We start from the raw sequence: 93,999 nt of genomic DNA, 5'->3' as shown, positions 1-93,999 counted from the left end.
ACGAATGAGAAGAATAATGATATGGAGCAATATGATGGAGACTATCTTAATACAAAAGAAGCGAGCCCTTTTGAGATATGGATAGCGAAGATGATGGATGACACGATTGGATATGAAATGGAGAAGTACAATTGGCAAAGGCCAGTTAGCTTTACAAACTGGGTGACAACCGACTTACTTGAGCATCCAGCAGAACCATCGGAAGAAGAAGATTTAGTTTCAGTGGATCCGAATGTGATTGAATTGAAGGATAATTATTATGCGGGTCAATTTGCTTCTTATCATATTTATCCTTACTATCCGGATTTTCTGAACTATGAAGAGGAGTATGTGAATTATATTGACCAGAACGGTGAGAAAAACAACTATGCCGGTTATTTAAATGCACTTAGAAAAGTTCACACTATGCCAGTTCTTGTAGCCGAATTTGGTGTTCCAGCCTCCCGAGGTATGACTCATCGGAACGTATATGGAATGAATCAGGGCGGGAATTCCGAAGAAGAGCAAGGACTAACGGATGCGAAGCTATTTGAAAACATTGTTTCTGAAGACTATGCAGGAGGATTAGTGTTTTCTTGGCAAGATGAGTGGTTTAAACGAACGTGGAATACGATGGATTACGATAACTCGGATCGTCGTCCTTTTTGGTCAAATGACCAGACAAATGAACAACAGTTTGGGTTATTAAGTTTTGATCCAGGTGAGAAGCAAAAGATTAAAGTTGATGGAAAAGTGAAGGATTGGAATGAGGCGGGAATTAAGCCTTTATTTGAATCAAATAATAAAGATCAGAACTTACAAAACTTCTTTATGACAAGTGATGAGAAATATATCTACTTCCGACTAGATTATCATGAGATGTCCGAAGAACAATTGAAAAAGGATAAAACATTATTATTATTTGATACGATCAGTGGTCAGGGGAGTAAACAGATTGAAGATGATCCTGAAATAAACGCATCGTCTGGAATTGATTTTATACTTAACCTTGCCGGGGAAGATCAATCAAGACTTAGCGTTCATAGCTACTATGACTCGTTTTACTACCAGTATGGTGAGGATCTTGGTTTAATCGAGAAAAAGAATTATGCGAGCAAAAAGGATAATGATGTTTTTCACCCTATTCGACTAGCCCTGAATAAACAATTAACAATTCCAAGCACAAAACAAATACTTCCATTTGAAGATTATGAAACGGGTCTTCTGACCTATGGAAATGCTAATCCAGGCAGCGAAAACTTTAATTCACTTTCAGATTTTATCGTAAAAAACAATTCTATTGAAATTCGATTACCATGGGCTTTATTTAATATTAAAGATCCAAGTGATAAGGAAATGATGGGCGATATGTGGAATGGCGGACTTACTAGCTCGAAGAAAACAGATGGTTTTAAAGTAGGAGTGGTGATGTATGAGGGGGATTCAAAAGGTTCGGATTTGTCGATCTCATCTATTACTGAATCAATGCCATCTATAGATAACGGAAACCTGTCAGTTAATCAATTCTACAAATTCACATGGGACAAATGGAATGAACCTGACTATCATGAAAGATTAAAACAATCGTACTATATTATGCAAGATGAGTTTAGCCGATATAAGTAGTAGAGGGAATTTCCCTCTACTTTCTTTAATATGAAGGTATTATTAAAGGGTGTTCGTGATTTAATCTTATTAATCAATATTAAAAGAAATGGGTGAATGGTTTGACTCCTAGATTATTAATAGCAGAAGATGAAGAGATTCTAAGAATGTTAATCGTTGATACACTTGAAGATGATGGGTATGACATCGATGAGGCTGAAGATGGGGCGGAAGCATACAGTTTTATTCAAGATAATGACTATGATTTAGTATTACTTGATTACATGATGCCTGAGATGACTGGTCTTGAAGTTATCAAAAAAGTTCGCTCTGAAGGGAACATGGATGTCAAAATCATGATGCTAACGGCAAAGGCTCAGAAGAAAGATGAAGAGATTGCAAGAGAAGCTGGGGCGGATTATTTTATTTCAAAACCGTTTAGTCCTGTTGAGCTTGCGAGCGTCGTAGAGGATATTCTTGGTGAATAGAAGATGGAAAAGTAGTTTATCACGTCAATTTGTCTGGTTTATGAGCGGGTTTTTGTTTCTGATTTTAGTTGCGGCAGTTGGGTTAGGGCTTTATAGTCAGTCAATTGAAGCCAAGTATGAGGAGAAAGTAGTAGATCTGCGACAAAAACAACAGTATGCAGTTAAACTGGAAGATAGTTTGAATGATATGTTTTTTGAGGCTCGAGGTTATTTAGGCTTTCGTTTAGAGGATCCTTTTTTAAGTAATTATGTTATTCAGAAAGATATGATTGTAGATAAGATCAAACAGCTTGAACCAGAGCTACAAAATAGAGAAGAAAAGGAATATATTATAGACCTTCAAGGTGAATTGGTTAATTATTATAAGCTGTTTGAAAAGGCAAAAATACAGGTAGCTTCAGATAATACTGAAGGGTTGCAAAATCTTTCTCAAAATCAGGGCGGGAGTGATTTAGTCTATGATTTAAGAGAGCAAACTCGAGATCTCGTTTCTAATGTAGAAAACGAAATATATATAACTGAGCAAGGTTTGGTTGATCGTTTATCGAATTTACAGATGCTTTTTGTCTCATTTGTCATTTTTCTTCTATTAATTGCAACGATACTTGCTGGTATTATGGCTAGGCGTATTGGAAAACCACTTCAGGAATTGGCGTTAGCTTCTAGTCAAGTATCTTCCGGAGAAAATGTGGAAATGCCCCACGTGAAAAGATCAGATGAACTAGGTGAGCTTGCACGATCATTTAATTTAATGGTTAAGAATATCCAGCAAAATGAGAGGGCACTCATCACATCAAATGAAGCATTAGTTGAGCAGAGCGAAGAACTTAAAGGAAGTAAATTTACGCTTGAACAGAATGTAAAAGCGATGAATGTACAAAAAAAAGTGTTAGAGCATCGCAATGAATTAAATCGATCGCTTGCGTCTACCTTAACGAAAAGCGAACTATTGCAAAGTATCATTACGAATATGATTCATATCCTTAACTCTGACAAGGGTATTATCGTTATGCTAAATCAAGGCAAAGACTATGCATCACTTGGCGTTAGTCAAGAGAAAGTCCATGAATGGATTGATCATTTACTAGACGGACCTGGCGTTAAAGCAATCGAGCAAAAGAAATTTCATATTGTTCAAAGACAGGCTTCAATTGGGGAAGCAGGTTATCATGGAGTAGAAGAAAATTCAAATGATATTTACATTCCAGTTCTTTCAGATAACGAACCAGTCGCTTTACTTTGTATTACGAGAATAGGAGGGGAATTTACGACTGATGAAGTAACGGAACTATCCGATTTGTCGCGTCAAATTTCGCTCGCTCTCGATAAGCTTCGATTATATGAAACGACTGAGAATGAGCGACAAATTAATAGAGAGATCTTGAATACGATTCGTGAAGGGATTCAGCTCGTTGATAGAGAAGGAACAACTCGAGCTGTGAATGATCAAATGTGTACGATGTTGGATGCTTGTTTTCCTGATGGTGCAAATGAAAAACCGTTTACTGAGTGGAGTTCTAAGTTCCTTATGCAAGTCGATTTAAATGATCGAGAAGAAGTGAGTTCATACGTTCATGACGTTATTGTTGGGGTTAAACCTAAACAGAGTGAACTTATCTATCAAACAAATACAGAACCATCCCTCTTTATCCAAATGTACTACGAGCATTTATATACCGATGGCAAATTTATTGGATCGATTTTCGTCCATCGGGATATAACCCGTGAACATGAAGTTGATGAAATGAAGAACGAATTTGTCAGTACGGTAAGTCATGAACTTCGTACCCCCCTGTCGAGTGTACTTGGTTTTACGGAGCTCATGCTCTCTAAAGAGTTAAAACCTGAGAAGCAGAAGAAATATTTAAATACAATCTATAAAGAAGCCAAACGATTAACATCACTAATCAATGATTTTCTCGATATTCAGCGAATGGAAGCTGGTAAGCAAAATTATGATAAAACGCGTATTAATTTAATAGAGATGATCGAAGAAGTATTGGATAGTTATCGCGATAATTCTAAGCTTCATTCTTTTATTGTTGAAGATTTGGCAGATAAACATGAGATTATTGGTGACGGGGATAAAATTAAACAGGTGTTCAATAATTTTGTTAGCAATGCTGTAAAATATTCTCCTGAAGGCGGCACGGTATTAACCCGATTTAGAATCGAGAATGATCATCTTTACGTCGATATTAGAGATGAAGGTTTAGGGATCCCGCAGGATGCACTATCTAAATTGTTTACAAAGTTCTTTCGTGTTGATAATTCGGACCGGCGCCAAATTGGTGGCACGGGACTGGGACTTGCCATATCGAAAGAAATCATGACTGCGCACAATGGTGACGTTCTTGTAACATCGGAATTAGGAAAAGGAAGCACGTTTACTCTTGTTTTTCCACTTGGAATCGAAAAACAGTCGGTAAATTCTCAATCTGGAGAGTTTCAAGATTCAGGCGTTTTGATTGTAGAAGATGATGATAGTCTCGCTCTCTTATTGTCGGAGGAGATTACTGGAAGTGGATTTGCGGTTCGTCATTGTAGAAGTGGAGAAGAAGCAATTGAGCTCCTTGAGCAAATGACACCTGAGGGAATCGTTCTTGATATTATGTTAGAAGGCCGTATGAGTGGCTGGGATGTTCTGAAAACAGTAAAGGAAACAGAGCGGACAAAAAATATACCGATCTTTGTTTCAACCGTAAGTGAAGAGAAACAGCGTGGGTTTGAATTAGGGGCAAAAGACTATCTTATTAAACCATATCCTCCTAAAAACTTAACGAAATCGTTAATCAAAACTCTTGTGAGTAAGAACAACAATGGAAGAATATTAGTACCTGATTATTCCATTGAAGATAAAGAAGAAGGCTTATCCGATTAATCGGATAAGCCTTCTTCTTTAAATTAATTTCGTTGTCCAATCTTCACAGTTCCATACATCTGTTGCAATGTCTTGATAGAATTCAGGTTCATGGGAGATCAGAATGATGCTACCCTTGTATTCATTTAAAGCACGTTTCAATTCAGCTTTCGCTTCTACATCAAGGTGGTTTGTTGGCTCATCAAATACGAGCAAGTTGGATTCTGTGTTCATCAATTTACAAAGTCTAAGTTTCGCTTTCTCGCCGCCGCTAAGAACGTCGACCCTGCTCTCAATATGCTTCGTTGTTAGGCCGCACTTGGATAAGGCAGCTCGAATTTGAGCCTGGCTGTAGTGGGGAAACTCTCTCCACATCTCTTCAATACAAGTGTTAGATGTTCTTGTCTTAATTTCTTGTTCAAAATAACCAGTATAAAGGTAATCACCAAGCTCAACTGAACCTTCAATCGGCTTAATTTCGCCAAGTATACTGCGAAGAAGTGTCGTTTTACCAATCCCATTTGCACCCATAAGGGATATTTTTTGCCCTCTTTCCATTGAAAGATTTAATGGACGGGATAGTGGTTCATCGTAACCAATAACAAGATCTTTTGTTTCAAAGATGAGCTTGCCAGAAGCCCGAGCTTGCTTAAAATGAAACTCTGGTTTTGGCTTTTCTTTGGCGATCTCAATTACATCCATCTTATCAAGCTTCTTTTGTCTCGACATCGCCATGTTACGCGTTGCAACTCTTGCTTTGTTTCTCGCAACAAAATCCTTCAATTGAGAGATCTCCTGCTGTTGCTTTTTAAACGCTGCTTCAACCTGTTGTTTTTTCACTTCGTATACAGATAAGAAGTTATCATAGTCACCTACGTATCTTGTTAGCTCTTGATTTTCCATGTGATAAATCAAGTTGATCACGCTATTTAAGAAAGGAATATCGTGAGAAATGAGTATAAACGCGTTCTCATATTCTTGTAAGTAACGCCTGAGCCATACGATGTGCTGCTCATCAAGATAGTTTGTCGGTTCATCGAGAAGGAGAATATCAGGCTTCTCGAGAAGAAGTTTAGCAAGAAGGACCTTTGTTCTTTGGCCACCACTTAAATCTTGTACATCTTTTTCAAGTCCGATTTCATCTAGTCCAAGCCCACGTGCAATTTCTTCTACCTTTGCATCAATTACGTAGAAATCATTGTTAGCGAGCATATCTTGCATTGTTCCTGTTTCTTCTAACAATTTTTCTAGCTCTTCTGGAGAAGCTTCCCCCATTTTCGCAAATAGCTCGTTCATTTCTGCTTCGTAATCAAACAAATACTGAAAAGCGCCTTTAAGGGCGTCACGAATCGTCATGCCTCGTTCAAGAACAGTGTGCTGATCGAGATAGCCGACTCTTACATTTTTAGACCATTCAACTGTTCCTTCATCTGGTTCTAACTTTCCAGTAATAATATTCATAAATGTCGATTTACCTTCGCCGTTAGCACCAACAAGTCCAATATGTTCGCCTTTTAGAAGACGAAATGATACATCATCAAAAATAGCACGGTCACCGAATCCGTGTGTTAGGTTTTTCACGGTTAATATACTCATAGGAAAACACCCTTTGTTTATGGTTTAACAATCCTCATTGATTATATCGGACTATGGGCTGGGATGAAAGTAAGGAAGATGAGAAAACGATGGGAATTTTCGTAAAAAGCAGCCGTATAGTAAGAAAGACACAACATAAGGCGTGATGAGGCATTTGACCTATGAAAAATAAAGGAACATTTACATCGTGTTTCATTTAGCTTAATAGTGTACGTTTAAACTAGAGGGGCTTAATAAAACGGAGCTTTTAATTTAAAGGGGAGGGAATATGAATGAATACCACACGTCGTAGGGTTTATGGAACGGTTGCTTTTATGTTAGTTGTGTCGTTGATTATGATGTATTTCACGATTACACCATCTTTTGCTGATGGATCTGGAACTTCATCATCACCTTTTTCAGTTAATCAGGGAATAGCAAATCAAGGTAGTACAGGGTCAGTTGAAGGATATATTGTTGGAAAGCCAGTCTCAACTTCCTCCGTAACTACGTCTGACTTCTCGGATGACTATGCGATCGCGATTGCCGATCAAGTGAATGAAACAAATGTAAATGAAATGCTTTTCGTCCAGGTTCCATCAACTTTCAGAAGTGATTTTGGATTGCAAAGTAATCCTAGTTTACTAGGTGAAGCTGTTGTGGTCAGTGGAAGCCTAACAGATTATTTCGCTCATACAGGAGTGAAGAGTGTTTCCGATATGGAATTAAGTGATGGTGGAGGAAGTGGGGATCCTAACGACCCAGGTGATGGAGAACCATCCCCTTACGATGATACATACTATAGCTCGGCTGTTGGTAAAACCGGTAGTGCCTTAAAATCTGAGCTGCATCTTATCATCGATGATCACAATGAGCTAACTTACAGTGAAGTTTGGGATGCCCTACGCGTGACGGATGAAGACCCAGCGAACCCGAACAATGTACTTCTCCTTTATAGTGGCAGATCTCAAAGCAAATATGAGAATGGTGGTAACGTTGACGACTGGAATCGTGAACACGTTTGGGCGAAGTCTCACGGGGATTTTGGGACATCTATGGGGCCAGGAACAGATATTCATCATTTACGCCCAACTGATGTAACAGTCAATAGTTCACGTGGTAATCTTGATTTTGATAACGGTGGATCCCCTCAATCAGAAGCACCCGGTAACTATTATGATAGTGATTCTTGGGAGCCTCGTGACAGTGTGAAAGGTGATGTAGCACGAATGATTTTCTACATGGCTGTTCGTTACGAAGGGGACAGTGGTGAAGTGGACCTTGAAGTAAATAATCTTGTAAACAATGGTTCATCACCATATATTGGAAAAGTTTCTGTGTTAAAAGCATGGAATGAAATGGATCCCGTGGATTCCTTTGAAGAAAATCGAAACAATGTTATTTATGATCAGTATCAACATAATCGCAACCCGTTTATTGATCATCCAGAATGGGTGGAAGCGATCTGGTAGCAAGAAAAGAGCACCTGCCCTTAGGTAGGTGCTTTTTTCTATAAATTTCGCATTAAACGTTTTGCGATCTGTTCATAATGATCCTTAGTAATCCCTGGAGCAAATTCTTCTGGAAGATCATCTAGATTAGGAATTTGAGCCCCTTCTGGTGCCCCCTCAATCACCATTAGTTTTTCACCATTTTCCGGGTTAGTCCCCTTCCATATTTGTTTAATACCTAAGTAATCGCTATCACTCCAAGTATAAAGAACGTTGTTCAATCCTTGTTCTTCAAATTTTCGAGCATAGTCAAATTTGGAGTTATCAAGGCTCGGAATCGGAAGCATTTTTGTTAAGTCTGTACCTGTCGCAATCTCAATCGCTTTTGCGTATGCAAGTACATGAGTTCCACCACGTACGAGTAAGTAGCCAATCATTTCTCGGGCTGTAGGATGATCGGTCATTTCATAGACGCGCATCTTATGCGTTCTTGCACCAACCTCCAGAAAAAAATTATGGAGTAGGTCAAGCACTAGATTGCCGCTACTGAAAACGTAATCTCCGCGCCAGGAGTTGCCCATTCCATCTGCAGCAAGAGCTGTTTGCGCTGTAGCGACAAACTGAGCTGTATTTCGCACGTCTTTACCATTTTGTAATGGAGTTAAATCAGGTGGCGCTTGAAAAGAACTTCCTGTGGTCAACAAGTTGATCGAGGTTGTGACTAATTCCACATGTCCAAATTCTTCTGCAGTAATACTGGCAACAAGGTCATAAAAAGGCTTCAACTTTTTTTTCTCACGAAAGCTAAACGACTGGAACATGTAGTTATTTAGTGTAGACAATTCTCCAAAGCGTCCTCCAAGTAAATCCTGTACGGCAGCAGCTGCGTTTGCATCCCCATGATCTGGTATCGGAAGCTCAATTAACTGCTTATTGATTCGCTTAAACATGCGATCCCCCCTTTAATTAGGAAATACCCAGACAATTTGTTGAATGCGAACAAAAAAAGGGGTTTCGTTCACTTGTAAAACAATATGATCTGGCATCACGGATTCGAGCATTCCTTGGAGTGAGCCATTTGTTGTTTGGACTGTAATCAATCTCCCTTCAATTGATATCAGTGTTTGATAGACGTAGGGATCTACAGAACTGATTAATTGGGGTTGTTGACTCAAATTCTTTCATCCTCTCAAAAATGTCCTTTAGCAATATTAATTTACGCACTATATAGGTTGTCATAGTCGATAAGAATGAAATGAACCCAAATGAGTGATGACCCATAGTCTGTAAAAAGGAGGGGAAGAGATAAGTGAAGCAGAAGCTGATGGTGACGTATCGTGATGGAATGAGAGAGAAGAACTGTGTATTAGGAAGGAAATATACATTAACACATTCCGATATAACTGGAGAATTGTTTTTAACGATTGGAAAAGAATATGCCTTTGATCGCATTTCTTCCATAAGAGATGAGGTGCTTGGAAGCTTTCGAAATGATTGTGGACTCTATTTTTACGTATATGTCTTAATTGACGATCCTACAGAAGAGGGGAGGTCGAGTATAAGAAATCGTATATTTCGAGAAGAGTTACCTGGAGCCTTATCGGCTATAAGAGTAGGAGATGAACACTTATATCAAGCAGATCCAGAACTAGATAATTTACCTATTTGGGTTTACTTTGATTCAAATGAAGCACAATGGGAAGCTTACGAGTACTATGGATCACTTAGAGAATATAGAAACAGCCAGCATAAGTAGGCTGGCTGCTTCTTTCATTTAAATTAATCATGAGAATGAGGGTAACTTTTGTGAGAGTTTACCTTATGGGTTAGTTGTCCATAAACCTGCTGTTTTAATGAATACACGTTTGTTCATTTTTAGTTGAGCAACGATAAACTCAGCCATATCTTCTGGTTGAAGCATATTCTCTTGATTTCCATCTGTTAGGTTATTTTCTACTGCGAGATCCGTAGAAACGGTACTTGGTGTTAGCGCACTTACACGGATATCATGCTTGCGAACTTCTTGAGCTAGTGATTCCGTTAGACCCATAAGTCCGAACTTAGAAGCACTATAGGCACTAGTAACTGGTGCACCTTTTTGTCCTGCTGTAGAAGAAATATTAATAATATCTCCTGATTTACGCTCAATCATATCTGGCAGTACAGCACGTGTTACATAGTAAGCACCTAGTAAGTTCACTTGAATGATCTTTTCCCACTCTGTAACTTCGAGATCCATGAAGCCACCCATTTTAGCGATACCTGCATTATTAATAAGAATGTCTACTTCGCCAAGATCTTCTTTCAATTTAGCTACAGCTGTTGTTACTTCCTCATTAGATGAAACATCTGCAATAGCGAAGGAAGTTTTTACACCTTCTGCTTCGATTTCTTTCGCTACGTTCTGAAGTGTCTCTTCTGTACGGGCAATCATTCCGATATTTACGCCTTCTTTTGCAAGGGCAATTGCCGATGCACGACCAATTCCTCGAGCCGCACCTGTAATAAGTGCTGTTTTTCCTTTAAGAGCTACCATGTTGTTTCCTCCCTCGTTAACTTTAAGTTCCAACGTTTATTCTATAGGGTTAGCTTTGAGCAGGAAAGAATTTTGCTTTGCGATTGTAATAGTGTGATAAAATATAAAAGTGAGATTATTCAAAAATGAATAGTAAATAACTTGATAGATAAGGGATTTAATAACACATTGAAAAAGTATTCAATAATGAATAGACGAGGTGGGCGTATGGCGGAATGGAATGAATATGAGGCAATCTTTCATTCTTTACAAGAGGATATACTTGTCACAGATCCTAATGGAATCATTGTGAAAGTTAGTGAAGGAACAGGGATGGTTTATGGTGTTAACGCAAATGACTTAATGGGGAAATCAGTATATGAACTGGAACGAGAAGGTTTATTCACACCACTTGCAACGCCACTGGTGGTAAAGGATAAGAAGCGTGTTACGTTTGTGCAAACGGGTTCTGATGGCAAAAAACTGCTTGTAACAGGTTTGCCAGTGTTTGATGATGATAAAGAGCTAGTAAGGATTGTAAGTTATTCTCATGATATTACTGAATTAATGGAAATAAAGGCCGGGATGGAAGAAATGTCTTCCGAAATGGAGCGTGTTAAAAATGAGCTTGAGCAGCTTAAGCAAAGGCAGGATGATGAAGGGCTTATCGCTAGAAGTCATGAAATGAGAAAAGTGATGGCAACAGGGAGACAAGTTGCAGGTGTGGATGTTAATGTTCTCCTTCTAGGAGAGTCCGGAGTAGGAAAGACGGAAATGGGAAGATACATTCACCACAAAAGTGATCGTAGAAATGGACCGTTTATTGAAGTGAACTGTGGAGCAATTCCTGAAGCGCTTTTTGAAGCAGAATTGTTCGGTTATGAAGATGGCGCATTCACGGGAGCTAGAAAAGGTGGACGTATGGGGTTAGCAGAAATGGCGTCTACAGGAACACTTTTCTTAGATGAAGTCGGTGAACTTTCACTGCAAAACCAAGTGAAAGTATTAAAGTTAATTCAAGAAAAACGCTTTTATCGACTTGGTGGAACAAAAGAAATTCATTCTGATTTTCGGTTAATCAGCGCAACGAATAAGGATTTGGAACAAGCTGTGCAAGAGAAAAAATTTCGAGAAGATTTATTTTTTCGGTTGAATGTCGTCCCATTGATGATCCCTCCACTAAGAGATAGAAAAGAAGATATCCTTCCGCTCATTCAATCGTTTGTCGATCATTTTTCGAGACAATATAAACGAAAGCGGATGCTAAATAAGATAGTGATGCATGAGTTAACTCAGCATGTGTGGAGGGGGAACGTTAGAGAGCTGATGAATTTAATAGAGCGTCTTATTGTTACTTCAGATGCATTCGTTATACACGAGGAAGATCTCCCTCAAACATATAAAAGTTCGAGTGAAGACTATTCAGAAATGAATAATTTTAATGAAACTTTACAAGAAACGGTTGAAAGAGTTGAGAAAGAACGACTTGAACAGGCTAGACGTCAGTTTCGAACGACGACAAGGATTGCTGATGCATTAGGGATGAGTCAACCGACAGTAGTTAGAAAACTTAAAAAATACAGAATTCAATAGGTTTTGGCATAATACTTGCATATTAAAAGAAGCGAGAAGTGAAAATTACTCTTGCTTCTTTTCTGATTTATATGCAAGAATATGAATTAATATTAAAAATGTCGAAGGAGAGTGAAGAATGGAAGTTAAACAGGAAAAATCCTATCCTCTTGAAAGTACGGGTCAATCAGTAGAGAAATCTCAAACAAAAAAAGCGTATGCATGGTTTCTTATTCCATCGTTAATCGGTATCTTATTATTTCTTGTTCCCGTTCCTTTTAATGGGAAAATGACGATTGGGGTCGGGATTTTGGCTGAGTCTATACAAATAAAACTAGCGCCTATCTTGCCTGGATTTATGACCGCCATTCTTATTTTATCTGCTATTATTCCTATTATTGCAAAAGCGTTTGAACCAAAAGCCATCATGCTTCGTCCGTTTCTGAAGCAATTATTTTATGTGAATTGGTTCTGGATTAGTACGAGGTTAATCGGTGCATTATTCGCAGTAATGACACTGTTTAAATTCGGTCCAGAATTTATCATCTCGGATGTTTCGGGTGGTACAATGCTATACTCACTCGTTCCCGTTCTTGCAGCATGGTTTCTCTTTGCTGGTCTGTTAATGCCTCTCTTACTAGAATTTGGGTTAATGGATTTCTTCGGAACAGCCCTTCGTTATGTGATGCGTCCTTTGTTTAAGTTACCTGGTCGCTCATCCATAGATGCGCTTGCTTCCTGGATGGGGGCAGGAACCGTTGGGGTACTGATTACAACGAAACAGTATGAAGAAGGCTATTATACAAAAAGAGAAGCTGCTGTTATTGCAACAAATTTTTCGATCAATTCGATCGCATTCAGTCTTGTTGTTATTAGCTTTATTGGTTTAGAAGATATGTTTATTCCGTTCTACTTTACGGTTGTGGTAGCAGGGCTAGTTGCTGCGTTTGTTTGTCCACGTATACCACCGCTATCTCGTAAAGCGGACACGTACTATGAGGGTACAGGAAAACAAATTTCTGAAGATGTACCTGAGGGTGTCTCTAGCTTCAAATGGGGAATACAAAAAGCACTAGAGAAGGCTTCTGAAGTAAAAGGAGTGAAGCATGTAGCTGGTCAGGGTGTTAACACCGTGCTTGATATTTATTTTGCTCTTATTCCGCTTGTGATGGCACTTGGAACAATTGCCCTTATTATTGCTGAATTTACGCCTTTCTTCACATATTTATCAATGCCGATCGTACCGGTCCTTGAACTTATGCAAATTCCTGAAGCAGCTAAAGCAGCGCCGGCTATGTTAGTTGGTTTTGCAGATATGTTTTTACCTGCAGTTATAGGAACAGGGATTGAAAGTGAATTAACGCGATTTGTTATTGCAGCTATTTCATTAACACAATTAATTTATATGTCAGAGATTGGTATTTTGCTAGTGAAATCGAAAATTCCAATTTCAGTTCTAGAACTTGCTATTATTTTCTTGCAACGTACGGTTATAACACTTCCGATTATTGTTGTCATGGCCCATTTCTTTGTATAAAAGCAGAATTTAAAGGAGGATATCACATTGGCTACATCATTTGAACATAGATACAACAACATGTCAGACTATCTTGCACCAAGTATGGCAAAGGATCATCCGAATTTACCAGTCGTGAAAGAAGAGGGTTGCTATTACTATGGGGCAGATGGCCAAACGTACCTAGATTTTACATCAGGTATTGCCGTAGCGAATACGGGCCACCGTCACCCTAAGGTTGTACAGGCTATAAAGGACGGTGCTGACTCTCTTATGCACGGGCCTTCAGGAGTAATTATGTATGATTCAATTCTAAAGCTAGCAGAACGTCTTCAAGGCATTATGCCGAAAGATTTAGATTGCTTTTTCTTTGCGAACAGTGGCACTGAGGCCATTGAAGGTGCGATGAAACTTGCTAAATATGTAACGAAACGACCGTATGTTGTTTCCTTTACAGGTTGCTTTCATGGACGCTCGCTTGGTGCTCTTGGTGTAAGTACATCAAAAAGCAAATACCGTAAATTTTTACAGCCTAATGGACTAACCTATCAAATTCCTTATGCGGATGCTGCTAGTTGTCCAGAAGGACAAAGTGTAGAAGATTATTGTGTTGGTGAGCTTGAGAAAGATTTCGAAATGCTTTTTGATCATCAGGTAACTCCTGAAGAAGTGGCTTGCGTAATCGTGGAACCTGTTCTAGGAGAAGGTGGCTATATCATTCCACCGAAAGAATGGTTACAAAAAGTAAGAGAGATTTGTGATCGCCATGGCATGCTGCTAATCTTTGATGAAGTTCAAACAGGATTCGGGCGGACTGGTGACTGGTTCGCTGCACAGACGTTTGATGTTACACCTGATATTATGGCGATCGCAAAAGGAATTGCCTCTGGGATGCCTCTTAGCGCCACAGTAGCTTCAAAAGAACTAATGAGTCAGTGGCCTATGGGAACACATGGCACAACATTTGGTGGTAATCCGATTGCTTGTTCAGCGGCGCTAGCTACTCTCGACGTAATTGAAGAAGAAGGATTACTTTCCAATTCGAAGGATATGGGTGCTTATGCATTAGAAAAATTAGCTCTTATAAAGGAAAAGCACCATGTGATCGGAGATGTCCGTGGTGTAGGTTTAATGATTGGAATTGAAATTATTGATCCAGAGACAGGCGCTCCAGACGGAAATGGAATGATGCGGATACTAGATCTGTCTCTTGAAAAAGGGGTGCTTTTCTATCTGTGCGGAAAACATCAAGAAGTGATTCGAATGATTCCTCCATTGATTATTACGAAAGAACAAATTGATGAAGGCCTCCGTATTTTTGAGGAAGCTGTCACGGAGTTTGAACAAGAGAAACACGTTGTTTCTGTAGGATAATGTTTTAATAACCCCCATCACTATGGACGTGATGGGGGTTTGTTTTTTACAGCTACGTGGATATAACTAATAAATCGAGTAAATCATTTCATTTCCGCGGAAATATTTCAAAGTTTGCGGGTTAAAACGACATATCAATTCAGTATTACGTATTAAAACAGTGTTACATTGGTTTCAGACTCACTGATCAGGGAACTTAATACATAGTTTTAAATTGAGAGGGGATCCACTATGCTGGAATTTCTGATTCATTTCCTGAAAGAGCTTGGAATCTGGGGTCTTTTAATAAGCAATGCTATTGAAGCATCATCTCTACCTTTTCCGGGGGGGATGATGACTTTGACGTACGGTTATTTATTGAATGCTTCAATGATCGAGATGGTTGGTTTTGCATTTCTAACGAGCGGTATTTACACGATTTTTAGTTTTATTCCATATGGGATCGGTTTGAAAGTAAAGGATAAAGTCGAAAGGAAATTAAAAAAGAAGAAGGTTGAACGCGTTCAAAGATGGTTTAGAAAATGTGGTTCATGGAGTATTGCGATTACACGCCCACTTGGGATAGGGAACTATGTATCCTATGTGTCTGGTATGAGTAAGGTCAAGCCCTGGATATTTGGAGCACTTACCTTCGTCGGTATATTTCCTTGGACAATCGCTATGTTGTGGATTGGGCGGAATGGGAATATAAAATCAGTTCAAGCGATTTTAGGGAGCATACAGAAATATGTCTTTTTAATTGTTGTAGTGGCAGTTATTGGGTTCATTGGGTATCACTACTATCGTAAAAGGTGTAAAATCGATAGTAAGAAACAAGTGTTCAACACCGATCAAACGTAACATTGATCAGGTAAGGAGAGATTGTATTGGATAAATTAAATTATGAACTCGAAGTTCCAGGAAGTACCACTGTTACTCTGGAGCAACTGATTAATCAAAAGAAATCGATGGTCGTATTTGTCCGTCACCTTGGCTGACCAGTTTGTCGAGCTTATCTTACGCAGTTGCGTAAGCGCGTAAATGAAATTGAGAATGAGGGCTTTCAGATTATAGCCATCGCCCCCTCAAATGCTACTTATATTAGCCAGTTTACAGAGGCTTTTGGAGAATTTCCGTTTGTCATTGCAGGTGATCCGAAGAGAGAGGCATACCGTGGCATGGGACATCACACGATGCCAAAGTGGAAATTACTTGGACAAGCAGCGATTGGATTTGTCACCCGGAAGATGGATGGGTTTATTCCAAAAGAACAAAAGAAAAAGGATTTTGTATTAAAGTCGATGAAAACGCAGGATGTTTATATTCAAGGTGGAACGTGGGTGTTTGATGAGAGAGGGAAGTTAATCTGGCATCATATTGATAAGTCCCCGGAAGATCATGCGAAGATCGATTTAGTTATTGATGTGTTGCGAGGTAGAAAAAGCGCTTCTAACAATTAGTTAGAAGCGCTTTTTGCATATTCATTATAAGGAAAGGCATATGGTTTATTGGTTAACGACTTTTTTGCGAATGGCAAATGCTGAACCAGCAGCTGCTAGAGAACCAAGAGTAATCCAAAGTGCTGTTAGGTCAGATGACTGCTCACTCGCACCACCCATACCTGTTTTTGGCATATCACCAGGCATTGCTTCTCCTGCAAATTTGTCTGGCATTTGCTTAACTATAGCGCCTCCAAGAGATTCGCCTACACCAAACATGAATGCATAGCCTTCACGGAATTGTTCAATTGAACCTTCGTAATCACCAGACATGTAAGCTTCAAATGATCCAATTACTTGTTTTTCATGAGCCATAAGAGCTTCAGTAGCAGCGTCGGTTGGAAGGTTTTCTTCTGTTGCTGTTCCTAGAAAAGCTCCAAAGTTCTTAGGGAATGTTGTCATCATACGTTCTTTCGCCATTTCCATAGCTTCCTCGTCCTCAGATAGAGATGCGACTACAAGGTCAGCTTGTGCAGCAATATGATCTTCTTGCCAGATCTTTTCAAACTGAGCAGCCCCTTCATCTCCGTAGATCGAACCGATAGCCGCTTTAAAGTCAGCTGTGTTTCTGTCCTCAGCCCAGTTAACAAAGTCATAGTCTTCTGATTGGTCATAGCCTTTTTCAAGACCAAGGGAAGAAAGAGCAAAGTGCTCAGATGCAAGGCTGTTTAGAGTTGAGCGTAAGTCTGCAGCAGGAGTATCAGCTTTTGTATTTTCAAATTTATCAGGCATCTGCGTTACAATTGCACTAGATAGTGCTTTGCTGATCGCAAACATATGCTTATGCCCTTCACGGAATGTCGTGTAAGCTTCTTCGTAATTTCCTTCTGTATACTCATCAAAAGTTGTTAGGACTTGATCTTCGTGAACTTCTAGAACATCTGCAGCGGCTTCCTTAGGAAGATTACCTTCTGTAGCTGTATCAAGGAACGTGGAGAATTCTTCAACAAATTCGTCTACTTCAGCTTCAGCTTCTTTACGAAGTTCTGCATCATCTTCGGTTGCTGCTTTTACGAAATCAGCGGAGTAATCATTGTGACCTCGAAAGATATCTTCAAATTGTGCAGCGGCTTCATCGCCATAGACAGATGCAATCGCTGGTGTCATATCAGCTGCGTTCTGATCCAGGGCTTCAGTTACTTCTTCTGCATCCTCTGTACCGTCATATGATTTCGTCATGGATGAAACAGCTAGTACAAAATGTTCAGATAAGAGCTGGTCAAGTGTTGAGCGTAGATCTGAAGCAGGCGTTTTGGCTGTTGGCTCAGCTGCCGCTGCCCCAGCAACTGTTGGGAATAATAAGGTTAGGCCTAATGCAGGAACCATTAATTTCTTGAATGCTTTTTTCATGTTCATTTTACTTTTCACTCTCCTCGATTTTTTTACCGTTTATTTTGATTACACATAGCTAACGTTCAAAGTGAATAGTTGGATCATTTATTTATAAACTTTTTAATAAAGTTTTTTAAACGAAAAAAACACTAATTTTTAATTTTCTAAAAACAATTGGTTGAACTACCTAATTTGTGGTAATATTAAACTTCTGTCTGATTTAGAGACAAATCTCATAAGGAGGTAACTGATCTTGGACAATAAGACTCAAAGTGCCTATCGGAAAGAGAAGCAGCAACTCGATCAAATCGCTGCGGAGATTACAAAACAGCGGCAGGTGTTGGAGAACTACCCCAGGTATTCTGGCGATAATGTAACAGAACAAGTTCTTGAGAGCATTCGAGAGGAGAATCGTCAATCTCTTGCCATATCTTCAAAAGAACCATACTTTGCACGAATGGATTTTCAAGAGGATGAGAAGGAATCACATTCGTATTATATTGGGAAAGTTGGCGTAGCACATGGAGATTCACAGGATTCTCTGGTTGTAGATTGGAGAGCTCCTGTTGCGAGTATGTTTTATGCCTTTACAGGGCCGGAAGAGGATGTTTATTATGTATCGCCTGATGGCCTCATCGAAGGGAACATAGAGCTGAAACGAAATATTGTGATTCGAGATAAAGAACTTCAGCGAGTCGTAGACACCTATGTAGAAGGTAGCGATGATTTAAGTGGCTCAGATGAATTTCTTCTATATCGTCTGAGTGAAAATAAAGATAACCGTCTCCGTGATATCGTATCGACAATACAAACAAAGCAAAATGATATTATTCGTGCTGAGCGATCGATGCCACTTATAATTCAAGGAGCAGCAGGAAGTGGTAAGACAACGGTTGCGCTTCATCGATTAGCTTTCTTACTATATGAATACAGAGATACCATTCAAGCGGGTAAAATGATTATCTTTGCACCGAATAGGATGTTTCTTGATTATATTTCAGGTGTCCTTCCGGAACTAGGCGTAGGGGGAATTCAACAATCAACCTTCACGGATTGGACAATAAAAACGATTGAAGAAAAGATTACGATTGATTCATCTGGACACGACCTCAAAAAGTGGTTTGGGAAGAGTCAATTCGATTTTTCAATTGCAGAAGGAAGAGTAAAAGGATCACTGACATTTAAAGAATGGATTGATCAAGCTATACATCGTTATAGCAACTCAGTCGGTCCGGTTGGCTCCTTTCATCCATTTGAAGGAAGGGAGCTTTCAGAAACGAAGATCGAACAATGGTTAAAAGATCTTTCTGCATATCCTGTTGGACGTAAACGCGAAATGATGATGAATCGTTTTAAAATTTGGATAAAAGATGAGATCAAATCGGTAGAGGGAGCCCATTTAAAGAAAGAATATCGCAAACTAGCAAACGATCAACTGAGGAATTATTTTAAAACATGGCCGAAGCAAACTGCTCTTTCGTTCTATCAATCACTTTTTCAATCGAATGTTCCTAGCTACATAACACAATCAGAAAGAGCAGATGTTATAAGTGAAGAACTTGTAATGGAAACGGCAAAGCGATTAAAAAATAAGAAATTATCGCCGGACGACCTTGCCCCTCTCCTCTACATTCAATTTCAATTGAACGGTATTGATAAAGAACATAGGTTTCAGCATATTGTAATTGACGAAGCTCAGGACTTTTCACCTTTTCAACTGGCGCTTCTGAAAGATGTGAATCGAAGTCAATCTTTTACAATATTAGGGGATTTGGCACAGGGCATTCATTCATATAAGGGCATTCATAGCTGGGAAGAATCTAGGGTGCTTTTCAACGGTAAAGACCTTTATATGGAACTTGAACAAAGTTATCGTTCGACTTTAGAAATTATTGAATTTGCGAATGAAGTGATAGCTCATGCGGATATACCTGTTCAACCGGCTGTGCCTGTTTTTCGAAGTGGGAAGAAAGTTGAAATAAGCAAAATAGATAAGAAGAGGCATGTTAGTAGCTTGTTAAAATCAGCTAAAGAAATGAAAGAGAGAGGTATGAATACAGTAGCGATTGTTGGTAGGAGCGAAGAGGAATGTCATGATTTGTATGACAATCTTAGTAGGTATGATGTGAAGTTGCATCTCATTACTGCGGATGATCGATCTTATGAAGGGGGACTATCAATTGTGCCGATCTATCTTACTAAGGGATTAGAATTCGATGGAGTTATATTGGCAAATGTTAACGAAGATAATTATAGTACACATGCAACAGATGCGAAATTACTATATGTAGGATGTACAAGAGCATTGCATGAATTAAAACTCTTTTATATAGATACTCCTTCACAATTGCTACCAGTTTAATCAAACGTTTGTTTAAAGGTTACCTCTGCTATTTCATACCATTAAATGATCGATTGTTAGTACATTCAAGTATTAGCACCATTGAGCATTTTATTCACACACTCTACAAAAAAAGCTAAACTCTTTATTATTTATTGCCGATAATAAAAGTAGTTGGAATATAAAACTGAAAAAGGCAAACCTGTTGAAAAGCAGGGACGCAAAGTTATGGGCCTGCCCGCATGAATGCGAATGGTTGCCAAACCGCCAGGCTCCTTTTTTTGAGCTCTGGGTTCAAAAAAAGGAGAGTGTACATGTGAAGAATGTATCGGCTGCTGTTGGAATTCTCTTTTTTATACTGGGCTTTTTTGTGCAGATAATGGTTTTGCCTGAGGGGAAAGCTGAGGGGATAGAAATGGACACTTCTCTTGCTACATGGATTTGGAACACAAGGGACATTGAAACGAAATCAAATGACATCCTTCAGTTTATGGAGGAGAAACAAGTAACCGATGCTTACTTGCAAATAAATCGTTCAGTGATGGCATCTTCTTATGAATCATTTATTGAAAATGCGACATCCAAAGGTATTCGTGTACATGCTCTAGATGGGGCACCAAATTGGGCTACAAGAAATGGTGCTACATATCAGGCGAACTTATTTAACTGGTTGGATTCCTATCAAGCTAATGCGACAGAGAATCAAAAGTTTAGTGGTGTTCATCTTGATATAGAACCTTATCTTCATTCTGGCTGGACGAATAGTTATCAAAAAACGATTGCTTTCTATCAAGACCGTTTATCAGATGGAAAAACTCATGCGATGAGCCTTGGGTTATCGTTTGGTGTCGACACTCCTTTTTGGTTTGACGAACAATCTTACAACAATCGTTATGGATCGGGAAACTTAGCTGATTGGATTATTAAAACGGCGGATGTGACTACATTAATGGCTTACCGTGATCGTGCTGATGGTGCAAATGGAATTGTTGCTCTTATTAGCAATGAGATAGCTTTAGCTGAAAAATATGGAAAGAAAATCTCCGTTGGTGTAGAGACAGGGCAAACGTCAGAAGCTTCCTACATTTCATTCTTTGAAGAGGGAGAAGCAGTCATGACAGAAGAACTTCTCAAAGTAAAGACTGCATATGAGCATTCCTCTTCAGTACAAGGTTTTTCCATACATTATCTTGATAGTTGGATGGCGTTAAAACAATAATAAAGATGAACCCCCGGACTGAAAATCAGCCGGGGGTTATTTTTATGAATTCAGCTTACGATAAAATTGATTTGACGCGACCAACCTGTCCATCTTCAAGACGTACTTTGATACCATGCGGATGGGTCGGAGACTTCGTCAGGATATCTTTCACGATTCCTCTTGTCGTTTTCCCTGAACGCTGATCGTGTTTCAAGACGATATCAACGGTTTTCCCTGGTTCTATATTACTTCTGTTCTGTCCGTTCATCAGTAACCTCTTTCTCTGTCGTTTCGTTATGCTGCTCCTCAGGCAACGGATCGACAGTATGTTTGACACTGTATCCTTTTGATACAGCCATTCCAAAAGCAGCGGCAATGACAATCGTCATAATGACAACGACGATGACTGTTATCGTAATAACCATTCCCGAACTCCTTTCCGTGATGTCTGCTTTCACTTTACCATGATTATCGCGATTAAGGTAGAACATGATCTGACGAGGGTTGTCATATAGCTTAATCTGTCTAAGTCGCTGGTCCTATATAAATATATAGCTTTAGCTCATTATGGAGGCTTTGGTAAGCAGGTAGAATCAAAGTATGAAAGGAGGCGATTATGATGAAGAAAGCAGGTTTGCTTTTACTTGGGATCATCGCTGCGATTGTATTGTTGTCGAATCTTGGTTCATTAGTAGGTATGATGATTAGCCTTGGCATCCTCTACATTGCATTTAAGAAGTTTATTCAGGCAGATTCAACAACTGGTAAAGTCATCTGGGGGATCTTAGGATTCATCGGTTTAAGTACTGCCGTGGCGAATATGCCAGCTATTCTTGGTCTCGTAGCTATCTACATTCTTTATGTCGTTTATAAAAAGTGGGATGGAGCAAGTGACGATAAGAAAGACAATGACCCATTCACAAATTTTGAAAAGCAATGGGATGAACTGAAGAAAAGTTAATCAAACAAAGGAGAGAATGGACATGCCAAATTTACTTAATCGCATCAAAAACTCAATTGAAGCTGATTTTCATAGCATCCTTGACCAGAAGGAGGAGAAAAATCCAATTTCCCTTTTAAATCACTATTTAAGACAGTGTGAAAGAGAAGTGGAAAAGGCGAGAAAACTTGTCGAGCGGCAGTCAACGCTACTTTTAGAATTCAGAAGAGAATTAGATAAAGCGCGAAGAAATGCTGAGAAACGCGCTGGACAAGCTGTTTTAGCAAATGAAGCAGGCGAGGCTGAGCTGTATGAGTTCGCAAAACAAGAGCAGTTGCAATATGAAGAAAGAGCTAACCACTTATCACAATTGATGGATGAGGCAGATCTTGAACTTAAACGTCTTGAACAAAAGTACGAGAAAATGAAGCATAAGCTTAAAGATATGTCGATTAAGCGAATGGAACTAATGGGGAAAGAGAATAGTGTGAGGGCTCATCATAAGATGGATTTGGTTCTGGAAGAAAGGAATCTAGATCAACCATTTAATCGTTTTGATGAGATGGAGAGTTATATTGAGCAACTTGAGAAGAAAGTGAATAGAGATTACGCTATGTCTACTATTGATACAAAGTTCCACTTACTTGAGAAAAAGGCGAAAAAACAAGAAACCAATTCAAATTCTTAGAGAAATAGTGGTATTCTAAAAGAGGCGCGTGCGCCTTTTTTAGTCATGAGTATAAAAGGTGCAATGACGATAAATGAGTGATGAATGGAGGGACGCTAGTGTGGAAAAATAGACATATTGACACTGTTAATGGACTTCTAATAATTGGAGTTATTCTTATCCTATTAGAAGTTTCTTTAAATGGCGGCCTCCTGTTCTTATTAATTCTTTCCGCTGCATTTGTTTATATGGGGAGAAAACGTCTTCCACGAACTTCAGGAAAAGTTTTTCTTGGACTCGGTATCTTTTTCTTTCTAACGACCGTTATGAATATGGTAGTCGTGAAGTTTTTTCTTCTTGTTCTATTAGTCTATCTTGGCTTCCAGTTTTATCAGTCCAAACAAAAACCGAAGAAAATAAGGCCGGTATTTGAAAAACCTTCAGTGTCTGAAGAAGGAATGATCCATCAAAAGCCATTGTTGCAAAATAAGTGGTCCGGTCGACAGAAAACACATGATCATGTGTACGAGTGGAATGATATTAACATTCAAGCTGGTTTTGGTGAAACGATTATCGATTTAAGTTACACGGTTCTCCCTAAAGGAGAATCCGTTATTATGATTCGAAACTTCGTAGGAAAAGTGCAAATACTCATTCCCTATGAACTCGAAGTGAATATTCAACATTCAGCTATGATCGGATCTGCCACGTTGTTACAACATGAAGAACCTGGAGTGTTTAATCAAGTTCTCTCTTATAAAACGAATGGATATGATGATGCTACTGAAAAGGTAAAACTAGTCACCTCGATGTTTGCTGGAGATTTAGAGGTGAAGAGAGTATGAGTGTCATGAAGCGTCATATGCTATTTGGTGCATTACTGTCACTCTTGCTATTTTTTCTTTTCTCTGCCGCTTATTTGACTGTTTTCCCACCGGCATCTCTTTCCCTTTTATTTGAGAAAGATTTAATGGACTTACCGTTCGGGTTAATCGTTCCAATTATATGTGTAATGATTGGAGCGGCTGTTGGAGGGATATCAGGTTTATATGCGAGTAAAGAAATTCAAAACATTGCAGATACGCTAGAGGAACTTGATAAGGGACGTGCTTTACATAACTATAGTGGTACAAGTCTAAATGTCGTTTTTGAACAAATTGATAAATTGCAAAACCGAATGAATGATCAAGTAAGACTAGCCCAGAAGCTTGCGAACGAGAAAGCAGAGGATCATGAGAAGCGAGTTCAACAAGTCGTATCCGAAGAACGCAATCGTCTTGCTCGTGAGCTACATGACTCCGTGAGTCAGCAGCTTTTCGCTGCTTCCATGTTAATGAGTACGATAACGGAAAGTCGTGAAGTAGCGGATGATCTAGAAACAAAGCACCTTAAGATGATTGAAGAAACCATTCATCAATCCCAACTAGAAATGCGCGCTCTCTTACTTCATCTTAGACCTGCCGCATTGAAAGATCGCTCACTCGAGGAAGGAATAAAAGAGCTATTGAACGAACTGTCTCAAAAGGTGCCAATACAAGTGAATTGGAAGCTTGAAGCCATTGAGCTCGATAAAGGTGTTGAAGACCATCTGTTTCGTATACTACAGGAATGTGTATCCAATACACTAAGGCATGCGAAGGCATCGACACTTGATGTTCTACTTATTCATCGAGATGGACGTACGATCTTACGAATAGTTGATGATGGGGTTGGTTTTAAGATGGACGAGAAGAAAGCTGCTTCATATGGATTACAAAACATGCATGAACGAGCACTCGAAATCGGAGGGGTTCTTAAATTGGTCAGTCTTCCACATAAAGGGACTAGGCTGGAAGTAAGCGTACCACTTGTTGGGAGGGGTAGAGAATGATTAAAGTTTTGTTTGTCGATGATCATGAAATGGTTCGGATTGGCGTTTCATCTTATTTATCTGCTCAGGCTGATATTGACGTCATTGGAGAAGCGGATAATGGAAAGAAAGGGGTAGAACTCGCGCTATCCCTTCGTCCAGATATCATATTAATGGATCTAGTTATGGAAGAAATGGATGGGATTGAAGCAACGAAACAGATTATTACACAATGGCCAAATGCAAAAATCATTATCGTAACAAGCTTCTTAGATGACGAAAAAGTCTATCCAGCACTTGAAGCTGGAGCTACAAGCTATATGCTGAAAACATCGAAAGCTGTGGAGATTGCAAATGCAGTTCGAAAAACGCACCATGGGGAATCTGTTCTTGAACCTGAAGTAACGGGGAAAATGATGTCGCGGATGAGAAGTAGAATTCAAAAGCAGCCCCATGAAGAACTCACGGATCGAGAGATGGAAATTCTCTTATTAATGGCTCAGGGAAAGGCGAACCAGACGATTGCTAATGAACTGTTTATTGCGCTTAAAACAGTAAAGGTTCATGTGAGCAACATTCTTGGAAAACTTGAAGTTCATGATCGAACCCAGGCGGTTATTTATGCGTTTAAGCATGACCTTGTAAAATGAGCAAAAACAGAAGCTGTTTTTGCTTTTTTTAATACAATGAAGAGAGGTTGATTCTACTTATTTAGCAACCGAAAATTAAGAAAATTCTTGTATATTAGTGTCGAATTCAATAGATAACATAGTAATAAAGACCTATTTATGAGTTGTAACCGCTTCAATTAAAAATCTTAGGTTTAGGCTGTTTACAAAGCACTGAATCCCTATTATAATCCCGATTGTGCTTACGAAACGAAAACAAAACAACGGGAGGGATAATAGATGCTTCATCACATCAAAACTTATCTGCTAATTACTTTGGGTGCGCTCGGTGTTGCTACCCACGTTCATTTCTTTCTATCTCCTAATAGTCTTGCGACGGGGGGAGTCAGTGGTTTATCGATTCTGATGAACCATCTAGTCCCGAACCTGTCAGTCGGAATGTTTATGATCATCTTAAACGCAGTACTTTTGTTAGTTGGAATTCTTTTTCTCGGTCCTAAATTCGGTGTTAAAACGATCTATGCGAGTTTCGCTTTATCGCTTGCTGTATGGGCATTTGAACGCTTTATACCAGTAACTGAGCCATTTAGCCAGGATATCTTAATTCAATTAATTATTGGTCAGTGTATTGCTGCAGCTGGTATGGGACTTGTCTTTCATCAGAAAGCTTCTACTGGCGGTACAGATATTATTGCGATGATTCTTAATAAGTATTTCTCTATGGAGGTTGGAAAAGCCGTTCTGATCTCAGATATTTCAATTGCACTATTCTCAGTCGTCTTGTTTGGACCTGAAATCGGAATGTATGCGATCTTTGGTGTCATTCTAAATGGCCTAGTCATTGATTATACGCTTCAGAGCTTTGAAGCTAAGAAAGAGATTGTGATTATCAGTAAAGAAAGTGAAGAAATTCGATCATTTATTGTTGAAGAGATTGGAAAAGGCGCAACAATCCACACGGCTAGAGGGGCGTTTACTTCTGATGAAAAAGAAGTGATTACAACAATCCTTGGTAGGAAAGATCTTCTTAAATTGAAAAAGCATGTTGGTGTTGTTGATCAGAAAGCCTTTATTACGGTTCACAGTATGAAAGAAATTCTTGGTCAAGATTTTAAATCTCTTGCATAATAGCTTAAAACCCCTTTTCCAGAATGGAAAAGGGGTTTTTTACTATAATTATTTCTTACGTTTAAAAGCATACAGAAGCGTAACGATCAAAATAAGAGCAGCCAGTACATAAGATGAGTAAACGACTAATGGTACATCTCCATTTTGATTTTTGACTCCAATCCCAATAAAGGCCCAAACAAAAACGAGTGGGTAGATCCAATCTTGCTCGCTTTTCAAGAAATAAAGAGCAAGAATTGTCGCGATGATTAATAGAAGGAATGTCCATATCGTATCGGGTATACCAAATCCATCCCAGTCAATGTATGTCAGGTAGTAACTAATGTTGGCGATCGTCGCAACACTAATCCAACCCAGATAAACGGAAAAAGGTAACAAATCAAAGAAAGAAGCGTCTGCTGCTTTCAAATTAGTATAAAGCCTAATGAGTGTGAAGAGTAAAAGAAGCATAACGATCACCGATAAGCCGAAGAATTCATAATGCCACATGAAAATCCAAAGGCTATTAAGAATGGAACTTAGAACAAATAGTCCACTCGTCTCCTGGTAGATTGGCAAATCTCTCCGACTTTTAGGAAATTGACGAATAACCCATATTCCTAGAAGAAGATAGATCAGCCCCCATATACTAAAAACATAGCCGGCAGGTGTAAAAAGTACGTTCAGTCTATTTGATATTTCTCCTGTCGTTTGACCATTTAACGGTAGTGCATTAGCAAGGGCATTTACTGTTACGACGAGTATATACGCAATGAGATTAAGAAGAAATTTACCCATAAGGACCTCCTAGAAATAAAGTCTATAGTACATACTATTCCTTCTTAATCTTAAACATAACCGTCTTTTTATGTGCATGAGCACATAGAAAAACCTGCCCCTAATTGAGGGGCAGGTGAGTGTTATTAGCGATTAGGAAGTGTAGCATATTCAGGGTCTGCTACTTTTACAAGTTGTTTACCAAGGTTTGTACCTTCAAAGAGACCAAGGAATGCGTCAGGAACGTTTTCAAATCCTTCTACGATTGTTTCTTCATATTTTAACTTGCCTTCTTGTAACCATTTCCCTAATTGCTCCGCACCTTCATTAAAGCGATCTGAATAATCGCCTACAACGAAGCCTTTCATGAGAGCACTTGATTGGATAAGTTTTGTCTGAACGCGTGGACCAAGATCCGCTTCTTTCTTATTGTAAGAAGAAATTGCGCCGCAAACAGGGATACGAGCAAATTTATTTAGTAGGCTAATGGCAGCATCGCCGATTTCGCCACCAACGTTTTCATAATAAACGTCAATGCCGTCTGGACAAGCTTCTTTTAGCGCTTTGTATACGTCCTGGGTTTTGTAGTTAATTCCTTCATCAAAACCAAGTTCGTTTTTGATATAGTCGATCTTATCGTCTGAACCAGCGATACCTACAACGCGGCAGCCTTTGATTTTGGCAATTTGACCAACAACAGAGCCTACTGCTCCAGCTGCGCCTGATACAACAACTGTTTCGCCTTCTTTAGGCTGACCAATATCGAGAAGTCCGAAGTAAGCTGTTTGTCCAGGCATACCAAGGATTCCAAGATGCGTGGTAATTGGAGCGATAGATGGATCGATTTTTCGAAGATGCTTTTCATTCACAACTGAGTATTCTTCCCAGTTTAGGTGGCCAATAACGACATCACCTTGATTAAATTGAGAAGACTTAGATTCGGCAACTTCTGCCACGACACCACCGTTCAATGGTTCGTTGATTTGGAATGGTGCTACGTACGATTTTGCATCTCTCATACGCCCTCTCATGTAGGGGTCTACTGTAAGGTATAGTGCACGTAGAAGAACTTCTCCATCTTTAGGAGATGAAATGTCCGCTTCAACAATGTTGAAGTGTTCCATTGAAGGCATACCTTCTGGTCGTTTTGCTAGATGAATTTGTCTTTGTTTACTCATTCATAATCCCTCCATTATATGATTGATGCCTCATTCATTTCTTATCTAAGCTGTTCCACCTAAACGGTACCACAAAACATTACAGTTTATCAAAGTATTCGCATTGTAAATAAGCACATCTACAAACAGTACTTTTCATCTTCTTCAACACATTCAAATTCTCTTTTTTTTTGAAAAGAATAGACATAATTGGTTATGATACGAAAGAGAGGAGGAAGGTCAATTGAGTCCCAGAACTAGCGGGTGGATTATGAAACAAACGTGGGAGGATCTTTTGTTCCTACACTGGTCTGTTGATCGCGATTGGCTTCAATCCATGCTTCCACCTCAACTAGAAGTAGATACGTTTGAAGGAAAGGCGTGGATTGGAATTGTTCCGTTTGAAATGAATCAAATTCGGTTTCGTGGCTTACCTTCGGTTCCATTTGCTTCAAAACTACTTGAGCTTAATGTGCGGACTTATGTGAAATATGGCCAGAAACGTGGCGTGTATTTCTTTAGCCTTGATGCTAGTCATAAAGCAGGTGTTATGATGGCGAGAAACCTTTTTCACCTTCCTTACCTTCAAGCAAAAATGGGTAAAAAAAGTGATGGAAAGCAAATTAGCTTTTGGTCTTCAAGAACACATAAGGGTGTTGAAAAAGCCGATTACCATATTATTTATGAACCACTAGGAACATCTTATGAAGCGCGAAAAGGAGATCTTGATTTTTGGCTTACAGAAAGAGATCGGCTTTTTATTGTAAGAGGAAATAAAGTATTTCAGGGGAAAATTAAGCATGATCGATGGCCACTTCAAAAGGTTGATGTTGCTGTTCTTCGTGATACTCTCTCACACCCATATCACTACTCTGATCAAGTTGTTACTCATTTCTCTAAGAAGGTGACAACTTATTTGTGGCCATTTGAGAATGTAACCCAGACAGGAAAACCCCTTCACATTAAGTAAAGGGGTTTTTGATATTACGATTCTAGTGAATGCTTTCTTTGAAATGAGCGGGGTTCTATGCGACGGAATATTTTGGTGCGAGCAAGGGTGAAAATAACCAGTGCTGCCCAAATTAAAGCAAAACTGACTAAGTGCACAGAAGTAAACGACTCTCCATAGAGGAATACACCTTGTATGAGCATTAAAGTAGGTGCGATGTATTGAAGAAAACCAATCATCGAAAGCGAAATACGGTTTGCCCCGCTTGCAAAAAGCAACAGTGGTACAGCAGTGACAATTCCAGCGCCTAGTAATAATCCGAAAAGAGTGACGTCTTCTAAATACATGGCATCTGCCACACTAGTACGCACTGTTATTAAATAAATTAACGCAAATGGCGTAATGAATAGCGTCTCAATCGTTAGTCCTGTTAAAGCACCAAGTCTCGCTTTTTTCTTCAATAAACCATAGAGCCCAAAGCTCATGGCCAGGATGAGAGAGACCCATGGTATTTCTCCAAATCGAAAGACGAGATTTAATACGCCAATTGTCGCAAGAGCAAATGAAATGAGTTGCCAGAAGGAAAGCCTTTCTTTTAAGAATAGAATACCTAGAAGAACGCTAATTAATGGGTTGATATAGTAACCAAGGCTGGTTTGAATGACGTGATCATGATTGACAGCCCATATGAATGCATACCAGTTTATAGTGATGAATACGGATGCAAAAGCGATCGCTGCTAGCTTCTTCGGCTGACGAAAAATACCGAGAAGCTCTATTTTAAATGAAGTTAATTTCCTCAGCACGATTAATATGATAATCATAAAAGCAAAGGACCAGATGATCCTATGAGCTAACACTTCTTCAGATGGTACTTGCCCGACGAGCTTCCAATATAGTGGGAGAATACCCCATAAGAAATAGGCGCCGGCACCCGAAAGTATCCCAAACACTTGTTCATTATCTGAAAATTTCATCGTTTTTCCTCGTTTCCATAAGATCACTTCACACTAGTTTAGCTTCCTTTCCAAATCATTACAACGAAAAAGCGTTCGTCTATGAACATAGACTGTTACATAAAGCGAAAGGGGCTGGAAGCAATGAGAGCAGCGCGCATTTTATTAGATCAGAAGGTGGGAGACGTAACAGGGAACGGCATTCCTGATCTTGTGACCCTTACTGGTAATAAACCATTTGGAGATGATTCACCGTTAGTCGATAGCGTGGTTCTAACGATCAAAAACGATGCCACAGCGATCGATGTCTCTTTTGCTCTTCCGGGTAGTAGTGGCTATAACCCGACCCTTTATTTGGGTGATTTTACCGGGAACAAAGTGAAGGAAATATTAGTGCGTTCTGATTCTGGAGGGAGTGGAGGAATTACGTATGACTTTTTGTATTCCTATCTAAATCAAACCCTGAGGTTACTTTTTGATCAACAGAGTTTCTATGAAGCTTTTACTTATGATGTATACTACCTTGATTATTATCAAGCGAAGGTTGAAAATAAAACGTTAAATCAAAACTATATTGTGAGTCTTCTTTATAAAGGAGAAGAGTATCTTTCGGAAATTTATAAGGAGAACGGGCAATTAAAAGCCCCGATAAAGGGAAGTGTCTTGCCTCCTGGAGGCGTATATCCAATTGATTTGCAGCGTGACGGAGTTGATGAATTGTTGGTCTATCAGAGAGTAATCGGAAGATATAACGCGGATGGGCTAGGTTTTCTTTCTACACCACTTCAGTGGAAAGAAAACCAGTTCGTTCCTATGTATCAATCTTTATGTATATTTGGATAGAGAGTATGTAAGAAAAGGGGGATGTGACCCCCCTTTGGAATTTCGTTTTTATTGCTTTTCAAGAAGAGATGCAAGTACGTGTTTCTTGAATTTCTCTGTCTTGCGTCCTTCAATGTAACGTACATCATGTTTTTTAAGCTGTTCAACGTACCAGCCTTTGCTTGCGTAATGCATCGAACCATCCTTTCTCTATTGAAAATTCTATAAGGAGTATTCAATAAACCTTAACCGTGAACCATGTTATCATCCATTGCTCTCTATGAAAAGGGGAAAAGTCTATTTTTTTGAAGGAATTTTGTTACAGGATTCATGACAATTCATAAACAACAAAGGATAATCAAAGTAAGGAGGGATGTGCATGGATTTTGCCTGGCTTGTGGCAGAGGATAAGATTAAAACAGCATTGAAAAATGGTGATTTTGACGATCTACTTGGTAAAGGAAAACGACAGAATCTTGAGGATTTATCGATGATTCCAGAAGATCTTAGAATAGCCTATAAAGTTCTAAAGAATAGTGGCTATCTCCCTGAAGAAATGGATTTAAAAAATGAGTTACTGTCTCTAGAAAAACTTCTAGAGTATTGTGAGGATGATAGGGAGAAAGAGCGTTTAAAGCAGCGAATTTCAGAAAAGCAGCTTCGTTACAATAAGCTTTATCAGGAAAGACGCTTCCGTTTAACTAAAGAATATCAGCCTAAAGTGCAAAAGAAACTAACCGAATGGTAATTGCCCCCTTTGAATTCAATTTAAGGGGATTCTTTTTTGAACGAAAACACTCTATTAAAGGAGAAATTTAAACTAAGGCGAATGTAAGTATAACAGCGCGGGCGTGTTTTCTTGCAGAAAAGCCTTCCAACAATAGAGGGGGATAGAGAATGGATGGGTCTATATCAGTACATGAGCTAATTAAAACGTATAAAGGTGATGTGAAAGCTGTCCAGGGAGTAAGTTTTGAAGTAGCTGAAGGGGAATTTTTTGCCTTTCTCGGTCCTAATGGTGCAGGTAAATCTACGACTGTTCAGATTCTTACAACGCTTGTGAAACCAACGACAGGAAGCATTCGCATAGGTGGTGTCGATGTAGGTGAAGAACCTGAACGGGTGCGATGGAATATAGGCGTGGCTCTACAAGAAACGGGTATCGATCCAGTGTTAACGGGGAGAGAGTTAATTGAAATGCAGGCAAGACTATTTGGTTTTAGTAAGAAAGAAGCCAAAACAAGAGCTGTAGAGTTACTTACCCTTGTTGACTTAAATGACGCAGCAGATCGTCCATGTGGAAAGTATTCTGGGGGAATGAGACGGAGGTTGGACCTCGCGCTCACCTTAGTTCATAAGCCTAAAATCCTTTTTCTTGATGAACCAACAACTGGACTTGATCCATCGAATCGAAAAGCCATTTGGAAGGAAATTAAGCGGTTGAATAAAGAAGAAGGAACGACGATATTCCTAACAACCCAATATCTTGAAGAAGCTGACCAACTTGCTGATCGAATCAGTATCATCAATCAGGGAAAAATCGTCGCATCCGGAAGTGCCGAAGAGTTAAAAAGGACGCTCGGATTTGATGCGATTCAACTTGTGTTCGATGAGGTTGATGAAGCGGAGCGAGCAAGTAAAACGCTAGCCGATCTTGCAGAGAATATTGAGCAATCAAAAGAAGAGATTACACTTTACACTAAGAATGGAACACAACTTCTATCAGAGCTTGTTCGTAAGCTTGATGAACACAACCTTTCACCAAAAACATTGAATGTAAAGCCACCATCTTTAGATGATGTATTTATTAATGTGACGAACGAGCAAAAGGAAAGGGCGTGAAGCTATGGGGGAGCAAAAGAAAGGCTCTTTTCTTGTAGATACACTGGTTTTCACAAAGAGAAGTATCATAACAATCATTCGGAATCCATTGATTTTCATTCCTAATTTAATCATTAGTCTTTTCTTTTTGTTTGTTTATGAAGGAGGATTAAGTGGGATTTCAGAGCTTCCTGCATTTGAAGGAGCAAACTACCTTGCCTTTATTTTACCTGTCTCTATCGTTTCAGCTGCGATCGGGGGAGCAGGTGGAGCTGGGCAAGCGCTGGTTAAGGATTTAGAAAATGGATACTTTTCACGTCTTCTTCTTACCCCTTCCTCAAGACTTGCTATCGTACTTGGTCCGATTATTGCGGGAATGCTGCAGCTTCTCATTCAAACGGTGTTAATTCTAGTAGTTGCTTATTTTCTTGGTCTAGAAGTTGCAGCAGGATTTGGTGGAGTAATCGTCGTTCTTTTATTAACGCTTGGGTGGGGCCTTGCTTTTGCAGGGTATTCTGTTGGTGTAGCGTTACGAACAAAGAATGCTCAATCTGCACAAGCAGGGACTTTTGTATTCTTTCCACTTATTTTTCTTAGCACAACTTTTGTTCCCTATGAATTGATTGAAGCAGGTTGGTTAAAAGTTGCGGCAACGATTAATCCGACGACATATTTATTTGAAGCGATGCGCTCCGTTTTTATTGATGGTTGGGAAGCTTGGCCGCTTATTAGAGGATTTCTGGTCATAGGTCTGTTATGTGCTATTACGATTAGTTTCTCAGCGGTAAGTGCCTCCAAAGCGGTAAGTGCTGATTAAGAGAAAAAAGCTCGCATTTTATTGCGGGCTTTTTTAAAATATAGGCTATTTTTTAGCTGCATGTAGAATAAAGCGGTGTGAAGGTATATCAATAAAGCCGTTATTTTCTATATTTTTATGTAAGCGATAAAGAGCGTTTCGGTAGCGGTCGATCGAGAAGTTAGGAATTTGCCATGGTATCGCTTTTAAATAATAAATGACTGCACCAATGTCATAAAAACGTGTAGAAGGAAAAGATTCTTTAGCATCTACAATGGAAAAGCCGGAAGATTCCAGTTCTTGAACGGCGTAATTCAAGTTCCAATGATCGTATTCAGACTTCATTGGAGCATCCAACACTCGATTTAGTTCTTTCATATCTTCCCCGCCAACCTGCTGAGTAATAAAAGCTCCATTAGCGGATAGTATACGATGGACTTCCTTTGGAGAGTAGGAATCATGCTTGTTCATCACGAATTGAAATTCAGCATCGAAAAAAGGAAGAGTATCGTCATCCTCGAATCCTTTTACAATGACTCCTTCAGGCTCAAGTCTTGATTTGGCAATTGGAAGGTTAGGGGGATAGCCTTCAGTTGCTGCTAACTTCTTTGGAAATGGCTTTAATGCTTCAAGAAATTCTCCGCCGCCAGTACCCATATCAAGTACACTGTGGCTAGAGCGGAAATAGTGTAGAACATAAGAAGTGTACGACCACGGAAGCGGTTCGCCGTTCATTCTTTCTGTATTTGTAATATACGAAAAATCCCAACCTGAGAACGGTGTTTCGATGTCTTTAAAGTGAAATTCAAATGCTTGATCTGTTATCACGTATAACCCCTCCTGTTATTAATTACCATTATAGCAGGGGAAATGTAGAGAGTGAGAAAAAGTTAATATAATCAATTAGGATTTAAAACTACAGAGATTAGGGTAAACCAAGATATGCGAACATTCGATTGAATCGATACTGCAAACCAAGTGAATCTGGAATGGAGATTAAAGGACGTGAAGACATTGAATACAGCTAAGTTATATGATCTTATAGGAATTGGGATTGGGCCGTTTAATTTAGGGATGGCTGCACTTGCAGATGAGACAGAAGTAGAAGCGATTTATTTTGATCAGAAAGAAGAATACAATTGGCATCCAGGGATGTTGATTGATGGAGCGGATCTTCAGGTTCCATTTCTTGCAGATTTGGTTACCATTGCAAATCCAAAAAGCCCTTATACTTTTATTAATTACTTACATGAGCATGATCGACTTTATCAGTTTTATTTTTTTAATAAATTTGATATACCGAGAAAAGAATACAACGCTTATACTAAATGGGTTGCGTCACAATTAAATAATTGTTTCTTTGGTCAAAAAGTAATTGATGTTCTTTATGATAAAGAAAAAGCATGTTATAACGTTACGATTGAAGAGGTAAAGACGGGTCGAACAGAGACCTTACAAGCAAAGCATGTCGTCCTAGGAACAGGGAGTGTGCCAAATATACCTGATGGCTTCGACTCATATCCACCTGAAGATGTTCTTCATACAAATCATTATCTTTATCACGAGAAAGAGTTGAAAAAATCACGTTCAGTAACAGTGATCGGGTCAGGGCAAAGTGCTGCAGAAGTGTTTTATGATTTGCTTCATGACCAGGAGAAGTACGGCTATCATTTGAACTGGTTGACTCGGTCAGCAGGTTTTTTTCAATTAGAATCAGCTAAGCTAGGGCAGGAAGTATTCTCACCTGATTATGTTAGCTATTTTCACGGCCTTTCTTTTGACGACCGGAAAGATGCTCTTTCAACACTTGGAACTTTAAGAAAAGGAATAGATCCATCTACATTAAAGAATATTTATCACCTTCTTTATCATCGATCCTCAGAGGATTCGCTAGATGTGATGATTCAACCTTTAACAGAGGTAAATGGTATTGAAAAGATAGATGATCGCTATGAACTTGCCTGTAGACAGTGGCAAGAAAATCATGAATTCCAAACGAATACGGATAAAGTTGTGCTTGCGACTGGATATAAACCTCACTTCCCTGAATGGTTTAAACGGATAGAAGACGAAATCGAATGGGAAGATGAGAATCTATTTAAAGTAGAGATGGATCAGCAACTGGTCTTTAAAGATGGAAGAGAAAACCATATTTTTACGTTAACAAATCTCGATCATTCTCACGGAACAGGAGCAACAAACCTTGCCCTTTCTGTTGAGCGAAACAAGCGCGTGTTGAACTTCGTAGCAGGAAGATCCTTATACAAAGTTAATACAGATACCGTTTTCCAACAGTTTTCTAGCAAAGGAATGTAGAACTTGGAGTGGATAACGTAAAGATCTTTAAAAGCCATACGGAAGCACACTAGAAAAAGGACTCCCCAACTTATCATTGTTGGGAAGTCCTTTTTCTTTCACTAGGATAAGTGATATTAGTGATTCTCGTCACGTTCTTTCAATATGAGTGAATATCCTTCAAGATTAACAACATGGTTAATACCCTGACGAAACGTTGAAAATGTAGGAATCTTTGGATCAAGATCAAGATTCATTAACCATTGCACAACCCGCTTCGTGATTCCCACATAAACGACAAGAATGCCCATTAAAGAGAGCGACTTTGTCATCGTCTCACATAAGGCTTGTGCGGAACTCGCATTCAATTCAGATAGCCCTGAGAAGTCCAGCAGAACATAATCCGTATTGTTAGCTGCACAATAATTTAATGTGTTGTTAATAAGCTTTTCAGATCTTTCCTCATTCATGGTGCCGATAAGAGGGATAAGAATTGCATTATCAATAATGGTTGGAATAATTGCTGAAGATAGTTCACTAACAAGTTTTTTGTTTTCCTGAAGCTCCTTTTGCTTTTCTGTTACATCGCGCCAGACAAGTAGATAACCAGTTTTTTCACCTGACTCGTTAAGGTATTCAGAAATAACGATACTAGCAGCAAATCGGTCAAATAAGGTAATGGTACTTTCATATGGCAACTGATAGAGCAAAATGTTTCTTTGGTGTGAAGGATTTTGATGGAATTCATCAATGTTTTTCCCGATTAGTTCTGAAGGGTGATTAATAGGTAAATAAGGTATAAGTGACTTTAATAGCATTTCTGCACGTTGATTAAACCACACAATACTTAAATCTAAATCGCATACAAATATATTATCGCCTAAACTATTAAGCGCTCTTGTTGTCTCACTATGTGAAAAAAAAGTCGTTTCTGCCAACTCATTACCTCCGCAAATTTAACTAACATATTAATCATATTATAATTCAAAGCATACCAATTGCCTATTAATAACGAATAGTAAAAGACCGTTCAATCTCATTGACATCTTTTTCTTCCATAATCACGTTATCAACTACGGAATAGGGGCTACCTGATTCTAGTGCAGAGTGAAATTGGGTCATCATGGCTTCTTCTCCCTGTGCTTCCACTTCAACCGAGCTATCCATTCGATTCATGACATAGCCAGTAAGGCCATATTGGGCTGCTTTTTGCTGTGTATATGCTCGGAATCCTACACCTTGAACTCTTCCTTTAACAATATACTGATACCGTTTCATCTCGCTTCATCCTTTCAAAGTAGTCCTATATAGTACTTTTCCTATTTGTTGTTCTATTAAACGAGTTGCTCTTCAGTATATAGAATGGAAGATAAAGAAGATGGAAGGCGATAATGGTAATGCCTTCGAGTGAAAGTAAGTAGAATGGCCATGGTCCTAAGTAGTCCAAAATGGTATGACTATGCGGCTTATTCATTAAGAACATATAGTTTGAACCGATGCTAAGATTGATTGCAAATAACACAGCTACATATAAATTCAGAGTTGTAAAGGCCGTCCATATTGAGCGATAGGAGGGGATATATTTATCAACGGCAATAAATAACCATGATGTTAGAACGATCCCGCCGTGAGCTACAAAAAAATGAAAAAATCGAAAGTGTGGATAAGAATAGAAGCCAAGATCAGGGGTGATCATTGCGAGTAGAGCGCTAGACGTACCTACGAAATAAGTAATTTCAAACAATCGCCTCTGTTTTGTTATTAGAAGAGCAACAGATAAAAGAAGTGAAATGCTACTTAATTGAAGAGGTAAGGTCGTAGTAATGCTCCATTCGCTATAGTAAATAAACCAGAGATGAAAGCTCCCCTCTGACAGTAATAAAGCAGTGGCAATCATTATTCGCATCGCAAGATTTGCACGCTTTTCTTTAAAGTCTGATCTGAAGCAAAAGATAAGCAACATCAATATCCCTAAAGTAAACAACGCTGATAGATGAGGAAACGAAAAAAGAGCAAAGCGGTTGTCTGTCGACCAGGAGAAAAAAGTTTCCATTCCTAAAAAACCTCTATTCTAATCAAGTTAGCTATTATAAAAAAGCCAAAAGCGTTTATTCGAAAGCTTTTGGCTTCATTTATTGAGATTGTTAAAGAATCTGTTCATAGTATTTTGATGAAGAAAAACCACTAAATGGCTAGCTCAGTTCAATCCTTTAATTGATCGTAATGAGAGCGTGCTGAACAGATGGAAAGCTTTTGACGGAAGACAGAGAGAAGTCAGCTTGTACACCTTCTAAGACAAAGTCAGGTCTAGCTCCGGTTAGCATTAGTTCAGCTCCCATTAGCTTAATGAGCTGATGGAGTTGATAGACTCCTTTATGAAGTTCGGAAGTGAAATGGCTGACGCCAGAAAGGTCGATAATTAAGTATTCATCTCCGCTCTTTTGAATATGGGCACTTACGTTCTTTAGAATGAGATCGATTCGTTCGTCATCAATGTGCCCAACTATTGGAACGATCGAGACTTTACGGTCAATTGGAACGATAGGAGTGGATAAACGTTTCACCTGTTCGAAATAATGTTCAGATCGTTCTTCGGCCATTTTGCGTTTAGTAACATCCTGCTGTACCCCTACAAAAAATGTTTGATGTTCACTTTCGAAGTAGACTGGGTAAATTTGGAGTTCATTCCAAAAGAATTCTCCATTTTTTTTATAATTTTTGATTTCAACTTTGATTTTCTCTTCATTTTGAATAGCGGAACGTAATTGAGCAAGCGTTTCTTTATCGCTATCCGCTCCTTGTAAAAAACGACAATTATTCCCGATAATTTCATCGGTTGAATATCCGCTTAATTTCTCGAAACCTTCATTTGTATAAACAATTGGATTATCTGGAAGCTCAGGATCTGTAATGACGACTCCTGTATCTACATATTCTATTGCTGTTCTAACGAATTCATTTCTTTTCATACGCTTAAGCTGTTCTTTGTTTACTTTCATAGCTTACAGCTCCATGACGTCATATTTCTCATTTGATCATCACCTTTTAAATTGAATGGTACTACTAGTATAAATCGCTATCGTAGAAAAACCAATGAAAACCCATTTATTCGACTAGCTTATAAAAATGTTCAGATAATAAACTGAAAAAATCAGACAAATAAGATAGAGATATAAAGGATATTTAGTATTCATGCTATAATAAAATTATTTATTTTGATTGAACGGGAGGGGTTATGTAATGGATGCACTTGATGTTATGGGAAAAAAAGAAGAGATCTTCCCATACTTCCAGCCTATTGTTAGTGCTGATAAGCAGCAAATTATCGGTTATGAAGTTCTCGGAAGAATTCGAACAGAAGAAGGAATAGATAGTCTCGGATTCTTTTTTCAAGATCAGTCTATACCTGAAGAGTACATATTAGAAATTGATTCACATATTCGAAGTCAAGCGATTGATATTCTTTTAGAGCGCGGAAACGGTCAGAGCCTATTTTTTAATTCGAGTGCCAGGCACCTTCTTTATGACCATGGTGAAACATTCACAAACGATCTTGAAGAGTATGCGAATAAGGGGATCGCTTATGAACAAATTGTTATAGAGGTTTCTGATTATGATATTGAAGATGAAGCGTTACAGACTCTTCAGCATATCCTTACGTATTATAAGAGTCTTGGTGTACAAGTAGCTGTTAGCCATGCAGGTAATACGATGAGTAATATTGAAAAAATTGCTATTCTTAATCCCAATATTATTAAGGTTGGTTTATTGAATTTGAAAGATAAAGGTATGCCTCCAGAATATCGAGAAGTTTTGTATGCCTTATCTATGTTAGGAAGAAAAATTGGTTCAACTCTACTGTTTGAAGGAATTGAAGGAGTAGGTCAGCTAAAATATGCATGGGAGAACGGCGGGCGTTATTATCAGGGATACTATCTTGGTAAGCCGGGAGCAGATTATCTTGATGTTAACCAATATAAATCTTTGTTAACAAATGAATTTCAACATTTTATCACGCATGAGAGAAAGCGTCTTCTCTCGCTTTATGAGCTGTCTCAGGACTTTAATCGTCATTTGCAGCAGCACATAAAAAGGAGCAGGCAAAATGATTGGAATACGATGGTAGCTGAAGCTGCCCATTCTCTTGGTGAAGCTTGTTTTAGAGGCTACATTTGTGATGAAGACGGTCATCAAGTTTCGTCTAACTATTATAGAAATGGAGAAGGAGGGTGGGAGTTTCAGCCTGAATATGAAGGCGATAATTGGAGCTGGCGTCCATATTTTCTCGAAAATATCGTGAGGATGAAGCATGAAAAGGTTGGGATATTGTCTGACCTATATAGTGATATTGAAACAAATGAGCTCATCCGGACTTACTCTTATCCTATAAATGAATCTTATTACTTGTTTCTAGATATACCATACCTCTATCTTTATGAACGAGATGACTACTAGAGAGTGGTGAACATAAGCTCCGTAGAAAGTCATTGTTCCACGTGGTTTGCGTCATATAGAAAGTTTGTGGCAAGACTAGAGTGAAAAGAGGCTTTTAAGGGTAGTAGTAAGATAGTAGCTATAGGAGGGATCAGATGCTTAAAAAAATATCTGTTAAAACAAATCGTCGAGATGAAATGATTGATATTACCTCAGAGGTTAAAAAGGTAATCCGTGATGAGAATCTTAAACAGGGGACTGTTCTCGTCTATTCCGCTCATACAACGGCTGGTATTACGATTAATGAGAATGCTGATCCAGATGTAAAGCACGATATGCTTATGCGATTAGATGAAGTGTATCCATGGGAGCACGAAAAATACCAACATGCTGAGGGAAACTCTGCTTCTCATCTTAAAACAAGTACAGTAGGTGCATCGCAAACGATCATTGTAGAAGAGGGTAGTCTTATTCTTGGCACGTGGCAAGGCATTTATTTCTGTGAGTTCGATGGCCCACGTAACCGTACCGTTTATATCAAAACAATGGAGGGATAACGATGATCCGAGTCTTATTCGTTTGTCTAGGAAACATCTGTCGTTCACCAATGGCGGAAGCAGTCCTAAGGTCGAAAGTAGCTCAAGCTGGATTATCGGATCAGATTGAGGTTGATTCAGCTGGTATAGGTGATTGGCATGTAGGAGAACCTCCTCATGAGGGAACTCGGGAAATTCTTTTAAAGCAACAAATTTCAGTGGATGGAATGAAAGCAAGACAAGTGAAGGAAGCCGATCTTTCTCAATTTCACTATGTGATTGCAATGGACGCAAGTAATCTTGGAGAACTTCATGAAATGGCGGGAATGAACCCATCGAGCTCAATTTCACGATTGATGGACTACGTAAGCGAAAGTGAGATTGAAGATGTGCCTGATCCTTATTTTGAAGGGAATTTTGAAGAAGTTTACCAAATGGTTGAAGAGGGCTGTTCTAAATTACTTGAACATATTAGAGATGAAGAGGGCATATGAAGCTTGATATTGAAAAAGCGATTGTAGAAACAGGTGATCGAACTTCAATTGTCGATATGCAGCCTGTTTTAGGAGGCTCGATAAATCAGGCATTTTACGTTCGAACGAAAGAGCGGGAATACTTTGCGAAAATAAATAAAACAGCTTCTGAACAATTTTTTCTAGCTGAGAAAAAAGGCCTTGAACGATTACGGAATAATGGATTGATGGTACCAAATCCCCTTCTACTTAAGGCGCGTGATGAATCAGAAATGGTTTTTCTGATGGAATGGATTCGTTCCATACCTTCTGATGAAACAGGCGATCGGAGACTAGGTAGTCTTGTTGCAAAAATGCATCAACAGCATTCCAATCAGGTTGGTCTGAATGAGCCCAATTTTATAGGAGAGCTAACTCAATTAAACAGCCCTTCTTCCAATTGGGTTACGTTCTACAGAGATTTGCGTCTTGGGGCCATGCAGGAGCTAGCAATTGCAAAGGGGAGGATCTCAAGGGAGCGTGACCGCCGCTTAACCCAACTCCGCCAGAGGCTTGATTCAATCATAGGGCATAAACCATCTTTTTCACTTTTACATGGTGATCTTTGGGGTGGTAATTGGTTGTATGGTGAGAATGGGCAACCTTATTTAATTGATCCTGCTGTTTACTTTGGTGACCGAGAAGTAGATATCGCATTTACATATTTATTTGGTGGTTATTCAAAAACGTTCTACGAGCAATATGGAGCTGATTATCCGTTAGAGAAAGAATTTGAGGATCGAATTCCGATCTATCAGTTATATTATCTTCTTGTTCATTTGATCTTATTTGGGGAAAGCTATGGAAGTGCGGTAGATCGAATACTGCAAAAGTACACACTCTGACTGTTATGAAGGCGTTTCATAAGCGTGAATAAAGGGAATTAAATCGCATCTTTATATAACAAGGAGGAAATCAAATGAGTCAGACATATTCAGGCGGTAGTCAAAATAAACTGTTTAAGGCAGTCCTTATTGGTGGAATAGCAGGCGCACTTATTTCACTGTTCGATCGAGGAACGAGAGAATCCATTCAAAACGGATCAAAAAAAGCAGGCTCTATTTTGCGTGATGTTAAGAATAATCCATCATACTATACGGATAAATGGAAGCAAACCGTAGATGATGCAAGCGGGCTAATGAAGGAAGTACAAGATGACATTTCAACCTTGTCTCAGAAATTCAATGGATTGAAAGAAAGTTCGGTTGAAGCGTTTAATCTTGTCAAAGAAACACAGGACGATCTTAAAGAAATAGGCTCGAGAGTTGTGGAAGCCGGTGAAGAATTAACTGGCAACACTAACGATAAATTGACACATTAATTGAGCCGCAGGAGGGTATATGGTGGATGCATCATTAGGGCAATTTTCGAAACAGCTATTTTCAAGAATAAAAGAACACCAAGTAACCGACTTATCGGCACAGCTTGCTTACTATTTTTTATTATCGCTGTTTCCGTTTCTGATCTTTGCGATTACCCTCCTCACTCATTTTGATTTCTCTCAGGATCAAATTCTTGATTTAATTGCGCAATACGCACCTTCGGAATCATTTGTGACCATTCAAGAAAATCTTATTCTCGAAGATGGAGCACGCAAAGGTCTTTTATCATTTGGGATTATCGCAACAATTTGGTCAGCATCTAATGCAATCAATGCGATCATTAAGTCACTTAACCGAGCATATAACGTTCAGGAAAGTCGACATTTTTTACTAGCGAGAGGATTATCGATTCTATTGTCGTTAGCGATGATCTTTGTAATCGTTGTGGCACTCGTTTTACCTGTATTTGGGGAAACGCTATGGCGGTTTTTTGTATCGTTCTTTGAATTACCTGAATCATTAAGTTTTATGTTTGCGATCATCCGGTGGACTTTAAGCCTATCCATTATGATTGTGGTTTTTATGTTTATCTACTACTATGCTCCAAATAAACGGCTGAATTATAAAGATGTGTTGCTAGGGTCTGTATTTGCTTCGGTATTTTGGCAGCTCGTATCATTAGCCTTTTCCTACTACATCAACAACTTTAGCAACTATTCTGCTACATACGGCAGTCTTGGAGGGGTTATTGCCCTTATGCTTTGGTTCTATCTCACTGGCCTTGTGATTATCATAGGAGGCGAAGTGAACGCGACCTCAAATTATTTCAGGAAAAAAGCCCAATAGAGCTAGCGGCGATATGCTGCTATAACTATTGGGCTTTTGTTATTTTAATAGGCGTAATCCGTTTAATATAACAAGAATGGTACTGCCTTCATGACCGAGAACTCCCAATGGAAGGGTGAGGAATTGAAAGAAATTAGATGCAATAAGGATGAGGATGACAGCAATGGAAAAGATCACGTTTTGTTTTACAATTTGATTTAATCGGTTAGAAAGATTTACGGCTCGAGTAAGTTTTCCAAGATCATTTTTCATTAGAACAACGTCTGCGGTTTCGAGCGCTACATCTGTTCCCTGACCCATAGCAATTCCAACATCAGAAACCGCTAGAGCCGGTGCATCATTAATGCCGTCTCCAATCATGCCAACCGTTGCATATTTTTTCTTTAATTCTTTCATGTGGGTTACTTTATCTTCTGGAAGACAATTGGCGAAATAGGTTTCTATGCCAACTTCTTCTGCTATCGCTTTTGCTGTTTGTTCACTGTCTCCTGTCAGCATAATAGGCTCAATCCCACGTTTTTTCAACGCTTTAACCATTGTTGCGGATTCACTTCGTACTTTATCTTTTAAAGCTATCATACCAGCAATACCATGTTGATCCGCAGCAAGTACAATGGTGTTCCCACTTGATTGCAACTGGGCGTACTTTTCTTGAAAAGAATCAAATCCATCCTTATCAGTAAAGAAATCTAACTTCCCTACCTTCCAGCTGATTCCGTTAATTTTCGCTTCAACACCCCATCCAGAATGATCCTTCATTTCCTCAGGTTCTAGCCAGTTATGTGATCTTGAATGATTAACAATGGCTTTTGCAAGTGGATGTGTCGACTGCCGTTCGATAGAGGCTACGGTGTTCATGAATGTCGTCTCATCAATATCTGAACGAGTGAAAACATCTGTAACTACTGGAGAACCTTCCGTTAATGTTCCCGTTTTATCAAGTGCAACAGCTTTCATGGAGCCGAGTTGTTCGAGATGAACCCCTCCTTTAAATAGAATGCCATTTCGTGCACCTGCTGATATAGCCGATAGTGTAGCTGGCATAATGGAAGCAACTAGGGCGCATGGAGAAGCAACAACAAGAAAAACCATAGCACGATAGATCGTTTCATCCCACGTCCATCCAAAAAGAAAGTGAGGAAGGATCATAAGTAAAGAGCCCATTAGTAATACGATTTTGACATACCAGCCTTCAAGTTTTTCGATAAACAGCTGTGATGGTGCTTTTTGATCTTGGGCTTCTTGAACAAGAGCAATGATTTTTTGGAAGACGGTGTCCTTACTACTCTTTGTCATTTTAACGGTTAAATGTCCTGATATATTTAACGTTCCAGCAAATACTTCCTCATCGATTCGTTTAATGACTGGAATAGACTCGCCGGTAATTGCAGATTGATCCAGAGAAGTTTGCCCTTTCATAATTAATCCGTCTGCAGGGACTCTTTCTCCTGGTTTAATAAGAATAACGTCATCTACAGACAGCGAACTAGCAGGTACAACCATTTCAGAACCGTTTGAAATAACGGTTGCGGTTTCTGGTTGAATTTCCATCAGAGATTGAAGCTCTCGTTCACTCTTGTTCAATGTATAGGTTTCAAGGGCACCACTTAATGCAAAAATAAATATAAGTATGGCTCCCTCAGTCCAGTACCCAATACTACCAGCACCGATCGCTGCGATGATCATAAGAAGCTCAACATTCACGTCCTTCTCAGCAAACGAGTCTTCTATTCCTTCTTTTGCTTTAGCGAAACCGCCAATAACAAATGCCGTGATATAGAGACTAGCTTCAACGGAAGGTGAAAATGCGCCCTCCATGATCCAAGCAAAGGCGATGATTAATCCGCTTATTAGGGCAGCAGTTAGCTCCCCATGACGTTTCAAAGTATTCCACCAGAAAGAAGTATGTGAAGTGTAAGTACTTGATTGAATATTTGCCTGTTCCATTATCATTCCTCCTTTTTCTAATTGAGAATAATAGTCATCGTCATTCCCTTACTAAACGTGCAATGCTGTGACCACTTAAAGTGGTCACAGCATTAGAAAGCTGATAATACGGAGTTATCTAAATCGAATTGAGAATGTTTTTCATATAGATTAGAATGATTATCATGTTTTAATAATTTTATTCTATCACATGCTTCTCATCTTGACTATAAGAAAAAGAACAATTGGGCGGAATGATTTTATGTTTAAAAATGGGAATGAACAGGGAATTGAATTTGTAACAAAGAAAAGATGAGGAGGAGTACAATGCTATTAAAAGAAAAGCTAGAACAACTGAAACATGCTCGTGTCCAAAAGCCTGATAAAGTGTTTACTTTGTATTTAAATACGGATCGTCGTGATGCGGACCGACAAAATGGTGAATGGAAAATTCAATTGAAAAACGGATTTCGAAATTTCGAGGAATACTTAAAGCAAAGTGATAATAAAGAAGATCTTGAAAAATATGAAAAAGTAAAAGAGAAAATTCAAGATGAGCTTAATCGTATAGAAAATGATTTAAAACGCGGACTTATTATTATTGCTTCTTCAGATGATCAGATTTGGTTCGTAGAGCGTACGCAAGTTCCAGTCGAAACGAACCTTTATTGGGAAGAAGAACCTCAACTAGAAGTAGTAGAAGAACTTGAAAACAACTATCCAAATACTGGTATTGTGCTTGTCCATCATGATTATGTTCGGATTATTGAAACTGAACTTGGTTTTCTAACCAAAAGTGAAGAATATGCCTGGGATCCGGACGAGGATAACTGGAGAATTTACGAGGGAACAACGGGAAATGAGAATATCTCTGGAAATGGAAGTACAGCACAGCGAGAGCTATATGAAGATCGAGTAAAAGCCAATCGTGAAAGATGGTACAAATCGATGGCTGCAAAGCTTGATAAAAAAGCAAAAACTCAGCAGTGGGAAAAAATCTACGTGGCTGGTGAAAAAGAAGAAGCAAGCGAATTAAATGAGTTAATGAATAAGGAAGCGACAGTAGTTGGTAAGAATTATTCTGATAAGCGAGATGATGAAGTAATTGAATCGCTAGTCTCATAATAATAAAAGCACCCTTGAGGGTGCTTTTATTATTATGAGCTATGTTAGCTTCCACTGTTGCTTCTCGATTTTTGACTCATTCAATTGGTCATCACAGGGCGAGCGAAAAATCTAGAATGTTAATTAACATTACCTTATTATATTAGGGCTATTTGATAGCTTTAACAGTGAAAATTTTCGGAATGCCTCTGTCGTGGAGCTTAATATTCGGTTCCTCTGTTACCTGTTTAATAATAAGGTTCTCATCAGCAATGCTTGTAAGAATTTCACCAAGTGTCCATTTACGCTGAAGCACCAGGCTTTCTGCTGTTTCGTTCGTTAAATGCTTCTCAAAAGCAACTTTAGTTTTGTGGATTGTCGGATCGAAATAGTTACCATCAACTTTATGCTTCTTTCCTTTAGACGAAATAAGCTTTGTTGATATAGGATGGAAATCTTGGATTACAAAGGTGCCTTCTGGCTTCAAGAGACGTGAAACAACCTTGAAGAGAGGGTGAAGATCAAGGAAGTAATGTAAAATCCCCAGTTCCATAACAATAATATCAAAACTTCTATCGAGATCATGGTTCATTTTTAAAATGTCAGTGACATAATAGGAGAGGTCCACGTTACACTCTTCTGCAATTTCTTTGGCGAATCGCTCATTTTCATAGGAAAAATCGATGACTGTTGCATTTGCACCAAGTAAACTCATTGCTGTCGCTTTCATACCATGTGATCCCATTAAGTTGGCTACTTTCTTTCCTTGTAGTGAAGGAAGATACGGTAGAAGTGATTTAAGACGTGATTTTGGATTTTCTTTTAATTTTGTTGCGGCTTCTTCAGGTTTTCCAAATCGATTAAGCAATGCTTCGTAAGTTTGTTGATTCCAAGATTTTGCATTCTGGGCTGTCACATTCTCTTGTATTTCTTTTAGGTGAGCATCAATTATATTCCGCCATTCTGGAAGCTTCTGATAGTAATAGAGTGAAAGGCATTGAACCGATTGTTCTCCTAGTGAGACTTCAATGAGATAAGGGTTCGTGCGGATAACGGTGTTGTATGTGCACTCAATTCGTACCGGACACTCATCGATCACATAAAGAGCGTAAGCAGTTTCGGAAGTGTAATCGGGTTTTGCTACTCCGTATTTAAGATTGAAATCATCTACGACGGACTCAAAAGCATCCCATTGAATCGAAACGGCTATAGAATGAGGGGCATCGACTGCTCCTTGAAGCCAAAGAGCTGTTTCATTTATAAAGAAAAAAGGAATGTTATAATTGTTTAGGTTTGAAGAAAGGTTCTTTAAGACATTTTCTTGGAGTTCTGGCATTTTTCCACCTCAATTTTGTTACATGAACATATTTTGTATAGAATACTATAGCATATAGACAGCCCATAAGGCATCTGAAGAATAGGGAGAGACGTAGGATATGCAGACTCAGAACGAAGGTGTGTCAACGCAGAAATGGGTGAAGAGGGGTGGGTCCTTCGCTTTAGGTATCTACTTACTTGCGCTTTTCTATGCGACGTTGTTTATTTATAATTATTATCCATATGGTAAATCAGTTAACCTTGTTTTGTTCGATAGTATAAAGTTAATGTGGGAAAGCGGAAGCTACTGGCTCATCTTAAAAAATATTATTGGAAATATTATGTTGTTTATGCCGTTAGGATTTTTAACACCGCTAGTTTATAAAAAAGGAAAGTCTGTGCTTATTATTGGCCTGATCGGTTTTTCAACGAGTACTGTTATTGAATTATTGCAGTACTTTGTCGCTCACCGTATATTTGATATTGATGATATTCTCTTAAATGCTCTTGGAGCTATCGTAGGCTACGGTGCCTATCGCATAGTGCTTTCATTATATAGGAAAATGAAAAAGACAAAATAAAAGAGGCAGCTTGCGCTGCCTCTTTATCATTTCGTTATTTAGTCTTCTTTCTTCGCTTTATCAAGAAGTTTAGTAATACGTTTTGTAAGCATTTTACGACCTTCTCCGCCTGCTTGGAAATGACGAAGTTTACCTTCTGAATCAAACACGTAATAGGCAGGTACATATTGGTTTTCGAATGCGTCTGTCAATTTGTGATCACTATCAACGAAGATTGGTTGGCTAATATCGTGTTGATCAGCTACTTGTTTAATTTCTTCAAGGTCAAGGTCTTTTTCAGAGCGTGGCATATGAACAGCAATAACATTCATATCTTCGCTATACTCATCACGGAATTCGTTAACCATTGGCATAGCTTCTTTACATAGACCACAGCTAATGGACCAGAAGTGAATAAGAGTAAGTGGTTTATTACCTACGAGGTCACTCTTCTTAACTTCTCCGTTAAACCATTCTTTAGCGCCTTCTAGTTCAGGCATTTCTTCGCGTAGTTTCATTCTGTATCGACTCCTTTGTTCGGAATTAATTATAATCATTATCAGATAATCACAATTCTCATTATAGTACATATAAATCATAAGTCAATGAAAAGGGTTCATGTATTATATTATTAAGATGGCTTTTAAAAGGTTTCTTTACTCACGATGTAGAATACTGAGCATGTGGTTCGGGTTTCTTATGAACGGCTGTTGCTGTAAATAAGAAGAGTAGCATCCCGCTAATCGCATAGAAAATGCTTCCTTCTGTAAACCAATCAATGAAAACTCCACCAAGATAGGGTCCGAGTATACTACCAATGCCAAAAAATATGCCAGCTAGAATGTTCCCGGTTGGGAGAAGACTATTTGGTAGCAGATCGGCCAAGTAGGTAATACTCAGTGAAAATAAAGATCCAACCATCATGCCTGCAAGGAAAAATAAGATAAAAAGTATTGGTACTGATGTGGTGAAGATCGCACACGAAAAACTAACCCAGCCAAAAAAAATACTAACGAGCAAGATATTTTTCCGACCAAATTTATCACTGATAACGCCAAGAGGCATTTGAAACACAAGACTTCCGATCACAAAGGCTGGAAGTAAAATCGAAACCGATTTTATATCAATTCCGTTCCGAAGTGCATACACAGGGAAATTACCGTGAAGAGATGCTTCAAGAAATCCGTATCCGAAAGAAGGTAAGAGGGCTACCCAGCCAACTTTCAGGACGCGCGCATATTTAGATAGAACTCGTTCAGAACCGTGCGTCAATGGATCAGGGAACTCATTTTTGATTTTTGTCAGCATCAACCATGTCACCATAGCAATGCCTGATGCCAGTAAAAATGGGAGGTACATAGAATACTCAACTAGAATAGTCGAGAGGGGACCGGCAGCGAAACCAAGTCCGAATGCAGATCCATAAATGGCGATGTTTCTCCCCCTTTTTTCTTTTGGGGTCGTTGTTGTAATCCAAAGTTGTGTTGCGAAATGAAGAAGGTTATCTCCTATTCCGACAATGATTCTTAAAATGAACCAAAACCAAAAAGCCTGCCATATAGGTATTAGCGTGATTGAAACAATAACAAGCAGAAGTCCAACTGCTATAGCTGGTTTATAACCATATTTTCGAACGGGTTTCTCAATAAAGGGTGAGGCAAAAAGGATCCCTATGTAAAGAGCCGAAGCATTAAGTCCATTCATGCTAGACGATACGCCTGCCTCCTCTAGAAGAATAGATAATAAAGGAAGCAGCATCCCTTGAGAATACCCAGAAATAAAAACGATTGAAATAAGAATCAGAAATCGGTAACGGTTTGATTCAAACAATTTGTTCACACTCCAATTAGCCAAAAAAGGAAATTCTTATCAGTGCTTATTATAATGGAATGGGGTGAAAAGAGCCACCGTTCGCATTTTTTTAAAAGCTGATCTAAAATAAGGACAACGTCTAGTAAAGGAGTGGTCATGTTGGAATTTAACATGAAGAAAGAAGAAACTGGTTTTACAGCTGATTTTGAATATGGAACGCTTCATATTTCAGGGGACGAGCAGTTTGGTTTTCGTCCATATCAACTACTTGTTTCATCAATAGCAGTTTGTAGTGGTGGTGTGTTACGCCAAATTCTTGATAAAAAGCGAATGGACTATGAAGATATTCAAATAAAAGCGGATGTCACTCGTAATGAAAAGGAAGCAAATCGTGTTGAAGAAATTCATCTTCATTTCACACTAGTTGGAGAGCTGAACGAGCAGAAAGTAGAAAGAGCGCTTGAATTAACGAAAAAGCATTGTTCAATGGCACAGTCTGTTTTGGGAAGCATTGAATTGAAGGAAACTTTCGAGATTGTATCAAAATAAAGAAACGAAAAAAAGGGTCACCGCAGTGGCCCTTTTTTTCTTTTTTTTATTTTACCTATCTATGCGTAGTAAAACTCCTCTAATGGGAGGTTATTTTATAACTCAAGTGTTTCTGGTGTGTTTTCACCCTCATTCATTAAACGAATTGTGTCCGGAGTGATTGTGAGAACGACATAGTTTGGATCTTCTGGTGAATCGAACCATCGTTTCAGCTGGTCACCCCATAGTTTTTCTTTCGTTTCTTTTGAGTCATCTATCGTGACGTGACCTTGTACTTCTACGTAACGGTCATGCCAACCTTCGCCGTCGTATCCAAGCAAAACGTGCACGTTATTATTTTGCTCGATGTCTTCTACTTTATGAGTTTCCTTACTAGTTGGAGTCATTAGTGTAAGTTCATCGTGGAAGAACGTCATAAATCTTGAATGAGGCTTATTTTCCTTCACTGTGCTAAGTGTTCCTACATAGTGAGAATCAAAGATGCTCAGTACCTTGTTTTTAATTTCTGATTGAGACATTGCCATTACAAATTCTCCTTTCGAATTTAACTATAATCTTAATCTTCCTCTAATCTCGAATTCTAAAACGCGATAATATGCCATTATTTACTACGGGAGCTTTTAGCGCATTCATTCGTTTTTCAATCAGATACTAGGGGTATAGCCATATGTAGATTCTAATTTCAACATAAGAAGGTAATCAGATGAACAAGAGCTATGATTTTACTCAAGGTAACATTACGAAGCAAATGGTTTATTTTTCATTGCCTATTTTTTTAACTAATTTACTGCAAACGTCTTATCAATTTATAGATAGCATTTGGGTTGGTAACTTACTCGGTTCAAATGCACTTGGCGCTATTTCAATTGCAGCTCCCGTCATTTTCACTGTTCTCTCCTTCATCATCGGAGTGAATAGTGCAACGTTAACAGTACTGTCTCAGCGGAAAGGAGCATCTGATAAAGAAGGGTTAGTCGAGTCGCTAAATGCTTTTGTTGTTGCGTTAACGATCTTATCGGTTGCGTTTGGAATTATTGGCTTCCTCTTTACTGACCCCATTCTTAAATTCCTTGGAACGCCAGATGAGATATTTGAAAGTACGAAAGTATACTTGCGAATTAACTTTTTAGGCATTCTCTTTTTATTTGGGTATAACTTTATTGGCACAGTATTGCGAGCTCTAGGGGATAGTAAAACTCCGATTCGATTTGTCCTTTTTGCTGTAATTTTAAATACTGCACTGGATCCGTTGTTTATTGCTTATTTCAACTGGGGAATTGAAGGTGCTGCATATGCAACGATTATTTCTCAAGGGTCAGCATTTCTATATGGTGTGGTTTATTCTATCTGGAAGTCTAAAATCCCGTTTACTGTTCCCCATCTTCCAGACATGAAAGAGCTTAAACGAATTTCAAAGCTTGGAATTCCTGCTGGCTTACAAATGATGACCGTTTCAGCGGGAGTGACGGCGATTATGGGGATTGTTGCAAGTTTTGGTACACAAGTGGTTGCTGGTTTTGGAGCTGCGCAAAGGCTTGATCGTATTATCATGTTACCGGCGTTTACGCTTGGAGCCGCTGTAAATAGCATGGCTGGACAGAACATTGGCTCTGGAAAGTGGCAAAGAGTTTCAGCGATATCTAAGAATGGGATTATTTTAATCCTTGCCGTTTCTTTTACAATTAGTGCTATTATCTTTTTATCAGCTGAATCAATGATCCGTCTCTTTATTGATGATCCTAAGACAATTGCTTTCGGTGAGAACTACTTAAAAACCGTTGCCTTTTTCTATCCGTTTCTTGGTATTAATTTTGTTTTAAATGGAGTGGTTAAAGCTGCCGGTGCTATGGTTCAGGTGCTTATACTTAATATTATTTCATTCTGGATCCTTCGCGTTCCGCTCACATACGTTTTTTCAAAATGGTTAGGAGCAGAAGGGATTGCGTACGGTATAGGAGTAAGCTTTATTATCTCGAGCGTATTTGCTATTGGATATTACCGTTATGGAAAATGGCGTGATATAGAATTGTTCGATCAGCAAAAGGAAGAAGACTCAAGTCAATACGAAAGTTCAACTCAAAGTAAGGCTTAAAAGGAATAGCTTAGAAAGTGTCGTCTTTTTACTACATCGTACGTTACAATGAAAAGGATATAGTAAAAGAGAGGATGCAGTCAGTGAAAATAAAACGATTCTTATTTTATGTAATAGGGCTCTTCGTATTAACTGCTGGAATAACATTAACAATTAAATCTGATATCGGAGCAGGAGCTTGGGATGCGCTTAACGTAGGATTATCTGAGAAGATCGGTTTTACGGTTGGGACCTGGGTAATCCTCGTTGGAGTCATCTTGATTATAGTCAATGCGCTTCTGATGAAAGCCTGGCCAGATTTCTTTGCTCTTATCACTATTATCGTAACAGGTTTGTTTATTGATTTTTGGTTAATTACGTTATTTTCAAATTGGACGATTACGGACTTATTCCTTGCTTATGCGGTTTTTATAATAGGAATGATATTCATCGGCCTTGGTATTGCGATATACCTTCAAGCCAAATTTGCGGTGATCCCAATCGATGGTTTAATGCTTGCGATTCATCATAGAACTGGTTTAAGCATTCGAACTTCGAAAACGGCTGGTGAACTTATTGCGCTACTTGCTGCATTGCTTTTAGGAGGGCCGATTGGTGTGGGCACGATTGCCATTACATTTGGCATCGGACCTCTTGTCCAATTTTTCTATCCTACTTTTGAGAAAATGAACGCTTAAGCGTTCATTTTTTTTGTGGGAAATGTCTAGCGCTTGTCGGCTCTAAACGTTCGTTTCCGCTTTTAATATCTAAATTTATTGGATAAAAGGGATGGTTCTAGAAAAAAATACTGATAAGAGTTTGAAGCCATTCGTTTAAATGAATGCTAACAAAGGAGAAGTTTGTATGAAGAAAATCTTGTTAATGCTCGTTATTCTAGCTGTTATTCTACCTCTAAACACACTAGCCGCAGAAGGTCAGAAAGCGGGGAAAGATCAATCGCTAAAAGTTCCTGATTCTACGGTTAATATTTCGAAAGAAAACACTTATCCAAATCCCGCACAGGATTTACCTACCTTGCAGCCGAGTGAGTTGACGAAGGAGTTAACAGGATCTGCAGATGTCCCCATTGCTAATCCTGAATTGATTCAGATTTTAAATGATTCTTCGATTTCACCGTCTAAGCTAGCGATCGGTTATCGTGCGAGTATTTATCTAGGTAAGTGGGCGTTGAATTATGATTCTGCAGAAACAAACATTAACTGGCAATACAAGCAGGCAAATATAAATCGGGTAGATAATCGAGGTGGAAGTGGTCCAATTCAGATGACGTATCGCCAAGAGGAAGAGAAGAAGGTGAATGGTGGATTAACGGCCTCAATTCCTGATAGTGAAGACGTGAAGAAGATGATGATGATGAAGGCATCTGAAAAAACGAAGCTCTCTTTATCTTTTCAAACAATGATTGGGAAAGATACTAAAAAAGGTAATGTGTATAATGTGGGAGCTAAGAACTATGGTACTTTAACGAGCTATGTTCCTGCTGTAAATGAAAAAGGGACAGTAACATATGGAGAAGTTTATCTTGTTTTAAAAGGAAGCAAAATGAAACTTGAGGTTCGTAACGTGACTCAGCAAGGAATTGGTGCTTGGATCCCGGTTCAAGACTACCTTAGTTTTGAATTTAATACGCGACAATAACCAGCAGAAATGCTGGTTTTCTTATGAGGATAACAAGGTATTCTGTTTGAGGAAGTAATTTCCTTAGCCAAAGAGATGGAATTAGGATAGAAAACAGTGCAAACTTCACACACTAAATAAGGGGACAGACAAAGGAGGGATTAAATGAGGATACTCGTAATGACGATCGTTATATTTATTGGAACAGTGACGGGAACCTATGCGATAGATAACACGTCTCATGATTGGTATTTTAAACGAAGCAAAAATCATGCACCTGCCACAACAGAGCCTGAATTTCAGGAATTACTAAAGCCCTACGACAGCTACTTCATTGGTCGAACTGATCAGAAGGAATTGTATATGACATTTGATAATGGGTATGAGAATGGATTCACTGACGATATTTTGGATGTTCTAAAGAAAGAAGATGTACCTGCCACTTTTTTCGTTACCGGTCATTACTTAAAGGACCAGCCAGATCTCGTTAAGAGAATGGTAAAAGAGGGACATATCGTTGGGAATCATTCCTGGAGTCACCCTGATATGACGGCCATTTCTGATGAAAAGATAAGAATTGAATTAAAAAAAGTGAAGGAAGAGTACACCCGATTAACTGGAGATGAAACGATGCAGTATGTTCGACCACCTCGTGGCGTTTTTAGCGAAAGGTCACTCGCTATTTCTTACGAAGAGGGGTATCGTAACATCTTCTGGTCACTTGCCTATAAAGATTGGGAAACGGATAAGCAAAAGGGGAGTCAGTATGCTTATGATTCGATTATGAAACAAGTTCACCCGGGAGCGATACTGCTTCTTCATACAGTCTCAAAAGATAACGCTGAAGCTCTTCAGAAAGTTATTAAGGATTTAAAGAAAGACGGGTATACCTTTAAAAGTCTGGATGATCTTGTCCTAACTGAAACAATTCCTGAACCGCTTATTCCTTAATAAATATTCTAGGCTGCCAGAAATGGCAGTCTTTTGCATGATTTAAGAAGAAAGAAGAAAGGACGACTTGCTCTTCTGTAACTAGTAATCCTGTTTTGGATTTGCGATAATATAGACGACCTAAGAAATGGAGGCGGTATGATGTGGGTTGAGAAGTTATATCCTAAAGCGCCATATGACGTAGATCGACTTTTCCAAAGAATGAGCATGGACCCGCTTCAGTATGTCGATGGTCACAGTCAACAATTTAAGATTCCTCTTATTATTAATAATGAAAAAGCCGTATATACAGTTCAATCAACTGGAAATCGTAAATACCCTTGCTTTGAGATATACGGAAATGATGTAAGTAATAAGGAACAAGCGATTACTCAGATTAGTCATATGTTTGACTTTCATATGGACATTGAAGGGATCTCGTCAGTACTAAAAGAAACAAATATTCGATCATTGATGGATAATTATCTCGGTATGCCAATTATTTGTGAGCCTGACGCTTATTGTGCATTACTGAAGAATATTGTTCATCAGCAGCTTAATATGAAGTTTGCGTATACGCTGACCTATCGTTTTGTGACAAGCTATGGAACTGAAATGGATGGCGTGTGGTTCTATCCTAAACCAGAGGTGGTTAGTCGTTTAACTGTTCAAGAATTACGCGATTTACAATTTAGCAAAAGAAAAGCAGAATATGTGATTGGAATTGCTGAAAAGATTGTATCAGGAGAGCTTGATTTAGAGAACCTCAACAAATTAACAACTAAGGAAGTATATGATGAACTGCTTCCTATAAGAGGTGTTGGTCCATGGACAGTTGAATGTGTACTGCTTTTTGGACTAAGACGGAAAGATATATTACCTGCAGGTGATGTTGGGATTCAAAATGCCATTATGAAATGGTTTCAATTATCAACAAAGCCTACAAAAGAAGAAGTCGTTAAGTATAAAGAGAAATGGTCTCCGTATTCAAGCTATGTGTCCATGTATTTATGGGAAAGCTTAAGCGGTTAAGTAGAAGGAGAGATATTTTTGGATAACAAAAATGTGAAAGGGACAGGGCTTACGAACGGTCAAACAATTCCTTTAACAATTAAACGATTGGGGATAAATGGAGAAGGGGTCGGTTTTTTTAAGAGAACAGTGGTATTTGTTCCTGGGGCACTACCTGGGGAAGAAATTACAGCTGAAGTCACAAAGGTTTTTTCAAATCGTGCTGAAGCAAAAATAAAAAGGCTTCGAAAAAAATCGAATGACAGAACCACTCCGCCATGTCCGGTATATGAAGAATGTGGAGGATGTCAGCTCCAACATTTAAGCTATAAGGCACAACTTCGTGAAAAACGGGATATTGTGATTCAGTCGTTTGAACGGCATGCAAAATTGGGTGAAAAGGATATAACAATAAAGCCTGTAATTGGAATGAAAGACCCCTGGAACTATCGAAATAAAAGTCAGCTTCAGGTAAGAAAGCAAAAGGGAAAAGTCATTGCAGGATTATACGGAGCAGGGTCACACGAGCTTGTTGAACTGACAAACTGTTTAGTACAACACCCGGAAACAAATCGAGTCACTCGTCAAGTTGTGAAGATCCTCGAGGATTTAAATATTTCGATATATAATGAAAAGAAGAGAAAGGGGCTCGTTCGTACAATCGTAACGAGAGTTGGATTTGAGACGGGACAAATTCAATTAGTGCTTGTCACTTCAGAAGAGAACATTCCGCGGAAAGAATTACTTATTAAAGAAGTGAAGAAAAGGCTTCCTGAAGTGAAGTCGGTTATTCAAAATGTAAATGGGCAGAGAACATCTCTAATATTCGGTGATAAAACCTTCGTATTAGATGGGGAAGAAGTAATAGAGGAATCATTAGGAGATTTAAATTTCGAATTATCTGCTCGTGCCTTTTTCCAGCTAAATCCCACGCAAACTGTTCACCTCTATGATGAAGTGAAAAAAGCTGCTGCGCTTACTGGTAAAGAAAACATTATAGATGCTTATTGTGGAGTAGGTACGATTGGATTATGGCTTGCCGATAATGCGCGAGAAGTCAGAGGGATGGATGTCATTAAAGAATCGATTGATGATGCAAGAAAGAATGCTAAAAGTCACGGTTATCAGGAGAAGATGACTTACGATATAGGTAAAGCAGAAGAGGTCGTTCCTAAGTGGATAAAAGAAGGGTTCAAACCAAACGTGATTGTGGTAGATCCACCGAGAACTGGCTGTGATGAGACGTTATTAGCTACGATGGTAAAAGCAAAGCCAGATCGAATTGTTTATGTATCCTGTAATCCTTCAACGCTTGCAAAAGATTCTTCCTATTTAATGAAAAAGGGATATGAGCTTCAGCATTTACAGCCAGTCGATATGTTTCCACAAACGTCTCATATCGAAGTAGTGTCTGTTTTTAAAAGAAACACAGGAAATAAGAAATAGTTACAACCTTATTTATGGATAAAGTTAGTAGTTAAACCCTTCCGACTGGAAGCTAAATACAGTCATTAACACTTTCCACAGACTTATACACAAGATGAATAGGTATTTATAGCGTTACTAACAAGTTTATCAACAATATCCACAGCTTAATACGAGGTTATCAACAAAAAAATTGTTTATAATAAATGTGCTCTAAAAAGGGAAAGATAACATGTTATCAACATTGTTAACAGCTTGTGCATAACTTGCTTGTTAACTTCTGAATCGCTATTTTTTTCTGAAATCAAAAAGGGACCGATACGGTCCCCTTTTTGGTTATTTGTTTTTCTTCGCGCGCTGGTTTGCGGCCTTTGATCTTTCAGCTGCTTTCGCATCAGCGGTGTCGAATTCATTTGCGAATTCTACATCCTCGTTTTGTGCTGATGGAATTGGATTTTTAGCTTGACGCTTTTGTTTACCTTCTGAAAAATTTGGACGTTTTGCCATCTTAATCAGCTCCTGTAAATGTGTTTGGAGAAGATCTCTCCACTCATTAGAATGGCTTGTTTTTGTTTAATTATTCGTCTTTATTTATGCCCAGCTCGGTCAGCACGTTTGAATTCTCTTCCAAAAAGAACATCTTGGGTCTTCGTTAGCGTCATTTTTGCTTCCTTATTTTCTCTGCCTTTACGTTTATCCACAATAATCCCTCTTTTCCTTAAGATGCTACTAGCATTGCCATCACATAAAGTTCTATGCACATGTGGATAAAAGCAATGACCAGGCGCCGATAGTAACGCTGTGGATTATGACACTCTATAGAAAAAACCAATAGAAATAAGGCAATAATAACAATAAAAAAAGTTCCTTTAACAGGAACTTATGCTTCTAATTGAACTTCAACTGCTTCTGTACCTTCGCGCATGACGTGAAGGTGATAATTATCGCGTTCAATTTCATATAAATGATATGATTTCTCTCCAGTATTAATTTGCTTATAAACTTCAGGCCATTTCTCATTAGCTTTCTCGACATAAGGGATTTTTTCTGCCGCTTTTTGAGAGCGAATGTTATCCTTGTTAATTCTCATGAAAATTGTATGAATTTGCTTATCAAAAAACATTTCATTGAAGAAAGCTTCTTTCGCGATTTGATTATAACCTTTGCCGTGGTAAGGGGTACCAATCCACGTTCCAAGAAAGCCAGTTTGATGTTCAATATCAAACAAATTAATTGTACCAATAGGTGCACCCCATTCATCAAGAATGGTCCTAGAAATTAATTCTCCCTGCTCCTCAGCTTCAATAAGTTGTTTTGTTAAGAATAGATATTCTTCGTAAGAGCTTGCTTTATGACGTACGAATGGGAAGACAGCTGGGTCAACCATCAAGTCAAATAGCACATGACATTCCGACAGGTCACGATGTTTAATCATGAGTTTCCCTCCTGTCGAGGGCAGACTTATCCCCACCCTCGAATAATAGTATGTTGAATTATTATTCGGGGTGGGAATCGAACCCACTAGGACCAGTCACTGCTGGTGGCGCACCAATTGCCTTCCCATATTCAGATATGAAGTTGTTAGTTCATTTTATTGTAATTACAAAAGTATCATACTCGATTTATTTAAAAAAAGATACTAGTTTTTTGCGTATTTTTCACTTCTAAATGTAAAGTTATTGTAAGTGTCTATGTGACAAGAAATTTAAGCGATTTTAACGAATAATTTCCCCGTTAATCATCGTCAATACTGGACGGGCATCGTACTGGAATGGATGATTAGACCAGAGCACTAAATCGGCATCTTTTCCAACTTCTATACTTCCAATTCGGTGTTCGACTCCAAGACTTTTAGCGGGATTTAGTGTAATTCCTTCAATCGCTTTTTCTTCGCTTAACCCTTCTCTAACAGCAAGCGCTGCACAAATATTTAAGTACTGAATAGGAACGTATGGATGATCTGTTGTGATTGACACTTCAATCCCGTGGCTATTCAGAATGCCATAAGTCGCCCAAGTTTTGTTCTTTAATTCTATCTTCGAACGTCTCGTCATAGAAGGTCCTACAGTTACTTTAAGGTTCTGTCCACTAAGTTCATCTGCAATAAGATGGCCTTCTGTACAATGCTCAATTCTGAGATCAAGATTAAACTCCCTAGCAAATCGAACAGCTGTTAATATATCGTCTGCACGGTGAGCGTGAATTCTAACAGGAATTTCACGATTTAGTGCTGCCATAATGGGTGAAATTCGTGGATGCTCGATCTGATTAGACCTCCCAGCATCATAGAATGCTTCTCGAAGAAGGCCCATAATTCCCATGCGGGTAATGGAATCATTATTGGAGTGACTATGAACCCGTTTCGGGTTTTCACCTAATGCAATTTTTAGACCGGCGGTTTCTCTGACAATCATTTTCTCTACGTTCTTTCCATGCGTTTTCAGAACAGTTGTTATACCGCCAATAATATTCGCACTTCCAGGCATAACTTGGACAGAAGTTACGCCAAATGCAATCGCATCTTTAAAACCAACATCGAGTGGATTTACACCGTCAAGTGCTCTTACATGGGGAGTTAGAGCTTCTACGGTTTCGTTTGCATCATTACCGGCCCAGCCAGTGCCTTCGTCATAAAGGCCAACATGTGTATGTGCATCAATGAAACCGGGTAAAAGATGATAACCTTTGCCGTCAATTACGGTCATATCAGCTTCTTCAGGTATAGAGGGGGAGACTTCATGAATAAGGCCGTCCTTTACAAGAACATCAGCACATGGGAGTAATGGTGATGAAACTGGATAAACTCGAGCTTGCTTAAATAATATCGTCATATTATTCACCTATCATCTTTTAGTTTTATAACGACACATCGTCGAAAACAGCTAGTTAATTCATTATATCCATTATCCATCATCGGTACTACATCATCGAATGTGTAAATGGCGAAGGATATTTTAATTGAGATACAACCTTTTCATAAACATAACGATTTCACTTTTCTTAGAAAATAGGTAATGCTTCTATTCAAATGAAGGGAGGGTTTAAAAAAACCTGCTGGTTTAGACCAGCAGGTTCTCTAATGCGTCTTTTAATTTAATGTAGCGGAAAGGATAACCTAATTCTTTAGCTTTCTGTGGAAGAACGCACTGTCCTTTTAATACAATTCCACTTTTTTCTCCTAGAGCTGCTTGAACAGGTGCTTCAGGAACAGGCATCCAGTGAGGTCGATTCATTACTTCCCCAATTGTTTTACCAAAATCATTCATTCTCTTTGGTTCAGGTGCGGTTACGTTTAATGGCCCCTGGACAGAGTCGTGATCAACAGCAAATCGGATCATCCCAACTACATCCATAATATGTACCCAGGAATACCATTGTCGTCCATCACCAAGTTTACCACCCATAAATAATTTATATGGCAAGGTCATCAAAGGAAGGGCTCCTTCTTCGCCAAGGACAACACCAAATCGCGCAAGAACGGTACGAACTCCATGATTCTGTGCTTTCATTGCTTCATCTTCCCATTTGCGTGTAACATCTGCCAGGAAGTCAGAACCAGGTTCTGTATCATTTTCGGTAAATGATTTATCAAGTGATGAACCATAAAATCCAATAGCAGAAGCGTTTACAAGAACGCGTGGTTTATGATCAAGTTTTTGTATGATGGAAATGATCTCTCTCGTTGACGAGATGCGGCTGTCTAGAATACGCTGTTTACGATCTTCTGTCCACCGTCCGCTATTAATTGATTCGCCTGCAAGGTTCACGATGGCGTGAATCTTTGGGAGGTCCTTCTCTGGCTCAGCATCATCCTGAAGCCACTTTACATAAGTAACCCCTTTTTTTATAGGTTTGTTTGCAGGGTTCCGTGTTAGAATAAATACCGAATGCCCGTCATTAACAAAAGAGTCTGTTAGTTCACTTCCAACAAAACCAGTTCCTCCGGTAATCGCAATGTTCATATCATCTTCCTCCTAAGCGTACGCGATATACTTCTACTAGTTCTTTACCCATATTCATATTCCTCTAATCAAATGCTTTAACTTCATTCGTTTATTCAGAAAGTGCTACAATGTGAGTGGAGGTGAGTGCATTGGTCAAGGTTACGCGTATAACAACGCAAAAAAACAATAACGAACGATTTTCGATATTTATAGATAAAGGTTCAGGGGAAGAATTTGGTTTCGGTGTTGACCAGGATGTTCTGATCAGCTTTGGTCTTCGAAAAGGCGTCGAATTAAGTGACGAGATGCTTGAAGGAATTCATTTTGAAGACCAGGTGAAAAAAGGCATGAATTACGCGTTAAATTATTTATCTTACCGGATGCGCTCTGAAAAAGAGGTGAAAGAATACCTTACTAAAAAGGAAATACCTGAAGAGGCATTCGAAGCTATTTTCAAAAAGCTTCATCGCTATGGATACGTGAATGATCTTGAATTCGCTATTGCTTTTGTAAGAACAAAAGTAAATGGAGGCGGAAAAGGTCCATTTGTCATCGCGCAAGAGCTCAACCAAAAAGGAGTTAATAAAAAGATGACCGATAAAGCACTTGAAGAATACTCATATGAGAAACAGCTTGAGATTGCAATTAAGTTAGCTGAGAAAAAAGCATCAAAGCTAAAGACTTCCTCAGCAACGGAACAAAGACAGAAAGTAAATCAGGAACTAAGAGCCAAAGGCTTCGATCGTGACATCATTCAAGAAGTGATGCAGCAAATCGATCTAGAAAAAGGAGAAGACGAGGAATGGGAAGCGCTCGTGCTTCAGGCCCAAAAAGCGGAACGACGCTATAGCAAACTCGAGCGCCGTGAATTCGATCATAAAATGAAGCAATTTTTATATCGTAAAGGGTTTCCTTTTCCGCTTATTAATAAATATCTAGAAGAACTTAACGATCAATAAATATCTCATTTTGTCCTTCATCTTCCTCGATGATTTGGAGGGCTTTCTCAAATGGGGATTTAAGTCTTGATACATCATTAATATGATCGGAATTTGCCCAAAATGGAGTATTCATCCCTCCCATATAAACAGCAGTTGCACTGACACCCGTGCCCTCTAGTTCTTTCCATAAGCTCTCAGTAAAACCTCTTATCGCATATTTAGAAGCGACGTAGACGGTTTCGTGATTTTTCCCTTTTAAACCAGCGGTAGAAATAATATTCATGATGCGACCTTCCATGCTTTTTAATGTAGGGAGGAACGTTTGTGTTGCAAAAATGGTGCCTTTCACATTTGTATCAATAACCTTATGTATATCAGAAATAGTAATGTCTTCTAAAGCCCCGAACGTTCCTGTACCAGCATTGTTTACAAGCATGTGAATTTGTAGATTATCCCGATCCATTGCTTGTTTCAGTTTTTTAAGTTCTTCAGGATCAGTTATATCGCATTCATAAATGGAACAGACACCTTTATTATCTTTGATTTCCTGGTCAATGGATTCAAGTTTTTGTTTGGTTCGACCAACAAGTACGACATGGTGTCCTTTAGTTGCCCACTGTTTTGCAAGCTCAGCTCCGAGGCCAGAACCGGCACCCGTAATTAAAATGGTTTTCATATAAAATCACTCCTTTCGGTAAGCGTAGCATATTTTTGTCAGGAAGTAGAAAATGAACTATACTTGGGGAAGAATTGATGATGATGGAGGTCAAGGATGGAAAAGCGTTTCAGTGATATGAGTGAGCAGGAACTAAGAAATGAAATTTCCCTCTTAAGCGAAAAAGCACGTAGAGCGGAGCAAATGGGCATGGTCAATGAATTCGCCGTTCATGAACGAAGGATTGCACTTGCTAAGTCGTATTTATTAAACCCGGATGACTTTATACCGGGCCATAAATATGAAATTGATGGTGATCCAGGTTCTACGTTTATTATCGATTATATGAATGGGACGTTTGCATGGGGAAACCGTGACGGTAGCGATGAGATTGAAGCATTTCCTATTTCGATGTTAATTCAAAAAGAGCAGCAGTAACGCTGCTCTCTTATTTCATCATTTTTACGATCGTTTACGTGTTTGTACCTGTAGTACGATATCGTTATAAGTTTGCTGCGTTTCTCCATTCACCTGATTATGAGCGTGTTTTGGATTTGCACGCGGAGATTGGAATGGATCCTCATATTTCGGATGAAGTCTATCTCGGTTATTTTTTCCCATAGATGCTACCTCCTGTATAAGAGAATTATCCCTGACGGTGGCCTGTCCGATTTGAAGCATTCATCCGCTCTTGTGGTTGAGTGTTAATCGACCCGTCAGCACGTTTTGATGCGAATTCTTCTTTTGCGCGGGGTTCACCAGAAAATTTAGCATCTGGAAATCCGGTTTTTTTATTTCTCATCAGCGTGCGCCCCTTTCCAATATCGTGTTGTGAATCAGGCACACCATTAGTATGCGAATTCGGTCGGAATGTTATGTGCCAAACAAAGTTATTTATTAGACAGAATTTGAATTACACCACGAAAGGAGAATGCCTCATGGAAGATTTATTTCAAAGGCTTACTCATAACCTTCTTGAGAAAAATGATCACCTCTCTTATGGTCAAGCGAGAACAATGGTGGAGTTGCTTTGGGAGGATTTTGAATCGTCAAGAGCCAAGGCTGGCAGAGAGTATAAAGGTCAGGATGTAACTGAAAAAATTGTAAAGCAATGGATTAACTACTATGGTCCTGTTTTACACGATTTCATGATGAATAATCCAAAATATAAAGGGTATTTTGGAGATGACAGAAGCATAAAACATTAAACAAAAACCGGCTGGGCACATTATGTGCCCAGCCGGTTTTCTGTGTCATAAAATAAAGTTAACGACTAATCAAGAGCGGGATCTAATTTCTTTCGTAACGTATCTTCGCTGTAAACCCATCCAGTATAGGAACTCGTTATTTCGAGCTGATCTTCCATTTGTACCACGGCGACAAATGGATAATGCCCTTTATTTCGATAGCGAAGATCAATAAAGCGAACTTCATATCCAACTTCTTTTTCTTCAATCTCCCATCTATAAACTGGTGAGAATGAAAGAAATGCACTTAAGTTAGGATCTTCCTTCGCAGATTCCAGTACGGGTGTTTTAGGAACAGGAACGCGATCAAATACGTCTTGAATATGGATCGTAGTTCCTTCAGCGCGAGCTACATAAAACTGTTTCTCAGATTTAACTGCGATATGCCACCTGCTCCAACGAATTGTTGGTGAGACGATCACTTCGACTGCATCTGGAATTCGCTCTCTCACAGCATGAATCACTTTCTTCTGTTCAGTTATTCTCCAAACATAATAGAGAATAAGGATGCCGTAGATCGTGAGGAAAGTGTACCCAGGATTGACTCCCAAATACCAGAGAATTAATCCACCAATGTGACTGAGAAATATAAATGGATCAAAAATATTAATGACGCCAAGAGCTACCCATCTGTTAGAAAATGGCCTAATGGCTTGCGTTCCATATGCGTTAAAGATATCGACAAACACATGAATGAAGACAGCAAGAAATGTCCATAACCAAAGGTGGAGCCAATTTGTTTCGGGAAAAAACACCATTATTCCGCTGCTAATAATGATTGGCCAGAGAAGAACTGCAGGAATGGAATGAGTAATTCCACGATGGTGTCGGATATAGACAGCGTTATTTTTAAGTTTAAGCACAGTATCAAAGTCCGGGGCCTGCGATCCTATTAGCGCTCCAATTAGAACGCTTTGAGCGGTAATGGGGTCCTGTGCAATAGCTGGATCTAACGTTGCAAGAGCTCCAATCCCCAGTCCCATGACCACATGTGTCCCAGTATCCATAGGCTAAGAATCCTCCTTATGAAACGTATCGATCGTTTAGCTAACGATCGTGAATAGACCAAAAGAATTTATGTCTATTTTGCATTCTTTATTTAGTTATACCCAATTTGAACGAATGTGAAAAGTTAAAAGGTGAATGAAAAGGTATGATGCGTTATTATATGTGATAGACGAAGGTTGAGGAAGTTTCTTAGTAAATTTAAATAAATCTTTTAACACCATTTAATATATCATATCGGAGAGTTGATCCATGACAGAGAAAGTGACAGACCTTTTACATTATTTCGATGAAAAGCAGTTCCAACAGGACCTTATTGCCTGGTTTAAAAAAGAGCAGCGTACACTACCTTGGCGTGAGAATCAGGATCCTTATCGTGTATGGGTATCTGAAATTATGCTACAGCAAACGAGAGTAGACACTGTAATCCCATATTTTGAGCGGTTTGTGAGCCTTTTTCCTACTGTGGAGGCACTTGCCAATGCTGAAGAGGCAGATGTATTAAAAGCCTGGGAAGGGCTTGGTTATTACTCAAGGGCGAGAAATCTTCAAAGTGCTGTTCGAGAAGTAGCAGAGACTTATAACGGTATAGTGCCGAATGATCCCAAGCAAATATCTGAACTTAAGGGAGTAGGGCCCTACACTGCTGGGGCAATTTTAAGCATTGCTTATGACATACCACAGCCAGCCGTTGATGGAAACGTGATGCGTGTTCTTTCGCGAATTATTGGGATTTGGGAGGATATTGCTAAACCATCAGCAAGAAAGACGTTTGAAGAAGTAACTCGACGAATTATTTCCGATGAGGATCCATCCTCATTCAATCAGGGGATGATGGAGCTTGGTGCGATTGTATGTACACCAAGATCCCCTTCATGTCTTCTTTGCCCTGTACAAGAGCATTGTAGAGCCTTTGCTGAAGGATCGCAGGAAGAGCTGCCAATTAAATCAAAGAAAAAGGCCCCCAGACCTGTACCGATTGCAGCTATAGCTCTTGAAAATAATGAAGGAAAATTCCTTATTCGACAGCGTCCGGAGAAAGGACTTCTTGCAAGCTTGTGGGAATTTCCAAACGTTGAATTAACAGAAGGTGGCTTGAAAGAAAATCAGCTCAAACACCATTTACAAGATACTTATGAAATTAACCCTAAGATTGAGAAGGAATTATCCTCGTTTAATCATATTTTTAGCCATTTAAAATGGCAATTAACAGTTTATAAAGGATCATTTATTGGTCATATCGATCATGAAAAGGTGAAAATGGTTAGTAAGAATGAGTTGCGTGATTATGCCTTTCCTGTCGCTCACCAAAAAATTGTCAATTTGATTTTAGAAGGAGATGTAGCAGAGTGAATTTGAATCTTGAAAACAAGCGCGTTCTTATTACAGGAGGCTCTAAGGGAATTGGAAAGTCGATCGCGAAGGTGTTCTATGAAGAAGGCGCGAAAGTGGGGATTTGCGGTAGAAATCGTGATGATCTCGAATTGGCTAGGAAGGAAATTGGTCAGGACTTAGCCATTTTTGAAGCGGATGTGACTGATGAGCGGAAGCGCGTCCAGCTCATTGATTCTTTCATCATGCAATTTGGTTCACTTGATATCTTAGTAAACAACGCTGGGGGAAGCAGTGGTTCGACAATTATGGAGACGGATATATCTCAATTCCATAAAGCAATGGAACTTAATTACTACTCAGCGGTACACCTTAGTCAGCTTTCTGCCGAAATCATGAAGCAACAGGGAAGTGGCGCAATCATCAATATTTCTTCTATCTTCGGTCGTGAATCTGGTGGGAAACCAACTTATAACAATTCAAAGTCGGCTATGATTAGTTTTACTAAAGCTATGGGTGATGAGCTAATTAAAGACGGTGTCCGCGTGAATGGGGTTGCTCCAGGAGCCATTCTGCACCCATCAGGGAACTGGCAGAAACGACTTGATGATAATCCTGAGAAAATAGCTGAATTTGTAGATAAAGAAATACCAGGAGGAAGATTTGGGACAACTGACGAAGTAGCGAATGCCGTTGTTTTCCTTGCCTCTGAAAAAGCTTCATGGATTGTTGGTGCGACAATCAACGTCGATGGCGGACAATCGAAATCAAATTTCTAACATATACTTAAACAACCTTCTGAAGAGTTTCAGAAGGTTGTTTTTTTGACGAAGAACTGGATTTTATTCGGGCATAAATGCTGAGAGTCCACCACGCTGTTCAATTTCTTTCATTATTTCTCGATGGATAGCTACACCTTCGCTATTTAAGTAAGGAGTAACCTGTTGAAGGCTATAGTGAAAAAAAGATAGTTCATCGTCCACCCATTCCTTTTTAGACATCATAGAAAGCTCTGTCATATCTCGATGATTCATCATTTAACCTCCTTCTTCTCCTTAGTTTGTATCATTGATTTGAACAGTATGAAGGGGAAGAGATGGAAAGCATGATGAAATGTTCATTCCTGATAAGTTATCAAGTAACAGTCCTATAAGAAAGATTTTTGTTTTTTTGCACCCGAAACAAGTTTTTCTAAAAACAATACATAAGAATCATGTAACTGGATATTCTATTGTTTGTGGGAGGTGATAAGCCATGGCAAAGAAACCAGGACAAACACAAGCTGGTGCAAACATTCAACAAGCGAAACAGCAGAACCAACAAGCTTCTGCTGGTAAAGCTGGTCAGCAACAATACGGTGCTGAATTTGCAAATGAAACAGATGCACAAGAAGTAAAAGCTCGCAATGCGAAGTCTGCTCAAAATAAGCAGCAAGCATCTGCAGGACAAGCAGCTCAGCAACAATACGGTGCTGAATTTGCAAGTGAAACGGATGCACAACAAGTGAAAGCTCGCAACGCGAAGTCTGCTCAAAATAAGCAGCAAGCATCTGCTAAGAACCAGCAGCAACAATAATTGAACTTCCCGGACAGGGCTGACTTAGTCAGCCCTGTTTTTCGTTAGTTAAATGCTGGTAGGGATTATAAGACCAGTGGAGAAACAATCTAATATAGGAAGGGGTGTTGGTTATGTGCGGACGATTTTCGCTAACGACAGAACTCGACGTGTTACTTGAAAGGTTTCAAATTGATCAAACGAGCATGGATGAATATATACCACGATTTAATATAGCACCATCTCAACAGATCCCGGCTGTGATTAGTGCAAATCAAATGAATCGAATGGGAACCTTGCGTTGGGGGTTAATTCCATTCTGGGCAAAGGATGCGTCTATCTCAAATAAATTAATCAATGCGCGAAGTGAAACAGCTAAGGAGAAAGCGAGCTTTAAGCATGCTCTTAAGCAGCGAAGGTGTTTAATATTATCGGATGGTTTTTATGAATGGAAGCAGACGAAGGATCAGAAAATTCCGATGCGGATCCAAGTAAGAAAGGGTGAGCCGTTTGCAATGGCGGGGTTGTGGGAAAAATGGAATGATGGCGACAAAAATCATTTTACATGTACGATACTTACCACAGAAGCAAATGAATTTATGAAAGAGATACATAATCGAATGCCCGTCATTTTAACAAGAGATGATGAGAGGATCTGGCTGGATGATACAGTAAGTGATAGTGAAATCTTAAGCAGATGTATGAAGCCCATATCCTCTAAGGAAATGAATGCGTATGAAGTTTCGACGCTTGTGAATTCTCCTAGAAATGACCAACCTGAATGTATTGCTCCTGTAGGGAGTTTATGACAAAACTCCTGACTTCTCTACAGAAGTTCCCAAAGGATTTCACATGAGTTTATGGAATTTCTTTTTTGATGAAGGCTTGCTAGAAATCGTTAATGGTATTAGCTTGCTCCATAGGAATGTCAAGAATCACAATTTGGAAGGAGAGGTTAAATGAAGGAGTTTGATGAGCTCATTCAACAGCAGCTCAAGCTTGCCGATCAAATGATTCGTACGAAGGAAGAAATTCTAAGCTTAGAGGATATTCTGGATGAAGAAAAGGGTAGAAATGCCATAATTGTAGAAAGAAAAGAGATGCTATCACTTATGGAGGATGAGTTTGAACGACTTATTTCGGACGTCATCTCTACCTTTGAAAAAACCCCTATTTATTAAGCTGGAATTGGGTGCCATTCTTTTCGAGTGGCGCTTTTATTTTAATTTTATTTTGTTAAGCGTTATAATAGAGAAGAATATAGATGAGATGTAAGATTTTTGATAATAGCCATGTATTGAACGGTAAGAAAGAAAGGATGCTGTGAGTCTGCCTGTATGCAAAAGGCATTCATCGTTTTCCGGAATTTCTTAGGAAAGGAGAAGAAGATGAGTTTCCCAACGACCGGGACGAGAATTCAAATTCAAAGCTATAAACATCGCGGTACGCTACATCGTACTTGGGAAGAAAGCATCGTACTTAAAGGCACCTCCAAAGAAATAATCGGTGGAAACGATCGCATTCTTGTGACTGAAGCTGATGGAAGACAATGGAGAACACGTGAACCTGCGATTTGCTACTTTAGTGCAAACCACTGGTTCAATGTCATTGGAATGATCAGAACGGATGGGCTATATTATTATTGTAATTTAGGTACTCCATTTACTTACGATGAAGAAGCGTTGAAGTATATTGATTATGATCTTGATATTAAGATCTATCCTGATATGACTTTTAAGTTACTAGATGAAGATGAGTATGAAGCACACCGCGAAGAAATGAATTATCCCGAAGCAATCGATCGTATTATACAACAAAATGTAAAAGAACTGATGAACTGGATTCATCAAAGAAAAGGACCGTTTGCCCCTGGATTTGTAGATCAGTGGTATGAACAGTTCCTTCAATATAGGTAAGAAAAACCTGTTGAATGTTTTTCAACAGGTTTTTGCATGATATAAAAACAGCATGTGATTAACTAAAGGATGATGCCATCTGGGTAGTATAAAAAGATATATGACCTTTGTAAGGCCGTATAAAAAACAAATTGGGATAACGATTGGAATTGGAATATTAAAGTTTGGTATTCCTCTTCTTCTTCCATTGATTTTAAAGTACGTCATTGATGATATTATCAATGCAGAAATGCCAGCTGGGGATAAATATGAGCAGCTTCTTTGGTTGATGGGAGGAGCTTTCTTTCTCTTCGTCGTTGTCAGACCACCGGTAGAATACTTCCGTCAGTATTATGCTCAATGGATTGGAAGTAAGATTCTGTATGATATACGAGATAAATTATTTTCTCATATCCAACAATTAAGTTTGAAGTTTTACTCTAATAACAAAGCAGGGGAAATCATCTCAAGAGTAATAAATGATGTGGAGCAAACAAAAACATTTGTAATTACTGGGATGATGAATGTTTGGCTTGATCTCATTACCATCGTCATCATTATCGGTATATTATCATTTATGAATGTTTGGCTAACACTTGCAGCAATTGTTCTTCTTCCTCTGTATGGACTGTCAGTTAAATTTTTCTATAAGCGTCTTCGTGATTTAACAAAGGATCGCTCACAAGCACTTGCAGAAGTTCAGGGTCATCTTCATGAACGAGTACAAGGGATGTCGGTGATTCGAAGTTTTGCCTTAGAAGATTATGAACAAGAGCAATTTAACAAAAGAAATACGAATTTCTTAGAACGAGCACTTGATCATACAAGGTGGAATGCCAAAACGTTTGCTGTCGTTAATACGATTACGGATGTAGCTCCTCTTATTGTTATCGCCTTTTCTGCGTATCTTGTGATTTCGGGTGGACTTCAAATCGGTGAAATGGTTGCGTTTGTGACTTATATGGACCGGCTTTATAGTCCTTTAAGAAGATTGGTGAATTCGTCTACCACATTAACCCAAGCTATTGCATCAATGGATCGTGTATTTGAATTTGTCGATGAAAAATACGATATTGTAGATAGAAAAGATGCAAAAAAGTTAAACGATGTTCGAGGAAATATCCAATTTGAAAATGTTTCATTTAAATATAATGAAGAGGATCTACCTGTTCTAAAAGGAATTGATCTTAATGTACGTGCTGGAGAAACCATTGCGCTTGTAGGAATGAGCGGTGGCGGTAAATCCTCACTTGTCAGCTTAATTCCACGTTTCTATGATGTGACGGGTGGGAGTATTCTAATTGACGGTACAGACATACGGGATTATGAAGCAAGAAGCTTGAGAGATAACATTGGAATGGTTCTTCAGGATAACATCCTATTTAGTGAATCCGTTCGAATGAATATCATGATGGGGAATCCAAATGCCTCTGAAGAAGAAGTTATACAAGCTGCACAGGCTGCTAACGCTCATGAATTCATCATGAACCTTCAAGACGGATATGATACGCCTGTTGGTGAACGAGGTGTGAAGCTGTCTGGTGGACAAAAACAACGGATTGCAATCGCAAGAGTATTTCTTAAAAATCCGCCTATTTTAATTCTTGATGAAGCAACGTCAGCACTTGACCTTGAAAGTGAACATCTTATTCAAGAAGCGCTTGAAGTACTTGCGAAAGATCGCACAACCTTTATTGTCGCACACCGTCTAGCGACAGTGACGCATGCTGACCGTATCGTGGTGGTAGAAAACGGCCAAATTTCAGAGAGCGGGAATCACCAAGAGCTCATGAAACGGAAAGGGTCCTACCATAACTTGTTTCAAGTACAAAATTTATAGTTATTCATCAAAAAGCATCTCTTTGAGGTGCTTTTTTTGTTTAAATATGCATATTATCGCGTAAAAGCGTCAAAAAAAGACAGAAAATTACCTCAATAAGCGTTGCCAACTAACAAAAATAATGTAATAATGAGAAGCAGATTTTAGTTTAATTAAAAAATTCAGAATTTACGGAAAGGGGTGAGTGTATGGAACATCCAGTTTTAAATGTTAGTGGATTAGAAACGCACTTTTTTACTGATGATGGAGAGATTCCAGCAGTAGACTCCGTTGACTTTCATGTAAATAAAGGTGAAGTACTTGGGATTGTTGGGGAGTCTGGCTCTGGAAAGAGTGTGACTTCATTGTCCATTATGCAACTTATTCAGGCCCCAGGAAAAGTTGTAGGAGGAGAAATTACATACAAAGGGGATAACCTTCTTACGAAATCAGAGAAAGAGATGAGAAAAATAAGGGGAAATGAAATCGGAATGATCTTCCAGGAACCGATGACATCCCTTAATCCTGTATTTAGAATCGGCAATCAGCTCGTTGAAGGAATTCGAATACATAAAAAATGGAACAAGAAAAAATCCTGGGAGCATGCTATATCAATTCTTAAACTAGTTGGGCTTCCTAGGGCTGAAGAACTTATGAATGATTACCCTCATCAATTATCTGGGGGGATGCGGCAGCGCGTTATGATTGCGATGGCGATGGCATGTGAACCAGAAGTACTCATTGCTGATGAGCCAACAACAGCTCTTGATGTGACGATTCAAGCTCAGATTCTAGAGCTCATGAAGAAATTGAACCAAGAAACTAATACATCGATTATTATGATTACACACGATCTGGGTGTAGTCGCAGAAATTTGTGATCGTATTGTTGTTATGTACTCTGGCAAAATCGTTGAGCAGGGAAAAACAAGTGATATTTTTCAGCATCCAAAGCATCCGTATACGATTGGGTTAATCGAATCAGTACCTGATGTGAGAGTTCGAAAAGACAGGCTGTATTCTATCCCTGGAAATGTGCCAAAACCAGGTTCGATTCATAAAGGATGTCATTTTGCTCCGCGTTGTAGTTTTGCTTTCGATAAATGCTATGAAGAGAATCCAACGTTGTTAGATGCAGGACCAGGACAACAGGCTAGGTGCTGGCTTCATGAAGACGAGAAAAAAGTAGCTATATTAGAGAATGTGAAAAGCTAAAGGGGGCGCCTATTTTGCAAGAAGCATTACTTGAAGTAAAACAGCTTAAGAAGCATTTCCCAATTCAGGGAGGCGTACTTAAACAGCAGGTAGGAACAGTGAAGGCTGTGGACGGTGTAACCTTTACCTTACATAAAGGAGAAACATTTGGGTTAGTTGGGGAAAGTGGATGTGGGAAGTCAACAACTGGTCGTATGTTGATGAGACTTCTTGAGCCAAGTGAAGGGGAAGTTCTCTTTGATGGAAAAGAAATGACCAGTTTAAACAAAAAGGATCTTCGTCACCTTAGAAAAGATATTCAAATGGTGTTTCAGGATCCTTTTGCATCGCTTAATCCGAGACATACAGTTGAGAAAATTATCGAAGAACCTCTTATCGTTCATCAGCTTGGTAATAAAGCAGAGCGTAAAAAAAGGGTAAGAGAACTTCTTGAAATTGTTGGGCTTAGTGCATACCATGCCAAACGTTATCCTCACCAATTCAGTGGTGGACAGCGTCAAAGAATAGGTATAGCACGGGCACTTGCAGTTAATCCGAAGTTAATTATCGCGGATGAACCTGTTTCAGCACTTGATGTTTCGATCCAAGCTCAAGTATTAAATCTTTTAGAAGATCTTCAGAAAGAGCTTGGACTAACATATTTGTTTATAGCTCATGATTTAGGAGTTGTTCGTCATATTAGCGATCGTGTCGGAGTGATGTACCTTGGGCGCATTGTTGAAATGGCAGATAGTGAAAAGCTCTATTTGGATTCAAAACATCCGTATACACAGGCTCTTCTTTCAGCGGTGCCGGTTCCAGATCCTGAATATGGGAAAGACAGAATTATTCTTACTGGAGATGTACCAAGTCCATCTAATCCGCCATCAGGGTGTCCTTTTCACACAAGATGTCCTAAGGCGATGGACGTGTGCAGCTCCGTAGTTCCCGAATTCAGGGAGATAGAACCTGGGCACTATACAGCGTGTCATCTGTATGAAGAAGACCATGTATAAATCACACACATGACTAAGGGGGAAGAACATGAAGAAGACCATTTTTTCATTAATGTTTGTATTGCTTCTTTCGATCGGTCTAGCCGGTTGCGGTGGATCTAACGAAACGAATGGCAATGGTGGGGGAGACTCCGGAGAAGGAGGCGAAGAAGCAGGTGGAACGTTGATCTTTGGTCGCGGTGGTGACTCCGTATCACTTGATCCAGCATCTGTTACAGACGGGGAATCATTTAAAGTAACAAAGAACATCTTTGATACGCTCCTTGATTACGGTGATGATAACACAGATGTACAGGAAGCACTTGCAACAGAGTGGGAAGTTTCTGATGATGGTAAGACGTATACGTTCACACTTCGTGAAGGCGTGAAGTTCCATGACGGTACAGACTTTAATGCAGATGCCGTTGTTTACAACTTCGAACGTTGGATGAATGGGAATGAAGAAGCTTTCTATTACTATAAATCCATGTTCGGTGGATTTAAAGGTGATGAAGGGCACGTTATTGAAAGTGTAACGGCGAAAGACGATTACACAGTTGAATTTAAATTGAAGCGTCCACAGGCGCCATTCTTAAAAAATATCGCGATGTCTCCATTTGCGATTGCTAGTCCTGATGCACTTGAAAAGCAGGGCGACAAGTTTGGTGAGAATCCTGTAGGTACTGGTCCGTTTGTATTTGATCAGTGGAACAGAAATGACAAAATCGTTCTAAATAAAAACGAAGAGTACTGGATGGATGGTTATCCAAAACTTGATAGTGTTATTTTCAGAGCGATTCCTGATAACTCAGCACGTCTAAATGCCTTAATGGCTGGAGAAATCGATTTGATGGATGGCCTTAACCCTTCTGATGTGCAGCAGGTAGAAGACAATGGCGATCTTCAAACGTTCTTCCGACCTTCTATGAACGTTGGATACGTTGGATTGACAACAAATCGTGGACCATTAAAAGATAAGCTTGTACGTCAGGCGCTAAACCACGCTGTGGACAAGCAAGCGCTTATCGATTCTTTCTATGCTGGACAAGCTGAACCAGCGAAAAACCCAATGCCTCCGGTAATCGGTGGATATAACGATGATATTGAAGGTTATGAATATGATCTTGATAAAGCGAAGGAACTTCTAAAAGAAGCTGGCTATGAAGATGGTTTTGAAATGGAGCTTTGGGCAATGCCTGTTCCACGTCCATATATGCCAGATGGTCAAAAAGTAGCAGAAGTTCTTCAGAAAAGCTTCGCAGAAATTGGCGTAGATGCTGAAATCAAATCGTACGAGTGGGCAACTTATCTTGAAAAAGCTCGTAATGGTGAAGCTGATAGCTTCTTGCTAGGTTGGACAGGGGATAATGGTGACGCTGATAACTTCCTATATGTACTCCTTGATCAGGATAACATTGGAAGCAACAACTATACGTATTATGAAAACCAGGAGCTTCATGATCTTCTAATCGAAGCACAGTCGACTCCAGATGAAGAAGAGCGTAATAAGCTTTATGCAGAAGCTCAAGAAATCATCCATGAAGATGCTCCGTGGATTCCTCTTGTACATTCTAAGCCAGCACTTGGTGGCTCTAGTACAATTAAAGGATTCTCACCGCATCCAACTGGTTCTGACAAGCTAACGAAAGTAACGCTTCAATAGGAAATAAAGAAGGGGAGTGATGAACTCCCCTTTTATTCTTCAAAATAAATTGGTTTTATACATAATAGAACGGCATGTGATTTTACAGATGGAAGAAGAGGTGAGTAGATGCTTGCTTATACAGTTAGACGATTGCTAATGCTTATCCCGGTTTTATTTGGAATGACACTTATTGTGTTCTTTATGATTCGAGCTATTCCTGGAGATCCTGCCCAGGTCATTTTAGGTCAACAGGCAACAGAGGAAGCGATAAAAAGTTTAACCAAACAGCTTGGCCTCGATCAGCCGTGGTATCTACAATATATCGACTATATTAAAAACTTGTTTACAGGTGATTTAGGCACATCTCTTCGAACAAGTTCAGATATTAGTGGAGAAATTTGGCCATATCTTGCTGCTACTCTTGAACTGTCGCTTGTGGCGATGGTTATAGCTATTTTTATTGGCGTCAATGCAGGGATTATTAGTGCATGGTTTCAAAACTCTTGGTTCGATTACACGGCTATGGTACTTGCGCTAGTCGGTGTGTCGATGCCTGTTTTCTGGCTTGGTTTGATGGAACAATGGGCATTCTCGCTTGAACTTGGGTGGCTACCATCCACAGGTCGCGAAAATGTGAGAAACCCTGTTGATGCTATCACACATCTTTATCTTATTGATACCTTACTTCAGGGAAGAATGGATCAATTTGTAGAAGTGGTTAAGCATTTGATTCTACCTGGTATTGCTCTTGGAACAATACCGATGGCTATCATTGCTCGAATGACACGCTCAAGTATGCTTGAGGTTATGCGCTCTGATTTTGTTCGAACAGCTCGCGCAAAAGGTACAAAGATGTTTTGGGTTGTGTATAAGCATTCATTAAAAAATGCATTTATTCCTGTGCTTACTGTAATTGGACTTCAAATGGGTCTACTACTTGGTGGAGCTATTCTTACTGAAACAATATTTGGCTGGCCAGGAGTCGGTCGGTATATATACGACGCCATTAATTTCAGGGATTATCCAGTGATTCAATCTGGTATTCTCATCGTTGCTGTCATCTTTGTTTTTATTAATCTCATTGTCGATCTGTTATACGCTGCAATTGATCCTCGAATCAAATACAACTAAAGGGGGCTTCTAAGATGGCTGAAATTGCTCCGCAAAAAAAAGTGAATGTTCAAAAGCAACCAGATGAAGAAGTATTATCGCCATGGCGTGAAGCCTGGAAAGGATTCAGGAGAAATAAGCTAGCGATGGTCGGCATGGGGATTGTACTTTTTTTCATTCTTCTAGCGATCTTTGCAGGGGTCATCGCTCCTGAAGGGATTAACGAACAAAAATTAGGTGAACGACTTCAATCTCCATCAGCCAGTCATTGGTTTGGAACCGATGATTTCGGTCGCGATATTTTATCACGTATAATTTATGGGGCAAGAATTTCTTTATGGGTTGGCTTTTTTGCAGTACTAGGTTCAGCGGCGGTAGGGAGTTTACTAGGTATGGTAGCAGGTTATTACGGTAAGCTAGTGGATACGATTATTTCACGTATATTTGATATTATGCTTGCGTTCCCAAGTATTCTTCTTGCTATTGCTGTTGTTGCCGTACTAGGACCATCGCTAAGAAATGCACTTATCGCGATTGCGATCATTAATATTCCGAACTTTGGAAGGCTTGTTCGATCAAGGGTGTTAAGTGTGAAGCAGGAAGAGTATGTTATGGCGGCTAGAGCTGTTGGGATGAAAGATTCAAGAATCATTTTTCATCATATATTGCCAAATTCACTTGCACCTATAATTGTGCAAGGAACACTTGCAATTGCAACGGCTATTCTGGAGGCAGCGGCCCTTAGTTTTCTTGGTCTTGGTGCACAGGCGCCACAGCCTGAGTGGGGGAAAATGCTTGCAGATTCACGTTCGTATATTATTCAGGCACCATGGACTGTATTCTTTCCAGGACTTGCGATTATGCTAACGGTTCTTGGATTTAACCTACTTGGTGATGGTCTTCGAGATGCGCTTGATCCAAAAATGAAGAAATAAAAAAAATCAGCCGATACGGCTGATTTTTTATTTGGCATGAAGCTCCTGAATATCAACTTCATTTTCTTCCTGGTGATAGGAATGAAAGCTATCGACAAGTAAATCAAGGTGTTCAAGGTGATCGTGGTAATCGATAATCATTCCGATTAAGGGGAAGATTGTCATCCAAAGCTCGCGATTACATTCGCCATTTTCGTATAAGTCAACATAGCGTTCGGTTAAGGTAGACTCCCCGGATCCAACGGTGTTTAACATTTCCTCAGGAGACTGGTTCCTCACTTTTCCGATATATTTTAAATGGATGCGTTCGTGATAATTTGTTAGCTCATCGAGGTGAGTCTGAATCATCTTTCTCACCTCGTCAGGCATGATCAAAATCTTCACATCAAGTTGATCAAGCATTTTTAGTATAGCAAGTGACTTTTCTGTTGTAGCAATCATCTGTCTAAATAGGACGAGCTTACGTGCTTTTACAAAATCTCTGCGTTTGAAGTACGTACGCTCTTCTTTGTATAGAAGAAAATACTGATCACTTTTAACTGTATCTTCTTTCAACTTAATTAAGTTCTCTTTCAATACTTTATGTTCGGCATCGTTTCTAGTAGCAAGCCTGATCCACTGTGAAATATATTCAGTATTGCTCACAATTTTGTGGAATAATTTCGTTTCATATCTCGGTGGTACGAAAACTAAGTTTACAAAGAAAGAACTGATCACACCGACCATAATGACTAAGAATCGGTTTGTCGCAAAAGTGATGAATTCCTCCTGAGGAGCATTCATGATTAAAATAACAGTTACGATTGCGAGTGGTATCGTACTTTCGATTTTCAATTTAATATTAATGGCGATAATGATGATCGCACCTAGACCAATTACGATTGGCTGATTTCCAAAGAGCAGAACGAGTATAACTGCAAGCACGGCTCCAATAATATTGGATTGAAATTGATCAATAACGGTTTGATAAGATCTGTAAATCGACGGCTGAATGGCAAATAATGCAGCTACGCCAGCAAAGGTCGGCGGCTCGAGTCCAAGCCATGTTGCAATATAAAGTGCGAGAGTAATCGCTAGCCCTGTTTTAAAAATACGGGCACCAAACTTCATTCTATTATAAGTCCTTTCGTCGAGTACTTTTAGTATAGAGAATATCCTCTATTTCCTCTTTTAAACATATGAGACGTTCTAGTTATACATCGGAATGGTCAGGATAGCAAGCCCTATTTTCAATAATAACAAAGATAGTAGAAAAGACAGAATGAAGGAACTTCATTCTGTCTTTTCGCTAAGCCATTTGATGAAAGACGCGCTTTACTGCTTCAAGCGTATCATCGATATCTTTTTCTGTGTGTTCTGTTGTTAAGAACCATGCTTCATATTTAGAAGGGGCAAGGTTGATACCTTCATTGAGCATTAGTTTAAAGAAGCGGGCGAATTTCTCTCCATCGGAGTCTTCAGCTTGTTTGTAATTAATAACCTTCTCGTTATTAAAGTAGACAGTTAAAGCTCCTCGGAGACGATTGATTGTAATTTGGATACCGGCTTCCTGTGCATGAAGGAGGATTCCCTTCTCAAGACGTTCTCCAAGTTTGTCTAAATGATCATAGACGCCCTCTTCTTGAAGAACTTCAAGACACGCAATACCGGCTGAGATAGAGGCTGGATTACCTGCCATTGTCCCAGCTTGATAAGCTGGACCAAGTGGTGCAACGTGTTCCATAATCTCGCGTTTCCCACCGTATGCGCCGATTGGAAGGCCACCACCAATGATTTTTCCTAGTGCCGTCATATCCGGTTCAACATTAAGTAAGTTTTGGGCACCACCATACATAAAGCGGAATGCAGTGATAACTTCATCATAAATAACGAGCGCCCCATATTGATGTGTGATCTCATTTACTTTTTCAAGGAAACCTTCCTCAGGTTCAACAATTCCGAAATTCCCAACAATCGGTTCAACGAGAACTCCGGCTACTTCATCTCCCCATTTCTCCATTGCTTCTTTATAAGCTTCAATGTCATTAAATGGTACGGTGATAACTTCTCTAGCGATGCTTTTTGGGACACCCGCTGAGTCAGGACTTCCAAGGGTAGCGGGACCAGAACCGGCGGCAACTAGCACAAGATCAGAGTGTCCATGATAGCAGCCAGCAAATTTCACAATCTTGTTGCGACCTGTGTAGGCTCTAGCTACGCGTATCGTTGTCATTACTGCTTCCGTACCAGAGTTCACAAATCGAACGCGCTCTAGAGAAGGGATGGCTTCTTGAAGCATCGAACCGAACCGATTTTCTAAGACGGTTGGTGTACCGTATAACACGCCGTTCTCAGCTGCTGTTGTGATGGCCTTAGTAATGTGTGGATGCGCATGACCAGTGATGATAGGGCCGTATGCTGCAAGGTAGTCTATGTATTTGTTACCATCGACATCCCAGAAATAAGGACCTTTAGCTGTTTCCATAAAGACAGGAGTGCCTCCTCCAACGCCTTTGTATGAGCGAGATGGACTGTTGACGCCACCTAGCATAATATCGAGTGATTCTTTATGATGTTGTTCTGATTTCGTGAAATTCATGTTGACCTCCTTGTAATGCTTGTTCATCAAACTCCATTGTAGCATGACTAGAGTGTAACGAAACACTCTTGCCGCTTAAGTGAAAGCTCAAATATTGTTTATTACAAGCTGCTCTTGTAAACTAAGTTGGTGTGTTAAAAGGAGGAAGACGTATGGAAAAAGTGATTGATGTACAGGAACTGCGTAAAGATTTTAAATCTCACTCGAGTCGTTCTGGTTTAAAAGGAGCATTTCGAGATCTTTTTACGCGTAATTATAAGGTTATCTCGGCTGTTAAAGATATTTCTTTTACCATTAATGAAGGTGAAATGGTAGGTTATATCGGAGAAAATGGAGCCGGGAAGTCGACGAGTATCAAAATGCTAACAGGTATTCTAACGCCCACTTCTGGAACTGTTCGTGTAAATGGAATGGATCCTCATAAAGAACGAGAGAAATTTGTTCGATCCATTGGAGTTGTATTTGGACAACGATCTCAATTGTGGTGGGACATTGCCGTACAAGAATCATTTCGTTTGCTTAAAAAAGTCTATAACGTACCGGATGATGTTTATAACGAGCATATGAATCATGTGATTGAGTCTCTAGATATTGGTCCTTTACTTGATAAACCGGTTCGGAAATTATCGCTTGGCCAGCGTATGAGGTGTGAGTTAGCCGCAGCTCTTCTTCATAACCCTAAGCTTCTATTTCTAGATGAACCGACAATTGGACTTGATGTGCTAGTTAAATTAAAGATCCGTAATTTCTTAAAAGAGATTAATGAGAAGTATAAGACAACGATTTTACTTACGACTCATGATCTTACGGATATTGAAGCGTTATGTGATCGGGTTGTTATGCTAGATGAAGGCCAGATTATATATGATGGCAAGCTTGCAAAGCTTCGTTCTAATTGGGGAGAAGGGAAGCAAATTGAATTTCAATTTGGTGAACAGGTTAGTGGTGAACAACTTCAACCTTTATTGAAGGAACTTGAAGCAGAATGGACAAAAGGTGATCGCGAGAATGTGTGGATCGCGAATGTAGTGAATGAAGAGCATGTCATTTCCGAAGTAATTGGGAGAGTCGTAGCAGCAAACAGGATTACGGATATTAAGATTCATGAAATTTCGACTGAAGAGATTATTCGAAATATCTATGAAGAGGGCATGCGTAATGGGTAAGTACATTGAGATGATTCGCGTCCGCTTCTTAATGATGCTTGCCTATCGGACGAACTATTATAGCGGAATTTTAATTTACAGCATTAACATTGGTGCTTACTACTTTCTATGGAATGCGATTTACGGTGGAAAAGGGGAAATTGAAGGATTATCTGTTATTCAAATGACAACATATGTTGCTGTTGCATGGATGGCAAGAGCTTTCTATTTTAATAATATTGATCGAGAAATCGCTCAGGAGATTAAAGAGGGTAAGGTGGCAGTTGAATTTATACGCCCCTATCATTATTTAATAATGAAGACGATGCAGGGGCTTGGAGAAGGGATTTTTAGATTAAGCTTCTTCTCAATTCCAGGGATGATTATTGTTAGCCTCATTTTCCCGATTGAATTTTCGGCTGCTCTGTCGACATGGTTGTTCTTTATGGTAGCAATTATTCTAAGTTTTATTGTTAATACTCAAATTAATCTGCTGACAGGCGTTATGACCTTTTTCTTCTTTAACAACGATGGACTGATTCGAGCAAAGCGCGTTGTGATTGATTTGTTCTCAGGGTTATTACTTCCAATTAGTTTCTATCCAGGTTGGGCACAGAATGTCATGGACTTTCTACCGTTCCAAGCCATTAGCTATATTCCAAGTATGATTTTCACAGAAGGTTTTACTGGAAGTGCGGTTTGGGAAGCGATTCTTTTCCAGCTTGTCTGGGCGGTTATTTTGATTCTTCCAATTCAAGCGCTATGGGTAATTGCCAAAAAACGCTTGATTGTGCAGGGAGGGTGACAAATGAAGCATGCTAGTATTTTCTTTCTATATGTCTCGCAATATATGAAAACGAGATTAACTTATCGTGTAGATATGCTAATGGAAATTATGTCTGACTTACTGTTTCAGGCAGTTAATTTGATCTTTATACTTGTCGTGTTTGGGCATACAAATATGCTTAGCGGTTGGTCGAAGGATGAAATCATCTTTATCTATGGATTTTTCCTCGTTCCTTTTGCTATCTTCGGAGCATTTTTTAACATTTGGGACTTTAACGAGCGGTATATTGTTAAGGGTGAAATGGATCGGATTCTAACAAGACCCGTTCATAGTTTATTTCAGATTATTTTAGAACGAATGGAGCTTGAATCTTTATTTGGGGTTATCACAGGAATCGCTGTTATGGTTTATGCGGGGAGTCGACTTGATCTAAGTATGTCCTGGTACGATCCTATTGTATTTCTCTTTATGGTTTTAGGTGGGGCATTTGTGTATGCAGGTATTTTTATTCTACTAGCAAGCATTAGCTTTTGGTCTGATAGCAGAACAAGTATTATGCCAATGATGTACAATATCGGGAACTATGGGAGATACCCAGTGGATATTTATAATAAAGTGATTCGCTTTGTATTAACGTGGATCTTACCATTTGCTTTTGTAGGAGTGTATCCATCAGCTTATTTCTTAGGTCGTGAAGAATGGTATGGTTATGCCTTTCTTACACCTGTTATGGGAGTTGCGTTTTTTGGGTTCGCCATCTTTATGTGGAATATTGGCGTCACGAAATACAGGGGCGCAGGTAACTAAAAAGTCCAGAGGGATCTCCCTCTGGACTTTTTGTTTATGATTAGACAGGTTCTAATAATGATAAATCGATCGTTTCTTTTAATTTTTTCATACCAAGCCTAACGCGACTTTTCACTGTTCCAAGGGGAATCTTCTTTTTGGAAGCTACTTCTGCTTGACTATAACCCTCTAAGTAGATGAGTTTAAGAATTTCTTTTTGTTCTGTATTCAAAGTATTTAAGGCTCCATCTATCATATCTCTGTTTCCAAAGTCATCTTGAATATAAAGTTCTTTATCGACCAACTGGTGATCTTCAACGACTGTTTCTTTAAAATTACGCTGCTCTTTCTTAATCCGATCAATAGCTCGGTTTCGTGTGATCTGGTTAACCCATGAGGAGAGTTTGCCTTTATCAGGCTCGAATTGACTTCGCTTATTCCAAACTTCCAAATAAACATCCTGAACGATCTCTTCGGCAATATGCTGGTCATTTACAATGCGACGGGCGATTCGTAAAAGAGTCTGGTGGTTTTCTACACAAAAAATTTTGAAATGATCTTCATTTCCACTTTCCCAGTAAGCAATCGCATAATTGCCTTTACTCATTAATAAGTTCCTCCTCCGAGCTTTGCTAGTAGCTTTATTCCCTTGAATTCGAAATAAAAACAATGAAAGTGTAAAAAAGTGATCCGATTGCAAATATTTTGTCGTATTAATAAATGAACAAAGGTTATACAAAAGTATAACAAAAATTAAATAAAGGGAGTGGGTTGAATGCTTAGGAAGTTTATGGCTGCGGCAGTTGCGATGGTTATGATGTTTGGGATTATTGGTGGTACGGCATTCGCAGATAATCATGAAGCAATGGTACGAGTGATTCATGCGTCCCCAGATGCACCTGCAGTTGATGTTTATGTAGATGGTGAGGCAGTTGTAGAAGGTGCTGAATATAAACAGGCGACAGAATACATGGCTCTTCCTGCAGGAGATCACGAAATTGAAGTATTCCCAGCTGGTGAGAATGGAGAAGGCGAGCCCGTTATCAGTCAGTCAGTGACGCTTGAAGAAGGCATGAAGTATTCTGCTGCTGCAGTAGGTACGCTAGATAGCATCTCCCTTTGGGCGCTAAGCGATGATATGGAAGCTTCTGAAGGAAAAGCAAAAGTAAGGGTTGTACATGCTTCTCCAGATGCACCTAATGTAGATGTAGCCGTTAAAGACGGAGACGTTCTATTCTCAGATGTTGCATTTAAATCAACGTCAGACTACGCTGAAGTTGATCCTATGACGGTTGATCTTGAAGTTCGACCAGCAGGTTCTGAAGACGTTGTTCTTGAAATTCCTGGTGTTGAATTAAAAGAAGGATATGTTTACTCTGTTTATGCGGTAGGTCTTGTAGAAGGTGAACCAACTCTTGAAGCATGGCCGATGGTGGATGCGACAAATATGCCTTCAGACATGCCTCAAACAGGTATGGGTGGTACAGCTGATCAGTCTAATATCGTTGCATGGGCACTTCTTGGAGGAGTTATTCTAGCAGCAGGAACTGGAATTTATCTTCGTAAGAAGCAAACAGCTTAAATCAAGGTAGAAGGAGGAGCGCATATGCCGTTTAAAAAGCTTTTATTAAGTATGTTACTTTTAGGAGCAGCGGCAGGCTGCTCCTCTTCTAATCAATCAGATGAAATGAAAGAAGTTTTACCTAATAATGAAGAAACACATCTGATCTCTGCTCCAGATTTAACAGCATCTTCTTCATCTAAGAGTAACGAATCCGTTGAACCTGCTTTAGTAGGGATCATTCCAGCCCAATTATCCATTCCAGCTATTAATGTAGACGCAAAAGTGGAGCATGTGGGCCAATTACCAGATGGGCAAATGGATGTGCCCAAAGATGAACGTAACGTTGGATGGTATCAGCCTGGAGCGAAACCTGGTGAACGAGGAAATGCCGTCCTTGCCGGTCACGTTGATAACAAAACTGGACCATCGGTGTTCTTTCACCTTGAAGATTTAGAAGCTGGAGATCTCGTTACAGTTACGGATGAACATGGATTGGCGTATGATTTTGAGGTGCATGCTGTTGAGTCTTATCCTAGAAATAATGCGCCACTCGAAAAAGTTTTTGGAACAAATTCTAAGTCAGGTCTTAATCTAATTACTTGTACAGGGACCTTTGATCGTGATGCGGGAACACATGAAGAACGTCTGGTCGTCTACACGACACTTCTATCAAAATAGTTTGTCTTAAATTAAACAAACACCTCATAAACCTATAATGAGGTGTTTTCTAATGCTCTTATTAATTATTTGTGCAATTGTTCTTGCCTTTATTAGTGTGGGGAGAAGTATGGTAGCACTTATGAAAAGAACGAGAGTACCTGGAAGTCTTCTGTCTGTTTATAAGATGTTTCTGCTATTTCTTGTTTATTTAACGATGATTATCGCTTTTGGGAGTATGTATTTAAGCCTCATTATCCTTGATATTCCTGTACTTCAAGAAGGTCAAATGGATCTTGCGGATATGACATTAACGCCGCTTACAAGAGTTCAATCTGTCCTTTATTTCAGTGCGGTTACGCTTCTATCGGTTGGCTATGGAGATCTTACTCCAATTGGAGTTGGAAGATGGATTGCGATTTTTGAGGCATTAATTGGTTATTTAATGCCAGCCGCATTTTTTGTCACGACCATCGTTGACTATCGTGAAAGCCCGAAGTTGTAAGTTCGAATGAATTTCGTTACGCTTATCTTAAGAAGATTTAAGGAGGCGTAAAAATGATTGTTGAAATTGGTCAAAAAGCTCCTGATTTTAAGTTAGAAGCAAGCACTGGTGAGACTGTGTCTCTTTCCGACTATAAAGGAAAAAATGTTGTGCTTTATTTTTATCCAAAAGATATGACGCCTGGCTGTACGACAGAGGCATGTGATTTTCGAGATCATATTGAAGGATTCGAAGAACTGGATACGGTTATCTTGGGAGTAAGTCCAGACCCAGTCGAGAAACACAAAAAATTTATTGATAAGTATGACCTTCCGTTCCTTCTCCTAGCAGATGAAGATCATTCTGCTGCAGAAGCATATGATGTATGGCAGTTAAAGAAAAACTTCGGCAAAGAATACATGGGGATTGTTCGTTCTACCTTTGTTATAGACAAAGAAGGAACCCTTGTAAAAGAGTGGCGGAAAGTTCGCGTTAAAGAGCATGTGGAATCTGCACTAGGTTACATTAAAGAAAACTTATCATAAGCCTTTGTCTGCGGGACAAAAGACTATACCATTAGTTGTTTGCAACATAGAGTATAGTAGATCATATCTTCAGTTGAGAGCGCATTATGCGCTCTTTTTTTGTTAGCGATGTTTCGAAGAGGTTATTTTGTTTAAGTCATATTGGTCATTCAGCTATACTTAATACATGAAAAAAGGTTAAATAAATGGAGAGTGGTGAAATAATGCAGGTACTATCAACGGGGAAACTGAAGACAAATATTAAAGAGCGCCTTAGAGAAACATATCCAGACGTAACGTTTCATTTTTATCCATCAATGCAAGAAGCGGAGCCTAAACTTGCTGATGCAGAAATTCTTCTTACATATGGAGAGGACCTGAACGCAGAGTTAATTAAGAAAGCTTCTCACCTTAAATGGATAATGGTCCTATCGGCTGGACTTGAAAGAATGCCATTTCAGGCTATTAAAGAAAGAGGTATTCTCGTAACAAATGCACGGGGCATCCATAGTATTCCGATGGCTGAATATACATTATCTGTTATGCTTCAAGTAGCGAGGGATACAAAACAAGTGCTAGCAAATGAATCCTCAAAGATCTGGAAGAAAAAAACGCCTATACGAGAAATTACTGGTAGCTCGATAGGGGTTGTTGGTACTGGTGCCATTGGCAGTGAGATTGCAAGAGTGGCGAAAGCATTTCGAATGAAAACACTAGGAGTCAATCGATCTGGACATGAAGTAGACCATTTTGATGTGATTTATAATAATGAAGAACTTTTATCAATGCTACCGAAATGTGACTACGTGGTAAGTGTGCTGCCTAGTACGAGTGAAACGGCAAATTATTTTACGAAAGAACAATTTGCAGCCATGAAAGAATCTGGGGTATTTATTAATATTGGCAGAGGAGATACTGTAGATGAGCAGGGTTTGATTGACGCACTAAATGAACATCAAATTGCCCATGCTGTATTGGATGTGTTTAAAGATGAACCACTTGATTCGTCAAACCCATTTTGGGAGATGGAAAATGTAACGGTTACGCCGCACCATTCAGCTATCTCTGACAATTATCAACCTAGAGCGATTGAAATATTTGAGCATAACTTAATTCAATATCAAAAAGGAACGAATGACTTGAAGAATGTCATTGATCCGGATAGGGGGTATTAATAGTGAAAATTTATACGAAGACAGGCGATAAAGGAGAAACCTCTCTCGTTTATGGGCAACGGGTGTCTAAAAACGATATTCGAGTCGAGGCATACGGAACTTGTGATGAAGCCAATTCCCAGATCGGGCTTGCTCTAAGTTATATTGGGGCTACGAACTTCGATGGTAAAGAAGAATGGGGGTCCATTTTTCATAAAATACAAAAGTGGCTTTTCCATGTGGGAGCAGAGCTTGCTACACCTAAAGGAAAAAAAGTAGGATGGACTATTGAAGAATCGCATATTAATGAAATGGAAAACCAAATCGACAGCTGGGAGCAGCAGCTTGAACCTCTAAGGAACTTTGTATTGCCAGGTGGACACTCAGCAGGAGCTTGCTTACATGTGGCGCGTACGATTGTCCGTCGCGCGGAGCGTCTTACGACAATGGTAGAAGACGCAAATCCTCTTGTCCTTTCTTTCTTAAACCGTCTCTCTGACTTTTTATTTGTAGCAGCTCGTTTCATTAACTACCATATGGGGGAGAATGAGTCGATCCTTCATCAAGAGCACAAATAGGAAAGAGGCCTATAAGCTTGTCATTATTGACAAAACCCTCTTTCTCCATGTACACTAATTATAAACATTACAAAGTAAGAATGCTTGTTGAAAGCGAGGTGCATGACGAATGGCTGAAGAAAAACTGCATGAAGCAATTGATGCTATGAAAAATTCAGGAGTGCGTATTACCCCGCAGCGTCATGCCATTCTGGAGCATTTAATCCAGTCCATGTCACATCCTACAGCAGATGAGATCTATAAGTCTCTTGAAGGAAAATTTCCTAATATGAGTGTAGCTACAGTTTATAATAACTTGAGAGTATTTAAGGAAATTGGATTGGTGAAAGAATTAACGTACGGAGATGCTTCCAGCCGATTTGATTGTGTCACAACAGATCATTATCATATTATCTGTGATGATTGTGGTAAGATTGTAGACTTTCATTATCCGGGATTGGACGAAGTAGAAACGCTTGCGGAACAGGTAACAGGCTTCCGAGTCGGTGATCACAGAATGGAGATTTACGGAAAATGTCCAGATTGCCAGCAAAGCAAACACTAATTTAAAGAAGGCTTCCGCCATTAATGGCGGAAGCCTTCTTATCTTTTACTGCGTTTTTTTTTGGGCTCTTTTCACATTGTATTTCTCATCAAATTCTTTGCCGTCCAAATTAGGGTCCATCGTTAGTGGTTGTTTGCAATGCATACAAGCATCTACACGTCCAAGAACTTTCGTTGGCTTTTCACAGTTTGGACAAACTACCTGGATTGCTCTTGTGGAGAGCATTCCGATCCAGAAGTACACAACCGCACTTGCGATCGTTGCAAGAAATCCAATCAGCATAAAGATGGTCATAAGCAAGACAGATGTCTTGAAGAATATTCCTATATACATAATCGCGATTCCAATAAACACTAGACTCAGTGCGAACGTACGTATTTTATTAATCTTATTAGTATACTTTAGTTGCATTGCAAGTCCCTCCTGCACACAATTATAGCATAATCATGAGGTGTAAGCACTTTCCTTATAAGGTGAATAACGTAATCTGCATTTCATATAGTTGGATATTTTCAAGTAGATAGTGGAAACTTCAAATTCAGGGATTGCTTATTTCATTACAGGATTTATAATATGGACTGTTGAATACTTAAGTTAACGTAGGAAAAGGGAAATTGAATATCGTAAGGAAACAAAAGTATAAGTACTTCTGGAGGATCGAATTATGGAAAACCTTTTAAGACCGATTTATCAAGAGAGAGCTAGTCATCCTGATACACTGGGTGTACTAGTTATTGAAAAGACAAAGCCATTTCACCCGCTTACTGATAATTTTGATGTTGTCCTACTAATCATCGTTCAAAATAACGAGAAACCATGGTTCGTCAAACATTATGATTTTGAAGGAAAGAAAGCTGCTATGCACGTTATAACAGAGCAGCAGGTTAACGAATGGCTAATCTCTGGTAGCCACCGTCGTCTTGTGGCATGGCTTGTTAATGGAAAGATCATTTTTGATCGGAACGAGTACATAGCGGGATTGAAAGAGAGAATTAGAGATTTTCCATATGAAGAGCGCACTCAAAAAATTGGAGTGGAATTTGCAAGACTTATTCGAAGATATACAGATGGGAAAGAACTTTTCGCTTCTAAGCAATATATGGATGCGTATAACTTTATTCTTCATGCTTTGCACCATCTTGCTCGCTTATCTGTTATTGAACATGGGTTCCATCCTGAAATTACTGTCTGGAATCAGGTTAAACATATTGAACCTGAAATTTTCAAGTTGTATACCGAGCTTTTATCTGGAGAAGATCCTCTTGATAAACGACTGGAGTTATTGCTATTGGCTAATGACTTTTCTTTATCTTCAAAATCTAAAAACGCAACTGTTCATATAAGGAACATCATGAATGAACGTGAAAGTTTATGGACATATCAAGAATTAATGGAAGAAGAACAGCTAAAGGAATACGGGATAGACCTTGGTGCGCTTCTAGAATATATGATTGAAAAAGGGCTTATCGAAGTTCACCGAAGCGAGACTAAAGGTTCTGGTATTTTCATTCGAGAATATAGCGCTGTATAGGTGATTTATAAAACGGAGAAAAAATATCAAGAAAAGGGTTGACCGTATTTTTTCTCCGTGGTATATTATTACTTGTCGCCGCGAGAGATTAACGCGACAACGAAAAAAACTTTTAAAAAGTTGTTGACGTCGACTGAGTTAATGTGGTACATTAATAAAGTCGCTGAAAACGACATTGAAAGAAACGAATTGATCTTTGAAAACTGAACGAAACGCCATGTAAGTAGTTGTTTCTACGGAAACAAAACATTGTTTTAAAGCTAGATTAAGCTTTCTATCGGAGAGTTTGATCCTGGCTCAGGACGAACGCTGGCGGCGTGCCTAATACATGCAAGTCGAGCGAAGAGATGGGAGCTTGCTCCCTGATCTTAGCGGCGGACGGGTGAGTAACACGTGGGCAACCTGCCCTGCAGACTGGGATAACTCCGGGAAACCGGAGCTAATACCGGGTAATACATCGCACCGCATGGTGCAATGTTGAAAGTTGGCTTTCGAGCTAACACTGCAGGATGGGCCCGCGGCGCATTAGCTAGTTGGTAAGGTAATGGCTTACCAAGGCGACGATGCGTAGCCGACCTGAGAGGGTGATCGGCCACACTGGGACTGAGACACGGCCCAGACTCCTACGGGAGGCAGCAGTAGGGAATCTTCCGCAATGGACGAAAGTCTGACGGAGCAACGCCGCGTGAGTGACGAAGGCCTTCGGGTCGTAAAGCTCTGTTGTTAGGGAAGAACAAGTACCGTTCGAATAGGGCGGTACCTTGACGGTACCTAACCAGAAAGCCACGGCTAACTACGTGCCAGCAGCCGCGGTAATACGTAGGTGGCAAGCGTTGTCCGGAATTATTGGGCGTAAAGCGCGCGCAGGCGGTCTTTTAAGTCTGATGTGAAAGCCCACGGCTCAACCGTGGAGGGTCATTGGAAACTGGAGGACTTGAGTGCAGAAGAGGAGAGTGGAATTCCACGTGTAGCGGTGAAATGCGTAGATATGTGGAGGAACACCAGTGGCGAAGGCGGCTCTCTGGTCTGTAACTGACGCTGAGGCGCGAAAGCGTGGGGAGCAAACAGGATTAGATACCCTGGTAGTCCACGCCGTAAACGATGAGTGCTAGGTGTTGGGGGGTTCCACCCTCAGTGCTGAAGTTAACACATTAAGCACTCCGCCTGGGGAGTACGACCGCAAGGTTGAAACTCAAAGGAATTGACGGGGGCCCGCACAAGCAGTGGAGCATGTGGTTTAATTCGAAGCAACGCGAAGAACCTTACCAGGTCTTGACATCCTCTGACAATCCTGGAGACAGGACGTTCCCCTTCGGGGGACAGAGTGACAGGTGGTGCATGGTTGTCGTCAGCTCGTGTCGTGAGATGTTGGGTTAAGTCCCGCAACGAGCGCAACCCTTGATCTTAGTTGCCAGCATTTAGTTGGGCACTCTAAGGTGACTGCCGGTGACAAACCGGAGGAAGGTGGGGATGACGTCAAATCATCATGCCCCTTATGACCTGGGCTACACACGTGCTACAATGGACGGTACAAAGGGCAGCAACACCGCGAGGTGAAGCGAATCCCATAAAGCCGTTCTCAGTTCGGATTGCAGGCTGCAACTCGCCTGCATGAAGCCGGAATTGCTAGTAATCGCGGATCAGCATGCCGCGGTGAATACGTTCCCGGGCCTTGTACACACCGCCCGTCACACCACGAGAGTTTGTAACACCCGAAGTCGGTGGGGTAACCTTTATGGAGCCAGCCGCCGAAGGTGGGACAAATGATTGGGGTGAAGTCGTAACAAGGTAGCCGTATCGGAAGGTGCGGCTGGATCACCTCCTTTCTATGGAGAATTACGAAGGTAACTTACGTTACCAACCTTACATGAGCGTTTCGTTTAGTTTTGAAAGAATGATTTATTCTTTCAAACCAGGTGAAGTGATGAAGCTTAGGCGGATTCAAGTAGTAGCCTTGTTCCTTGAAAACTAGATAGCACAAACAACGACATCCAATAATTATTTTTATGCAATAACTTAGTAATAACTGATGCGTGATGGCTTACGCCACACAAATCGAAGGTTAAGCTACTAAGGGCGCACGGTGGATGCCTTGGCACTAGAAGCCTAAGAAGGACGGGACGAACACCGATATGCTTCGGGGAGCTGTAAGTACGCTTTGATCCGGAGATTTCCGAATGGGGGAACCCACCATCTTTAATAGGATGGTATCCATTTCTGAATACATAGGGAATGGAAGGCAGACCCGGGGAACTGAAACATCTCATTACCCGGAGGAAGAGAAAGCAAACGCGATTTCCTGAGTAGCGGCGAGCGAAACGGAATCAGCCCAAACCAGAGGGCTTGCCCTCTGGGGTTGTAGGACGTCTCTTTGGAGTTACAAAGGCACGGATAGACGAAGCGACCTGGAAAGGTCCATCAGAGAAGGTAACAATCCTGTAGTCAAAATCCGATGCCCTCCGAGACGGATCCTGAGTACGGCGGGACACGTGAAACCCCGTCGGAATCCGGGAGGACCATCTCCCAAGGCTAAATACTCTCTAGTGACCGATAGTGAACCAGTACCGTGAGGGAAAGGTGAAAAGCACCCCGGAAGGGGAGTGAAAAAGAACCTGAAACCGTGTGCCTACAACTAGTTGGAGCCCGTTAATGGGTGACAGCGTGCCTTTTGTAGAATGAACCGGCGAGTTACGATCCCGTGCAAGGTTAAGCTGAGAAGGCGGAGCCGCAGCGAAAGCGAGTCTGAATAGGGCGAAATAGTACGTGGTCGTAGACCCGAAACCAGGTGATCTACCCATGTCCAGGGTGAAGTTCAGGTAACACTGAATGGAGGCCCGAACCCACGCATGTTGAAAAATGCGGGGATGAGGTGTGGGTAGCGGTGAAATGCCAATCGAACCTGGAGATAGCTGGTTCTCTCCGAAATAGCTTTAGGGCTAGCCTCGCGGCAAGAATCTTGGAGGTAGAGCACTGATTGGACTAGGGGTCCTTACCGGATTACCGAATCCAGTCAAACTCCGAATGCCAACGATTTATCCGCGGGAGTCAGACTGCGAGTGATAAGATCCGTAGTCGAGAGGGAAACAGCCCAGACCACCAGCTAAGGTCCCAAAGTATACGTTAAGTGGAAAAGGATGTGGCGTTGCTTAGACAACCAGGATGTTGGCTTAGAAGCAGCCATCATTTAAAGAGTGCGTAATAGCTCACTGGTCGAGTGACGCTGCGCCGAAAATGTACCGGGGCTAAACGTATCACCGAAGCTGTGGATTGTCTTACGACAATGGTAGGAGAGCGTTCTAAGGGCTGTGAAGTCAGACCGAAAGGACTGGTGGAGCGCTTAGAAGTGAGAATG

The 93,999-nt window shown here is 39.6% G+C and carries 98 protein-coding genes, 2 rRNA genes, 2 pseudogenes and 1 riboswitch; of the genes and pseudogenes, 67 read left to right on the top strand and 35 right to left on the bottom strand.

Annotation, left to right across the window (positions count from 1 at the left end):
* From IQ283_RS10665 to IQ283_RS10655, 3 genes and pseudogenes are all read left to right on the top strand, one after another.
* A pseudogene (locus tag IQ283_RS10665) lies at positions 1-1,605 on the top strand (hypothetical protein); the annotation flags it as partial.
* 101 nt (positions 1,606-1,706) lie between these two features.
* Positions 1,707-2,072: a response regulator transcription factor gene (locus IQ283_RS10660; protein WP_276511828.1), complete on the top strand. Its 366-nt coding sequence runs from the start codon at positions 1,707-1,709 to the stop codon at positions 2,070-2,072.
* Entirely contained in the window at positions 2,065-4,953 is a 2,889-nt protein-coding gene (locus tag IQ283_RS10655) for an ATP-binding protein (RefSeq protein WP_194220157.1), read from the top strand. Before IQ283_RS10660 ends, IQ283_RS10655 begins: the two co-directional genes overlap by 8 nt.
* 18 nt (positions 4,954-4,971) lie before the next feature.
* On the opposite strand, the gene IQ283_RS10650 is transcribed toward IQ283_RS10655, so the two are convergent.
* Positions 4,972-6,528, bottom strand: coding sequence for an ABC-F family ATP-binding cassette domain-containing protein (locus tag IQ283_RS10650; protein WP_194220156.1), 1,557 nt, complete (start codon positions 6,526-6,528; stop codon positions 4,972-4,974).
* A gap of 338 nt (positions 6,529-6,866) precedes the next feature.
* Here IQ283_RS10650 and IQ283_RS10645 point away from each other — a divergent pair, with 338 nt between their 5' ends.
* Positions 6,867-7,979 carry an endonuclease gene (locus tag IQ283_RS10645; RefSeq protein WP_408962592.1) on the top strand — a complete coding sequence of 371 codons (1,113 nt, stop codon included), beginning with the start codon at positions 6,867-6,869 and terminating at the stop codon, positions 7,977-7,979.
* A 38-nt stretch (positions 7,980-8,017) separates the two neighbouring features.
* Here IQ283_RS10645 and IQ283_RS10640 read toward each other — a convergent pair whose 3' ends face one another.
* On the bottom strand, positions 8,018-8,908 hold the full coding sequence (locus tag IQ283_RS10640) for a manganese catalase family protein (protein WP_194220154.1): 891 nt from the start codon (positions 8,906-8,908) through the stop codon (positions 8,018-8,020).
* A gap of 12 nt (positions 8,909-8,920) precedes the next feature.
* On the bottom strand, positions 8,921-9,133 hold the full coding sequence (locus tag IQ283_RS10635; protein WP_242057324.1) for a YuzF family protein: 213 nt from the start codon (positions 9,131-9,133) through the stop codon (positions 8,921-8,923).
* Positions 9,134-9,267: 134 nt separating this feature from the next.
* Between IQ283_RS10635 and IQ283_RS10630 the strand changes: the two genes are divergently transcribed.
* The gene (locus IQ283_RS10630; protein WP_194220153.1) at positions 9,268-9,714 is read left to right on the top strand and encodes a staygreen family protein; all 447 of its coding nucleotides are present in this window, start codon (positions 9,268-9,270) and stop codon (positions 9,712-9,714) included.
* A 63-nt stretch (positions 9,715-9,777) separates the two neighbouring features.
* Here IQ283_RS10630 and IQ283_RS10625 read toward each other — a convergent pair whose 3' ends face one another.
* On the bottom strand, positions 9,778-10,494 hold the full coding sequence (locus IQ283_RS10625) for a 3-ketoacyl-ACP reductase (RefSeq protein ID WP_194220152.1): 717 nt from the start codon (positions 10,492-10,494) through the stop codon (positions 9,778-9,780).
* Positions 10,495-10,701: 207 nt separating this feature from the next.
* Here IQ283_RS10625 and IQ283_RS10620 point away from each other — a divergent pair, with 207 nt between their 5' ends.
* The 5 genes and pseudogenes from IQ283_RS10620 to IQ283_RS10600 all read left to right on the top strand — a co-directional run.
* Positions 10,702-12,066: a sigma-54 interaction domain-containing protein gene (locus IQ283_RS10620; RefSeq protein WP_242057323.1), complete on the top strand. Its 1,365-nt coding sequence runs from the start codon at positions 10,702-10,704 to the stop codon at positions 12,064-12,066.
* A 118-nt stretch (positions 12,067-12,184) separates the two neighbouring features.
* Positions 12,185-13,582 carry a YjiH family protein gene (locus IQ283_RS10615; RefSeq protein ID WP_194220150.1) on the top strand — a complete coding sequence of 466 codons (1,398 nt, stop codon included), beginning with the start codon at positions 12,185-12,187 and terminating at the stop codon, positions 13,580-13,582.
* 27 nt (positions 13,583-13,609) lie between these two features.
* Entirely contained in the window at positions 13,610-14,935 is a 1,326-nt protein-coding gene (locus IQ283_RS10610) for an aspartate aminotransferase family protein (protein ID WP_194220149.1), read from the top strand.
* A gap of 231 nt (positions 14,936-15,166) precedes the next feature.
* Positions 15,167-15,775 (top strand): DedA family protein, encoded by a 609-nt coding sequence (locus IQ283_RS10605; RefSeq protein ID WP_194220148.1) that lies wholly within the window; start codon positions 15,167-15,169, stop codon positions 15,773-15,775.
* A gap of 149 nt (positions 15,776-15,924) precedes the next feature.
* Positions 15,925-16,374: pseudogene (locus tag IQ283_RS10600) on the top strand (peroxiredoxin-like family protein); the annotation flags it as partial.
* A gap of 45 nt (positions 16,375-16,419) precedes the next feature.
* Here the strand turns inward: IQ283_RS10600 and IQ283_RS10595 are convergent.
* Complete coding sequence (locus tag IQ283_RS10595; protein ID WP_194220164.1) at positions 16,420-17,763, bottom strand: copper amine oxidase; 1,344 nt, start codon at positions 17,761-17,763, stop codon at positions 16,420-16,422.
* A gap of 235 nt (positions 17,764-17,998) precedes the next feature.
* Here IQ283_RS10595 and IQ283_RS10590 point away from each other — a divergent pair, with 235 nt between their 5' ends.
* Positions 17,999-20,107 carry a HelD family protein gene (locus IQ283_RS10590; RefSeq protein ID WP_194220146.1) on the top strand — a complete coding sequence of 703 codons (2,109 nt, stop codon included), beginning with the start codon at positions 17,999-18,001 and terminating at the stop codon, positions 20,105-20,107.
* Positions 20,108-20,271: 164 nt separating this feature from the next.
* Positions 20,272-20,358, top strand: a riboswitch (cyclic di-GMP riboswitch).
* Positions 20,359-20,402: 44 nt separating this feature from the next.
* Complete coding sequence (locus tag IQ283_RS10585) at positions 20,403-21,305, top strand: amidase (RefSeq protein ID WP_194220145.1); 903 nt, start codon at positions 20,403-20,405, stop codon at positions 21,303-21,305.
* 55 nt (positions 21,306-21,360) lie between these two features.
* Here the strand turns inward: IQ283_RS10585 and IQ283_RS10580 are convergent, their stop codons facing one another.
* Both IQ283_RS10580 and ytzI read right to left on the bottom strand, forming a co-directional pair.
* Complete coding sequence (locus IQ283_RS10580; protein WP_194220144.1) at positions 21,361-21,555, bottom strand: YwbE family protein; 195 nt, start codon at positions 21,553-21,555, stop codon at positions 21,361-21,363.
* Positions 21,533-21,712 carry a YtzI protein gene (ytzI, locus tag IQ283_RS10575; RefSeq protein WP_194220143.1) on the bottom strand — a complete coding sequence of 60 codons (180 nt, stop codon included), beginning with the start codon at positions 21,710-21,712 and terminating at the stop codon, positions 21,533-21,535. The genes IQ283_RS10580 and ytzI overlap by 23 nt, the downstream gene beginning before the upstream one ends.
* Before the next feature lie 191 nt (positions 21,713-21,903).
* Between ytzI and IQ283_RS10570 the strand changes: the two genes are divergently transcribed.
* The 6 genes from IQ283_RS10570 (at position 21,904) to IQ283_RS10545 (ending at position 26,500) form a co-directional block, all read left to right on the top strand.
* The gene (locus tag IQ283_RS10570) at positions 21,904-22,248 is read left to right on the top strand and encodes a flagellar basal body rod protein (RefSeq protein WP_194220142.1); all 345 of its coding nucleotides are present in this window, start codon (positions 21,904-21,906) and stop codon (positions 22,246-22,248) included.
* A gap of 22 nt (positions 22,249-22,270) precedes the next feature.
* Complete coding sequence (locus IQ283_RS10565) at positions 22,271-22,915, top strand: PspA/IM30 family protein (RefSeq protein ID WP_194220141.1); 645 nt, start codon at positions 22,271-22,273, stop codon at positions 22,913-22,915.
* Between the two features lie 98 nt (positions 22,916-23,013).
* Positions 23,014-23,739, top strand: coding sequence for a cell wall-active antibiotics response protein LiaF (liaF, locus tag IQ283_RS10560; protein WP_242057322.1), 726 nt, complete (start codon positions 23,014-23,016; stop codon positions 23,737-23,739).
* A complete protein-coding gene (locus IQ283_RS10555) occupies positions 23,736-24,764 on the top strand; it encodes a sensor histidine kinase (protein ID WP_194220139.1) in 1,029 nt (342 codons plus the stop codon). Before liaF ends, IQ283_RS10555 begins: the two co-directional genes overlap by 4 nt.
* Positions 24,761-25,393, top strand: a complete 633-nt coding sequence (locus tag IQ283_RS10550; protein ID WP_194220138.1) for a response regulator — start codon at positions 24,761-24,763, stop codon at positions 25,391-25,393. The genes IQ283_RS10555 and IQ283_RS10550 overlap by 4 nt, the downstream gene beginning before the upstream one ends.
* Positions 25,394-25,651: 258 nt before the next feature.
* Positions 25,652-26,500 (top strand): YitT family protein, encoded by an 849-nt coding sequence (locus IQ283_RS10545; protein ID WP_194220137.1) that lies wholly within the window; start codon positions 25,652-25,654, stop codon positions 26,498-26,500.
* 48 nt (positions 26,501-26,548) lie between these two features.
* Here the strand turns inward: IQ283_RS10545 and IQ283_RS10540 are convergent, their stop codons facing one another.
* Positions 26,549-27,277 (bottom strand): TspO/MBR family protein, encoded by a 729-nt coding sequence (locus tag IQ283_RS10540; protein ID WP_194220136.1) that lies wholly within the window; start codon positions 27,275-27,277, stop codon positions 26,549-26,551.
* Between the two features lie 125 nt (positions 27,278-27,402).
* The gene (locus IQ283_RS10535; protein ID WP_194220135.1) at positions 27,403-28,434 is read right to left on the bottom strand and encodes an NADP-dependent oxidoreductase; all 1,032 of its coding nucleotides are present in this window, start codon (positions 28,432-28,434) and stop codon (positions 27,403-27,405) included.
* Between the two features lie 223 nt (positions 28,435-28,657).
* Here IQ283_RS10535 and IQ283_RS10530 point away from each other — a divergent pair, with 223 nt between their 5' ends.
* Entirely contained in the window at positions 28,658-29,383 is a 726-nt protein-coding gene (locus IQ283_RS10530; protein WP_242057321.1) for a YqjF family protein, read from the top strand.
* A 14-nt stretch (positions 29,384-29,397) separates the two neighbouring features.
* Here IQ283_RS10530 and rarD read toward each other — a convergent pair whose 3' ends face one another.
* Positions 29,398-30,339, bottom strand: a complete 942-nt coding sequence (gene rarD, locus IQ283_RS10525; RefSeq protein ID WP_194220134.1) for an EamA family transporter RarD — start codon at positions 30,337-30,339, stop codon at positions 29,398-29,400.
* Positions 30,340-30,462: 123 nt separating this feature from the next.
* Between rarD and IQ283_RS10520 the strand changes: the two genes are divergently transcribed.
* Complete coding sequence (locus tag IQ283_RS10520; RefSeq protein WP_194220133.1) at positions 30,463-31,161, top strand: VCBS repeat-containing protein; 699 nt, start codon at positions 30,463-30,465, stop codon at positions 31,159-31,161.
* Between the two features lie 48 nt (positions 31,162-31,209).
* On the opposite strand, the gene IQ283_RS10515 is transcribed toward IQ283_RS10520, so the two are convergent.
* The gene (locus IQ283_RS10515; RefSeq protein ID WP_194220132.1) at positions 31,210-31,335 is read right to left on the bottom strand and encodes a DUF2639 domain-containing protein; all 126 of its coding nucleotides are present in this window, start codon (positions 31,333-31,335) and stop codon (positions 31,210-31,212) included.
* A 184-nt stretch (positions 31,336-31,519) separates the two neighbouring features.
* Here IQ283_RS10515 and IQ283_RS10510 point away from each other — a divergent pair, with 184 nt between their 5' ends.
* From IQ283_RS10510 to IQ283_RS10500, 3 genes are all read left to right on the top strand, one after another.
* Positions 31,520-31,888: a DUF1992 domain-containing protein gene (locus tag IQ283_RS10510; protein WP_194220131.1), complete on the top strand. Its 369-nt coding sequence runs from the start codon at positions 31,520-31,522 to the stop codon at positions 31,886-31,888.
* Between the two features lie 149 nt (positions 31,889-32,037).
* A complete protein-coding gene (locus tag IQ283_RS10505; RefSeq protein WP_194220130.1) occupies positions 32,038-32,982 on the top strand; it encodes an ATP-binding cassette domain-containing protein in 945 nt (314 codons plus the stop codon).
* A 4-nt stretch (positions 32,983-32,986) separates the two neighbouring features.
* Positions 32,987-33,778: an ABC transporter permease gene (locus tag IQ283_RS10500; RefSeq protein ID WP_194220129.1), complete on the top strand. Its 792-nt coding sequence runs from the start codon at positions 32,987-32,989 to the stop codon at positions 33,776-33,778.
* 45 nt (positions 33,779-33,823) lie between these two features.
* On the opposite strand, the gene IQ283_RS10495 is transcribed toward IQ283_RS10500, so the two are convergent.
* Positions 33,824-34,585, bottom strand: coding sequence for a class I SAM-dependent methyltransferase (locus tag IQ283_RS10495; RefSeq protein ID WP_194220128.1), 762 nt, complete (start codon positions 34,583-34,585; stop codon positions 33,824-33,826).
* A gap of 177 nt (positions 34,586-34,762) precedes the next feature.
* On the opposite strand from IQ283_RS10495, the gene IQ283_RS10490 reads away from it, so the two are divergent.
* On the top strand, positions 34,763-36,073 hold the full coding sequence (locus tag IQ283_RS10490) for a lysine N(6)-hydroxylase/L-ornithine N(5)-oxygenase family protein (protein ID WP_276511827.1): 1,311 nt from the start codon (positions 34,763-34,765) through the stop codon (positions 36,071-36,073).
* A gap of 116 nt (positions 36,074-36,189) precedes the next feature.
* Here the strand turns inward: IQ283_RS10490 and IQ283_RS10485 are convergent, their stop codons facing one another.
* The 4 genes from IQ283_RS10485 to IQ283_RS10470 all read right to left on the bottom strand — a co-directional run bounded on the left by IQ283_RS10485 (position 36,190) and on the right by IQ283_RS10470 (position 39,051).
* Positions 36,190-36,990 carry an STAS domain-containing protein gene (locus IQ283_RS10485; RefSeq protein ID WP_194220127.1) on the bottom strand — a complete coding sequence of 267 codons (801 nt, stop codon included), beginning with the start codon at positions 36,988-36,990 and terminating at the stop codon, positions 36,190-36,192.
* A 67-nt stretch (positions 36,991-37,057) separates the two neighbouring features.
* Entirely contained in the window at positions 37,058-37,330 is a 273-nt protein-coding gene (locus IQ283_RS10480) for an acylphosphatase (protein ID WP_194220126.1), read from the bottom strand.
* A 25-nt stretch (positions 37,331-37,355) separates the two neighbouring features.
* Positions 37,356-38,105 carry a TIGR02206 family membrane protein gene (locus IQ283_RS10475; protein WP_194220125.1) on the bottom strand — a complete coding sequence of 250 codons (750 nt, stop codon included), beginning with the start codon at positions 38,103-38,105 and terminating at the stop codon, positions 37,356-37,358.
* A gap of 157 nt (positions 38,106-38,262) precedes the next feature.
* Positions 38,263-39,051, bottom strand: a complete 789-nt coding sequence (locus tag IQ283_RS10470) for an STAS domain-containing protein (RefSeq protein WP_194220124.1) — start codon at positions 39,049-39,051, stop codon at positions 38,263-38,265.
* 241 nt (positions 39,052-39,292) lie between these two features.
* Between IQ283_RS10470 and IQ283_RS10465 the strand changes: the two genes are divergently transcribed.
* The 6 genes from IQ283_RS10465 (at position 39,293) to IQ283_RS10440 (ending at position 43,702) form a co-directional block, all read left to right on the top strand.
* A complete protein-coding gene (locus IQ283_RS10465) occupies positions 39,293-40,507 on the top strand; it encodes an EAL domain-containing protein (protein WP_194220123.1) in 1,215 nt (404 codons plus the stop codon).
* Positions 40,508-40,641: 134 nt separating this feature from the next.
* On the top strand, positions 40,642-41,043 hold the full coding sequence (locus tag IQ283_RS10460) for a secondary thiamine-phosphate synthase enzyme YjbQ (RefSeq protein ID WP_194220122.1): 402 nt from the start codon (positions 40,642-40,644) through the stop codon (positions 41,041-41,043).
* Between the two features lie 2 nt (positions 41,044-41,045).
* Complete coding sequence (locus tag IQ283_RS10455) at positions 41,046-41,516, top strand: low molecular weight protein-tyrosine-phosphatase (RefSeq protein ID WP_194220121.1); 471 nt, start codon at positions 41,046-41,048, stop codon at positions 41,514-41,516.
* Positions 41,513-42,379 (top strand): fructosamine kinase family protein, encoded by an 867-nt coding sequence (locus IQ283_RS10450; RefSeq protein WP_194220120.1) that lies wholly within the window; start codon positions 41,513-41,515, stop codon positions 42,377-42,379. Before IQ283_RS10455 ends, IQ283_RS10450 begins: the two co-directional genes overlap by 4 nt.
* Positions 42,380-42,453: 74 nt before the next feature.
* Positions 42,454-42,855, top strand: a complete 402-nt coding sequence (locus IQ283_RS10445; RefSeq protein WP_194220119.1) for a YtxH domain-containing protein — start codon at positions 42,454-42,456, stop codon at positions 42,853-42,855.
* A 22-nt stretch (positions 42,856-42,877) separates the two neighbouring features.
* Positions 42,878-43,702: a YihY/virulence factor BrkB family protein gene (locus IQ283_RS10440; RefSeq protein WP_408962590.1), complete on the top strand. Its 825-nt coding sequence runs from the start codon at positions 42,878-42,880 to the stop codon at positions 43,700-43,702.
* A gap of 39 nt (positions 43,703-43,741) precedes the next feature.
* On the opposite strand, the gene IQ283_RS10435 is transcribed toward IQ283_RS10440, so the two are convergent.
* A complete protein-coding gene (locus IQ283_RS10435) occupies positions 43,742-45,655 on the bottom strand; it encodes a heavy metal translocating P-type ATPase (RefSeq protein WP_194220117.1) in 1,914 nt (637 codons plus the stop codon).
* A 300-nt stretch (positions 45,656-45,955) separates the two neighbouring features.
* On the opposite strand from IQ283_RS10435, the gene IQ283_RS10430 reads away from it, so the two are divergent.
* Entirely contained in the window at positions 45,956-46,753 is a 798-nt protein-coding gene (locus IQ283_RS10430) for a VLRF1 family aeRF1-type release factor (RefSeq protein ID WP_194220116.1), read from the top strand.
* 148 nt (positions 46,754-46,901) lie between these two features.
* Here the strand turns inward: IQ283_RS10430 and IQ283_RS10425 are convergent, their stop codons facing one another.
* On the bottom strand, positions 46,902-48,068 hold the full coding sequence (locus IQ283_RS10425) for a class I SAM-dependent methyltransferase (protein WP_194220115.1): 1,167 nt from the start codon (positions 48,066-48,068) through the stop codon (positions 46,902-46,904).
* Positions 48,069-48,168: 100 nt separating this feature from the next.
* Between IQ283_RS10425 and IQ283_RS10420 the strand changes: the two genes are divergently transcribed.
* Entirely contained in the window at positions 48,169-48,630 is a 462-nt protein-coding gene (locus IQ283_RS10420; RefSeq protein WP_194220114.1) for a VanZ family protein, read from the top strand.
* 38 nt (positions 48,631-48,668) lie between these two features.
* Here the strand turns inward: IQ283_RS10420 and IQ283_RS10415 are convergent, their stop codons facing one another.
* The gene (locus tag IQ283_RS10415) at positions 48,669-49,127 is read right to left on the bottom strand and encodes a TlpA disulfide reductase family protein (protein ID WP_194220113.1); all 459 of its coding nucleotides are present in this window, start codon (positions 49,125-49,127) and stop codon (positions 48,669-48,671) included.
* Between the two features lie 142 nt (positions 49,128-49,269).
* Positions 49,270-50,439 (bottom strand): MFS transporter, encoded by a 1,170-nt coding sequence (locus IQ283_RS10410; RefSeq protein WP_194220112.1) that lies wholly within the window; start codon positions 50,437-50,439, stop codon positions 49,270-49,272.
* Between the two features lie 141 nt (positions 50,440-50,580).
* On the opposite strand from IQ283_RS10410, the gene IQ283_RS10405 reads away from it, so the two are divergent.
* Complete coding sequence (locus IQ283_RS10405; protein WP_226616524.1) at positions 50,581-50,970, top strand: OsmC family protein; 390 nt, start codon at positions 50,581-50,583, stop codon at positions 50,968-50,970.
* A gap of 95 nt (positions 50,971-51,065) precedes the next feature.
* Here IQ283_RS10405 and IQ283_RS10400 read toward each other — a convergent pair whose 3' ends face one another.
* On the bottom strand, positions 51,066-51,488 hold the full coding sequence (locus IQ283_RS10400) for a pyridoxamine 5'-phosphate oxidase family protein (RefSeq protein ID WP_194220161.1): 423 nt from the start codon (positions 51,486-51,488) through the stop codon (positions 51,066-51,068).
* A gap of 185 nt (positions 51,489-51,673) precedes the next feature.
* On the opposite strand from IQ283_RS10400, the gene IQ283_RS10395 reads away from it, so the two are divergent.
* The 6 genes from IQ283_RS10395 to rlmD all read left to right on the top strand — a co-directional run bounded on the left by IQ283_RS10395 (position 51,674) and on the right by rlmD (position 58,066).
* On the top strand, positions 51,674-53,062 hold the full coding sequence (locus IQ283_RS10395; RefSeq protein ID WP_194220110.1) for an MATE family efflux transporter: 1,389 nt from the start codon (positions 51,674-51,676) through the stop codon (positions 53,060-53,062).
* Positions 53,063-53,136: 74 nt separating this feature from the next.
* Positions 53,137-53,739 (top strand): YczE/YyaS/YitT family protein, encoded by a 603-nt coding sequence (locus IQ283_RS10390; protein WP_194220160.1) that lies wholly within the window; start codon positions 53,137-53,139, stop codon positions 53,737-53,739.
* 166 nt (positions 53,740-53,905) lie between these two features.
* Positions 53,906-54,700: a YfkD famly protein gene (locus IQ283_RS10385; RefSeq protein ID WP_194220109.1), complete on the top strand. Its 795-nt coding sequence runs from the start codon at positions 53,906-53,908 to the stop codon at positions 54,698-54,700.
* A gap of 144 nt (positions 54,701-54,844) precedes the next feature.
* Positions 54,845-55,630, top strand: a complete 786-nt coding sequence (pdaA, locus tag IQ283_RS10380) for a delta-lactam-biosynthetic de-N-acetylase (protein WP_194220108.1) — start codon at positions 54,845-54,847, stop codon at positions 55,628-55,630.
* 141 nt (positions 55,631-55,771) lie between these two features.
* A complete protein-coding gene (locus IQ283_RS10375; protein ID WP_194220107.1) occupies positions 55,772-56,641 on the top strand; it encodes a DNA-3-methyladenine glycosylase family protein in 870 nt (289 codons plus the stop codon).
* A gap of 18 nt (positions 56,642-56,659) precedes the next feature.
* On the top strand, positions 56,660-58,066 hold the full coding sequence (gene rlmD / locus IQ283_RS10370; protein ID WP_242057319.1) for a 23S rRNA (uracil(1939)-C(5))-methyltransferase RlmD: 1,407 nt from the start codon (positions 56,660-56,662) through the stop codon (positions 58,064-58,066).
* Between the two features lie 315 nt (positions 58,067-58,381).
* Here rlmD and IQ283_RS10365 read toward each other — a convergent pair whose 3' ends face one another.
* The 5 genes from IQ283_RS10365 to IQ283_RS10345 form a co-directional block, all read right to left on the bottom strand.
* Positions 58,382-58,552, bottom strand: coding sequence for a YfhD family protein (locus IQ283_RS10365; RefSeq protein WP_194220106.1), 171 nt, complete (start codon positions 58,550-58,552; stop codon positions 58,382-58,384).
* A gap of 80 nt (positions 58,553-58,632) precedes the next feature.
* The gene (locus IQ283_RS10360) at positions 58,633-58,746 is read right to left on the bottom strand and encodes a YfhE family protein (RefSeq protein WP_194220105.1); all 114 of its coding nucleotides are present in this window, start codon (positions 58,744-58,746) and stop codon (positions 58,633-58,635) included.
* A gap of 179 nt (positions 58,747-58,925) precedes the next feature.
* The gene (locus tag IQ283_RS10355; protein ID WP_194220104.1) at positions 58,926-59,480 is read right to left on the bottom strand and encodes a GNAT family N-acetyltransferase; all 555 of its coding nucleotides are present in this window, start codon (positions 59,478-59,480) and stop codon (positions 58,926-58,928) included.
* A gap of 280 nt (positions 59,481-59,760) precedes the next feature.
* Complete coding sequence (locus IQ283_RS10350) at positions 59,761-60,876, bottom strand: amidohydrolase (protein ID WP_194220103.1); 1,116 nt, start codon at positions 60,874-60,876, stop codon at positions 59,761-59,763.
* Between the two features lie 228 nt (positions 60,877-61,104).
* Entirely contained in the window at positions 61,105-62,007 is a 903-nt protein-coding gene (locus IQ283_RS10345) for a TIGR01777 family oxidoreductase (RefSeq protein ID WP_194220102.1), read from the bottom strand.
* Between the two features lie 131 nt (positions 62,008-62,138).
* On the opposite strand from IQ283_RS10345, the gene recX reads away from it, so the two are divergent.
* Positions 62,139-62,948, top strand: coding sequence for a recombination regulator RecX (recX, locus tag IQ283_RS10340; protein ID WP_194220101.1), 810 nt, complete (start codon positions 62,139-62,141; stop codon positions 62,946-62,948).
* Here the strand turns inward: recX and IQ283_RS10335 are convergent.
* Positions 62,935-63,606 carry an SDR family NAD(P)-dependent oxidoreductase gene (locus IQ283_RS10335; RefSeq protein WP_194220100.1) on the bottom strand — a complete coding sequence of 224 codons (672 nt, stop codon included), beginning with the start codon at positions 63,604-63,606 and terminating at the stop codon, positions 62,935-62,937. The genes recX and IQ283_RS10335 overlap by 14 nt on opposite strands.
* Before the next feature lie 96 nt (positions 63,607-63,702).
* On the opposite strand from IQ283_RS10335, the gene IQ283_RS10330 reads away from it, so the two are divergent.
* Entirely contained in the window at positions 63,703-64,023 is a 321-nt protein-coding gene (locus IQ283_RS10330) for a YfhH family protein (protein WP_194220099.1), read from the top strand.
* A 24-nt stretch (positions 64,024-64,047) separates the two neighbouring features.
* Here the strand turns inward: IQ283_RS10330 and IQ283_RS10325 are convergent, their stop codons facing one another.
* Positions 64,048-64,206 (bottom strand): YpzG family protein, encoded by a 159-nt coding sequence (locus IQ283_RS10325; protein WP_194220098.1) that lies wholly within the window; start codon positions 64,204-64,206, stop codon positions 64,048-64,050.
* Positions 64,207-64,231: 25 nt separating this feature from the next.
* Complete coding sequence (gene sspK / locus IQ283_RS10320) at positions 64,232-64,387, bottom strand: small, acid-soluble spore protein K (protein WP_194220097.1); 156 nt, start codon at positions 64,385-64,387, stop codon at positions 64,232-64,234.
* Positions 64,388-64,523: 136 nt separating this feature from the next.
* Between sspK and IQ283_RS10315 the strand changes: the two genes are divergently transcribed.
* Entirely contained in the window at positions 64,524-64,793 is a 270-nt protein-coding gene (locus tag IQ283_RS10315; RefSeq protein ID WP_194220096.1) for a YfhJ family protein, read from the top strand.
* A 65-nt stretch (positions 64,794-64,858) separates the two neighbouring features.
* Here the strand turns inward: IQ283_RS10315 and IQ283_RS10310 are convergent, their stop codons facing one another.
* A complete protein-coding gene (locus IQ283_RS10310; RefSeq protein WP_194220095.1) occupies positions 64,859-65,839 on the bottom strand; it encodes a metal-dependent hydrolase in 981 nt (326 codons plus the stop codon).
* A gap of 250 nt (positions 65,840-66,089) precedes the next feature.
* Between IQ283_RS10310 and mutY the strand changes: the two genes are divergently transcribed.
* Positions 66,090-67,190 (top strand): A/G-specific adenine glycosylase, encoded by a 1,101-nt coding sequence (gene mutY, locus IQ283_RS10305; RefSeq protein ID WP_194220094.1) that lies wholly within the window; start codon positions 66,090-66,092, stop codon positions 67,188-67,190.
* Complete coding sequence (locus IQ283_RS10300) at positions 67,187-67,948, top strand: SDR family NAD(P)-dependent oxidoreductase (protein WP_194220093.1); 762 nt, start codon at positions 67,187-67,189, stop codon at positions 67,946-67,948. The genes mutY and IQ283_RS10300 overlap by 4 nt, the downstream gene beginning before the upstream one ends.
* 63 nt (positions 67,949-68,011) lie before the next feature.
* On the opposite strand, the gene IQ283_RS10295 is transcribed toward IQ283_RS10300, so the two are convergent.
* Positions 68,012-68,203, bottom strand: a complete 192-nt coding sequence (locus IQ283_RS10295) for a hypothetical protein (protein WP_370313995.1) — start codon at positions 68,201-68,203, stop codon at positions 68,012-68,014.
* A 220-nt stretch (positions 68,204-68,423) separates the two neighbouring features.
* On the opposite strand from IQ283_RS10295, the gene IQ283_RS10290 reads away from it, so the two are divergent.
* The 10 genes from IQ283_RS10290 (at position 68,424) to nikC (ending at position 78,315) form a co-directional block, all read left to right on the top strand.
* On the top strand, positions 68,424-68,744 hold the full coding sequence (locus tag IQ283_RS10290; protein WP_194220091.1) for a gamma-type small acid-soluble spore protein: 321 nt from the start codon (positions 68,424-68,426) through the stop codon (positions 68,742-68,744).
* Positions 68,745-68,857: 113 nt separating this feature from the next.
* The gene (locus tag IQ283_RS10285; RefSeq protein ID WP_194220090.1) at positions 68,858-69,532 is read left to right on the top strand and encodes an SOS response-associated peptidase; all 675 of its coding nucleotides are present in this window, start codon (positions 68,858-68,860) and stop codon (positions 69,530-69,532) included.
* A 150-nt stretch (positions 69,533-69,682) separates the two neighbouring features.
* The gene (locus IQ283_RS10280; protein ID WP_194220089.1) at positions 69,683-69,904 is read left to right on the top strand and encodes a hypothetical protein; all 222 of its coding nucleotides are present in this window, start codon (positions 69,683-69,685) and stop codon (positions 69,902-69,904) included.
* A 207-nt stretch (positions 69,905-70,111) separates the two neighbouring features.
* The gene (gene ntdP / locus IQ283_RS10275; protein WP_048313631.1) at positions 70,112-70,639 is read left to right on the top strand and encodes a nucleoside tri-diphosphate phosphatase; all 528 of its coding nucleotides are present in this window, start codon (positions 70,112-70,114) and stop codon (positions 70,637-70,639) included.
* Positions 70,640-70,739: 100 nt separating this feature from the next.
* Positions 70,740-72,458, top strand: coding sequence for an ABC transporter ATP-binding protein (locus IQ283_RS10270; protein WP_194220088.1), 1,719 nt, complete (start codon positions 70,740-70,742; stop codon positions 72,456-72,458).
* Positions 72,459-72,646: 188 nt separating this feature from the next.
* Positions 72,647-73,651, top strand: coding sequence for an ABC transporter ATP-binding protein (locus tag IQ283_RS10265; protein ID WP_194220087.1), 1,005 nt, complete (start codon positions 72,647-72,649; stop codon positions 73,649-73,651).
* 14 nt (positions 73,652-73,665) lie between these two features.
* Positions 73,666-74,646 carry an ABC transporter ATP-binding protein gene (locus IQ283_RS10260; RefSeq protein WP_194220086.1) on the top strand — a complete coding sequence of 327 codons (981 nt, stop codon included), beginning with the start codon at positions 73,666-73,668 and terminating at the stop codon, positions 74,644-74,646.
* Between the two features lie 28 nt (positions 74,647-74,674).
* Positions 74,675-76,288: an ABC transporter substrate-binding protein gene (locus IQ283_RS10255; RefSeq protein WP_194220085.1), complete on the top strand. Its 1,614-nt coding sequence runs from the start codon at positions 74,675-74,677 to the stop codon at positions 76,286-76,288.
* 108 nt (positions 76,289-76,396) lie between these two features.
* Positions 76,397-77,401 carry an ABC transporter permease gene (locus IQ283_RS10250; RefSeq protein WP_194220084.1) on the top strand — a complete coding sequence of 335 codons (1,005 nt, stop codon included), beginning with the start codon at positions 76,397-76,399 and terminating at the stop codon, positions 77,399-77,401.
* A gap of 14 nt (positions 77,402-77,415) precedes the next feature.
* A complete protein-coding gene (nikC, locus tag IQ283_RS10245) occupies positions 77,416-78,315 on the top strand; it encodes a nickel transporter permease (RefSeq protein ID WP_194220083.1) in 900 nt (299 codons plus the stop codon).
* A gap of 27 nt (positions 78,316-78,342) precedes the next feature.
* Here nikC and IQ283_RS10240 read toward each other — a convergent pair whose 3' ends face one another.
* Together IQ283_RS10240 and IQ283_RS10235 are read right to left on the bottom strand one after the other, a co-directional pair.
* Entirely contained in the window at positions 78,343-79,425 is a 1,083-nt protein-coding gene (locus tag IQ283_RS10240) for an FUSC family protein (protein WP_194220082.1), read from the bottom strand.
* 178 nt (positions 79,426-79,603) lie between these two features.
* Positions 79,604-80,893 (bottom strand): glutamate-1-semialdehyde 2,1-aminomutase, encoded by a 1,290-nt coding sequence (locus tag IQ283_RS10235; RefSeq protein ID WP_194220081.1) that lies wholly within the window; start codon positions 80,891-80,893, stop codon positions 79,604-79,606.
* Between the two features lie 152 nt (positions 80,894-81,045).
* On the opposite strand from IQ283_RS10235, the gene IQ283_RS10230 reads away from it, so the two are divergent.
* Genes IQ283_RS10230 through IQ283_RS10220 form a run of 3 tightly spaced genes read left to right on the top strand, consistent with a single transcriptional unit; the run spans position 81,046 to position 83,632 of the window.
* Positions 81,046-82,059: an ABC transporter ATP-binding protein gene (locus tag IQ283_RS10230; RefSeq protein ID WP_194220080.1), complete on the top strand. Its 1,014-nt coding sequence runs from the start codon at positions 81,046-81,048 to the stop codon at positions 82,057-82,059.
* Positions 82,052-82,843 carry an ABC transporter permease gene (locus IQ283_RS10225; protein WP_194220079.1) on the top strand — a complete coding sequence of 264 codons (792 nt, stop codon included), beginning with the start codon at positions 82,052-82,054 and terminating at the stop codon, positions 82,841-82,843. The genes IQ283_RS10230 and IQ283_RS10225 overlap by 8 nt, the downstream gene beginning before the upstream one ends.
* Before the next feature lie 3 nt (positions 82,844-82,846).
* Positions 82,847-83,632, top strand: coding sequence for an ABC transporter permease (locus IQ283_RS10220; protein ID WP_194220078.1), 786 nt, complete (start codon positions 82,847-82,849; stop codon positions 83,630-83,632).
* A 40-nt stretch (positions 83,633-83,672) separates the two neighbouring features.
* Here IQ283_RS10220 and IQ283_RS10215 read toward each other — a convergent pair whose 3' ends face one another.
* Complete coding sequence (locus IQ283_RS10215) at positions 83,673-84,218, bottom strand: RNA polymerase sigma factor (RefSeq protein ID WP_194220077.1); 546 nt, start codon at positions 84,216-84,218, stop codon at positions 83,673-83,675.
* A 168-nt stretch (positions 84,219-84,386) separates the two neighbouring features.
* On the opposite strand from IQ283_RS10215, the gene IQ283_RS10210 reads away from it, so the two are divergent.
* The 7 genes from IQ283_RS10210 to perR all read left to right on the top strand — a co-directional run bounded on the left by IQ283_RS10210 (position 84,387) and on the right by perR (position 89,116).
* Complete coding sequence (locus IQ283_RS10210; protein ID WP_194220076.1) at positions 84,387-85,193, top strand: DUF4397 domain-containing protein; 807 nt, start codon at positions 84,387-84,389, stop codon at positions 85,191-85,193.
* Between the two features lie 24 nt (positions 85,194-85,217).
* Entirely contained in the window at positions 85,218-85,853 is a 636-nt protein-coding gene (locus IQ283_RS10205) for a class F sortase (RefSeq protein WP_194220075.1), read from the top strand.
* A gap of 52 nt (positions 85,854-85,905) precedes the next feature.
* The gene (locus tag IQ283_RS10200) at positions 85,906-86,337 is read left to right on the top strand and encodes an ion channel (protein WP_194220074.1); all 432 of its coding nucleotides are present in this window, start codon (positions 85,906-85,908) and stop codon (positions 86,335-86,337) included.
* 53 nt (positions 86,338-86,390) lie between these two features.
* The gene (gene bcp / locus IQ283_RS10195) at positions 86,391-86,861 is read left to right on the top strand and encodes a thioredoxin-dependent thiol peroxidase (protein ID WP_194220073.1); all 471 of its coding nucleotides are present in this window, start codon (positions 86,391-86,393) and stop codon (positions 86,859-86,861) included.
* A 203-nt stretch (positions 86,862-87,064) separates the two neighbouring features.
* Positions 87,065-88,015 carry a D-2-hydroxyacid dehydrogenase gene (locus IQ283_RS10190; protein ID WP_194220072.1) on the top strand — a complete coding sequence of 317 codons (951 nt, stop codon included), beginning with the start codon at positions 87,065-87,067 and terminating at the stop codon, positions 88,013-88,015.
* Between the two features lie 2 nt (positions 88,016-88,017).
* Positions 88,018-88,572, top strand: a complete 555-nt coding sequence (locus IQ283_RS10185) for a cob(I)yrinic acid a,c-diamide adenosyltransferase (protein WP_194220071.1) — start codon at positions 88,018-88,020, stop codon at positions 88,570-88,572.
* A 109-nt stretch (positions 88,573-88,681) separates the two neighbouring features.
* Complete coding sequence (perR, locus tag IQ283_RS10180; protein WP_194220070.1) at positions 88,682-89,116, top strand: peroxide-responsive transcriptional repressor PerR; 435 nt, start codon at positions 88,682-88,684, stop codon at positions 89,114-89,116.
* A 45-nt stretch (positions 89,117-89,161) separates the two neighbouring features.
* Here perR and IQ283_RS10175 read toward each other — a convergent pair whose 3' ends face one another.
* The gene (locus IQ283_RS10175; RefSeq protein ID WP_194220069.1) at positions 89,162-89,527 is read right to left on the bottom strand and encodes a YgzB family protein; all 366 of its coding nucleotides are present in this window, start codon (positions 89,525-89,527) and stop codon (positions 89,162-89,164) included.
* 253 nt (positions 89,528-89,780) lie between these two features.
* On the opposite strand from IQ283_RS10175, the gene IQ283_RS10170 reads away from it, so the two are divergent.
* From IQ283_RS10170 to IQ283_RS10155, 3 genes are all read left to right on the top strand, one after another.
* On the top strand, positions 89,781-90,647 hold the full coding sequence (locus IQ283_RS10170) for a nucleotidyltransferase-like protein (protein WP_194220068.1): 867 nt from the start codon (positions 89,781-89,783) through the stop codon (positions 90,645-90,647).
* A 274-nt stretch (positions 90,648-90,921) separates the two neighbouring features.
* A 16S ribosomal RNA gene (locus tag IQ283_RS10165) occupies positions 90,922-92,473 on the top strand.
* Between the two features lie 234 nt (positions 92,474-92,707).
* A 23S ribosomal RNA gene (locus IQ283_RS10155) occupies positions 92,708-93,999 on the top strand; the annotation flags it as partial.

It is taken from the genome of Pseudalkalibacillus hwajinpoensis (genome assembly GCF_015234585.1).
GTDB lineage: Bacteria > Bacillota > Bacilli > Bacillales > Guptibacillaceae > Guptibacillus > Guptibacillus hwajinpoensis_B.
Note: the sequence above shows the minus strand (reverse complement) of the source record. Positions and strands in the feature narration are given on the sequence as shown.

What these genes read in the sequence shown, in the direction of transcription:
- IQ283_RS10225 (WP_194220079.1), top strand. Translation starts at nt 82,052, where the DNA reads ATGGGTAAGTACATTGAGATGATTCGCGTCCGCTTCTTAATGATGCTT.
- IQ283_RS10330 (WP_194220099.1), top strand. Translation starts at nt 63,703, where the DNA reads ATGGAAAAGCGTTTCAGTGATATGAGTGAGCAGGAACTAAGAAATGAA.
- IQ283_RS10475 (WP_194220125.1), bottom strand. Translation starts at nt 38,105, where the DNA reads ATGGAAACTTTTTTCTCCTGGTCGACAGACAACCGCTTTGCTCTTTTT.
- IQ283_RS10425 (WP_194220115.1), bottom strand. Translation starts at nt 48,068, where the DNA reads ATGCCAGAACTCCAAGAAAATGTCTTAAAGAACCTTTCTTCAAACCTA.
- IQ283_RS10420 (WP_194220114.1), top strand. Translation starts at nt 48,169, where the DNA reads ATGCAGACTCAGAACGAAGGTGTGTCAACGCAGAAATGGGTGAAGAGG.
- IQ283_RS10415 (WP_194220113.1), bottom strand. Translation starts at nt 49,127, where the DNA reads ATGAAACTACGCGAAGAAATGCCTGAACTAGAAGGCGCTAAAGAATGG.
- IQ283_RS10465 (WP_194220123.1), top strand. Translation starts at nt 39,293, where the DNA reads ATGGATGCACTTGATGTTATGGGAAAAAAAGAAGAGATCTTCCCATAC.
- IQ283_RS10580 (WP_194220144.1), bottom strand. Translation starts at nt 21,555, where the DNA reads ATGAACGGACAGAACAGAAGTAATATAGAACCAGGGAAAACCGTTGAT.
- IQ283_RS10270 (WP_194220088.1), top strand. Translation starts at nt 70,740, where the DNA reads ATGACCTTTGTAAGGCCGTATAAAAAACAAATTGGGATAACGATTGGA.
- IQ283_RS10315 (WP_194220096.1), top strand. Translation starts at nt 64,524, where the DNA reads ATGGAAGATTTATTTCAAAGGCTTACTCATAACCTTCTTGAGAAAAAT.
- IQ283_RS10625 (WP_194220152.1), bottom strand. Translation starts at nt 10,494, where the DNA reads ATGGTAGCTCTTAAAGGAAAAACAGCACTTATTACAGGTGCGGCTCGA.
- IQ283_RS10215 (WP_194220077.1), bottom strand. Translation starts at nt 84,218, where the DNA reads ATGAGTAAAGGCAATTATGCGATTGCTTACTGGGAAAGTGGAAATGAA.
- IQ283_RS10390 (WP_194220160.1), top strand. Translation starts at nt 53,137, where the DNA reads ATGCAGTCAGTGAAAATAAAACGATTCTTATTTTATGTAATAGGGCTC.
- IQ283_RS10605 (WP_194220148.1), top strand. Translation starts at nt 15,167, where the DNA reads ATGCTGGAATTTCTGATTCATTTCCTGAAAGAGCTTGGAATCTGGGGT.
- IQ283_RS10455 (WP_194220121.1), top strand. Translation starts at nt 41,046, where the DNA reads ATGATCCGAGTCTTATTCGTTTGTCTAGGAAACATCTGTCGTTCACCA.
- IQ283_RS10450 (WP_194220120.1), top strand. Translation starts at nt 41,513, where the DNA reads ATGAAGCTTGATATTGAAAAAGCGATTGTAGAAACAGGTGATCGAACT.
- IQ283_RS10470 (WP_194220124.1), bottom strand. Translation starts at nt 39,051, where the DNA reads ATGAAAGTAAACAAAGAACAGCTTAAGCGTATGAAAAGAAATGAATTC.
- IQ283_RS10640 (WP_194220154.1), bottom strand. Translation starts at nt 8,908, where the DNA reads ATGTTTAAGCGAATCAATAAGCAGTTAATTGAGCTTCCGATACCAGAT.
- IQ283_RS10545 (WP_194220137.1), top strand. Translation starts at nt 25,652, where the DNA reads ATGCTTCATCACATCAAAACTTATCTGCTAATTACTTTGGGTGCGCTC.
- IQ283_RS10520 (WP_194220133.1), top strand. Translation starts at nt 30,463, where the DNA reads ATGAGAGCAGCGCGCATTTTATTAGATCAGAAGGTGGGAGACGTAACA.
- IQ283_RS10255 (WP_194220085.1), top strand. Translation starts at nt 74,675, where the DNA reads ATGAAGAAGACCATTTTTTCATTAATGTTTGTATTGCTTCTTTCGATC.
- IQ283_RS10200 (WP_194220074.1), top strand. Translation starts at nt 85,906, where the DNA reads ATGCTCTTATTAATTATTTGTGCAATTGTTCTTGCCTTTATTAGTGTG.
- perR (WP_194220070.1), top strand. Translation starts at nt 88,682, where the DNA reads ATGGCTGAAGAAAAACTGCATGAAGCAATTGATGCTATGAAAAATTCA.
- IQ283_RS10350 (WP_194220103.1), bottom strand. Translation starts at nt 60,876, where the DNA reads ATGACGATATTATTTAAGCAAGCTCGAGTTTATCCAGTTTCATCACCA.
- rarD (WP_194220134.1), bottom strand. Translation starts at nt 30,339, where the DNA reads ATGAAATTTTCAGATAATGAACAAGTGTTTGGGATACTTTCGGGTGCC.
- IQ283_RS10170 (WP_194220068.1), top strand. Translation starts at nt 89,781, where the DNA reads ATGGAAAACCTTTTAAGACCGATTTATCAAGAGAGAGCTAGTCATCCT.
- IQ283_RS10505 (WP_194220130.1), top strand. Translation starts at nt 32,038, where the DNA reads ATGGATGGGTCTATATCAGTACATGAGCTAATTAAAACGTATAAAGGT.
- IQ283_RS10295 (WP_370313995.1), bottom strand. Translation starts at nt 68,203, where the DNA reads ATGAATCATCGAGATATGACAGAGCTTTCTATGATGTCTAAAAAGGAA.
- IQ283_RS10190 (WP_194220072.1), top strand. Translation starts at nt 87,065, where the DNA reads ATGCAGGTACTATCAACGGGGAAACTGAAGACAAATATTAAAGAGCGC.
- IQ283_RS10400 (WP_194220161.1), bottom strand. Translation starts at nt 51,488, where the DNA reads ATGTCTCAATCAGAAATTAAAAACAAGGTACTGAGCATCTTTGATTCT.
- IQ283_RS10375 (WP_194220107.1), top strand. Translation starts at nt 55,772, where the DNA reads ATGTGGGTTGAGAAGTTATATCCTAAAGCGCCATATGACGTAGATCGA.
- IQ283_RS10565 (WP_194220141.1), top strand. Translation starts at nt 22,271, where the DNA reads ATGCCAAATTTACTTAATCGCATCAAAAACTCAATTGAAGCTGATTTT.
- IQ283_RS10220 (WP_194220078.1), top strand. Translation starts at nt 82,847, where the DNA reads ATGAAGCATGCTAGTATTTTCTTTCTATATGTCTCGCAATATATGAAA.
- IQ283_RS10550 (WP_194220138.1), top strand. Translation starts at nt 24,761, where the DNA reads ATGATTAAAGTTTTGTTTGTCGATGATCATGAAATGGTTCGGATTGGC.
- IQ283_RS10265 (WP_194220087.1), top strand. Translation starts at nt 72,647, where the DNA reads ATGGAACATCCAGTTTTAAATGTTAGTGGATTAGAAACGCACTTTTTT.
- mutY (WP_194220094.1), top strand. Translation starts at nt 66,090, where the DNA reads ATGACAGAGAAAGTGACAGACCTTTTACATTATTTCGATGAAAAGCAG.
- IQ283_RS10430 (WP_194220116.1), top strand. Translation starts at nt 45,956, where the DNA reads ATGCTATTAAAAGAAAAGCTAGAACAACTGAAACATGCTCGTGTCCAA.
- IQ283_RS10445 (WP_194220119.1), top strand. Translation starts at nt 42,454, where the DNA reads ATGAGTCAGACATATTCAGGCGGTAGTCAAAATAAACTGTTTAAGGCA.
- IQ283_RS10395 (WP_194220110.1), top strand. Translation starts at nt 51,674, where the DNA reads ATGAACAAGAGCTATGATTTTACTCAAGGTAACATTACGAAGCAAATG.
- nikC (WP_194220083.1), top strand. Translation starts at nt 77,416, where the DNA reads ATGGCTGAAATTGCTCCGCAAAAAAAAGTGAATGTTCAAAAGCAACCA.
- ntdP (WP_048313631.1), top strand. Translation starts at nt 70,112, where the DNA reads ATGAGTTTCCCAACGACCGGGACGAGAATTCAAATTCAAAGCTATAAA.
- IQ283_RS10595 (WP_194220164.1), bottom strand. Translation starts at nt 17,763, where the DNA reads ATGAAAAAAGCATTCAAGAAATTAATGGTTCCTGCATTAGGCCTAACC.
- IQ283_RS10570 (WP_194220142.1), top strand. Translation starts at nt 21,904, where the DNA reads ATGATGAAGAAAGCAGGTTTGCTTTTACTTGGGATCATCGCTGCGATT.
- IQ283_RS10235 (WP_194220081.1), bottom strand. Translation starts at nt 80,893, where the DNA reads ATGAATTTCACGAAATCAGAACAACATCATAAAGAATCACTCGATATT.
- IQ283_RS10240 (WP_194220082.1), bottom strand. Translation starts at nt 79,425, where the DNA reads ATGAAGTTTGGTGCCCGTATTTTTAAAACAGGGCTAGCGATTACTCTC.
- IQ283_RS10510 (WP_194220131.1), top strand. Translation starts at nt 31,520, where the DNA reads ATGGATTTTGCCTGGCTTGTGGCAGAGGATAAGATTAAAACAGCATTG.
- IQ283_RS10285 (WP_194220090.1), top strand. Translation starts at nt 68,858, where the DNA reads ATGTGCGGACGATTTTCGCTAACGACAGAACTCGACGTGTTACTTGAA.
- IQ283_RS10325 (WP_194220098.1), bottom strand. Translation starts at nt 64,206, where the DNA reads ATGGGAAAAAATAACCGAGATAGACTTCATCCGAAATATGAGGATCCA.
- IQ283_RS10500 (WP_194220129.1), top strand. Translation starts at nt 32,987, where the DNA reads ATGGGGGAGCAAAAGAAAGGCTCTTTTCTTGTAGATACACTGGTTTTC.
- IQ283_RS10175 (WP_194220069.1), bottom strand. Translation starts at nt 89,527, where the DNA reads ATGCAACTAAAGTATACTAATAAGATTAATAAAATACGTACGTTCGCA.
- IQ283_RS10650 (WP_194220156.1), bottom strand. Translation starts at nt 6,528, where the DNA reads ATGAGTATATTAACCGTGAAAAACCTAACACACGGATTCGGTGACCGT.
- IQ283_RS10210 (WP_194220076.1), top strand. Translation starts at nt 84,387, where the DNA reads ATGCTTAGGAAGTTTATGGCTGCGGCAGTTGCGATGGTTATGATGTTT.
- IQ283_RS10250 (WP_194220084.1), top strand. Translation starts at nt 76,397, where the DNA reads ATGCTTGCTTATACAGTTAGACGATTGCTAATGCTTATCCCGGTTTTA.
- IQ283_RS10460 (WP_194220122.1), top strand. Translation starts at nt 40,642, where the DNA reads ATGCTTAAAAAAATATCTGTTAAAACAAATCGTCGAGATGAAATGATT.
- IQ283_RS10535 (WP_194220135.1), bottom strand. Translation starts at nt 28,434, where the DNA reads ATGAGTAAACAAAGACAAATTCATCTAGCAAAACGACCAGAAGGTATG.
- IQ283_RS10620 (WP_242057323.1), top strand. Translation starts at nt 10,702, where the DNA reads ATGGCGGAATGGAATGAATATGAGGCAATCTTTCATTCTTTACAAGAG.
- IQ283_RS10645 (WP_408962592.1), top strand. Translation starts at nt 6,867, where the DNA reads ATGTATTTCACGATTACACCATCTTTTGCTGATGGATCTGGAACTTCA.
- IQ283_RS10480 (WP_194220126.1), bottom strand. Translation starts at nt 37,330, where the DNA reads ATGAAACGGTATCAGTATATTGTTAAAGGAAGAGTTCAAGGTGTAGGA.
- IQ283_RS10335 (WP_194220100.1), bottom strand. Translation starts at nt 63,606, where the DNA reads ATGAAAACCATTTTAATTACGGGTGCCGGTTCTGGCCTCGGAGCTGAG.
- IQ283_RS10345 (WP_194220102.1), bottom strand. Translation starts at nt 62,007, where the DNA reads ATGAACATTGCGATTACCGGAGGAACTGGTTTTGTTGGAAGTGAACTA.
- IQ283_RS10540 (WP_194220136.1), bottom strand. Translation starts at nt 27,277, where the DNA reads ATGGGTAAATTTCTTCTTAATCTCATTGCGTATATACTCGTCGTAACA.
- IQ283_RS10205 (WP_194220075.1), top strand. Translation starts at nt 85,218, where the DNA reads ATGCCGTTTAAAAAGCTTTTATTAAGTATGTTACTTTTAGGAGCAGCG.
- IQ283_RS10615 (WP_194220150.1), top strand. Translation starts at nt 12,185, where the DNA reads ATGGAAGTTAAACAGGAAAAATCCTATCCTCTTGAAAGTACGGGTCAA.
- bcp (WP_194220073.1), top strand. Translation starts at nt 86,391, where the DNA reads ATGATTGTTGAAATTGGTCAAAAAGCTCCTGATTTTAAGTTAGAAGCA.
- pdaA (WP_194220108.1), top strand. Translation starts at nt 54,845, where the DNA reads ATGAGGATACTCGTAATGACGATCGTTATATTTATTGGAACAGTGACG.
- IQ283_RS10555 (WP_194220139.1), top strand. Translation starts at nt 23,736, where the DNA reads ATGAGTGTCATGAAGCGTCATATGCTATTTGGTGCATTACTGTCACTC.
- IQ283_RS10515 (WP_194220132.1), bottom strand. Translation starts at nt 31,335, where the DNA reads ATGCATTACGCAAGCAAAGGCTGGTACGTTGAACAGCTTAAAAAACAT.
- IQ283_RS10365 (WP_194220106.1), bottom strand. Translation starts at nt 58,552, where the DNA reads ATGGCAAAACGTCCAAATTTTTCAGAAGGTAAACAAAAGCGTCAAGCT.
- ytzI (WP_194220143.1), bottom strand. Translation starts at nt 21,712, where the DNA reads ATGGTTATTACGATAACAGTCATCGTCGTTGTCATTATGACGATTGTC.
- sspK (WP_194220097.1), bottom strand. Translation starts at nt 64,387, where the DNA reads ATGAGAAATAAAAAAACCGGATTTCCAGATGCTAAATTTTCTGGTGAA.
- IQ283_RS10290 (WP_194220091.1), top strand. Translation starts at nt 68,424, where the DNA reads ATGGCAAAGAAACCAGGACAAACACAAGCTGGTGCAAACATTCAACAA.
- IQ283_RS10355 (WP_194220104.1), bottom strand. Translation starts at nt 59,480, where the DNA reads ATGATTAAACATCGTGACCTGTCGGAATGTCATGTGCTATTTGACTTG.
- IQ283_RS10230 (WP_194220080.1), top strand. Translation starts at nt 81,046, where the DNA reads ATGGAAAAAGTGATTGATGTACAGGAACTGCGTAAAGATTTTAAATCT.
- IQ283_RS10435 (WP_194220117.1), bottom strand. Translation starts at nt 45,655, where the DNA reads ATGATAATGGAACAGGCAAATATTCAATCAAGTACTTACACTTCACAT.
- IQ283_RS10310 (WP_194220095.1), bottom strand. Translation starts at nt 65,839, where the DNA reads ATGGATACTGGGACACATGTGGTCATGGGACTGGGGATTGGAGCTCTT.
- IQ283_RS10385 (WP_194220109.1), top strand. Translation starts at nt 53,906, where the DNA reads ATGAAGAAAATCTTGTTAATGCTCGTTATTCTAGCTGTTATTCTACCT.
- IQ283_RS10280 (WP_194220089.1), top strand. Translation starts at nt 69,683, where the DNA reads ATGAAGGAGTTTGATGAGCTCATTCAACAGCAGCTCAAGCTTGCCGAT.